Raw genomic sequence first — 111,250 nt, 5'->3', positions numbered from 1 at the left:
ATGGGAATGCCGCGCACCGATAGCGAAGATTTTGGGCAAACGCTGGGACGCTGGGGAGTGCCGGACGGCCCTTATTTGGTATTGCCTATTTTTGGGCCGCGTACTTTACGCGATGCCGCGGCAACCCCCGTAGACTGGGTGACAGACCCGAAAACCTATATTGGCCATGCCCGCACCAGTTACGAGGTCAAGGTACTGGAGCTGGTCGATACTCGCGCCCGGCTGCTCTCTTTGGAGCAGGATATTGGCTCCGACAAGTACACGCTGTTTCGCGACATCTACTTGCAGCGACGCGATTACCTTGTCAAAGACGGTGAGGTAGAAGACTCTTTTGGTAGTGATGTCGACGACCTAGATAGCTTTGACGACTTTTAGTGACCTCGGCTGAGGGCGCTTATTCCAATACCTGAACAATTTGCAGTCCGGTATTATAGCTATCGCCCTCGGCGATGCATCTAACCACCTTCACCATAGCTCGCAGCTGGGCGCGTTGGTCGTGCTCGGCCGCAAGGAGAAGCTCCCACTGCGAGTCCTCCGCTACCGGCTCTGGTAGCTCAAGCTGCAGTCCGCCACCACTTAGCTCATGGCACTGACCCGCGATACGACCGCTATCGCTGCTCAGGGTGCCGGTCAGTGGCAGTTCGATCTTCATGCGGATAAAGTCGCGCTTCTCGGCATAGAAATTCTCTGAATGGCTCATCACTAGATCCTCCAAAGGGTGTCGCAATTGCAGCCTTGTTGCTGTTATGTGCGGCTGAGCGTTAAGGCCTCCGTCAGTTAGAGTAGCAGCGTTTAAGGTTTAACTCCATAAGAGGCCCAGCGTGCGCTAGGTGCTTGCGCCTGTGGCACGATCGGAGTACTGTTAGGCGCCATTACGACAGGTGCCGAGCGTGCCTGCACCCGAAATGGCCGAGCGGTACCAAACCATGAATGAAAGCTGCCGAACACTACTGATTATCGACGACGATAAACCGGTAAGGCATAGTATTGCTGCGTTTTTGGAAGACAGTGGTTACAACGTCCTAGAAGCTGCCGACGGCCCTACGGGGTTGGCGTTGTTTGAGGCGCGCGATATTGAGTTGGTGATTACCGATTTGCGCATGCCCACAATGGACGGCCTGGGGGTACTGAAAAGCCTGCATGAGAAATCAACCGACACCCCAGTTATTGTGATCTCGGGCGCTGGCGTCATGAGTGATGTCGTATCTGCTTTGCGCCTTGGGGCTGCCGATTATCTGATTAAGCCGATTGTCGATATGGCGGTGCTAGAGCACTCGGTCGAGAAGGCATTAGAGCGGCGAGACTTGCTGGCGCAAAACAAAAAATACCGCGAAAAACTCGAAAAAGTGAATAAAGATCTGCGCGATAATTTGCGGGTCCTTGAGCGCGACCAGTTAGCCGGGCGTCAGGTGCAAAGGCGTCTGTTGCCGAAAGCCCTGACTACCTCTGAGGGCTACAACGCCGCGCATCATATCGCGCCTTCATTATATTTAAGCGGCGATTTTGTCGACTATGCTCATATCAAAGGTCGCTACCTGGCTTTTTATTTGGCCGATGTGTCCGGTCACGGGGCCTCCTCCGCGTTTGTCACGATTTGGCTAAAGCATATGGTGAGCCGGATGGTGCGCGAGGAAGGGCTGTTTGGTGACGAGGCATCTTTTGCCGATGGCGCCAACCATATGTTGCGCTCAATTAATCGCGAATTAAATGAAACGAGCCTGAACCACCACCTGACTTTTTTTGTGGGAGTGATTGATACTCACACTCAAGAGATGCGTTACGTGGTGGCCGGGCACTTGCCTATGCCACTGTTGGTAACTGACAAAGGTGCGGAGTTTATCGCCGGCAGTGGTAAGCCGGTGGGAATTTTTCGCGATGTAAACTGGAAGATCCACTCGCAAGTATTGCCAGAGAAATTCTCGTTGGTGTGTTTTTCAGATGGGGTGCTAGAAATCCTACCGCCTAAGACACTGCAAGAAAAAGAAGCGTATTTGCTGGAATTGCTGGCGCAAAAGGCGCAGAATCTAGAGGCAGTGTGTGACGCCGTCGGTGTGGACGAAGTGAGTGCAACGCCAGACGACATCGCTATTTTGACTATTACTCGAGGTTATTGATCATGCAGCCTGGACAGATTCTGGTTGCCGAGCACGACGGTGTTTTCGTCATTAAGATGGTGGGTGATGTACGCCTGACGTTGTGTATATCGTTCGATCAGTTTATCGATGATATGTTTGCTCACCCAGACTTTAAAGCGGTACTGTTTGATCTGTCAGATGCCGAGGCCATCGACAGCACCACGCTTGGGTTAATGGCAAAAATATCACTGCTGGGCGAGGAGCGGCTAGGCAGTTATCCGGTGATCCTCTCGACCAGCGACAGCATCAATAGAATTCTCGACACCATGGGTTTTGCAGATATATTCACTATTGTGAATGATTTGCATACCCCCGTTGAACCAACGGCGGCGTTAGAAGAGGCGGCTGCGGTAGATGATGAAGAGCAGGTGAAGAACAAAGTGATTGAGGCGCACCGCTATTTAATCCAGATGAACGACGCCAACGAGCAAACTTTTACCAACCTCATTAATATGTTAGAAAATGGCCAATAGCCTTTTCTGACTAGCCTAAAGAAATAATCTTACTCTAGCGACAGACATACTGGGTCGAGCATAAGCGCGACCCGCGTTAACCCATGCCCGCTTGTTCTCGGGCCGCGTTACGGGCGACGAGAAAGTCGGTGTGCGATAAATAGATAAGCTCGGCTACGCGCCGGATCAGATGCTCCTCGTATTTATCCAGATCGCCATCGGCCAGTGCAATCTGCCACATGGACTTCACCAGAGTAAACTTTTCCGCGTTACTGCAGTGATCGTTGATCAGCTGAGTAAATTGGAACAATGATGTCGCCTGGTCTTGTTTGTCTTGCGCGAGGTTGCAGAGCTCTTCGATGTCGTCGTTACTGATCTCGTATACCGTGGCGACGATACGTTTAAATTCAGCAAACTCCGCATCTTCGAACACGCGGTCAACCGCGGCAACTTCCATAAGAAGTGCCGCGGCAGCCAGCTGTTTTTGTGAAAACGACAGCTCTTCTTCGGCGTCATCTGCTTGCAGGTGACGCTCGAAGAATTGGGTAATACGATTAAGCATTGGCCAGCTCTTTTAACTGATCTTCCAGCTTAACTTGGTCTTTGGCAAAGTTACGGATGCCTTCGGCCAGTTTCTCGGTGGCCATGGCATCGTCGTTCATGCCAAAGCGGAAGCTGCTTTCGGTATCGTTAAGTTTGGCAATCGCATCGCCAGTGTTGTCGGCCGACAGCTTACGTTCCAGTGTGCCGCTATCTTCATCCAGCTCTTTCAGCAATTGTGGGCTAATGGTCAGGCGATCACAGCCGGCCAATGCTTCGATCTCGCCGGTGTTACGGAAGCTTGCGCCCATAACCACCGTTTTAAAATCGTGTTGCTTGTAGTAGTTGTAGATGTGGCGTACAGACAATACACCTGGGTCGGTCTCGGCGGTGTAGTCCTGGCCGGTGCTGGCTTTATACCAATCCAAAATGCGGCCTACGAAAGGCGAGATCAAAAATACACCGGCATCGGCACAGGCTGCCGCTTGGTTGAAGCCAAACAACAGAGTTAGGTTACAGTTGATGCCTTCTTTCTCCAGCTTTTCGGCCGCGCGAATACCTTCCCAGGTAGAGGCGAGCTTAATCAAAACCCGTGACTTGTCGATACCATTTTGCTGGTACAGGTCAATCAGGTGGTGCGCTTTATCGATGCTGGCGTTGGTGTCAAAGCTCAAGCGTGCGTCAACCTCGGTAGAAATACGGCCGGGCACGACTTTCAAGATCTCGCAACCAATGGCAACCGCCAAATGATCGCTGGCGTACTTAAGCTGCTGATCTGAACTGCCGCCTTCTTTTTTGGCAGCAACAATGCACTGATCCAATAAGTTTTTGTACTGTGGCAGCTGCGCCGCTTTTAGCAACAAAGATGGGTTAGTGGTGGCATCTTGCGGCTTGTACAGTTTGATGGCTTCAATGTCACCGGTATCGGCAACAACGTCGGTCATTTGCTTGAGTTGTTCGAGTTTCGTACTCACATTTGGCTCCTAAATAGATTCGTTATGCGAAATTAGACGCAGTAGGGCGATCTCTTCGATATAGCGCATTGGGTGTGGTGCGCGGCCCCCGGTTTTGTAGTCACTCTCTGCGGAGCTGGACCGGCTTGTGTTTGGCGCCGTCGAGGACGGGCCAGTTAACCTCAGGGCGCCTATTGTAAACGCTATTGGGCGACGGGCAAAGCGCTGTTACCTTGCTCGACTTGCGCCAGGGCCTCTTGGATCACCTCAACGCCAGCGCCAGGCTTGTGTGCTTGCTCGCTGATAACCCGCCTAAAGCGTCGGGCACCGGGTAAGCCTTGATAGAGCCCCAGTACATGCCGCGTCATTTGGTTTAACCGTGTGCCCTTGGACAGCTCTAGCTCGCAGTAATTCATAAACTGCGTCATCACTTCTAGTCGGCTGGGTACCTGAGCTGCACTATCAAATAAGTGCCGGTCTACCTCCGCCAAAAGGTAGGGGTTGGCGTAAATTTCGCGCCCGAGCATCACCCCATCGACGTCTTGTAGCAGGGCTTCACACTGCGGGAGGGTGGTAATGCCGCCGTTGACGATAATTTCTAGCTTGGGAAACTCGGCTTTTAATCGGGCGACGGCGCCGTAATCCAAGGGTGGCACATTGCGGTTTTCTTTTGGGCTTAGCCCCTGAAGCCACGCTTTGCGGGCGTGGACAATAAAGGTTTGGCAGCCGCTTTCGGCTACCGTGGCGACAAAATCCCGCAGACCGTTGTAATCGTCCATATCATCGATGCCGATGCGGTGCTTAACCGTCACCGGGATGTCGCAGGCGTCAATCATGGCGCTAATGCAGTCGCGGACTAAAACGGGCTTCGCCATTAAGCAGGCGCCAATACGCCCGCTTTGCACACGGTCGCTGGGGCAGCCACAGTTTAGGTTTATCTCGCTATAGCCCCATTGATGGGCAAATTGGGCGCATTGGGCGAGTGCGCTAGTGTCCGAGCCGCCCACTTGCAACGCGACCGGTAGCTCGGCAGGGTCAAATGCCAAAAAGCGCTCGCGGTCGCCGTGAATCAGCGCGCCGGTGGTTACCATCTCAGTGTAGAGCAAGGTGTTTTTGCTCAGTAGGCGCCAAAAGTACCGACAGTGTCTATCCGACCAATCCATCATCGGGGCGGCGCAAAAGCGCCTAGACGGCTCTGGCCTTGTGGGTTGTGGGCTGTGGGTGTTTCTGCTGTTTGTATGCACAGTGGTTGTTTTGCCGTATTTAAGGGTTTTTTAGGGTGTTTTGTCCCTCGGGTGCTAATATAGTGCAAATAAATTTTGTATATTTGCACCGGAGGGGGCATGGCGTCTATTCAGCGGCGCGAGCAGTCGGGGACTGTTCGCTGGGTTGTTCAAATTCGTATCAAGCGTAAAGGGCGGGTAGTTTACTCCCAGAACAAGTCTTTTATCAAAGAGCCGGTCGCGCGGGCGTGGGCGGATAAGCGAGAGGCTGAGTTGCGTGTGCCTGGTGCGCTGGAGCGTGCGCAGAGTGCCGACGTTACGATTGGGCAGGTGTTGAGGTGGTATGAGGCGGATTATGATGGGGCGACTAAGTTTGGGCGTAGCAAGTTAAGCCACATTAAATTTTTGATGGGATATGAGCCTTTGGCGAGTCGGTCGGCGGTGGATTTAACCGCGGCTGATTTAGTGGGCCATGTGCGCCAGCGGCGCAGTGAGGGCACGGGGCCGGCTACGGTTAATAATGATTTTATTTGGCTGCGCGGTGCGTTTAGGGCGGCGCGTATTGGCCGTGGGGTGGATTTAAGCGAGACGCCGATAGATGATGCGAGTTACCTGTGCCGCAAAGAGCGGTTGATTGCTAAGAGCAAGCAGCGTATGCGCAGGCCTGAGCGCTGGGAGTTGGACAAGCTGCTGGCGTGGTTTTCGCCCGGGCGGCGCAAGTCTAAGATACCGATGCAGGATATCGTGCTGTTTGCGGTGTTCTCGGGGCGCCGGCAAGAGGAAATTTGCACGATTCACTGGGCCGATTTTGACGAGCGGCGTGGTGGTGTGCTGGTGCGGGATATGAAGCACCCGCGCGATAAGGTGGATACCTGGGTGGATTTGCCTGCGCCTGCTATTGCACTGATTAAGCGACAGCCGCAGGCGGAAGGCGAGCCACGTATTTTCCCGTGTAACTCTAAAACCGTTGGCGATAAGTTTAGTAAGGCCTGTACGATGCTGGGTATTGACGATTTGCACTTTCACGATTTGCGGCACGAGTGCGCCAGCTGGTTGTTTGAGTGTGGCTGGGATATTCCGCGTGTGGCGCGGGTAACGGGGCATAAGAGCTGGGCAACGCTGCAGCGGTATACGCACCTGGGTACGGGTGAGGTGCATGACCGCTGGGCGGATTGGGAGTGGTTGCCGGGCTTAGGTGGCGAATAGTTTTGCAGTGTTGGCGATGGTGTAGCCAGTCGTTAGTATCGCCACGGATGGTATAACGGCCCAGTCCATTGCGCCGGGCTTAAAGGCTTTTGTGATGACTATCCCGGTGATGGCGATTATTCCGGCGGACATTAGTATACAGCCGGTAATCATTGCGGCGTTAGCTATCATTTTCATGCTCCATTGCGGTGTCGATTTCGGCGCGGGCTTGGTCCTGTTCGTGCTCGTCGGCGTCGTGGCCGCATAGCATGCTGTGCTCCATAAAGTAGCCGTTGCCGTTTAGTAGCCAGCGCATGCGCTTGGCGTCGGCCGTGTCGCTGCGGTCGATTTGCGGGCTTTGCTCGGCGTGCTTTTCGTAACGGTCTTCATCTTCTTTTGTGGTGAGTATTGCTTTTGTTGGCGATAGCCTCCAGTACCCGCACTGACAGTCGGTATCCCACCAGCCGCCGCGAGCGAATATCACCTCTTGGTGGCAGTTGGGGCAGATGATTTTCTCGCCGAGGCCGCCTGCGTCGCTGTGCACCACGCAGTATTCTATGTCGTGGTCTTCGACGATTTTTGTTGGTTTAGGCATTGCCCTCACCTCCTGAGCGCTTCATAAATACAAGCCAGTGGGTCATGCCGGCTTTCCCTGAAACTTGGCCGAATAGCGGTTTCTCTGGAGTGAGCGCCAGCACTTCACGTAGCTTTACCTGCGTTTCATTCCACTTAAAAACCAGAACTCCGCCGTCCTCAAGTACGCGAAAACATTCGGCAAAGCCTTTTGAAATATCAGCGCGCCAATCATCCGATAGCTTCCCGTATTTCGCCGCGAGCCAGCTTCTCGGGCCGGCACGCTCTAGGTGAGGAGGATCGAAGGCGACCAACTTAAAGCTGTTATCAGGGTAGGGAATATCCCGAAAGTCCATCAGTACATCAGGCTCAATCAGAAGCGTTCTTGTGCCGTCCACTTTGCCGTGACTACGATCAGTAACAGTAAGTGTCTCGTGCCGCTGGTCGCCAAATACCGTTAGCGGATTTTGCTTGTCGAACCACATCATTCGAGAGCCGCAACATACATCGATAATCGATTTCATCCCTACCGCTCCACCTCTGGTGGTTGGGCTCGCAATGGATCGTGCAGACCATTATCGGCGATGAACTTGCTCCACTTTTTATATTGCTCGCTGTCTCGGCCTTCTAATTTTCCAATTCGACTTACGAGCATTCGTATCGCCATTGCCAGATCTCGACTCTCACCATCCCCCACCGGTTGCGGTGCGGCGGTGAGCGCGTTATAGGCACCTCGAAGGTCACCAGTAGTCAATTTCGGGTAGTCATCAAAAAAGGTTTTGTCGCCCGGCGGATTGGGCCACGTCCACGCCTGCTCGTGGTCTTCAATTCCTGACAATACGCTGACTTGTACAAACGCCTCCAGCCAGCTCATAAACCCATCCGGCACCGCAGCCACTGGGGTAGCTGGGGTGGGGTGGGTGTAGAGCTTGTCGCCGTTTTTTAGCATATGAGCGCCATCTAATGGATAAACATATAGGTCCTCGTTATCACAAAAATCTGACTCATATCTGTCTACGATTGCTACTGGATCCCCGCCAGTGCGGGCGGCTTGCCAAAATAGCTCAAGTTTTTTGGTTGGCTCCAGCCCTAGCCGACGAGCCTGCATTTCAAAATCTTCTCTCATATCAGTCATTGGGTTGCTCCTGATTCTTATCTCAGTTCGATTCCCGCTTCGGCTAAATGTGTTATCTCGCCGTCGGGATTGTGGTTTCCATTTGCATCGCCGTTTTTTGCAATGCTCCAAATTTTATTGCGAGTTTTATTTTTCGCGAGCTTGTAGGTTTTTGAGTCTAGCCAGTGCTGCTTTGCTTTTTGCTCGCTGACGTGTCGCCCATCAACGTAAAACTTGTGCTCACTCACTGGCCTCACCCCCTTCGCCAGCGGATAGGGCGGCGTCGATGTGGCGGGTGGCGCCTTCGCCGTAGATGGCTAGCAAGAGGCGTCGGGTTTTGTGTAGGGCGCTGGTCATTTGGTTGTTGTCGTCGCGCGCTTGCTTTAGCTGGGTTTTTAGTTCGAGTATTTTTTGTGCTTGCTCGCGATGGTTGCGGGGTTGTTCATCCTGTTTTTTTTGGGGTGAAGGTTTTTTGCGTGAGGTTTGTTCGCGCTTTTTTAGACCTTCTTTTTTGGCTTTTTTTCGGATGCCGAATACGGTGCGGCCAAGGTGTTGGGCTATGTGTTTTGCGCCTAGCTGGTGGTAGTGCTGGTGCAGGTAGTCGGTGTCGGTTTTGTTCCAGGGTGCGCGGTGCATTAGCGGCCTCCGGTTTGTTGTGCGTAATGGTTGGTGTAGCCGCCAGCGGTTGGTTGTGGTACGCCGTTTTTTCTGACGCCGTCGAGCATTTGCATTTCGCTGGCGACGATTTCTGTGGTGTAGCGATCGCTGCCGTCTTGGCCCTGCCATTTACGGGTGCGTAGCGAGCCTTCGATGTAGACTTTGCTGCCTTTTTGCAGGTATTCGCCGGCGATTTCAGCTAGACGATTAAAAAATACGATGCGGTGCCATTCGGTACGCTCTTGTGGTTGGCCGGTTTGTTTGTCTTTCCATTGCTCTGAGGTAGCTACGCTGATGTTGGTAACGGCGCCGCCGCTGGGCATGTATTTTGTTTCGGGTGGTTGGCCTAAGTTGCCGACGATGATGACTTTGTTGACGCCTCTGGTGCTCATGGTTTTTCCTTATTGTTTAACGGGCATTACGGTGCCGTTGTGTATTTTTATTGAGTTGTGGGGGCCTTCCCATTCGATGGTGATGGTTTCGCTGTTTGCGGCTTCTATGGCGTCGATTAGGTATTTTGCGGCGACCAGTATGTCGCCAGGTGTGCCGGTGGTTTCGGCGTCTAGTGTGGCGGTGCAGTCGCGCCCTTCGATGTCAAAGTGGCTGCCTTTGTGGTGAAATTTTACGGCGACAAATTTGTCGCCCTCGGTGTTTGCTATGACGCTGGCGGCGCGTATTGCGGCGATTATGTCGTGCGCGCTGGCGGTAAGCGTTGCTGGGTTGTTGTGGCGTGGCAGTACGCGTTGCCAGTCGGGGTATTTGCCGTCAACTAATTGTGTGCTGTACCAGCCGGTGCGGGTGTGTATGACTAGTTGGTTGTCGGTTAGGCAGGCGCGGTTGCCGTTGGCGCGCTCGATGATGTCGGTTACTGAGTCTTGCGGGATGATGAGCGGGCGGTGTTCGCCATTGTCTAGCTCGGCGTGGGCCATGCGGTGGCCGTCGGTGGCGACTACGTGGCCGTCGCCGATGTATACGCCGTTTAAGTAGTAGCGCACGTCTTTGGTGGCGGCGGCGTATTTGACGGCGCTGACGGCTTTGGCGAGCTCGGCGGGTGTGGCGGCTAGCTCGGTTTGCTCGCTAAGCTCTGGCTGCGGAAAGCTGCTGTAATCGAGCGTTTTAAAGGTTTGGCGGTTGCGGCCTGAGCGCAGGATTAGCTCGCCATCGTCGCTGGTTAAGGTGATGCTTTCGCCGCGCGCGGTTTGCAGTGCGGCGGCGAGTGTTTTGGCGCGTACGCAGCATGGGTTTATGTCGCCATCGCACTCCAAGGCTTCGGTGGTGCAGCGCTGCATGTCGTTGGCGGTGATGTGCAGTTGGCCGCGATCGCTGCGCAGGGCGATGTATTCCAGCACGGGCAAGGTGCTGGTGCGGGCGGCGATTTTGGCGGCCTGTTTTACGGCGGCGCTAATCGCTTGTGTGTTGACGGTTAGCGTTGACATGCTTGGTAAAATTCCTGTGCGAGTTGGTTGAAGTGCGCTTGGTGGTAAAAGCGTGCGGCGCGCATCATGTCTTCGATGATTGATTCATGCGGCGTGTGCATTTTTTCGGCCGGCCGGTCGACTAGCATTTTCCCTTGGTCGGCAAGGCCAGATACGATGTCGCGAAAAGGAATGTCTACTTCTACTTCTACGGTTGTTTGATAGGTGCTCACTTGTTTTCTCCTTATATGATTCGACCGCGAGTTCCGCGGGCTTCGTTGATGGCCATTTTTTGATTTATTTTCTCTGCGATATTTATGTTGAGCCACTCCGAGAGGTCGATGGTGCGCAGGATTATGTCTGCAAGCTCTTCTCCTAGCTTTTCGGTTGGCGCTTCGCCCCTGCACTCGTTCACGGCCTCTCCGACCTCTGAGGCGATAAGTGCTAGCGCCTCTAGCGTTGTTTTGTTGTGCCAGCCCATGCGCTCAACCCATGAAAATTGCCGTACAGCGAGAACGGATATTGAGTCGTCAGGCTCCCCTTTCTGTGCGCTATTCGCTCGATCGATTGCCAAGCAAAATTCGTCCATGACTTGGGGGAAGCCATCATCTACTGGGGCCGTTGACCTTAGGCGATTTGCTTGAGTTAGCAGGCTTTTTAGTGCTTTTAATTCGTTCATTGTTGGCGTCTCCGTTGTTAAGCCGCGTGCAGTGCGGTGTGGTCTTTGGTGGCTTTGGCTATTTCTTGGTCGATGTATTTGGCTAGGTCGGCGACGTTGACTAGCCATGGGCTTTTTTGGCCGGGTGCGCGCCATACGGGGAATGGCAGTTTTTGCCGTAGGGCTTTGCGCTTGGCTGCGGCGTCGTTTATGCCGAGGTATTGCTCGCAGATGTCCTTTAGGGGGATGTCTGTTTTTTCGTGTATGGCGAGCAGGGCAAATTGGGTGTTCATGGGTTGCCTCGGTTAGTGTTTTAGGGCGCTTTGGTGGGCGCTTTTTGCTTGCTGGACGTGGTGGTTTGCTTCGTCGGCGGTTTTGTATATGCCTAGATTTTTGCCGAGGTAGACGGCGCGAAATTGTTTGCCGCCGTTGATGATGTGTACGCCGCGGTAACCGCTTTTGCCGATGCGTTGGCCGTTTTTGCTGGCACTGGTGATGCGGTCGGCTTGTGGCTCGTGGCCGTTTATGCTGATGCCGACGCGCTTGCCGTAGAACGTAGTTTGGTCGGCGTTGGCGCTGTGGTCTAGCGTTTGTATGGTGCCGCCGGCGGCTAGGTAGCGCTTGATTTGCTGGGTGATTTCTTGGCGCTGGGCGGCCTTCTCGGGGCTTTGCGTTGCGGGAAGGTCGGTTGGGTTTAGGCGACGGTGGATTTCTTGTGTGAGCATTGGTGTGTGCCTCTTATTGGTTGCTTTGGTTGATGGTGAAGCCCATTTCTTGCAGGTTTTGCAGGGCGCGGCGGCGTTCGGCATCGGCGCGGTGGCGGTTAAAGTGGGTGATGGTGTTGTTGTGTGTTACGCCTGCTGGGTTTGTGGTTGCGGGCGCGATTTTGGGCGCGGGCGCCGCTGTTGCTGCAGGCGCTGGGGCGCTGGCTTTTTGGTTGGGCATGGTTTGTTTTAGTGCCTGAAAACCTTTTTGCGTGAGCAGCATGACGCGGTAGCTTTTGCCGATTTCTTTTTTGCCGCGCAGGCAGTAGCCGCGCTCTTGTGAGCACAGGTAGCCGTTGCGGGTGTAGTCTGGGTGGGGCAGGTTGTGGCTGTCGCCACCGACCATAAGCCAACCCAGCTCGCGCATGTGTTTGAGCAGGGCTTTTTTGCTCACGCCTAGCAGCTGGCGCGCGCTGTTGGCGTCGTGCATTCCTGCGGGTGTGATGGCGTGGCTCATGGTGGCTCCTTACGCGGCGCTTTGGTTTTGGTGTGCGCGTAGCGCGTCGGTGATGTATTGGTATTGGGTTTTTTCGTTGCGCCAGTGGGCGATGACGATGTCGTCTTTGTGGGGTTTGGGTGGCGCTGGCTGGTGGCGTACGTGGACCATGATGCCGCCTTGGTCGCGCACCCATTGGGCCTCTGTGCTGGTGGTGATGCCGCGCACGAGTACGCCGTTAAATAAGAAGGCGGCGTGTGCTTGGCTTTTTAATTGTTGCTGTAAAAAGTTTTGCAGTGCGTCGTGCTTTATGTGGGTGAGTGTTTCGGTAAGCATTTCGCTTAGGGTGGCGAAGTCGCAGTCGAGCGCGGTTACCCGTGTGTTGTGTTGGGCGGCTTCGACTTGTTGTTGCTCGCACCCGACGAGGGTGGCCACCATGTTGATGATGGGTTGCTTAAAGTTGGCGCAGCGAAGGTTTAGCTCGTGCGATAGGTGGGCTGCTATTTTTTGCTCGTCTTGTGTGGCGCTTAGGCCTATTAGGATGCTCATTGGGTGATGCCCTCTGGTTGAAATACGCAGTTGTCCCACGTGGTGAGTTCGGGTTTTGGGTTTATTTTTCGTAGCTCGGTGTGCGGGCTGGCTGTGACCCAGTGATGTCCTGGTGTTTCCTTTCGGTCTGTGAAGGCAACAGAGCCCGACGGCTTCAGCGCCATGATTGTTAGCTTTTGGCCGGTCAGCCAGCAGTTGGGCCCCACGACCACCACGGTGTCGCCAACAAGCAGGGCGCTGCCATCAATGTCTAGGTGTTGCGGTCTCATTGCTGGCCTCACAGTAGGTAGGTTGGGTGGTTTTCTTCGCGGCGGCGTATGCGCACGGTGGGGCGCGAGCGTGGGCGAAGGGGTTGTTGGTCGGCGTCGTGTAGGTAGGGCGCAAAGCTGGTGTGCAGGGCGACCATGATGACGGCGATGCTTTTTACGATGTTGAGGTTGCCGCGCTCAAAGGCGATGGTGATTAGGCCGACCATGTTGCTGGCGTTTAGCTTGCACAGCAGGGCGGTGGCGTTGTTGCGCACGGCGGTTGCTTTGCAGCCAAGGGCATCGGCGGCGGCTTGGCGCGATAGGCCTTTTGCGAGCAGTAGCAGGGTTTGGCTTTGGCGCGGGGGCAGGCCTACGGCCTCTAGGTTGCCAAGGCGGTAGCCGGTTTCTGTGCGTTGTATGTGGATCATTGCTGCTCGCCTTTTACGTCGGTTAGCTCTATGTGCTCGACGGGTGCTGATTGCGCTTGTTTTAGCTTGCGGTATGAGATTAGGTCGCGCTCGGCTTTGCTGGGGGAGTGCAAGTGCCAGTCGGTTGCGCTGGTGCGTTGCTCTATTAGGCTGCCGGTTTCTTCGTCGATGAAGTACCAGTTTTCAGCCCGCTCGGGCTGTACGCGCATTAGTGTCCAGGTGCCTGGTTGCACATGGGTAATTTGGTGCAGCTTGCCGCTGGGTATTTTGTTTTGGTCGCCAGCTTTGTGGGTGGCGGTTTTGTCGCCATAAAGCCGCTCGGTGTATTGGCCGCAAAGTACTAGGCTTGTGGCTGCCCATGGGTGGCTATGCAGCTGGCGGTCGCCATCGGCGGTTAAGAAGTGGTGCAGCCAGTATTGCGTACCGTGGCCTTGTTGGCCGACAAAGTACCGCTCGAGGTAGGGGTTGCCGTTGATGCTGATGGTTTTTAGCGGCATGTGGTGTGCGGCTAGTTTTAGCAGGTCGCTGACGGCGGGCGTTTCGTTGGCGGCTTTGATTTTTTCGCTAACCGCAGTTAGGTCGAAACTGATGCCGTCAAGCATGTTTATGGCGTGCGTCACTTTGTCGGCGGCAAGATCGTTTGTGAAGTGCTTGCGCTGCATTCCGTTCAGGTGTGCCGCTATTGAGTGCGCGCTGTTTAGGGCTTTTTGTAGGTTGTTTGCCGTGCTCATTTGGCTCTCCTTAGTGTGTTTTTTTGGGTAAATACTCGGCTTGCGTGGTAGCCGCGGTATGGCCCTGGTGTAAGCTGGTTGACGATGCCGACGGCACGGCAGGCGGCTTTGTAGCGGCGGCGGGCCTGTGCTTTTTGTGCGGCGCTAATAAGCGCGGCGGTGTAGGTGACGTGCTTTGGCTCTGGCGCGTCGTCAAAGGCCTCTGCTATGGCGTCAACAAAGTGCTGGATGGCTGTGATGGCCGGTTTCACGGCTTCACATAGCGCTTCGTGTGCCGCTTGCCACTGGGCAACGCTTATGCCGGTGTGTTGGTCTAGCCCTGTTAGCGGGCATGCAACAAACTCAGAGCCGTCGCGGGCGTATGGGTCGATGTGGTCATCGTGATAGTGATCGGCGGCTGAGGTGTTCATGCGGCTTGTGGCCCGTCGTTGTTTGGGTTGTTGGGGGTTTGTGCCCAGGCGCGGGCTCGCACCAGATCGCGCTCGGCGTTGCTGCCGACCAATAGGGTGCGACCAGTACGGCTGGTGACGGGCTTAAGACCTGCGTCGCGCGCGATACGGTTGATGGCGAAGCCGTTTATGAGTGCTGGGTGGATGATGACCATCGTTTTTTGCCCTTTGGTTGGCGGTTGATGGTGTTAAAATTAAGACAACTGAATTTAAGAGTCAAGCAAATAATTAAAATAACTGAATTATTTTGTGTTTTTTTGTTTGTTGGCGGTTTTGATTGGTGGGTTATACTGAGGAAAATAACGTCAAGGGAGTTGAGTGATGGCTTTGGTTGAATGTCGAGAGTGTAAGGCTGATGTGAGTGAGGATGCTTGGCGGTGTCCATCCTGCGGGGCCAAGCTGCGGCTTGGGGCGCGGAGTGCGATGTATAACGCCTTGTGGGTTGTTGGTATTTTGGTTGTTTTGGTGGCTGGCGTTGTTTTTAAGTCGCACCCGATTGTGCTTGATAGGCTTAATGGCGGGTACCCTTGGGCATTTGATGATCGAGGGGTGCATAAGGCTCTGAGTCGTCGCGCCAGCTCTATGGTGGATGACTTCTCTTACTCTGGGCTGCCCGCTAGGGTGGAGCGAGAGCCGGGTGGGTATTATGCTGTCCACAGATATCGCGTGGTTGCCGGCGATGGCGAAGTGCGCGATTATTATGTGTCCGCGCACCTTGATATAAATTATAAAGTTAAATCGGTGGGTGAGCCTGTTGAGGGCAAGATTTACTAGTTTTTAACCGCCAAAAGTTTGGCTTATGGCCGCGCCGAGCACTGCGATGATCATTATCAGTCCGCAGCCAAGGCGGCCGTAGTGGGGTGGCCGCTGGTTTTTAAATACCTTGCCGCAGTGGGGGCATATTTCGGCGCCTGTTGAGATTTTGTTGTTGCATTCAGGGCAGTTGACTAGGGGCACAATAAGATATCCTTCTGTAGTGATCACTCGCTATAGGTCAAACTCTACTTTTAGCGCCACACCTACGATGGTGCAGTTGCCGTTAACGGGTATGGCCTTGTATTCGGGGTTTAGCGGTTTTAGGTAGGTGTTGGGGCCATCCATTATTAACCGCTTTATTGTGGCCTCCTGGCTGTCCGTAAGCTTGGCTACGACGATTTTGCCGCTGGTGGCTTCAATGTTAGGGTCAACAATAACAATGGCGCCCTCGGGTATGCTGGGGCTGCCATAGGGGTTCGTCATGCTGTCGCCCTTAACGCGCAACGCAAAGGCTTGCTTGCTGACCCTTGCGCTGGTGTTGATCCACTCATCAGCGTCGCCCGGCTGAAAGTTATCGATAACCTCGCCCCAGCTGCCAGCGTCTATGCTTGATATTAGGGGCACTTTTCTTACTTCCATTTGGTATAGGGCTCCGCCCTCTCTGATGCCAGCATCTTCGCCGTACAGTATGTATTCCGTTGTCGTGCTCAAAACTCTCGCCAGCTTCTGCAGGTTTTCGCTGTCGGGCGTGTGTTCTCCGTTTTTCCATTGCGTGATCGATGACTCGCGCGCACCTATAGCTGCCGCGACCGCTTTTTGGGTCATGGGGCTGTTTTTTAGCAGATATTTGATTCGTTCGGCGATTGTTTTCATTAAGTTATCTTAATTTACTTGATCTTAAGTGTGTTGAAGTGGCACTCTTAAGTATTCTGAATTAAATAGGCTTATGGAGAGGGTGCGATGTGACTAAAACTGAGGTGCTAGCTCATTACAAAACCGGCAAGGCGGTTGCTGAGGCGCTTGGCTTGTCTGAGTCGGCGGTTTCTCAGTGGCCGGAGGTTATACCTCGGCTGCGAGCCTTTGAGCTTGAGCGCATAACGCAGGGGGCGCTTAAAGTTGGCGGCGTGTCAGCTGATCGCGCTGCGGCGTAGGTGTTTGTGTTGATTTTCATTTTGGCTGCCTTGGCTGGCTGATTTTGTAGGGTTTATTGTGCCCCGTTTGTGCCGGCCGGTTAAGGTTTCTTAATAACTGTATGTTTGCCCAGTGGTTGCCCGACTTTGTGGGGTAGGGGCTTGTTACGCTTTTTTTGGGGGTTTTTGCGGTTATGAGTATGAAGTTAACGGCGCTGGCTATGGATGTGAAGGTGGGTAACCCGCTGCGCAAGCTTGTGCTTTTGAAGCTGTGCGATAACGCGAATGATCAGGGGCAGTGTTGGCCGTCTATGCAGCACATTGCGGATCAGTGCGAGATATCGCGGCGAAGTGTGGCAACGCATGTTAATGCGCTTGTGGATGCCGGCTTTTTGGTGGTGGTTAACCGAGGCAAGGAGGGTAAAAAAAGCTCTAATTTATACGTTGTTAATTTGTCGCCTAACCCGCCTGAAAAACCGATTAGTAGTGCAGGAGTTGCACATCTTAGTAGTGCAGGAGATGCACATGCATGTGCAGGAGCTGCACATCTTAGTAGTGCAGGAGCTGCACATAGAACCAGTCACTCTCTTGAACCAGTCATAGAACCTAAAAAAAATACTATAAAAAAAAGTGAGCCGGTGTTTGTTGGCTGGCCGTCAATCCCGTCGCCCGATGTGTGGGCTGATTACAAAAAACTCAGGCAGGCGAAAAAGGCGCCGGTGACCGATACGGTGCTGGCGGCAATGGCTGGCGAGCTGAAAAAGTTGGCCGCCCATCGGGTTGGTGTTGATCAGGCGTTGCGGGTTTGTTGTGAGCGTGGCTGGCAGGGCTTGAAGTGCGAGTGGGTGTTAAATCATTTGGGTTTGGCTGGTGCAGGTGGTGGCCAGCGACCGGGGCAGTTTGTGAGTGCCCGTGAGCGCGATGCACAGCATTTTGCGGATGCGCTGGATTACGACAAGGCGACGAAATTTTAAACCGGAGGGGTGAGCTATGCGGCATGTGAGCGAGGTTGTTGGTGGTGAGGTTGGCGCGGTTGGGCCGGCGCCGCTGACTGAGCAGGAGCGGGATTCGGTAGCGTATTTTTTTGCGAAGTTTGCGGTGGTGGATTTTGCGAGTTTTAAGCAGTTGATGCCTGATGCGGCGGCGAAAGAGGCGGTGCAGCGTGAATTTGCGAATATGCTGAGGGGCTTTAGTCGTAAGCAAATTGATTTGGGTTTTGCGGGGCTTAAGCGGGCGCAGGCGATAGGCCACAAGGATTATAAATTTTTGAAGGTGGCGCAGGTGATTGGGCTGGTTGAGTCGGGCGGCAAGTTGCCTGATGGGGCGGGTGATTATGCTCGTGCGGGTATTTATGCGATCTCTGAGCCGAGCCGCTTGCTTGAGGACAGTGCGGCCAAGGAGCGCCGCCGTGAGGTGGGTTTGCGTGAGTGTGGCAAGCTGCTGAAGCTGTTTGATGGTGGCGGGGAGGCGGCGTGATGGAGCATACAAAATTGTTGTTGGCAGAGTGGGGCAAGTGGGCGCGCCAGTGGGGTTTTAATTTGGGTTACCCGTCGGCCTCGGCTGGGTTTGGTGGTGTAGGTGGCCATGCTGAGACGGTGTTGTATTCAGATGATGTGATGGAGTGCGTTGGGCGTGCAGTGCACGCGTTGCGCAAGGTGGATGCGGAGCTTTACGAATTAATTAACGATTATTTTAAGAGTAAATTAAGTGAGAGAATGTTGGCGACTAAGTACCGTGTTTCTCGCCGGCAGGTGCGGTCGTTGTTGGCTTCGGCGGTGGTTAAGGTTGACCGTGAGTTGGGCGCCTTGGCGCAGGCGGCGTAATTAATTTGAAAAAAGTGTTGCAAAAGCGGACCAGAGAGGGCATCTTTTCAGGCATAGTGAGGCAGCGCTGCGCAAGAAGGGTCGGTTATTAATTTAACCGGCCCTTTTTTGTGGTCGTTTGTTTTGCTCCTTGGCACATGACCGATTGCCCGCTTCCCCCAGCGGGCTTTTTTATTTTTGGATTTCGAGGCTTCGATGGGTTTGAGTAATCAAATTTCGCAACATGCCGAGCAGTTGCTGATTAGTGTTGGCAATAAGTCGGTGATCGCTGGCGCCAGTACTACGGGTGCAAGTGCGGTTGCGGCAAAGACTCAGGTTATGGGTTTTTTGTCTATGGAGGGGCCGGAGATTCTAAATGCGTGCGCGATACTGGGTGCTGTTGTTGCGGTGGCCGGTTTTGGTGTGAGTACGTATTTTCAGTGGCGCCGCGATAAGTATTTGCGTACTGGTCAGTATCCGGTTGTCAAGGCGGTGCGTGATGAATAACGCGGCTAAAGGTTTTGCTGGTTTATCGGCGGCGGCGGTTTTGGCTATCACGCTTATCATCAAGCCGTTTGAGGGTCGCGAGGATAGTTATGTTGACCCTGTTGGTGTTTGGACGAGTTGTTACGGCCATACCGGCGAGGGTGTTGTGCCCGGTCGCGAGTACTCGGATGCTGAGTGTGAGGCGTTGCTGCGCTTGGATACGCTAGAGCGCGAGGCGCAGTTGTTGCGTTATGTGCGTGTGCCTATCTCTGATGAGATTCGGGCTTCGCTGATTTCATTTGTGTACAACGTGGGCGTTGGTAATTTCCGGTCGTCTACGTTGCTTAAGAAGTTAAACGCTGGCGATTACGTGGGTGCGTGCAATGAGTTGACGCGCTGGACGTATGCCGGTGGTGAGCGTTTGGCTGGCTTGGTTAGGCGGCGTGAGGCTGAGCGCCAGTTGTGTTTGCGTGGTGCGCGGCCATGATTCGTTTGTGCATTGTGGTTGCGGTTGTTTCGTTGCTGGCTGGCTATGGTGCCGGTTGGTATGTGAATGGCTTGCGCTGGGAAAAAGATTGGCTGAGCGCCGATAAGGTGGCGCGTGAGTTGGCCGCTGATAAGGCTGGCCTTGAGGCAAAGATTAGGAGCGAGCGCGAGGGCCGATTGGCTGCAGTCGATAAGGCGGCGGTGCTTGAGCGTGCCTTGGCTGATGCCGAGGGTGAGGTAATTATTAAAGAGGTTTTGCGTTATGTGCAAAGCGATACTGCTGGCGATTGTAGCCTGCCTGATGATTGGGTGCGCATTCACAACGCCGCCGCCGGAGTGCCCCGAGTACCCGACGCCCCCGCCGTGGATGCTCGAGAAGCCGAAACCGCTAGAACCGATAGCGATGCTTTACCTGTCATCGCCTCTAATTACCGACGGTGCCGTGAGGCTATGACGCGCCTAGAGGGTTTGCAGGCGTGGACGGCTCAAGCGGCGAAGTTTAAGTAATGGCGTGCGCTGGTTGTGAGGCGCGCCGCAAGTGGCTAAAGCACTGGATGGGTATTGCGAATGAGCGAGCAAGAGCAGTTATTGCAAAAGCTGGACAGCCTAACCGAGACGCTGCAAAGCCAAGCGCTAATGATCGGGAAGCTGATCGAAAGTAACGCGGCTTTGATGTCAGTCTTGGTTGAATATATGGCTGACGACGTTGATTCGGATGAAGGCCAGCCCGGTGTTACTTATCTGAGTGATTTGCCTAGTGGCGGTTAAGCCTAGCCGCTGGTGCCCCAAGTGCCGATCTGTGCACATCGATAAATGCCCCAATGCGGTGGCTTGGGAAAGGCCAGTTTTTAAAAAGTCTGGTCGAGGTGGTAGGCCTTGGCGAGCCAAGCGCCATAGTGTGTTTGAGCGCGACGGCTATCAATGCTGTGAATGTCGCAGGGTTGTTACGCTGCACGGCGCCCTTGCTGGAATATGTGATCACATTATTCCAAAGGCTGAGGGCGGTACGGATGATCAAGACAACCTTCAAACGCTGTGCAGTATGTGCAGCGACCTAAAAACGCAGCAAGAATCACTGCGGGGGAGGGGTGGGTTCAAACCTTAGAGCGATCTAAGCGGACACCGCCCCTTCAGTCACTTTTTTACGTGCTTTGAATTGAAAAGAGATTCACCACTCGAGGGTGGTGGGGATGGTGAGTTATGGCTGGTCGTTATAAAGGTGAGAGCAACATTGCTACGCATCCTGCATTCGATCAGGGCGCAGCTGCGTCTGCTGAAAATGACGAGTACCACGCTGGTCGCGCTAAAGATTTAATGCCCAAAAAAATGGCAACTGCCGAGCGCGCTGTTTGGCGCCGCATCGCGCCAGAGCTTAGTAAGCTGGGGAGGCTTAAGCCACACTTCGTTGACTTTGTTCAAGAGTACTGCATTGTTAAAGTTCGCATGGATGAGACGCGGTGCAGCTTAGATAAGAATGATTGGACGTATGTCACGGTTGGCCGCCATGGGGCGCAGCACAAGTCTCGCCCAGAGGTTGCCCAGCTTAACGACGATTGGCGAAAGTGGAATTCGCTTGTGGCTCAACTGGGTTTATCGCCAGCTACCGAGCTGCGCTTTAACGACAAACAGGGCAGCCTGTTTGATGATGGTTTTGGCGATGTATGACCGACCACATAAAAGATGTCGACGCGTATTGCTACGCGGTGATGTCGGGAGAGCGGCCAGCCTGCAAATGGGAGCGGCTTTGTGTTGAGCGCCATCTAAATGACCTGCAGCGCCAAAACACAAAAGGCTTTCCGTACATTTTTGATGCTGAGCTTGGCACGCGCATTATCCGTTTTGCTGAGCACTTCCCGCACGTTAAAGGCAAGTGGGCTGCGCGCATCGGCAAAGAAAACCGCATTAAGCTAGAGCCTTGGCAAAAGTTTATATTGATCTGCCTGTTTGGGTGGATTAACCAAAACACACGGCTGCGCAAATACCGCATTGCTTATGTGTGCGTGCCGCGCAAAAACGGCAAGTCGGTTATCGCTGCGGTGATCGGCTTGTTTATGCTCGTTGAGGATGGCGAGTATGGCGCCGAGGTTTACTGTGGTGCCACCAGCGAGAAACAAGCGTGGGAGGTGTTCAGGCCGGCAAAAAAAATGGCCGAAAAGCACCCGGCCTTTCGCCCGTCTTATGGTGTAACCAGCCACGCTAAAAAACTAGAGGCCGACATGCCAGGCCGCAAGCCGCTGCCCGATGGCCGGCGCCGCATGCCTGATGGTGGCCGCTTTGAGCCGGTGATTGGTAAGCCCGGTGATGGTGCCAGCCCTAGTTGCGCAATACTCGATGAGGTTCACGAGCACCCAGACGACACGCTTTACGACACCATGCTAACCGGCATGGGTGCGCGTGAGCAGCCTATGCTGTTGGGCATTACCACCGCTGGCTCTAATATCGCTGGCCCATGCTACGCGCTGCAAAAAGAAGTTGAGCAAGTGCTTGATTGCGTTGGCAACAAAAAGCGCGGCGGCAATGAAGAATTATTTGGCATCATCTATACCGTTGATGACAAAGAGCAAGAGTGGCGCACAGAGCAAGGCTTGATTAAAGCCAACCCCAATATTGGGGTATCGGTTGGCCTAGACTTTTTGCGGGCTCGCGTTCGCGATGCCGAGCAAAGCCCGCGTAAGCGCAGCACCGTTTTAACAAAGCATTTTAACATTTGGGTAACCGCCAAAAACGCCTGGCTAAACATGCTGGAGTGGGAGCGAGCGGCTGACCCAACATTAAGCCCTGACGATTTTATTGGCGAGACGGCAAAGCTTGGGCTTGATCTGTCAGAGTCCGACGACCTAACCGCCGCGGTTAAATGCTTTAGGCGCAACATCGGCGGCGTAGATCACTACTACTTTTTTGGTGATTACTACACCACCGAGGCAAAAGCCCAAGAGCATGACCACTACGACGGCTGGATAAACGAGGGCTGCCTTTACGCCTGCGATGGCAACGTTATCGACACACAAGACGTTGAAGACAAGATTATTGCCGATGCCGAGCTGTTTAAAATACCCGACGTATTTTACGACCAGCACGGCGCCGCCGACATGGCCCTACGCCTGCAAAAATACCACGACATGGAGGCCGTAAAGGTTGGGCAAACATTTACCAACTTCTCGGCGCCCATGCGCGACTTTGAGCGGTTGCTAAAGGCGGGCCGCATTCACCACGACGGCAACCCCTGCTTAACGTGGATGTTTGGCAACGTCGTCGCCAAAGAGACGCAAGATGGCAAAATGATGCGCCCCATTAAAGAGGGCAAAGACAACAAAATTGACGGTGCCGTTGCGGCGCTTATGGCCTTCATCGCGGCATACCAGCCGGAAGACGATGATGGCGACCTGGATGACTTTCTACTGGACCCGATAATCGTATGATTAAAAATGTCAAAAAGCCGGGTCGCGTTAAATCTGCGTTAATCAACTGGCTCGGGCTGCCGATTGAGCTAACCGATGATGCGTTTTGGCGCGCCTTTACGGCTAATCAAAATGCGGCGGGCCAGACTGTTAACGACAAAACCGTATTATCTTTGTCGGCCGCGTGGGCCTGCACTCGCTTAATTGCAGAAACCGCATCCACGTTGCCGTTAAAGCTGTACGAGCGTACCAGCACTGGCCGTGTTGAGGCAACCGGCCACTCATTGCACGGCATATTGCATGCTCGGCCCAACTCGCAGTCAACACCATCCACCTACTGGGAGGCGAGCGTGGCTGCCATGCTGCTGCGCGGCAATAGCTTTTCAGAAAAGCGATACGTAGGTGACCGGCTTGTATCGCTGCAGTATCTGCAATACGGGCGGTTGGCTCCAAAAAATCGCGACGCAACCGTATGGGTTTATACCGAGTGTGATGGCAAAACTCGCGACATACCGGCAAGCCGGCTCTTTCATGTGCCTGGCTTCTCGGTCGATGGCCGCTGGGGTTTGTCGGCCATTAGTTATGGCGCCTCCGTGTTTGGCTCTGCGCTCGCATCATCCAACGCGGCCAACAGCACGTTTGAAAAGGGCCTGATGCCGACGGTCGCGTTTACGCTTGATCGAATTCTTAAAAAAGAACAGCGAGCCGACTTTAGAGAAAGTTTAGAGTCCATGCGTGGCGCCCTAAACGCTGGCGACTCGCCCTTGCTTGAAGGCGGTATGGACGCCAAGCAAATAGGCATTAGCCCGGCCGATGCCCAGCTGCTGGAGTCTCGCGCATTTAGTGTTGAGGAGGTGTGCCGCTGGTTTCGGGTCGACCCTTCGATGGTTGGCCACGGCGGTAAAGATTCCAACTGGGGTACTGGGCTCGAGCAAAAAGTACTCGCATTTTTAACGTTTACCTTGCGCCCTTGGCTTACGCGTATAGAGCAATCGATTAACAAAAATCTACTAACCCCTGCAGAGCAAACCCGCTACTACGCCGAGTTTAGTATCGAAGGGTTGTTGCGTGCCGACAGCGCCGCCCGTGCCGCCTTTTACAGTGTGCTGGTTAACAACGGCATCATCACGCGCGATGAAGTGCGCATTAAAGAGAACATGGCCCCGCGTGGTGGCAATGCCGACGTGCTCACCGTGCAGTCGGCCATGACGCCGCTCGACTCGCTGGGCCAGCAAACCGATGGCAACGCCGCCCGCAATGCGCTGGCTAACTGGCTAAACAAAGAGGACGCCCAATGAACATTGCCGCGCTTATGAAGCAAAAAGCCAGCTTACCCTCTGGCTTAAAAATGGATATCGCACCGCGTGCCCTCGAGTTGTGGGATACCGGCGTAAAAGCCGCCGCCGATGATGCCGAAGGCACCATAAGCATCTTGGATGTGATTGGTGCCGACATGTGGGGCGAGGGCGTAACAGCCCGCCGTATTGCCGGCGCCCTGCGCAACATTGGCGCAGCCAACCCCGTTACCGTTTATATCAACTCCCCGGGTGGTGATGTGTTTGAAGGTCTGGCTATTCATAGCCTGCTAAAAGAGCACAGCGGCAAAGTCACCGTAAAAGTGCTTGGCCTTGCCGCCAGTGCGGCCAGTGTTATCGCCATGGCCGCCGATGAAATACAAATCGCTCGCGCCGGCTTTTTTATGATCCACAACGCTTGGACGTGCGCGTGCGGCAACCGCCACGACATGCGCGAAGTGGCCGACTTTTTAGAGCCATTTGACCGCGCCATGGCCGACCTATACCAAGACCGTACCGGCATCGATAACGCTATCGAGCTAATGGATGCCGAGACGTGGCTGGGCGGTGCTGACGCCCTAGAGCAAGGTTTTGCCGACGCCATTATGCACAGTGATGAGCTAAGCGCTGATGCCAGCGCAGGCGGCCACGCCAACGCCGTGCGCAAGCTCGATATCGCTTTGGCCAAATCTGGCCTAACCCGTGCCGAGCGGCGCAAACTTATTAACGATTTCAAGTCCGGCACGCAAGACGCTGCCGGCAACGGTACGCCTGGTGCTACCGAATCCGACACGCAAACCGCTGTCGGTCTGAGTTTAGAGCTTGGCGCTCTTGGCTCGCTCTCTAGCAACTTACTCGCAACTTTAAACTGAGGTAGTACCGATGAAAAAATTAAAACTTAGCCCCATTGTAATGATGGTTGTATTGGCGCTGGCGGCATTTATGCCCATGACGTTTGGCTTTACCGCCGAGGCTTTGGGTGCGGCTGTCGCCATTCCTATTATTGCATCCCTGTTAATTGAGCCGGGCTGCAACACCAAGGCGCAGGCTTTTGGCCAGTGCGGTGAAGTGGGTGAAGACCTGCGCAACGTCGAGAAAGAATACAAGGCCACGCAAGCCAGCCTTAAAGATGTTGGTGACCAGCTGAAGGCTCACGCCGAATCGACACAGGCGGCCATTAAAAAAGGCGCCGATATGAGTGCCGAAACAAAAGCCACGGTCGATAAACTGCTGACCACCCAAGGTGAGCTTAATGCCCGCCTGCAGGCGGCCGAGCAAGCGCTTGTTGATGGCGCTGGCAACAACGGCGGCAACGATGCGCCCCGCTCAATGGGCCGCACCGTGGTAATGAGCGATGAGTTTAAGGCCAGTGCGCAAAAGCTAATCAGCGCCAAAGGCTCGTTCTCGGTGCCTGTGCAAAACGCCATCACCACCACTCAAGCCGACGATGCGGACGGTTACCCCGTTGAGCCGCACCGCGTGCCCGGCGTGGTTGCTGAGCCAGAGCAGCGTCTAACCATTCGCGACCTTTTAAGCTGGGGGCGCACCACCTCTAACTCTATCGAGTACGTGCGCGAAACCGGCTTTACCAACAATGCTGATGTTGTCTCAGAGAATCCGACGGCCAACAAACCAGAGTCGGATATCGCTTTTGAGTTAGATTCTGCAAACGTGGCCACCATTGCCCACTGGATTCACGCCTCTAAGCAAGTTTTGTCTGATGCGGGCATGTTGCAAGCCTACATCGATGGGCGCTTGCGCTACGGCTTAAAGCTAAAAGAAGAGGCGCAGCTGCTTAAGGGCTCCGGCGTGGGTTTAAATATCGAGGGCATTTACACGCAGGCAGAGGCTTACAGCAACCCTGGCGCCGTTGCCACTAACGCCACCGTGATCGATCGCCTGCGCATTGCCATGCTGCAAGTGCAATTGGCCGAATACGCCGCCGATGGCTTTGTGCTTAACCCAATCGATTGGGCCACTATCGAGCTAACCAAAGACGACAACGGCAAGTACATTTTTGCCAACCCAACCGGCATTGCCGGCCCCGCTTTGTGGGGCTTGCCTGTGGTTACTTCGCAGTCTATGGATCAAGACGACTTCTTAACCGGTGCCTTTAAAATGGGTGCGCAAGGCTGGGATCGCGAAGACGCGAGCGTGGTTATCTCTACTGAAGATCGCGACAACTTTGTTAAAAACATGGTTACCATTTTGGCGGAGGAGCGCGTTGCGCTTACCGTGTATCGGCCAGAGGCCTTTGTTAAGGGCAGCTTAACCATTGGTTCTGGCGGCGTTTAATCGGCCGCTAAGCTAAGCAAAAAGCACGTAATAAAAGCGGCCTGCGGGCCGCTTTTTTATTGTCAAATCATTGGGTGTAACCATGCCTCCATTAGTAACTGCAATTTCAAGTTTTGATCACAACGGCAATCGCAAAGTTGGCGACTCTTTTGAGGTCTCCGACCGCGTTGCGAGCCAGCTCATTAATAAGCGTTTGGCAGTGCCGGGCGCATCGGTTGAGGTTAATGCCGACCCCTTGCCGCCTGCTGGCACACAGTCGTCTGCATCGCCAGCGGGCCAAGCCTTACCGACGCAGACTGCGAACGAGTCCGGCAGTGGCGATACCGGTCAGGTGGCTCAAGCTGCGCTTCTGACTCCGACAGAGCCAGCAGAGCCGACAGAGCCAACAGAGCCGACAGAGCCAACGGAGCCAACGGAGCCAACGGAGCTGCCGGCCAAGTCGGGCCGCAAGGCGAACAAAGCCGCGCCGTAATTGTTGTAAATACCACCTACCAGCGCTGCCCTTGGGCTGATGTGTTGTACGCGATGGATCGCGCCTGGTGGGATAAATACATACGCAGCGCTGCCGCCGAGTTTAGCGGCCACCTGTATACCTGCTCTGATGGCGTGTACGGCTTGCCCTCTACGGGCGCCCACCACTACCAAAACAGCGGCGCCGGTGCCATTGCCTTTGCTGCAAGGCGGGGTGCTAAGCGTATTATTTTGCTGGGGTACGACTGTCGCCACACCGGCGGCAAAACCCATTGGCACGGCGATCATCCGCCCGAGCTGGCCAACGCCGGCTTGGTGGGTGAGTGGCCCGAGCATTTTGCAAAACTTGACCGGTTTTTAAAAATGAACAAAGGCCCCGAAATTATCAACGCAACGCCCAATAGCCGTTTGTCGTTGTGGCAAAAACGTTCGTTAAGTGAGGCTTTATGCGCGCCGTAATTGTCGCCAGCGGGCCAAGCGCTAGCGGCTTTGTGCCGCCAAAGGGCGTTGCGGTGTTTGCGGTTAATGGCGCTATTGACTGGCTAAGCAAGGCTGACCACTGGTTTACGTTAGACCCTTCTGACGCAAACATGCGCCGCCTGTGCAGCCCCCGCCGTGGGGTTGTTTACCATGCGGCGCTGCCGCGCAACTTTGTGTTGGGCGCTGCCCACGTTAGGCGCTATGAGCGTGTGTCCGCCCGTGGGCCAGAGCCTAGCCCAAAGCATACGCCGCAATGGTGGTTGTGGCGCTGGAGCGCCGTGTGCGGGCTAAGCCATAAAGTTGGCCGCATTAACACCGGCAATAGTGCCTGGGGCGCTTTGCAGCTTGCCTACCAAATGGGCTTTAAAAAAATACTGCTGGTGGGTGTTGATGCCTCTACCGCGCTCCGTGTTGATGGCGGTGCGCCAAGCAACTTAAGCCATCTGCCGCTGCTGTTTGAAAGCGCCATGGGGCAAATAGATATCGTAAACGCCGGCGGCATGCAAAGTCGCCTGCCTAACATGACAATCGATAAGGGTGTGCAGTGGCTAAAAAGTTAGTTAACCATTTTGAATTGTTTGCCTTGCTGCCTGAGCACCAACTGGTTATTTGTATAACCCCAAAGGCGGCCAGCATGTCTATTATTCAGGCGCTGGCAAGCCATTACGGCACCGCCGTAAAACGGCCTAGCCATAAATACTCTGTGTTTCGTTGGTACACGTTAGAGCAAGTGCAGGCTGTGGTGCCCAATTGGCGGCGCGCCATGTTCGTGCGCCACCCGCTAGAGCGACTTTGCTCTGTGTACGACTACCACATAACCAAGCACAACTTAGAGCGCTCTAAAAACCTGCGTGACCGCTTTAATGCTGGCATGAGTTTTACCCAGTTTGCGGGCAAGGTAATCGAGCGCCCCGATTGGGACTCTCACTTTGTGCCGCAAAGCTGGATGAGTGACCGCGCCGATTTTGTGGGCAAGTTTGAAAACATGGCCACCGATTGGCAGCGATTTAAAGAGTGGGCGGGTGTAGATTTGCCCGCGCTGCCCCATGTAAACAGCAATCCAAAATCGGGCGGCTGCTCTTTTAATCAGTTGAGCGGGGTGCAGCAAAAAAGCCTGCGGTCTATTTACGCTGGCGATATTAAAAACTGGTACTCGTGATGCAAATTGCATGCGTGCTAAAGCAGGGCCCCGAGTATAAGCCGTGCCACGTATACGCCTTGGCCGACTCAATTTTGCGCCATAACCCCGGTGCGCAAATCGGCTGCCTAACCGATGTGGCGTTGTCGCACCCGGCAATAACCGCGCTGCCATTGCGCCACGGCTGGCAAGGCTGGTGGAGTAAGCTAGAGCTGTTTAGGCCCGGCCTGTTTGATGGCCCGACGCTGTACCTAGATTTAGACACCGTGGTAACCGGCAAGCTGCCGCCCATTGGGCCGCGCTTTACCATGCTGCCCAATGTATATCGGCAAGGCGACTACGGCAGCGGCGTAATGAGTTGGCAGCGTGCCCCTGTGCACTTGTACCAGCGCTTTGCCGAGGCGCCTGCGCAGTTTATGCGGCAATACAAAACCGCCGCCCAGTGGGGCGATCAGGCGTTTGTACGCGACCACCTTGGCAACACGCCAGACACTTTTGGCCCCGAGTACCGATCTTACAAAGTGCACTGCAAGCCTCGCGTACCGTCGGGCACTCGCGTGGTGTACTTTCACGGCAACCCGCGCCCATGGCAGGTAAGTTTATGTCTGTAATTTTGTTGGCCGATGCCAAAAAATACCTCGACGTTATACACAGCTATGACGACGACAAAATACAAATGCTGCTCGACAGCGCAGAAGATGAAGCCCTGCAGTTTATGGATCGCGCCAACCTTACCGATTGGGGCGATTGTTGCGAGCCTGTGAGTGAGCCCGTGAGCGAGCAGCCATTACCTGGCAGTGTACGCCTTGGCATTTATATTATGCTGCAAGCCGCTTACCAAGCATCGCCAGCCGATGCTGAGCAGCTGCGCGACGTTGCCGAGGTAAAGCTAATGCCTTACCGCTGCAACCTGGGTATTTAAACATGCTTGCGTGCCAATACCGCCACCGCGTAACCCTGCAGCAAAAGGTCAAATCGCAAAACGCAAACACCGGCGCCGTAACCTACGTATGGCAAACCGCTGTGCTGGGCGATGGCACCGTGCTTGATGCCGTACCTGCGCGAGTGCTAACCGGCGCCGGGCGCGAGCTAATAGCCGCCGATGCTGTGCAGGCCCAAGTAGACGCCCGCATTAATGTGCGCTGGTTTCCGGTGGCTGATACCGAACTCGCCAACTGGCGTTGCCTATGGGATGGCCGCATTTTTGATATCAACGGCGTCACCACCGACGAAACCGCCCGCCGCGAATGGCGGCTAACCGCAAAGCATGGGGTTAATGATGGGTAGTTCTATTTCCGCTGCGCCAGCTCGCGTCGTCTGTAAGGTTCATTGCGAGCGCATGATCTCGCTATCGTCAAATGATGACGACATGCCGCGCATTGGTGTGTGCCATCGCTTGGGTAATAGCGTGGCGTTTGTGGTCTCGCCCGAGCCTGAGCCAAGCGATGCGGTGGCGCGAGTAAGGTTTGGGTGTGGATGCATAGCCCCCGTTAATGACCGGCAGGCCGCGTTGATATTTGAGCAAATCGAATGGCACCACGAGTTGATTCGTAAAAGAGTCAGCTCGTCGCGCCCTGTGCGGGTTTCTGAGTATGTCTAGCAAACAGACCTACCGCCCACGCGATAACAGCCATATTCACGAGGTGGGCGATAACCGTGGGTTGCGTAAAATTTATTTAAACGGCGGTCTTATTGATTGGGCGTTTTATGCGGACACGCGCAAAGGCTTTGTTGGCTATTATCCAGCCCCAGTCAGGCTTAACAAGCGCCGAGGTGATCGCGCACTGTCCCGCCGCAAGCGCGGCAAGGTGGTGATTAAGTGGCACAGGACGACATAAGCTTTAGCATCCTTGGCCTTAAAGAGCTCAACAACACGCTCGGCCAGTTGGGGCCTGCGTACAAATACAAGGGGGCGCGCTTTGCATTGCGCAAGGCGGCTAACTTGGTGCGCGATGCAGCCAAGCAAAATGCCCTGCGGTTAGATGACCCTGAAACCGCAAGCGCCATTGCCGAGAATATCGCGGTGCGATTTTCTAGCCGGCGCTTTAAAAATACGGGCGATGTCATGTTTCGCGTGGGTGTGCGCGGTGGCGCCAAGCAAGAGAAAAACCAGAGTGTCGACCCCGGCTTGCCCGGTGGGGGTACTCAGCATTGGCGATTTCCCGAGTTTGGCTACATTCATAAAAAATCGGGTGAGCATGTTCCGCCCACGCCTTTTATGCGGCCAGCGCTAGAGGAGAATATCGACAAAGCGGTTGGCGAGTTTGTAGATCAGCTGGATAAATGGACGGCTCGCAACCTTAAAAAACTGCAAAAACAAGGCGCTATTAAATAACTGTATTGCGATGGGGTTGGGAGTGCCTGGCCGCGCAATGGCGACACCTGCATTGAAACCGTGTTGATCAGCGGAAGTAAAAAGTGGTGCGACGGCGCTTAGGCGCTTCCGGGCGAGAGGGCCCGGCAACAAATTCATAAAGCCCTTACCGGCATCGGTAGGGGCTTTTTTTATGGGGCAAGAAAAGTGATTCCACCCGTATTTCCTATTTGCGCAGCGTCTGTTTCGGTCACCGATTTAATCGGCACCGATATGGGCGCGCCGCAACAGGTGGTGCGTTTGTACCCCTGTGGTGAGGCGCCGCAAGGTGTGGTTAGCCCTTACGCCACCTGGGTGGTTATTAGTGGCTCGCCTGGAAATTATTTAGGCGACCGCCCCGATGTTGACGGCTACACCGTGCAAATAGACGTGTGGGGCGATACCGACGCCAGCGTTACCGATGTTGCTCGCGCCCTGCGCGATGCGCTAGAGCCTGCCGCCTACGTGGTTAGCTGGCGTGGCACCGGCCGCGATAAAGAAACCAAGCGTTACCGATTTAGTTTTGACGTGGCTTTTACTGAGCTGCGTTAACCGAAAGTCGCGCCTAGCCCCGCCGTGAGGCGCCGCGAAAGCGCGCATTTTAACCGCCTGTTTTTACGCAGGCTTTTCTCTCGCTGTGAAGCGACACGGGCCCAAAGAGATATTGGGAGCATAGCTATGGCTGTAAAAACACAGGGTACAAATTTGTACTTTATCGACCCCGCAGGCAACACCGTAAAAACTGTTGGCTGCACAACCTCAATCAGCGGCATTAGCGCCAGCCGCGCGCAAATTGATGTTACCTGTTTGGAGTCTCTCGGCATGGAATACGATGCCGGCATGCCTGACCCCGGCACCGCCACTTTTGGCGTTAACTTTGACCCACAAGACCCTTCGCACTTGCGCCTACACCAGCTGTTTACCGCTGGTACTAAGGTCCAGTGGGCGTTGGGTTGGGGTGATGGTGTTGCCGAGCCTGTGGGCGTTAACTCCGATGGTAACTTTAACTTGCCTACAACTCGCACTTGGATTACTGCGTACGGTTACCCGTCCGACGTACCTTTTGATTTCTCGCTTAACAGCGTGGTTAAAAGCTCTGTGTCGGTGCAGTTGTCTGGTTTGCCTGTGCTGGTGCCACGCGCCGCATCATCGTAAGGATGTAAACCATGTTAAATATCGCGCAACTTCAGTCTCACGCTCACGATGTTGAAAAAGTAAAGCTTAGCTTTGAGTGGCAAGAGGGTGTTGGCAAAAGTAAAAAAACCGTGTCAGGCGAGTGTTGGTTGCTAACCGATAAAAGCCTGAGTTTTGCGGCAAAGCAACGCGCCACCACCGCCACCGCAAGGCAAGATTTGCTTGAGCTTAACCTGTGCCTTTTGGTTGATCGTATCCGTTTTGGTGATGACGGTAGCGAGAAGTTAAACAGCGCTACCGCGCGCCAAATGGTAGAGCAGCCTAACGAATTGTTTAGCGCCTTAATTGATGCGGCTTACGTAAAAATTAAAGCGCTACGCGATGAGCAAGGCGAGGCCGAAGAAGCAAAAAACTAACCCCCACCGATGCCTTTTTTTGCGAGCTAGCATTAGCGGGCATCGGTGGCAACACCGTTGCACAAGTTAAAGAGGCCTTGCCGCAGGATGAAATCGACCTGTGGCTGGCTTACCGCCGAAAACACGGCCCGTTAACCGACGGCGCCCGTATCGATCGCGGCTTTGCCCTGCTCGCGCATTTAGTGTCTAGCGCGTGCGGCGACAAACAATCCAGCATTGAAAAGTTTATGCCCAAATACGCGCCCGAGCCAGAATCTGACCCGGACAAAGTGGGCAGCCTTGACGACGTGCTGCAAATACTGGGAGTAAAAGCTTAATGGCAAAGCGCAGCCTCGGCACCCTAACCCTTGACCTAATCGCCCAAATTGGCGGCTTTGAAAAGGGCATGGACAAGGCCAACCGCAAGTCAAAATCCACCATGGGTAGCATGCAAAAGCACGCCAAGGCGGCGGCTAAAGCGGTAGCCGGTATTGGTATTGCGGCGGTGGGTGCTACGGCGGCGCTGGTTAAAAGCCAAGCCAATGCGGCTGACGAGCTAATGAAAACCAGCCGTGCCGTTGGCGTAGAGGTAGAAACGCTATCGGCCCTTAAATACCAAGCTGAGTTAAGCGGTGTGCAGTTTAATAACCTGGCCACCGGCCTGCGCACGTTTAGCAAAAACGCCCGCGATGCCAGCGAGGGTACAGGTGAGGCTGTTGATACATTTGATGCGCTGGGTATATCGCTGTACGACTCTGAGGGGCGCTTAAAAAGCACCGAGGTATTGTTGGGCGATGTAGCCAACTCTTTTTCCGACATGGAAGACGGCATGCTAAAAACCGCCGCCGCGCAAGATTTAATGGGCCGTAGCGGCGGGCAGATGATCAACCTGTTAAACGGTGGCGCCGATGGTATTGCGGACATGCGCAGGGAGGCTGAGGCCCTTGGCGTGGTGCTGGATGCCGAGACCGGTAAAGCGGCAGAGGACTTTAACGACGCCTTAACCAAACTGAATAAATCACTCACGGGTAACTATGATTTGCTGGGTGCTGCCACCCCGGCTATGAAAGATTTTACCGAGCTGATGAATGACCCGGACACGCTAAAAGGCATTCAAAGCATTGTGGGTGGTGTGGGTGATTTGATTGTTGGTTTTGTGGATTTATCTGCAGAGGTGGCAAATTTTGTAGAGAACATGGCGGAGGGCGTTGCCCGTATTGTTCACGGTACGGCTTTTGATGATCTTGACGGGCAGATTAAAGATGCCGAGGAGCTAGAGCGCAAGCTGGCTAAATTGAGGCAGCCTACGTCGGCGCCAAACACGGGTATGGGTGGCGGCGGGTTTGCGATTGTTGATAAGGGCAGCGCCGAAGAAATTGCCGAAGTCGAGCGAAAGCTTGTGGCTATTAGGGCTCACATTGCGGAGCTGACTCTTGGGGAGCTCACCGCCGGTGCTGTTGATCTTTCGTACGTTCTCGGGGATGTCGCTGACTCGGCTGGAGATGTTGCGGGTACCGCAGGTGGTGTAAAAAAACTAGCCGAAGAAATTACCCGCGTATCTGATTTGCTATCGGTTGATGAGTTTGGTTTTCAGGGTAACGAAAACCCGCTTGACCCTAGCACATGGAATGAGGCTGGTGATGCTGTAAAGGAATACGGCGATGAGATTGTTCGCGTATCCGACTTAATGAAGGTTGATGAGTTTGGCTTTTCGGGTAATGAAGATCCGTTTAACAGTGCCACTTGGATACAGCAAGCCGACGACGTTGCCTTTAGTTGGACGCGGGCTTTTGATGCTATGGAGCGCGGCATTGGCTCTGTGCGTAACACCATGGATGATAGCTCGAGCGCGGCAAAAAGCCTAGGGCAAGCCATGCAAGTGCTGCAAGTGGCGCAAGGCGTTAGTGCCATTTTAAACCAAGGCATGGGCGACCCTTACACGGCGGCCTTTCGCATGATGCAAATGGCCGCCTCGGTTAGCTCTTTGATCGGCTCTGTGGGCTTTGCTGGCGAGGGCAGTACCGCTGCCGCTGATTCCCAGGCGGTGCAGGGTACGGGCAGTGTGTTTGGCGATGCCAGTGCCGACTCGGAATCTATTTTAAATTCATCGGAGTTGACCGCCAAAGCTACCTCAAATTTGGTGGATATTAACCGCGATATGCTAACGGCGCTGCAGGCTATGCAGGCCGGTATTAGTAGTGCCACCGGCAATATTTTGCGTGGCGGTGTGGGCCAGCCTACGCAAGGCTTTAGCCAGTGGAGCCTAACCGACCAGTTGGGAGATACTGCTAGCCGTGCACTGCTTGGCCCCGGCTTTGAAACGCTGGGCATGGATTTTATTACCGACTGGCTAAACGACGCGTTGGGTGGCTCTAGCGATGTAATCAACAGCGGTATCGAAATTGCGGGTGGCCGCATTACGGATTTGATTGACAATACCGTTGTTAGCGCCTTTCAGGATGTAGAAGAAAAGAAACATATTTTTGATGACAAAGACGTACGCCGCTTTAGTGAGCAGCTTGGCGCCGATGTATCCGACCAATTTAGTTTGGTGTTTGGCAGCATGGTGGGTGCCGTGGGCGCGGCTGCCGAGGTGCTGGGTGTAACGCAAGGCGAGATCGATAACCGTATTGCGCAGTTCCGCGTAGCGGCTACTGAGATAAGCCTAAAAGATTTAGACGGTGCCGACCAGCAGGCCGAGCTTGAAGCGGTATTTAGCAAAATATTTGATGGCCTTGCCGGTTCTGTTATCCCTTACGCTCGCGATTTTCAGCAGATGGGCGAAGGCATGGCCGAAACCCTTGTGCGTGTGGCAACGCAGGTGCAGGTGGCTGACTCTTACATGGGTCAGCTTGGCAGTACGTTGCTTGATGGCTTAAGTGGGCAAGCGCTGGCGCAAATGTCTGACGCCTTGGTGAGTGCGGCTGGCGGCGTTGAAAACTTTATGTCGGTAATGGGTAATTTTGTTGATGCGTTTGCCACCGATGAGCAAAAGTTAAGCATCGCCACCAGCTCTATTAATAGTGCTTTTGAGCAAATGGGTTTGTCGGTGCCGGCTACGCAAGAGGGCGTGTGGGCGTTAATGCAGACGCTAACCGACCCAGACCAAATTTACCGCCTGGCGGAGCTAACTGGCGCGCTTGAAACCTATTACGGTGCGCTAGAAAAAATTGATGACCAGCGCCAGGGGTTAACCATTGAGCTGCTAAAGGCGCAAGGTGATGCCGAGGCGGCGTTAAACCTTGAGCGTGAGGCGGCGCTGCTGGCGCTGGATGAAAGTAACCGCGCCTTGCAGCAACAAATTTGGGCGCTTAACGATCAGGCGGCAGCGGCTGAGTCGGCGGCAGCTGCCGCGCAAGCGCTAAGCGACTTTCAGGAGTCGGTTGCCAGCCAGCTGCTTAGCATTATAAGCCCCGCTCATGCCGAGCTTAACGAGTTAAACAAAGCCATGGCCGCGCAAATAGCCGCGGCTAGTGAATTGGGCGTAAGCGAGCAGCGGCTGCACAACATGCGCCAGCTGCACCAGTTGCAATTGTTAGAGTTTGCGGCCGGGCTTGAGGACTCTATCGCCAGCCTAAACGACCAGCTGTTTGGCAGTGTTGATAGTGGGATGCAAAGCACGGTTGATGCCGTTGATTACGGCATGGCTCAAATACGCGAATCAATGATTGGCGCTATTGAGGGTGTTAACGACTGGCTGAATGGCTCGCTGTTATCCGATGTGTCGCCGTTGACGCCTCAAGAGCGGCTAGAAGAATCGCGTGCGCAGTTTAGTGCTCAGGCGGCATTGGCTTTGGGTGGCGACGTAGATGCGTTGTCCGGCATGCGTGAACTTGCCGATCAATTCCTTAGCGAGTCGAACAGTTTTAATGGCGGAAGCACGCAAGAGTTTAATGACGATTGGATGTTTGCTCGCGATTTAATGCAGCAAATCGCGGGCATCGCCGTGCCCGACGCGCAGCCAACATACGATCAGCAAGCCTCTATTGTATCGGCCACCGAGTCTACCGCGCTAAGCGCTTATGAGCAGTTAGGTTTGGCTAGCGACATGGTCGGCCACGTTGCCGCGTATAGCCGGCTAACCGGAGAGCTGCCCGCTGACATTGCTGACCGTTTGGGTGTGCCCATGGGCAAGCTAATCGACATTATGGGTTTTGTGCCAGAGGATTTATCGCTAGCGCTTGATGACCAGTTTGACGGAATGGTCACGGGGTTTGATATGACTATCGACCCGTTACTGTCTGTGCAGCAACAGCAGCTTGATACTAACAATCGTATGGCCGACACGCTGGACAAGCTCGACCTACGCCTCGAGCGGCTAGAAGAAATAACCGAGCAAGGCGTGGGCTATCAAGCCGTAACCGCCGGCAACACTGGCAAACAAGCCGCCAGCAGTCAAGAACTGGTGGCCAGTCAACGTTTGGACTCTAGCTCACCCCGCCCCGCCGCGAGAATTAGCTAATGCATCAAAAACGAATCATCACCGCGATACTTGCCAAAGTCTCTAGCGCCACTCAAGTTTTTACGTACTTGCTAACCGACCAGCCGTACACCGAGCACGGTTTAGACAGTCAAATTGTGCGCGGCTGCGCGCAAGTAGTTTTACCCGAGGGCATCGGTGGCGGCATACGCGAGCGAATTTATTTTCAACCGCAAGGCGGTACCAGCGGCGTGAGTATTGGCAGCATAAATATTATTAACGATGGCCGTTTTGATGCGTGGCTTGGCTACAACTTTGCGGGCATGGAGTGGACAGTAAAGCGGCTTTATGAAGATGAAGCATGGGGCGCGCGCGAGCCGATTTTTGCGGGTGTGGGTGCCGGCAAGCCCAGCATAGAGCCGGGCCAAATTATCGTTACTATTCAGCATAAATTTGGCAAATTGAGTGAGCCGATCGCGCAAGCTGTTTTTGATGCAAGCACGGCTAACGAATCGCTTATAAACACAACGGCGCCGATGGTTTTTGGCGAAGCGTATCAAGTTCAGCCCGCGCTAGTTGAGCCAAATATTTTGGCCCATTTTAGCGCGAGTAATTTAGCGCAAACGTACAGTGTGGCGGAGGGGGGTAACACTGAAACTCCGCAATATGTAACGCTGCCCGAAGGCTTCCAATTACTCGCTCAAAACACGCGTGTAATAACGACTGACATAGCTGGGCCGCCTGCGGAGTTGCCCGACGAAAACGCGGACGTGCTAGATGGTGCTGGGCAGTTTTCAGATTGGGATAGCTCGGGAGATTTGCAGTACCCCGGATTAGTTGTGTCGACGACCGATGACGCGACACTGACGGAGGGGGCGAACAGTGACACAGGTGTGCTCAGTATTGATGCGCCTCTTAGTCTTGATACGGGTTGGGTTTCGGGTGCCGTGGTTAGTCAAGTTGATCCTCGCGGAGAGCGTTACCCGTCAGACTGGAGCGGCGCGACGGCTACCGCTCTGGCGAATGAGGGTGGCGATTTTGCCGAGGTTAGCACTCAGAGTTACACGGCTCTAATAGTTGCAAAGGGATTTGGGTTAAGCGTGCCGGCGGGCGCCTCAATAACGGGGATTGAAATATTAGCGCGACTTAAAACGACGGAGTCTGCAAACGAGGGCGTCGCGATAAGCACGCTTGGCGTGCGCCTCGCGGGTGGCGTTTTTTTTGGGCTTAGCGCGCAAGAATATTTTGGCAGCACCCCGGCGTTTACCGACTTTACCTTTGGTGGGGAGTCTGACGATTTTGGGGCTAATGGGTACCTGACGGCTGAGATGGTGAACGACCCGCAATTTTCTGTGATGTTTGGCGTTCGGCAAATAGATGTGGGCAGCTCTACAAATTACCTTGACCAATTAAACGTTAAAATACACTACACAACTGCGGAGCGTTACGTGCGTTTTTTGTGGGCGGGCGTGATGGATGTTGGCGAGCGATACACAGTTACAATTAGCGCAGTAGGCGAAAGCGGCAGCTTAAGCGCTGACTGGTCAAGCTCAGTAGATGATGAAGATCCGCAAAGCGGTCGAGTTGCGCGGGTCGACGGCGCCGCGCAGGTTAGTTATGTTTTTACTGCTGGCCAGCCCTATTTTGATTTATATTTTCGGCGCGGCGATAACGGCGATCAGGAAATTTCTTCGATCACGTTGAGCAAAGGCAGCACATCGATAAACCGCTACCACAACTTAATGCGCTACATAATCTCAACAGCTGGTTACGACCCTGACGCTGTGTGCGATAACGAAAGTTTAGCGCTTGTGCAAGCGCAAGCCGACAACCCGCGGCTCGGACATTACATAACAGATCAAACCACACGCGAGCAACTCGCAATTTATTTAAGTCACAGCTTGGCCGCGACATGCTGGGGTGGGCTTGACGGAAAATACCGCGCCGCACAATTGCGAATACCGCAACAGCCGGCGGGGCCTTACCTAAAATTTAATCGCTTGATCGGCGGTGCCCGCGCCGTGCCCGACGGCGGCGAAGACTTGCGCGACCGCGCGCACGCCGCTCGCAATTTTTACCCGATTCCTGAGTCCGAGGCGGCGGGTGTAACGAGCAACTGGACGCGCAATCAGCGCGAACAAATATTGGCGGACTGGCGCATTACCGAGCGCGCCGATTTTGAAAATTTAATTGATTACGATTATGACGGCGCGGCGTTTTCTGTCGACTCTATAGACCCCGCAACCGGGTCGGGTGCGGGCGGCACAGCGGTAGCGATTTACGGCAGAGGTTTTGCGTCCGGCGCGGCGGTAACTATCGGCGGCACTGCTGCAACATCGGTTGTTGTTGTCGATAGCGCAACAATTACAGCGGTAACGCCGGCGGGTACGGCGGGCGCCGTCGATGTAGTTGTGACGGTTGACGGGGATAGCGCGACGCTCGTGAACGGGTTTGAGTACTCGGTTGAGTACCGGGCGCTGATTCTGTCGGACAGCCCCGTAAACTACTGGACCCTGGATGACTCGGTTGGCTCGCCCACGGTCTCCGACTCCGTCCCGTCAGGGGCCGATGGGACCGTAGAAGCTGGCGTAACTCTGGGCGAGCCGCCCGCAATTTCGACGGGCTTCTCTGCGAGTTTTACGGCGGCAGGGTACATAGATTGCGGCGACATAACGGGCGGTGCAGGATTTACGGAGCTTAGCGTTGAGGCATGGATTAAAACGACTCAGTCAGGGTCATATTTCATAAGTAAAGATGGCTCCGGACAAAACACAGGCGACGCTTCTTTTCGAGTTATTTCAGGAAAGCTGGCGTGGTCGGGGGTTGTCGGAACTGCGATTGTTACAGGGTCGTCCGATGTAGATGACGGCGAATGGCATCACGTCGTGATGAGTTACGACGGCTCAAACTATCGCCTATATGTAGATGGCGCGCTGGACGGTTCTGCGGCTGTGTCATCTGACACTATATGGGATGGAACGCAACCGTTCTTTATAGGCGGCGTGCTGGGTACGTCGAGTTTTTCGTTTTCCGGGGGTATCGATGAGGTGGCGGTTTACGATTATGGGCTGAGTCCCACCCAGGTTTTAGAGCACTATAACGTGGGTACGTCCTGATGCCCGCTTTTGCGATTTACGATTTAACCGGTGCCGAGGCGGGCAGCCGCTTTGAGGGTATAACGGGCGACACCGTGGCAACCACCCGCGTGGGCCGCGTCGCGGATTTGTCGGGCAATGGGCTAGACGTTGCCGGGTCGATGCTGAGCGATTTACTGCCGATAGCGGATATTCTAGCGCGGGGTCGTCGCCAGACCAGAGGGTCTACGCACCGCCCTCTGATTTTTCTGGCGATGTATACGTGTGCTTGCGGGTGCAGCAGGTTGGCACAGGCGGCTTTGTCTCCGTCGGATATTGATGATGCTGAGACGTATCTCTCAGAAAAGTGGGGGTAACGATTTAATGCCAGATTTGATTGCAGAGGGCCTTATGTATGAGGGGCTTGATTACGACGTAAGCGGCGTTCTGTCTAGCCCGCGTGATGTCGAATGGGATGGTTCGAGTTTTTGGGCCATTAATGATTCTGCGGGGGATAATGCCGTCTACAAGTTTGACTCCGGGTGGGGTTACGCTTTTGAGAGTCATGATCTTTCATCTCAAAACTTGAACCCCAGAACGATCAATTATGACGGCCAGTTTTTTTTAGTCACTGGAGACGATACGCCGTCTTCAACTGTTTTTAGATTCGATAGTGGCTGGTCTAGTGTGGCGAGTATTGACGCGTCGGGTCAGGATTCTGATGTTGCTGGGTGCGTAAAAATCTCGGGTAGCTACTGGGTGATCGGCGCGACAACTTCGACGCTGTATGAGTTCAGCCCGAGCACGTTGAGCTACACGGGCCGCAGTAAGTCGCTAGCGGCGCGCCCTGACACAGGGGGGACCCCGGCGTTTACGGGGTGCACTGTCGTAAACGGGATGATTTGGGCGACGATTTCGAGTGATGATATTGTTTTCGAGATTGACGTGGATGCGGGCTACACGGGAAGGTGGTTTGTCACGGGGCAAAATTTCAGCGGCAGATCGGGGACTGGCTGGGATGGAGGTGCGTTTTTTATAGCGAATCGGGGCGCCGACCGGGTTTACTCATACGTGCCCGACCCTCCGTTTGCTGAGCCGCCTACCCCCGAAGACGTATTTCGCGCCAGTTTTGCCGACGCGAGCGGCCGCGACCCGTTGCCCACCGCACTGCTTGAGCGCTTAGATGCCCGCAAGCTGGTAGGGCATAACGTGCTGGCATACCTGTACCCGCCCTATATTGCCGAGGTTACCGTACCCGTGGAGCTGGACGACTACCCGCTGCTGGTATCTGGCAGCGTGCACTGGCTCAAAGACGAATACGATCCGCTTTTTAAAATGGGCCGCTGGGCGCTGATACAGGGTCGCGAGTTAATGCCGAACCCGCTGGAGATGCGATTGACCGTTTTTATCAGCGACAACCCTTTAACGTTCGTGGAGCCGACCGAATGAGCCGCCTTGCCTACAACAATATTTTTTTAGACCCGACGTATAGCACAGTGGTTTTTACCGATGAGGGCGCCACATTTACCGCGGCGCAACCGCTAAGCAACCTGGCGAAAATGCAGCTGCCGGACTATGCCCAGTTCACGGGCGAGACGGCAGAGCTAGACGCCGATGCCGGGGCAGAGTACGCAGTAGACGTACTGGCGCTGCTGGGCCACACGCTGACCGACGGAATGCAGGTGGAGTTTTTAGATGGCGCTACCAGCTTGGGCACTGTCACCGTCGCAAATTATCGGGGGCTAGCTCAGAATGTCATATTACTGCTCGATACGCCCGTCACCCTGCAAACGCTCACGGTAAGTATCACCGGCGGCACTTCTGAAGCGGCTTACAAAATAGGCGCGGTTTGGGCGTCAGAGTCGTATAAAAAATGTTTTGCTAAAGCCGACTACGGCCGCAACACCGCGTCACTGTCTAACGTCGCGTGGGCGAGTGCTACCGCGTACGTGGATGCGCGCGAAAGTCAGGGTGCGCAAAACTTTCGCTTTACGCCGCTGGCCCGCGCTGATGCCATCGGCCCCGCGTACCCCAATGCCGAAGCTGTGCTTCGCGAGATCAACGAAAGCCGCGTCGTGCTGGCTATACCTTACAACGCCGACCCCGCGCAAAGCATCTACGGCATAGTAGAAAGTACCGCTGGCCCCAAAGTAGATGCCGTAAGCGATCGCTGGCGCGCTTCAGTGAGTGTTACTGAGCAGCGCTAAACCTAGAGGCCGCCCCGGCCAAAACCCCCGAGGAAACCCCATGAAAATACTAATCACACTGCTATGCGTAGCGGTGCTGGCAGGCTGTGCCAGCTCGCCAGACCAAAACCAATACGACAGCTGGGCCCGCGCCGTGGAGGCGCAGCACAACTATGCGGTGCAGGCCGCCGCCGGCTGCCAAACTGATTTGTGCCGCTACGTGGTAACGCAAGAAGTGGCCGGCAACACAATACGCGCCCCGCAAAAACAGGTTAGCCCCGGCTGGCAAGTCTTAGACCGCGTGCTGTCCATTGGCCTGCCCGCTTATTTTGGCGTGCGACAATCCGAGGTTTGGGCGGGTGCGCTAACGGGCGTGACGCAATCATTCGCTGGCATGGATGGTAGCTATACTAATAACAGTGTAAGCGTGGGTGGCGACCAAATTGGCGGCAGTCGCGTAGACGATAAAAGCGTTGTGGTGGGTCGTGATCAGGTGGGTGGTGATCAGTGGCATGGCGACCGATACAATGACAGCTGCGTCGGTGATGCCTGCCGAAACCGATCGCCCGTTGATAATAGTAGCTGGGCCGACAACTCAGACGGCTCGACAACAGACAATAGTAATAACAGCGACAACAGCGATAACAGCTCAAGCCCTGCCGTACCTTAAGCCTGCCTAAAAATTGGCCGCCGCCCTGGCAAATCCATGCGTATCCCTGACAATCCAAATGTCGGTAGGGCGGCGGTCAACCAAGTGTAGTAAAGTTTTCCCCGCCTGCAAGTCTCACCTGGTGTTTTCGCCAAAGCCCTTCTAGTGCACATTTAGTGCAAACGTAATTTTTCGTTGGTTATAACCTGATGTTTTTATTTAGTTATTTTGGTTTGCCGCTCCAATCCATCATAGGTGCGGCGCTAAAGCGTCTATTTACCGTTTCGCCTGATTTTGCTGGGCTGTAGCTGTTTTTTCTGTTTGTATGCACAGTGGTTATTTTGCCGTATTTAAGGGTTTTTTAGGGTGTTTTGCGCGCTCGGTGCTAACTATAGTGCACACAAAAATGGTTTGTGTGCACCGAGGAGCTTATGGCATCTATTCAGTACAGGGAGCGCAATGGCGCTGGCCGTTGGGTTGTGCAAATCCGTATTAAGCGCAAGGGTAGGGTAGTTTACTCTCAGAGCAGGTCTTTTATCAAAGAGCCGGTTGCCCGGGCGTGGGCGGATAAGCGCGAGGCGGAGTTGCGGGTGCCCGGTGCGCTGGAGCGGGCGCAGAGTGCCGACGTTACTGTTTGCCAGGTGTTGAAGTGGTACGAGGCGGATTATGATGGGGCGACTAAGTTTGGGCGTAGTAACTTAAGCCACTTAAAATTTATGATGGGGTATGAGCCTTTGGCGAGTCGGTCGGCGGTGGATTTAATCGCGGTTGATTTGGTGGGCCATGTGCGCCAGCGGCGCAGTGAGGGCACGGGGCCGGCCACGGTTAATAATGACTTGATTTGGCTGCGCGGCGCGTATTGGCCGTGGGGTGGATTTAAGCGAGACGCCCATTGAAGATGCCAGCCAGTTACCTGTGCCGCAAAGAGCGGCTGATTGGTAAGAGTAAGCAGCGTATGCGCCGGCCTGAGCGCTGGGAGCTGGACAAGCTGCTGGCGTGGTTTTCGCCCGGGCGGCGCAAGTCTAAGATACCCATGCAGGATGTCCTGCTGTTTGCGGTGTTCTCGGGGCGCCGGCAAGAGGAAATTTGCACAATACGCTGGGATGATTTTGACGAGCGGCGCGGTGGTGTGCTGGTGCGTGATATGAAGCACCCGCGCGAGAAGGTGGATACATGGGTGGATTTGCCTGCGCCTGCTATTGCACTGATTAAGCGACAGCCGCAGGCGGAAGGTGAGCCTCGTATTTTTCCGTGTGACCCAAAAACGGTGGGCCGTAAGTTTAGTAAGGCCTGTACGATGCTGGGGGTTGATGATTTACGCTTTCACGATTTGCGGCACGAGTGTGCGAGCTGGTTGTTTGAATGCGGCTGGGATATTCCGCGAGTGGCGCGGGTAACGGGGCATAAGAGTTGGGCAACGCTGCAGCGGTATACGCACTTAAGCACGGGTGAGGTGTACGATCGCTGGGCGGATTGGGAGTGGTTGCCGGTGAAAGGATAGAGAGGGTGGCCGAAGCCACCCTCATTTGCGGCCTAGAACAAGCAGAGTTGGCCAGGAGCGCTACGGTAGTGTTGGCATACGTCTTCCCACTTGCCTAAGCGAAAGCGGATATATTGACGTACAAACACTATTTTTGGTTTGCAAGTGCGCATGGTAAAACCTCCCATACAAAAATGGGAGAGGCCGGTTCGGGAGTAAAAACCCCCGAATTGAAATGTCGCACTACAAGTGTCATACTGCCACTCGCATGGTTATGCGCGACCCACTAAAGCACAGCCTCCACGACTCCAGTGTGGGTATCGCTAGGTCGTTTTCCGAGGCCCCCTGCAAGGGGCTTTCGGAGCCCGCTTAACGGCGTTAGCGCCCGCCTTAAGATCTTCTTTCTGTCACGCTAATCCTCCAGACCGTAGAACTCGTTCAAAATAAATACAGCCATACGTACCGCTTTTTTAGCCTCATCTGGCTCAAGCTCTGCCGGAAAGTAGATAACACCGTCTTCCATGCCGCGAAGGGGTACGGTTATCCTTTCCATATTCTCTGGGACCAAGTCCGCACCTAATGCCTCATCTGCTGGCGAATCTGCCTGTGGTGCGGGGTCTTTTGCCTTCGCTCGTCGCTTCCCGCCACCATTACTTCTGGAGGGGGCTGGCGCCTTTACGTAGCTAGACACCTCAATGCCGGCATTCTCACACGCTGCAAGTAAGAAAGTTATGCACTTGGTGACGGTGCTGCCGCCCGCGCCTGCCTCTCTGATTTTCTCGGCAACCTTTTCAGTTGTTGTGTTTTTAATGTCAAACTCGGGGTCGGTTAAAAAATCATATTGCGAAATAATAATTTCGCGGAGCGTTGAGCTATAATCATTGTTGGGGTCAGTTAGTTTAAGCATGACCTCGGTAGGCTGCTCAGCGGCGTTCACTAAGCCTAGAGAGCGTAGTGTCGCGGCCATTGTCGCCTTGCCCGAATTGGATCCCGGTAGAATTGTCCTTGTGATGTGAGTGGGGACTCCATTCTCTCGCAACCCATTGATAAAGTTACTAAAACTTTTATAGGTTACATAGGGGGGAGGGGTTTTCTTCTCTGGCTTGTCCATTTAGATCACCGGCATTCAGGAGGATATAGCTATCACTATGAGGGGATATTATCATGATTGATGCGTCACGCACAACAGTTTCTGTGCGCAACACAGAAACGTCAAAAGTGGTTTCTGTGCGAACATTGGATCGCGGTATTGTCGATCGGGTCATATGGCAAGAAACTGACAGCCACGTCTATGTATGTACCGAAACAAGTTACCGAATGCTATGTCGGGGCTTGGACGCTCCGGCGCCAATTGGATTTCCTTGGTCGGATGTCGTTAGGTGCGGGTAACGGGGCATAAAAGCTGGACGTCGTTGCAGCGGTATACGCACCTAAGTACTGGCGAGGTGTGCGATCGTTGGGCGGATTGGGAATAGTTGCCGAAAATGGAGAGTAAATAGAAATGGGGATGTTTGATTGTGTAATCGCAGCTGCTTTTGCCGTCGGCTCGGTTGCAGTGGTTAATGACGCGGGTTGGCCTTGGGAGAAAGTGGGTGGTTTTGTTGTTGGTGCTGCACAAGTCATTATCGCAGTAACAGCGCTCGTGGCAATTATACACTCAAGAGCACAAAACCAAAGCATTGAGCGTCAGGACCGGCAGCTGGAGGATCAGGTAGCCTGGAATAAGAAGCATCAAATGGCTACCGTCAGGCCAGTTCTTTCATTTGATACGGCTACAAAGGTGACTGTCGATGGCGAGGTCGCGTACATTGATGTGACAAATGAGGGTTTGGGCCCGTTACGAATCCTAAGCCAAAATGCTCGTGTCCGAGGGTGTCCTGCAACTGAACACGGAGTAATCAATTTGAGTAAAATTGAAAAGCTCTTGCAGGAAAAGTTTCCTTCTGTTTCGTTCTCATCTAAATGTTTAGTATTTTCCGATGGTGAGTGGCTTGGGGTTGGGCGAACCATAAGGTTGCTTAGGCTAGAGTACCGCGGGGGCGGTGATCATGCGGCCTTATCCAGATTTTCTGATGCTCTATTGGACAATATGCGCGAGACGTATATTCGCTTTGAGTATTCTTGTGTTCACGGGAATCGTTTTTACTCGCAGTTAAATGTAATCAGAGAGGGAGGCCCGCCACGGACAGAGTACGGAGAAATGGGGCCTCTATAGGCTACATTCCTATGCCGCATTCATCGCGGCCCAATCCCGCAATGCCTTTTCGCGTTCGTCATCAATAAGCTTAGCTAGGTCCCGAACGTTCACCAGCTAGGTGATCTTTGGCCCGGGTGTGCGGAATACCGGAAACGGTAGCTGTTGCCGTAGGGCTTTACGCTTTGCCTGGTTGATGTTGAGCCCCAAGTACTTCTCGCAGATGTCCTCCAGCGGTATATCGTTGGCTTCGTACACGGCCATTAACGCTAGTTGTGTGTTCACGGGTTAACTCCTATGCACTCTGTTTCAAATTCGGTGTGGCGGTAGTGTCCGGGTGTGCCGTGGCGCATTAGGGCTTTTATTTGCTTGATGGCGGTGTCGTTTATCTCGCTGATGATGGCGAGGGCTTCAAGCTCTCGGGTACGTGTTGGCTTACGCCATTGGGGTAGTCGAACACGTCCATCATAGGCGCCGCCGAGAACCGTCGTGACCAAGCAGATTGCGCAGGGGCTGATGTTGGATTGTTTGTTCGAATGTTGCTCACCGTACTTTGCTCATATAACGCTGTCGCTGGGGGCGCTAGTTTACTCGCAATGGGTGTGGTTGCCAAAGTTGTGTTAGTCAGAGTCCCCAGTGTAAGACGGCTTAGAGGGTGCGCTAGAGGCGGCTTTGCCGGTGAGAGCAGGCTGTGTGAGTGGTTTTAGGTGTTGCTTAAGCCGGGTAAGCGCGGCCTGAAACACCGGGCCGGCCTGCAGGCTGCGGGAGGTGATGCAGTCAATCGAGCTGATCCAGCCATTGGGCTCAAAATCGACATTGAGAGCGGTAAGTTGCCCGGAGGTGAGCGCGCTTTGGGCGAGGCTTTCGGGGACGATGGCCCAGCCGACATTTTGCTGGGCGAGTTGACAGAGCATTTGGTGGGTGCTGGCGTACCACGCTTGGGTGCTGATGCCGTAACTGAACCACAGCTCCTTGCCGGTAGTAGAGCGTTGCACGATTTGTCGGTGTTGGCGCAAATCGCTGTGACTTACGCGCTCGAGCTTGGCCAGTGGGTGTTTGGGTGAGGCCACGGTGATAAAGCGCTTGTAACCCAGGGCAAAAAAATCGACATCGGTGAGTATTTGGCCGTCGGTATAGACCACGCCAATATGGGCTTGCCCCTCTCGCACCATATCTTCGGCGTCAAAAGTGGAAGCCGACAATATGTTGATGTTGGTGTTGGGGTATATCTCGGCCAGCCCGCTTAACGTGGCGAGTAAGGGTGAGTCTAATAAGCTCTCTTCGATCACTAAAATCAGCTCGTGCTCATGCAGCTGGTCGAGCGACGCTACTTTTTGTTCCAGACGTAATCGTTGGTCGAGAATGGACTGCACAATGGGTAACAGCGCTTCGCCGTCGGGGGTAAGCCGCGGGGTGTTGCGGCTGCGGTCAAATAGAGTGCGATTAAAAGCAATCTCTAGGTTCGATATGGCTTGGCTGATGCCGGATTGGGCCCTGTTTAGTTGCCGGGCGGCGCCAGAGAAAGAGCCGGCCTCGCATACGGTGACAAAGATAGTGAGCTGCTCAAGGCTGTACATAATCTGCCTCAGGTAAGGAGGGCGGAATGGCATCTGGTGAGGCTAGACTATCACATAATGTGATGGCTGCTAACTTTCGCTTGGGGTGAGCGCTTGCGATACTGATCTAGGCTTTTCAGTAAGAGGCGATAGCGTAATGTCTACCTTAGAGCGTATGAGTCATGCCGTTTTGTATGAAGTGTTGGCATTGCTGTTAACCATAGCGGGTCTGCTGATATTTACCGGTTATGAGTTAGGCGGCATTTTGGGTGCAATGGTCGCCATGTCGGTCTTGGCGGTGGTGTATAACTACTATTTTAACCTGGTGTTTGATCGGTGCTATCCAGCTCCCAGAGCGCAGCGCGGTCTTATGTTGCGCTTGTATTATGTTCTGTTGTTTGAAGGCGGCTTGTTGAGTTTGACGACGCCGCTGGTTGCCTTGATGATGGAGGTGACACTGCTTGAGGCTTTGTGGCTGGATATTGGGGTAACACTATTCGTTATGGTTTACACTCTGGTGTTTAATCTTGTCTATGATTACTTGCGGGCAGTTTTGATGCCAGCGGCTGCCGGTGCCAACGTGGCGTATGGTTAGTCGGTGGCGTGGCTGGTTGCCCGAGGTGAGGTGAAATCGCTTTGTGAACTGTGCCCGCCCGCTGTGAGTGATGCTTTTAACACTATTGCTTGTGGCAGGTTAAAGAGTTTGCAGTGCTTCTCACGGGCATGCTTTTTTACGTTTTGTGACCGCACAGCGGCTGACAGAGTGTGTAGTAGGGTGTGTATAATAATCGCCTTGTTGTATGACTGATCCACAAAAGGGGATGCTATGAAGATGTACACAACCGCCGCCGCAGGTGTTTTATTGGCCGTAGCCGCGAGCAGTAGCTTGGCGCAGGGCGAGTTAAAGCCAGAAAAAACGTGGGAAGTGTCGGCAGAGTTAGGTGCAATCAGAACCACCGGTAATACAGAAACCGAGTCGTTTAATGGCAAAATCGATGTTGTTCATCGGATGGAAAACTGGAAAAACCAGTACATTGCCAGCGCTTTGTACAAGAATGATCAGGTCGAGCAAGACGACGGTACTGAGCAGACGGAAACTACCGCTGAGAAGTATTTTGCCTCGGCTAAAAGTGCTTATTTGCTGTCCGATGAATTTAGCAACCTTTTTGTTTATGGCTCGCACACGCACGATGAGTTTGGTGCGTATCGTAAATACACCACGGTATCGGCCGGTTATGGAGCCCGATTCATCAAGCGCGAGAGCTTAACGCTGGACGCGGAGATTGGCCCAGGTTATTTTTGGGGTGATAAAGTCGAAGATGAAGATAACGATATAATCGTTAAAGAAGAAGGCTTTATGGTGCGCACGGCTGCTGAGCTAAAGTGGGCCTTTACCGACAATGCGACCTTTAACCAAAAACTTGGCGCTGAAGTGGCGGAAGATAATACCCGTTACGTGAGTGATACCTCGCTTAGCACCAAAATCAGCGATCGGATGCAAATGAAGGTGGGTTATACCGTTAATCACGATACCGATGTCGCCGATGATAAAGAAGGCACAGATACCACCACCTACATCAACCTCGTGTATAACTTTTAGTAACGCAATTCTTTATAGCGGCAGCTCAGTCAGATGATGGCTGCCTCAAAAGGGGCTGCGCACAGGGCTAAGCCGGTGCGCAGACCTCTTTGGCTCGCTGATAGGCCGGGCGTTTAGTGCATTGCGTCAGCCAGCGGTTGGTTGTCTCAAACCGTTGGAGTTCAAGAATTTGGCCCGCATCGTAAAACTGTTCCAGGCAGTCTACCCACGGGGCAATCGCCATATCCACAATGCTGTAGCTCTCGCCTAACATATAGTCGTGTCGCTGTAGGTGGTTGTCGATTACGTGCAGCAAGCGCTGTGTCTCTTTGCGGTAGCGCTCTAGTGGGTAAGGGTCTTGGCAGTCGTTTTGGGCGAACTTAAAAAAGTGCCCAAACTGCCCAAACATGGGGCCAATGTGACCGGTTTGAAAAAACAGCCATTGCTCGCAGGCACTTTTTCCGGCTTTGTCCAGCGGTGTAAACTCTCCGGTTTTTTCGGCTAAATAGCGCAAAATGGCACATGACTCCATTAAGCTAAGAGGGTGATCGTCGGGCCCCTCTGGATCGATGAGTGCGGGGATTTTGCTGTTGGGGTTGATAATGCGAAAGGCCTCGCAAAACTGCTCTCCCTCGGTAATATCAACGGTGTGGGCATCGTAGGGCAAATGCATTTCCTCCAGCGCCAGTGCGACCTTTATACCGTTTGGCGTATTCATGGAGTAAAGCTGAATTCGACCGGGATGTTGTGCCGGCCAGCGATCTTTAACCAATTGCAGGTGCATGGTGCCTCCGGGTAAGTGTTACCGAATGGGGTATGCCCCGTTAAGTGTAGAGGCTAATAATGAATTTGACACATTGCGATGAACAGGGCGCGGCGTCTATGGTGGACGTCTCGGCTAAACCCGAGACTGTGCGCGAGGCTCGCGCCGAGGCGAGAGTCTCGATGCAGGCCGCAACACTTGCGGCAATTGCGGCCAACGATCTAAAAAAAGGCGACGTGTTAAGTACCGCCCGGATAGCCGGTATTCAGGCAGCCAAAAAGTGCTCCGACTTAATTCCTTTGTGCCACCCGCTGGCGCTCAGTAAAGTAGCGGTCGATTTTCAGTTTGATCACGCCCGCGACCAACTGCGTATCGAAACCTATTGTAAACTCAGCGGTAAAACCGGCGTTGAGATGGAGGCGCTAACAGCCGCCAGTGTGGCCGCTTTAACGGTGATTGATATGGCCAAAGCGATTGACATGGCAATGGTGATTGAAGGCGTTTGTCTACTGGAGAAAAGCGGCGGCCGGCGCGGGCATTACCAGCGGGAGTCATTGTGATTCAGGTGTTATTTTTTGCTCAGTTGCGCGAATTGCTGGATTGCGACTCGATCGAGCTTCCGGCTCAGGCGGTACATGTCGCGGGCGATTTAGTGCCGGTACTGGTTACAGCACGGCCCCACTGGGCCGAGGTGCTGCAAAGTAAGCCTTGGTTGGTGAGTGTTAACCAGACCATGGCGAAGTCTACGACGGGCGTTAACGATGGTGATGAGGTGGCGCTCTTTCCTCCGGTTACGGGGGGCTGATGATGGAGCGTGACGCGTTGCAAGATCTGGTACAGGTGCAGCGGGATGACTTTTCTGTGGCAGAGCACTACCAGCGTTTGCAGCAGGCGGCGGGTAATACCGGTGCGGTGGTGTTTTTTGTCGGCACAGTGCGTGCTGAGTCGGAGACGGACCCGGTGTTGGCGTTGGAGCTGGAGCATTACCCGGCCATGACGGAAAAGTCCTTGCGCTCGCTGGTGGTTGAAGCCCGGTCTCGCTGGTCGCTGGATGCGATTACCATCGTGCACCGGGTCGGTAAGCTTGCCGTTGGTCAGCAAATTGTGCTGGTGGCGGTGAGTAGTCGTCATCGGGACGAGGCGTTTTTAAGTGCCCGTTTTTTAATGGACACCTTAAAAACTCAAGCACCTTTTTGGAAAAAAGAGCACCGACGCAGCGGCGCCTATTGGGTCGCGGCACGCGAGCAAGATGACGCGGCTGTGGCCGAGTGGCGCCAAGGTAACCGCTAAGCTTGGGGGTAGACTGCTAAAGCGTGAGGGCATAGGCGAGTAAAGGGCAAAAAAATACCGGGCTGGGCCCGGTATTGGGAACGGCGGTTTGGGCGCTAGTCCTTCATATCATCTGCGGCGTCGTCCATCGCGTCAGCGGCGTCTTCACCAGCTTCTTTAGTGGCTTCCCAGCCATCTTTGCTTACCTCTTTGGTTTTTTCCCAACCCTCTTCAGAGGCTTCTTTGGTCTCATCCCAAGCATCCGACGTGGCATCTTTGGTTTTATCCCACGCCTCTTCAGTGGCGTCGCCCGCGTCATCCGCCATTTCGGCGGCTTTGTCTTTTAGTTCTCTCGCTTTTTTGGCTGCGGCGTCAGTCGCGGATTTGGCGGTTTCTTTGGCGCTCGACATAGTGCTTTTCGCCGATTCTTCTAGGTTGCTGTCTTCGTCGTTCGGGCTGCAAGCGGCTAGTGTGGCAATCAGTGGAATGGTGCAAAGTACGGTTTTGATGTTCATTGTTAATCCCTCAAGATGGTTGGTTTCTTTCCGGTAAAAACGGCGTACTACAGGCTAGGGGTTTGATTCTTCATTGGTTTTCCCTAGTGGCGCTGCCTTTTTTAGGTTTGTTGAGGCAGCGTCATTAGTGTAAAAGACTTTTGCGTGACGCGAAAGCCTAAGCCACAGGCGCTGAGTACTGGCCGGCTCGCTTGATCTGGGCGTCGGTAGTGCGCGGCTGAGGTAACTTGGTTACAATGGCTGTCTTGCCGCGGCATCGACCGCGGTACTAGTAAATCGAGTTAAGTACGGGTGTTCTCCATGTCGTTTGAGCAGTTTGAAAACTGGTCCCTTGTGTTGGGTGTCGGTGGCTTAATTGCCTTTATGGTGTTTATCGTCTGGGACTTGGCCAAAAAATCCAAAGCGGGTCGTTTTGGTACCTTTATTTTATTCTTGGCGCTCGGTTTGGGTTTGCTAGGCTTTGTGATTAAAACCGTGCTGGTTGAGTACTATATTAACAAGTAGTCACGCGTATCAGGGACAGACCGACAACGGACTGATCCACTAAAAGACCCACGCTCTGAGCGTGAACCTCTATAAAGGCGCTTTATGTTCGAGCTTTTTACGCCGATGTCCAAGGTCCAGAAGGACCGCCAAGTAATCCACGATACCGATGCGCGAGTGGCAAAATACAGCCGCCGGGGTTTGCTGCTCAACTTTTTAGTGTTTGCGTTGAGCTTAGTGTTTGGCGACTTTTTTTATCGTGAAAACAATCTCGCTATTGTGCTTATTACCGGCTTACTGTTGGTAACCTTGCTGCGTAGCTACTACTTGTTTCGCTTTGAAGTCCTTTACTCCCGGGCGCCAAAGCGTTGGCGCACCCAGTATTTTATCGCCTCTTTCCTGGGGGCGATTTGGTGGAGCGTTATTCTCGTCAGCTTGACCTGGGTGTTGGGGATGCGAGAAGAGACGCTCATCATGTGGCTTTATACCGTGGTGTTTTACTCCTCCGTTGCCAATGTGTTTGCGCCTTATATTCGTTTTCTAAAAATCTATTTATTTATTGGGATGATTCCGGCCGCAGTAACGGCGATGGCATTGGCGACGGTCGATGGCTATTTGTATGCCGCCATTATGGTGCTGTTTTATATGATGTTGATACATCAGGCGCGGGTAACTGGCAGTGGTTATTGGCAGCGCTTAGAAGCTAACTTTGTGTTACACGAGCGCGCCCGCGGCCTGGAGAACGAACAAAAAAGCTCTCGTGCGGCGATTGAGCTTAAAAATGAATTTTTGGTCAATCTTGGGCACGAGTTCCGCACGTCACTTAACGATATTCTTGGCACCTTGGCTCTGGTGGATGACGCGGAGCTGTCAGATCGGCAGCGAGACTTGCTGGGTATGGCATCTAAGGCGGGTGAGCGGCAGTTAGATTTGGTGAATAACGTGGTGGACTTCTCTAAGATCACCACTAAAAGCCTTGAGCTTGATGAGTCGGTGTTCGACTTGCGCCGCTTGGTGGCCAAATTGGTGCGGGATTTCTCGTTAGAGGCACACCAACAAGGGGTGGAGCTAAATTATCTGCTTGATCCGGAGTTACCCAGCCGGGTGCGTGGCGATGCGGCGCGCCTGCGGCAAGTAACGGCAACTTTGTTGGGACACGCTATTAAGTTTTCTGTTACCGGCAACGTCTTTATCGAAGTGAGTTATGCGGGCTCTGAGGATGACATGGGTGAGCTGCAAGCGGTTATTAGCGACAGTCATTACCATCGTACCGACGAGGCTAAGGCGGAGGTTGATGAGTCTCGCCTGCAAGAAGCCGAGCAAACCGGCCGGGTGGGCATTGGCCTGGCGATCAGTAAAGGCCTGGCCGAGTGCATGGGTGGTAGTGTGCACTTGCTTAAAACCCCGGCGGGCGGCAACCGGCTGGTGATTAATGTGCGTTTGCAAACGATCAGTCATCAGGGCAAAACCCTGGGCGCCGACCAAAAGCTGAGAGGCAAGCGCCTCCTGCTGGTGGATTTACCAGATCGGGTGGCGCTGGACCTTGAGAGTGAGCTCAATAACTGGGGGGTGCACGCCAATACGGTCTACGGTTATGAGCAGGCGGTTACGCTCATCGACGAAGAGAGCAAAAGCGGCGAGCCCATTGATTTAGTGTTGATTTACAACCGTTTAAACAGCTTTAACGCACTGGCGTTGTCCCGCGAATTGGCCGCCACTGAGACGACCGCTGCGCTTAAGCAAGTGCTGGCGATGAGTGTTTTGCAGCGCGATACCGACGAGGTACAACAACACCTAGAGCATTACCCGCAGGTTAGTTGTTTGGAAAAGCCGGTGATGTACAAGCAACTATATGACGCGGTTTGCCAGCGGTTGTTAAGCTCGCCCAGTGCCGAGGTACCTAGCGACACGGTACTTGAGCCGGTAGCGCCAGTGTTGGATGTACCCGGAACCCGACGTATTTTGGTGGTGGAGGATCACCGGGTCAATCAAATGGTTGCCTCGGGAATGCTAAAAAAGCTTGGCTGTTATGTTCAGCTAGTGGGCAATGGCCCTGAGGCCGTGGCGATCTTAGAGAAAGAGCGTTTTGATTTGGTGTTGCTTGATAGTGAGCTGCCAGACAATGCGGCCGTCAGCGCCGTGCATAAAATCCGTGAGCATGAAAAAGCCGCTAACAGCCGCCGCGTGCCTATTGTTGGGATGATTCCGGAGTTGACCGACGAGCAGGTCAATCAGCTGTTGGCCGCGGGGTTTGATGATCAGGTGGGTAAACCGCTGCGCTATGAGGCACTGGAAGGGCGCCTGCAGCGCTGGCTGGATATTACTCCGCCACCCTTGCCGGCAGCGGAGTAAATGGGCTTATGTAAACTCGGCCCAAATAGGGCAGTGATCCGAGGGTTTTTCCATCGCCCTTAGCTGGTAATCAATACCGGCGCTAGTGCAGCGCTCGACAAGCGGTTTGGTGGCAAGAATCTGATCGATCCTAAGGCCTCGCTTGGGCTCGCGCTCAAAGCCCCGCGAGCGGTAATCAAACCAGCTATACAAGTCGTCGGCCTCGGGGTGAAGCTGGCGATAGGTATCTAGCAAGCCCCAGTCCATTAAAGTGCTAAGCCACTCGCGCTCTTCGGGTAAAAAGCTGCATTTGCCGGTGCGCAACCAGCGCTTGCGGTTATCCTCACCGATCCCAATGTCTATATCCTGATACGACACATTCACGTCCCCCATCACAATAATGGCATCGCTGGGGCTGTGGTGATCTTGCATGAGTTTGGTTAAATCAGCGTAATATTTTTCTTTGGCCGGAAATTTTAGCGGGTGGTCGCGGCTTTCTCCTTGGGGGAAATACCCGTTATATACCTGCATCTGGCCAATGTCTGGCACCTTGAAGCGCCCGCCGATAAAGCGTCGCTGTGACTCGTCGGTGTCGCCGGGAAACCCCTTAACGGTGTCGATAAACGGATGGCGAGACATTAGGGCGACACCGTAATGTGACTTTTGGCCGTGAAAAGCGACGTGATAGCCCATGTCCTCGATCATTTCTTGGGGGAACTGTTCGTCGTGGACTTTGGTTTCTTGCAGCCCGATAAAGTCAGGGTTGTAAACGTCGATGATCGCCTGAAGTTGATGCGGGCGCGAGCGAATACTGTTGATATTAAACGAGATAGCTTTCATAACGATTAACTGTATTGGTAGGGGTTAAAAAGCACTGCGGCGGCATAGAGCCGCCACAGGTTGCTGGTTGGTAAGGTGCTTAAAAATTAGCGACTTTGGTGTCGTCTTTAACGTCGTCGGCATTGTTGGTGCCGCGAATAAAATCCAACAAAATATAGCCCGCTTCAGTAAGCAGTGGGTCTTTTGCCGGGTCAATTTTTTTCGGCTCTGCCGCAGCGGCTTCTGCCTCGGCTTCTTTGTCCGGGTCGTCACCTTCTTTTATGTCGTCTTCGCTGATGTCGGCGTAGGTTTTGTACGGCTCTAGGCCGCGGGTCTTGCGCCGCTCATTCTCGATGCTTAACAGTTGTTGCTCGTAGTCTGTTTTTTCTGTCCGCCGAGTTTTCTCGTTTAGCGAGATCTCAGTGCGGTCACTGTTCTTATCAATCAGCGCTTGCTGTTTGCTCAAAAAGATAAAGTCAGGGTCGGTTTTTATGCGCTCGTCGTGACTTTTTTGTATCGCTGGCAGCAGGGCCGCAAGGTCAAAGTAATGGTCGTGTTTCACCTCGTGAATTTGATCCCACGGCAGGGCGTAGTCGTAGCTGCTTTCGCCTACATCTTCAGGGTCAATCATATCTGGCAGGGTGATGTCAGGGACGACCCCTTTGTGTTGCGTGCTGCCACCGGAGACCCGATAAAATTTTGATTCGGTGATCTTTAACTGGCCCGATTGCAGCGGTTGTAGCGATTGCACAGAGCCTTTGCCAAAGCTTTGGCTGCCGACAATAATGCCGCGGCCGTAGTCCTGAATAGCTCCGGCAAAAATCTCTGAGGCCGATGCACTCAAGCGGTTAATTAAAATCACGATGGGGCCACGAAACACCGCCTTCGAGTGCGAGCGATAGTTGCGTGAAATCAGCTGATTGGTCTGGCGGATTTGCACCACAGGCCCTTGGTCGATAAAAAGATCCGTTAAGGATGTGGCCTCGTGCAGTGAGCCGCCGCCGTTGTTGCGTAAATCGATAATAATACCGTCTACGTTCTCGGCCGCTAATTCACTGAGTAGGTTAAATACATCACGGGTGGTACTTTTGTAATTGGGGTCGCGTTTGCGGTACGCCTCAAAATCCATGTAAAAAGTCGGGACGTCGATAACGCCTAGCTTGTAGCTGTTTTCCTCTGCGTCAGAGAGTTCGAATACAGCTTTTTGCGCTGCTTGCTCTTCGAGTTTAACTTTGTCGCGCTTAATGTTGATCACGTGGGTGGCGGCCCCGGCAGCGGCTTTGCTGGGTAGAACTTCAAGCCGTACCACGCTGTCTTTTTTGCCGCGAATGAGATCGACCACTTCATCTAGGCGCCAGCCGACTACGTCAACCAGCTCGCCCTCTTTGTCTTGTCCTACGGCAACGATGCGGTCGGCGGGTTTTAGCTGCCCTTGTTTGTCGGCGGGGCCAGCGGGAATCAGTCGTACCACTTTGGTGTACTCATCTTCGCTTTGCAGCATGGCACCAATGCCTTCTAGAGAAAGGGACATATTGATGTTGAAATTCTCCAGCGTGCGCGGCGATAAGTAGTTGGTGTGCGGATCGTAGAGCATGGTGAATGCATTGATGACCGCGCTAAACGCGTCCTCACCAGTTTGCTGGCTCATCCGGCGCAGTTGATTTTTGTAGCGCTTGGTCAGCACCTCGCGGGCTTCATCAATGGTTTTGTCGGCTAACACTAAGTTAAGTAAGTCAGCTTTGGTGCGTTTACGCCACAACTCATCGGCCTCGGCGGCGGTGGCGGGCCAGGGTGCCTTTTCGCGGTCGACATTCAGGGTGTCGTTTTCGGTAAAGTCGTACTTGAGTTCATCGTCTTCAAGCTGCTTGAGTGTTTTTTCCAGGCGGGCGCTAATGCGCTCGCGGTAGCGGTCAAAAATCACAAAGCTGGTTTTAAGCTCGCCTTTTTGAAAGTCGTCGTCGAACTTGTTTTGATGCTTGTAAAACTCTTCGATGTCCGCTTTTAAGAAGTAGCTGCGACTCGGGTCGAGCGTGTCGAGGTAGTTCTTTAAGAACTTCTCAGACAGTGCATCATCGATATTTTGATCTCGATAGTGATGTTTATGCAGGGAGCTGACGATCTCGGCCGTGGTTTTACGTTGCTGATCGGTAATTTTGAGCGGTTCGAGGTCGGCCGCCGCAAGGGGCAGGGCCGTTAACAAGCTGATGCCAAGGCCTAGACACAGTGCACCAGCTTTCAAGCGGTGAGACTTACACAACATTTCCAGCATATAACGCTCTCGGTATTCTCTATAACGGATAAAAACTGACCGATAACTCACCGCTCAGATGCAGTGAGAGGGGCAGAAACATAAATATAGACAGCAACATAGCATCATTTGTTCTCTCAGCCCAGTCACTGGGCTGAGGCGGCGGCTAAGGTGGCGGCGGAGCGGCATCTTGACGTTTTATATGCGATAAAACCTCATCGCCTTGCTCGGAGCGCTCTCGGCCCCTCTGCACAAGGGCCGCCAGTTGACGGGCGCTGTGCATGTGGCGCACGAATCGGCGGCAATTGCTACAGAGCATCAAGTGCAGCCGAATTTGTAAGCTTGGCTGGCCCTTAGGGGAATCTCGTTCATCGAGGTAATCACTGGCTCGTTTGGCGACGTCACGGCAGCTTAACATTGGCCAGTCTCCTGATAGTGATCAACCACCTGCAGCAGTGTTAGGCGTGCGCGGTGCAGCAATACCCGGACATTGGCATTGCTGATGGCGAGCAAGTCGGCGATCTCGTCCAATGGGCGCTGCTCTAAATCGCGCAATAAAAAAGCCGCTTTTTGTCGATCGGGCAGTAGCGTTAAGGTTTTATCAATACAGCGCTTTAGCTGCTGCTCCTCCAGCAGCGAATCGGGCGTTTCGCTGTGCCAGCGCGAGGGTTTACTGGCCCAGTGGCCATTGGCTTTGAAGCAGTTGTCGTCAAGGGTGGGGCGCTCAAGCTCCGAGTCATCCAGCGCTACCAGCCGCGATTCACGCCGCAGCCGCGTTTTGGCCTCGTTGCTAACGATACGCGCGGCCCAGGTTTTAAAGCTTGAGCGACCTTCAAAGGTAGTCAGTGAACGGTGTATGGAGATCCAGGCCTCCTGGACGGTGTCCTCGGCGTGGGCATGACCCACAAGGGCTCGTGCCACCGCTAGCAGCAGTGTCTGGTAGCGGTTGATTAGCTCGACTAGCGCCGCCTCACTGCCTTGCTGCGCGGCCGTGACCAGTTGCTCATCCGGGGTGGAGGGATTGATGGTAGCTGTATTTATGGCACTCAAAAGACGCAATCTTTCCTTTTTATCGAGGGTCACTGCGCTGCGAGCTGGGGTGTCGCGCGCGGTGATGGCCCAGCCCCAGTGCTGCTGTAGGGCGCCATTTAGGTCGGTGATTGCGTAATATAACACGGCAATGTGCCTCGGAATCTAGCGCTGTGGTGTGGTGTGCTCTGGAGTGCTCGCAGGCGATAGCCAGCGCTTAATCCAGTAGTCGATGCTTAGGTAGCGGCCGGGGCCGTAAGCGACGAGCGCCAAAAGCATGACCAAGTAGGTGGCGGCAAACTCGATACCATTGTTGAGCACCACAAATTTACCGCTGGAGGTGAGCCAGTCGTATTTGCCGTGCTCTTGTAAAATGCTGGTGGCGCGCGCCAGTTTGGCGGCGGCCTCATCGACCCGGGCGTTGGCAAAAGGAGCGCTCTGATCGGCAATGGCCTGCCAGCCGTGATCGATATGCACTGCAAAAATGGCCACTAGCATAGTCACAATTAAAGGAATAGCGATAGCGCGAGTGGCGAGACCTAACGTAAGTAACAGGGCGCCGATCAGCTCGGCGGCCGTGGCCAGCGCCGCCAAAACGGCCGGCGCAGGCAAGCCCAGTCCCCAATCGTCATTGCCAAACCAAACGACTGTATCGCCAAAATGGTTTAATTTGCTGGTGCCTGCCATCCAAAATACAGGTGCTAAATACAGCCGCAGGGCAAGCCCTGCGATTACGTCCGTGCGCGCAAGGGCACCGTTAAACGAGTTTGTGGTGTGCAAAAATAGTTCACGTGTGGCCATGTGTCCGTCCTGTCTCTGATTAACAATGCATGCGTTACGGTTAATGACGCGTGAGCCGAGTGAATGTTACAGCGGCGGTGGCGTATTGGCGGCGGGTTTTATATACTGCCGGCCCGAATTTAGGTGGGCTTTGCCGAGCCCCGCAATAGCAACAAGTGGCCTTTGGTAGGGGTCACCACTGAGAAAGGATATAACATGCCAGTTATCACGCTTCCCGATGGTTCTACTCGCGAATTCGACCAGCCCGTTACCCTGTTGCAGGTTGCTGAAGATATTGGCCCCGGTTTGGCCAAAGCCACCGTGTGCGGCCGTATTGATGGCGAGCTGGTCGATGCCTGTGAAGTCATTGATCACGACGCCGCTATTAGCTTAATCACCGGACGCGATGACGAGGGCCTTGAGGTCATTCGTCACTCATTTGCTCACTTGGTGGGGCATGCGATTAAGCAGCTGTACCCCGAGGCCAAAATGGCCATTGGGCCGGTGATCGACAACGGCTTTTATTACGATATCGAGTACGAGCGCACCTTGACGCCAGAGGATCTGACGGCGATTGAGAAACGTATTAAAGATCTGATTAAAACCGATTACGACGTCATTAAGAAGATGACGCCGATTGCCGATGCCCGAAAAGTGTTTGACGAGCGCAACGAGAGCTACAAAGTCGAGTTGATTGACGGCCTGATTGCAGCCGGCGAGCAGGCAGTGGGCTTGTACCACCACGAAGAATATGTGGATATGTGCCGCGGCCCTCACGTGCCCAACACCCGTGTGATGCGTCATTTTAAATTGATGCGCGTGTCGGGCGCTTACTGGCGCGGTGATGCCAGCAACACTCAGCTACAGCGTGTGTACGGCACCGCCTGGAACGACAAAAAAGAGCTAAAAGCTTATTTGCACCGCCTAGAAGAGGCGGAAAAGCGCGACCACCGCAAGCTGGCGAAAAAGTTTGATTTGTTCCATATGCAAGAAGAAGCACCGGGTATGGTGTTTTGGCACCCTAAAGGCTGGTCGGTGTACACCGCGATCGAAGAGTACATGCGCAAGGTGCAGCGCGATAATGGTTACCAGGAAATCAAAACCCCCCAGGTGGTGGATCTGAGCCTGTGGAAAAAATCCGGTCACGCCGATAAATTTGGCGACGACATGTTTATGCTCAAGTCGGAAGATCGCGAATTTGCGGTTAAGCCCATGAACTGCCCCTGTCATGTGCAGGTGTTTAATCAGGGGTTGCGCAGTTACCGCGATTTGCCGCTGCGCCTTGCCGAGTTTGGTTCGTGCCACCGCAATGAGGCCTCGGGCTCGCTGCACGGTATTATGCGGGTGCGTGGTTTTACTCAGGACGACGCGCATATTTTTTGTACCGAAGCGGCGATTCAGGACGAAGTGGCAGCCTTTACTGACTTGTTGTATCAGGTTTACGCCGACTTTGGTTTTAATGAGGTGATTATTCGCCTCTCGACTCGCCCAGAGCAGCGTGTGGGCAGTGATGAAGATTGGGATCGTGCCGAGCAAGCGCTGGCCGATGCACTGGACGCCAAAGGGCTGGAGTACAAGCTGCTGCCGGGTGAGGGCGCCTTTTATGGTCCCAAGATCGAATTTTCATTAAAAGACTGCCTCGACCGGGTGTGGCAGTGCGGCACGATTCAGGTGGATTTCTCGATGCCGGGCCGGCTTGATGCCCAATATGTGGCCGAAGATGGCTCGCGTCAGGTGCCGGTTATGTTGCACCGTGCTATTCTCGGTTCCTTCGAGCGTTTTATCGGTATTTTGATCGAAAACTACGAGGGCGCGTTTCCCACTTGGTTGGCGCCGGTTCAGGTGATGATTGCCAATATTACGGACAATCAGGCCGATTATGTGCAAAAAGTCGAAAAAACCCTCGCAAATAATGGCTTTAGGGCACTTTCGGACTTGAGAAACGAGAAAATCGGCTTTAAAATCCGCGAGCACACAATACAGCGGGTTCCGTATCTCTTGGTCATCGGTGACAAAGAGGTCGAATCCAACCAAGTCGCCGTCCGTACCCGTGACGGTCAAGATTTGGGCGCAATGAGTCTGGAAGCCTTCAGTGAACACCTGAGCGCCGATATCGCGAATCGTAGTCGCGTGGCAGCATCCGACTCGCAAGATTAATCAAATAGGAGAAAGACACTATCAAACGAGATAACGCTAAAGGCAAATCCAAGAAAGCCCGTATTAACGACCAAATTGAGGCGAGCGAGGTTCGCTTAATTGGTGCCGACGGAGAGCAAGTGGGGATTGTCCCACTGGATGAGGCCTTAAAAATCGCCCAGGATGCGTCATTGGATCTGGTCGAGATAGCGGCTGATAGTACGCCAATAGTTTGTAAAATCATGGACTATGGCAAGCACCTGTTTGAGATTAAAAAGACCAAAGCGGCTGCCAAGAAGAAGCAAAAGCAGCAGCAGATTAAAGAAATGAAGTTTCGTCCAGGGACGGAAGATGGAGATTATCAGGTCAAACTACGCAACCTGATACGTTTCCTTGAAAACGGGGACAAGGCCAAGGTATCGCTTCGGTACCGCGGTCGTGAAATGGCTCACCAGGAACTCGGGATGGACGTGATGCTACGCATCGAGAAAGACCTTGAGGAACTGGCAACAGTGGAACAACGGCCTAAAATGGAAGGTCGCCAACTGATTATGGTCATGGCCCCGAGAAAGAGATAGTGGCTGGGCTTTTAGCTGCCTTAGTGACTAAATATTAATGTTATTGCAAATGCGGAGTTTATCTCATGGCAACAAAAGCTAAAGTACACAGTGGCGCCGCCAAGCGCTTTAAAAAGACTGCGGCCGGTTACAAGCACAAACACGCAAACAAGAGCCACATCCTTACCAAAATGACCACTAAGCGCAAGCGTCAACTGCGTGGCACCAGCATTATCAATGCGGTAGATGCCCCAGCAATTGATCGTATGCTTCGCGCCAAGTAATTGGTTTAATTTCGGATAATTAGGAGTTTATTATGGCCCGTGTTAAACGTGGTGTAGAGGCGCGTCGTCGTCACAAGAAAGTTTTAAAAGCAGCAAAAGGCTACTACGGTGCTCGTTCACGAGTTTTCCGTGTTGCCAAGCAAGCCGTTATCAAAGCAGGTCAGTACGCTTATCGCGACCGTCGCGTTAATAAGCGTAATTTCCGCGCTTTGTGGATCACTCGTATCAACGCTCAGTCTCGCGCTGAAGGCATGACTTACAGCCAGCTAATTGCCGGTTTGAAGAAAGCCAGCATCGCTCTGGACCGTCGTGTACTGGCTGATCTGGCGGTTTACGACAAAGCAGCTTTTGCTGCGGTAGTGGCTCAGGCTAAATCAGCTCTGGCTGCTTAAGTACCGCTTGCAGGCTCGGGCCGTTATAGCCTGAGCTGCCAAGTGCTAAAGGGGAGGGCTGTTATGGGCCTCCCCTTTTTTATCTGCGCTATTTGATGTTCGCTGTGCCTGCACACGGCGGTTCACACGCTAAATACTGGAATTTGCGATGGAAAATCTCGCTGCGCTGACTGAACAAGCGCTCAAATTAGTCGATAACGCTGAGGATCTGGCGGCGCTGGACAAAGTCCGCGTCGAGTATCTTGGCAAAAAAGGCAGCATTAGTGCTCAGGCTAAAATGTTGGGCAAGCTCTCTGCTGATGAGCGCCCCAAAGCCGGCGCCTTGATCAACGAGGCCAAGCAGCAGGTACAAGATCGTATTAATGCGGTTAAAGCTCAGTTTGAGCGGGCGGCGATTGAAGCCAAGCTCGCTGATGAGACCATTGATGTCACGCTGCCCGGCCGGGCTAACGGCCTTGGTGGTTTGCACCCAGTGACCCGCACCCTGGATCGTATCGCCGAGATCTTTGCCCAGGTGGGCTACGAAGTGGCCGAAGGCCCCGAGATCGAGGACGATCACCACAATTTTGAGGCGCTGAATATCCCCGCACATCACCCCGCGCGCGCCATGCACGACACTTTTTACGTCGATGAAAAGCCTTTTGCCACCAGCGGTGGTAGCTATGTGCTGCGCACTCATACTTCTCCAGTGCAAGTGCGGGTGATGGAAACCGACGAGCCGCCGATTCGGATTATTTGCCCAGGTCGGGTATATCGCTGCGACTCGGATTTAACCCACACACCCATGTTCCACCAGGTGGAAGGTTTGGTGGTGGACAAAAATATCAGCTTTGCCGACCTAAAAGGTACGGTGGATCAGTTTTTAAAAGCCTTTTTTGAGGTGGATGCCCCCGTGCGTTTTCGCCCGTCCTACTTCCCGTTTACCGAACCTTCGGCCGAGGTGGACATAGGTTGTACTCAGTGTAACGGCGATGGCTGCCGGGTGTGCAAGCACACCGGTTGGATTGAGATTATGGGCTGCGGCATGGTGCACCCCAATGTCTTTAAAGCCTCGGGAATTGATCCGGAGGTGTACTCGGGCTTTGCGTTTGGTATCGGCGTCGAGCGAATGGCGATGTTGCGCTACGGCGTAAACGATTTGCGTCTGTTTTTTGAAAACGACGTAAAGTTTTTACAGCAGTTTTAATCCGTCGATACGCCGCTTAAGTCATGCCCGAAATAAAATAGACAGGCCCCACAGGCCGAAAGAGATTGAACTATGAAAGTAAGTGAATCCTGGTTGCGCGAGTGGATTAACCCCGAGGTGAGTGTCGAAACACTCGTCGAGCAACTCACCATGGCCGGCATCGAGGTAGATGCTACCGAACCGGTAGCCGGTGCGTTTAGCGGTGTCGTTGTGGGTGAGATCGTCGCCATAGAGCAACACCCCGATGCCGATAAGCTGAGAGTTTGTCAGGTTGCCGGCCACCCAGACGGCGGCGACGTTCAGGTGGTGTGCGGTGCGCCCAATGCGCGCGTCGGTTTAAAAGCGCCTTTTGCCACTGTGGGTGCGCAATTACCGGGTGATTTTAAAATCAAAAAAGCCAAGCTGCGCGGTGTCGAATCCTTTGGCATGTTGTGCGGCCAGACTGAACTTGAAGCGGGCGATGACGACTCCGGCCTGTGGGAATTGGCCTCCGACGCGCCGGTCGGGCAAGATCTGCGCGATTACTTAAACCTTAACGACACGTTGATTGAGGTGGATATTACCCCTAACCGTGGCGACTGCTTGAGTGTTCGCGGACTGGCGCGCGAACTAGGTGTGATTAACCGGCAAGCGGTTAGCGCTGTGGCGGTAAAACCGGTGGCAGAGGCTATTGCCGATGCTCGTCCGGTTACCTTGCAGGCGCCTGAGTCCTGTAGCCGTTATCTGGGCCGAGTGATTCGTCGTGTAAATGTTGGTGCGCCCAGCCCTGCATGGCTGCAAGAAAAGCTGCGCCGCTCGGGTGTGCGCTCGATTGATGCTGTGGTGGATGTTACCAATTATGTATTGCTTGAGTTGGGGCAGCCCATGCACGCGTTCGACTTGGCAAAAATCAACGGTGGTATTACCGTGCGTCACGCTCACGACGGTGAAACGCTCACACTGCTCGATGAACAAGCAATAACCCTTCAGGCCGACACGTTGGTGATCGCTGACGACCAGGTGCCGCTGGCAATGGCAGGCATTATGGGTGGGCTTGACAGCTCAGTTACCGCCGCCACCCAAGATATTCTGCTTGAGAGCGCATTCTTTAATCCGCTGGCCATTGCCGGTCGGGCGCGTAATTATGGCTTGCATACAGACTCTTCTCACCGTTTTGAACGCGGCGTAGATTACCAGTTACAGCGCGACGCAATTGAGCGGGCCACTGAACTGTTGTTGGCTATTGTCGGTGGCGATGCCGGCCCAGTAGTCGAAGAGGTGGCTGCAGAGCTGCCTAGCGAGCAAGTGGTCACTTTGCGCCAAGAGCGTATTGCCAGTGGCTTGCATATTGATATGGATGCGGAGACCGTCGAAGATATTCTGTCTCGCTTAGGGTTAGAGATTGCCGAGCGCACCGATGCTGGTTGGCAGGTGCGAGTGCCCAGCTGGCGCTTTGATATCGACATCGAGGCCGACTTGCTCGAAGAGCTGGCGCGGATTTACGGTTATAACCGCTTGCCCACCCGCGTTCCCGATTCGCCAATGGCGATTAAGGCGCACACCGAGTCGCGCTTACCGCTGGCGCAATTACGCCGCCACTTGATTAGTCGTGACTACCAAGAGGTAGTTACCTACAGTTTTGTCGACCCAAGCGATAACGCCCGCTTTGATCCCGACGTTACCCCCATTGCCTTGAAAAACCCCATCAGTGCCGACATGGCGGTGATGCGAACCACCTTGCTGCCGGGCTTGGTGGCGACTTTGCGCCATAACCTGAATCGCCAGCAGAGCCGCTTGCGTTTATTCGAAAGCGGTCAGCGCTTTATTCCGGGTACTAATGGCGTCGATCAGCAGCCGACCCTTGCCGGTTTGGTGTATGGGCCACTGGCGGCCGAAAACTGGAACAATGAAACACGCAACGTTGATTTCTTTGATGCTAAGGGTGACGTTGAATCTTTGCTGGCGCAAACGGGCGATGCCGCATGTTTTAGCTTTCGCGCTGGCCGTCATCCGGCTTTACACCCTGGGCAGTGCGCCGAAGTCGTTTGTGTTGGAGAGGTTGTTGGCTATGTGGGCGCTATCCACCCAGCGCTACAGCAAGAGCTAGACATCCCCGCGGGCGTGTTTGTGTTTGAATTGGTGCTAAAACCTCTGCTTAATGCTCAGGTGCCAAGCTTTACGCCGCTGTCGCGCTTCCCGGCCAACCGGCGTGATTTAGCGTTGTTGGTAGACCGGGAGTTGCCGGTTGATCACTTGCTAAACGGCGTCCGCGAAACGGCGGGCGAGTACCTCTCAGACTTAAAGGTATTTGACTTGTATGTGGGCAAAGGCATTGATCCGCATAGAAAAAGTGTCGCTTTGGGCTTGACCTTTCAGCATCCTTCACGCACTCTTACCGATGATGAAATCAATGGATTTATCGGGCAGGTGGTTGATCATCTGCAAAACCAACATGGTGCAACCCTGAGATAGGCAACAACCTATGCCCAACGGCGCGCTGACAAAAGCGGATTTGGCAGAAAAACTCTACGAAGAACTTGGTCTCAATAAGCGTGAGGCCAAGGAGCTGGTTGAGCTGTTTTTTGAAGAAATACGCGGCTCACTTGAGGCCAATGAGCAGGTTAAATTGTCGGGGTTTGGCAACTTCGATTTGCGCGATAAAAGTCAGCGTCCAGGGCGCAACCCCAAAACCGGCGAGGAGATTCCCATCAGTGCTCGCCGGGTGGTTACCTTCAGGCCGGGACAGAAACTGAAGGCACGAGTAGAGACCTATGCTGGAACCAAGCCATAACGACGAGTTGCCGGTTATACCCGGTAAGCGTTACTTCACTATTGGTGAAGTCAGCGAGCTGTGTGCCGTAAAGCCACATGTGCTGCGCTACTGGGAGCAGGAATTCCCACAGCTTAAGCCGGTTAAACGCCGTGGGAATCGCCGCTATTATCAGCGGACCGATGTGCTCACCATTCGCCAGATTCGCGCTTTACTGTACGATCAGGGTTTTACCATTGGCGGTGCCCGCCAGCAAATGAGTGGCGAGACCGCGCAGCAAGATGCCAGCCACTTTAGCCAGTTGGTCAATCAGATGATCTCCGAGCTTGAGCAACTGCTAGACGTCTTAAACACCAAGTAAATCAAACAATTACTTACAGCCGCCGAAACATACGCGCGGTTGTGGGTCACCGGTACGGCAATGGTATTGTCTGTTGCATTCTTAAAAAAATCCGGTATTATGCCCAGCTCTCGAAGTAAGCCTATCGGCTTGTTTTGACCGTCGGAACGTAGCGCAGCCTGGTAGCGCACTACACTGGGGGTGTAGTGGTCGTGGGTTCGAATCCCGCCGTTCCGACCATTTTTCTTTTCCCGTCAGCTCTCTTGCCGTGTCGCGTTTTACTTGCAACGCCCTGCCTAGTAACTATCAGTCCCTTTCACGGGGGATCTATTTCTCGTCCTGTTAAAAATTACCCTTGTATTCTCGGCAAACGCCCCCAAAAATTAGCAATGGTCGTTATAGGGTGGCAGTGAGTGACCAAAATGCTACTATGTGCGCCTATTTTTTTGATTTTGCGAACCTGATAGGGCGCGACAATAACAACGGAGTATTCACGTGACTAAGCAGTTAATGATTTACAACAATATCCAGCCTTTAACCAGCGATAAGCACCGCACTCTGTCGGTAAGTATCGACTCTTACGACTTTATCTCGGAGATGACCTCGGCGCCTTTGCTGGCCACCGAGATACCTTTTGCTGCCGCTGAATACGCTGTTATTTTTTCGGCGCCTAACGAGCAGGGCGAGCACACCCCTTTGGCAGTGATGGGCGTCAAGCAGGGTGAAAACCTAATGCTGACCGACGATGGCCGTATTAATGCGCGCTACATCCCAGCATTTATCCGCCGTTATCCCTTTGTGTTTGCCGGTGGCAAAGATTCAGAAAACCTGACTCTGTGCATTGACGAAGACAGTAAAGCGCTGGTTGCCGATGGCAGTAAAGGGCAGCGTTTGTTTGATGACAATGGCGAGCAAACTGATCACTTGAAAGAAGTGTTGAAGTTCTTGCAGGATTACCAATACCGCGCTGAGATGACAAGAACGTTCTGTAAAACGCTAAAAGAGTTGGATTTGTTAGAGCCAATGCAGGCTAATATCGAATTTAACGGCAATGCTGATAACAATATGAGCATTAAAGGCTTTTACACCGTTAAGCGTGAAAAGCTTAAGGCGTTGAGCGATGAGCAACTGCTGGATTTGTTTAAGAAAGATGGCATGGAGCTGATCTATGCTCACTTGCAGTCGTTGAGCAACCTTAACCGTTTGGTTGAATTTAAAAACGCTAAGTTGGCCAGTTAATCGGCCAGTGTTTTAGGGTTGTAAAAAGCCGACGCAAGCGTCGGCTTTTTTGTGGGTGCGTGGTTGTGATTAGCCTGTGTAGATGGACAGCACATCTCGCTTGGCACCGTCGTGGATGCTGCTGGAGGTGGAACCTAAAAAACGCTTTAGGCCGTGCTTGCCGTGGCTTCCAGTTACGATGAGATCCGCATTTAAAGTGTTGGCGAGTTGGTGCACTTCATAGGCTGGGTCACCAAATGTAATATGGAGGTTGGCGTGCGGTATGCCGTAGCTATCAGCCAGTGCTGAAAGCTGTGGGTACACGGTTTGGCGTATCTGCATTTCATTGACGCTGTGGTTGTGGCCGGTGACGTCGCCGTATCCGGTTACCGGGTGCTCCTCTACGTGTACTAAGTGAAGCTGTGCGGCGTTTGCTATGGTTTGTGCCTTACTAAGCAGCTGTGTGGCGCCTTCCTCAAGGTCGACTGCAATCAATATGTGCTGATAGCCTGCCATGTGGGCTCCTCTCTATGACGTTAATAATCTCTATCTTACAGCTTAGTTCGCGCTTTGTGACATGGCTATTTAGCGCGCGCATTTTAGCGCTGAGTGAACCATAGTCGATGGTCTGCGTATTTAACAGCGGTGGTTACGGTTTAGTGTCTTAAAGGGAGGCGTCTATGGGGTCCATCAATGTATCGCAAAGTAGTATCTTGCTAACCGGCGGCACAGGATTTATCGGTCAGCTGTTGTGCCAGCAGCTGTGCCAAACGGGAGCAAAGGTTACGGTGCTGACACGCTCTCCAGAAAAGGCTAGGCGCAGCCTTGAACGGCTTGGAGCGTCGGCTACGGATTTTGCGGGGTTATCCCGCTATGAAGGCTTTGACGCGGTGATTAATTTGGCTGGCGCGACTGTGCTAAGTCGCTGGAGTAAGCGCCGACGCCAAACTCTGCGGGACAGTCGTGTCGCATTTACGCAAAGGCTCATGGCCCAGCTTGCGGTGCAACGTCCGCCCCAAGTGCTTGTTAGTGGTAGCGCGATAGGCTATTACGGTGATACGGGTGATGTGGTGGCCGATGAGAGCTGTTGCGCTGGCGAAGGCTTTGCGGCCGACCTGTGCCGGGATTGGGAGAAGCAGGCGCGGCTTTTTTCGGAGCGGGGCACCAGAGTTTGTTTGTTGCGAACCGGTGTCGTACTGGATCAGGGCGGCGGTGCCCTGAGTTCAATGCTGCCGGCCTTTAAAGTGGGGCTGGGCGGACCAGTTGCCAGTGGGGCGCAGTGGATGAGCTGGATTCATCGACAAGATTTGGTGTCGATGATTATCTGGTTGTTGACCCGCGATGATCTTGCCGGTCCGGTTAATGCTGTGGCGCCTAAACCTGTGCGTAATCGGGAGTTTAGTCAGCAGTTGGCCGAGGTGTTACACCGTCCGGCATTTTTCAAAGTGCCCAAATGGGTGCTAAAAGTTCTGCTGGGTCAGGCCGCTCAAGAGTTGTTGTTAAGTAATAATAAAGTGGCGCCGAAAGTGGCCGTTGAGGGTGGGTTTATTTATCGTTACCCGGAGTTAAAAGAGGCGCTAAAGGCGAGTGTGTAGCGTTAAAAAATAAAATTAGATTTATGCCTTGTAATGTAAAAAGCAGGCCTTATATATCAGTTGTACCTGCTCAAAAGAGAGGTGCAAAATCGCCTGATCCGATGGATAGGCACTTTTAAAATATTGCTCAAATTTGAGGATATCATTATGCGTAACTTTGACTTAACTCCTTTATATCGTTCTTCTATTGGTTTTGATCGCGTCGCCGGGTTGCTCGACAGCTTGTCCCGCAACGAGCAAAGTCAGCCGGGGTACCCGCCTTACAATATTGAATTGACAGGTGAGGATCATTACCGAATCTCTATGGCTGTGGCCGGCTTTGACCGCGCCGAGCTAAACATTGAAGTAAACCAAAACAACCTGACTGTATCGGGCAATAAAGGCGCCGAGGATAAATCTCGCACTTACTTGCACCAAGGAATTGCCGCGCGCAATTTCGAGCGCCGCTTTCAGCTGGCCGATCACGTTCGGGTTGAGTCGGCCGCTGTAGAAAACGGCTTGCTGCATGTTGATCTTGTGCGTGAGTTGCCAGAGGCTGTAAAACCCCGGACCATTGACATTGCCGATGGTGTCGCACGCGCCCCAGCAGAGCAAGGCGTCGATCACAAAGCGGGTGATGCATCCGAAGCTGCGTAATGTAGCCGTTAAATACGTTAGATTTCCCAGTCAGGTTTTCTAGCTAAAAGCGCCGGCTGTGTCGGCGCTTTTGTTTTGTCGCTACTTTACTTAACTAAAATTTTACCAACGGCTTGTTATGTCTCAGCTACTGCGGTGTCCGCTTTGCCATACCGATTGTCCGAGCGATGAGGCGTCGTGGTTTTATTGTGACCGGAGGCGATTTTACCTTCGCTGTCACCGCTGTTATCTTATTTTTGTCCCGTCACGGTTTTATCTTTCCCCTGCTCGAGAAAAGTCTGAGTATGACCTGCATGACAACCAAGTGGATGATCCGGGGTATCGACGTTTTTTAAATCGATTGTACGCTCCGTTAGTCGCCAGGTTGAGCCCTGTTGCTCGCGGTCTTGATTTTGGTTGTGGCCCGGGCCCGGCATTGGCCGCTATGTTGCGAGAGGGTGGCTTTACCGTTGCGCTGTACGATATTTTTTATGCGTCGGATCGATCCGTGCTTGCGACAAAGTACGATTTTATCACCGCCACTGAGGTGGTGGAGCATTTGCATAATCCATATGGAGAGCTGCAAGCCTTGTGGGGCTGTTTGGGAAAAAATGGGGTGCTCGCGATTATGACAAAGTTGGCTTTAGACGTGACGGCCTTTGCCGGTTGGCACTACAAAAATGACCCCACCCATATCTGCTTTTTTTCCCGTCAAACCTTTGAGTTTTTAGCTGACACTTTGAATGCCAGGCTTGAATTTATGGCTGACGATGTTGTGTTTTTAACCAAGCGATCGTAATACTTAATCGGTGCGAAATAGTTTGGCGCGGACCATCTCTCGGTAGGCGCTGGGGGTAGTGCCCAATTGTTGTTTGAACAACTCGGCAAAATAAGCGCTGTCCTGATAACCGGATTTTTCCGCCACCTCAACAATGCTCAGGTTGCTGGTTTTAAGCAGCTCTCGCGCAATTTTTATTCTGATCTCTCGCAGGTAGGCCAGCGGCGTTGTATCGGTTGCATTTTTAAAACGTCGGTTTAGTGTGCGGGTGCTCATGCCAAAGCGTCGCGCTAGATCGGCCACCGTAATGGGCCGCGAGTAATTATCCCGAATCCACAGCTGAATTTGAATGATGGTTTCATCTGGGTGTGGGTGGCTTGTGTCCTCGTAAAATGCTGAGCTTTCATAAGAGCGGCGAATCTCGTGAGAAAAGTGACGCTCTACATGGCTGGCAACGGTTTTTCCCATTAGCCGCTGAATAAAATAAACCGTTAAGTCGGCGAGAGAGTTGACGCTGGCGGCGCAGTATAAGTTGCCAGCTTGGGTAATAAAGTGTTGCCGCTTGAGCTGCACATTAGGGTAATTTTTTTGAAACTGATCAAAGTAGTGCCAGTGGGTGGTTGCCACCTTGTCGTCCAGCAAACCTGCCTCGGCGAGAAAACAACAACCGGTACCGACACCGCAAATAGTGGCGCCGTTGTGGTGTTGCTCTTTTAGCCATTCGATAAGTGCGCCGGCGCGGCGCAGCACAGGGCGAGGGTTGCGCCAGAGAGCGGGCAGATAAATGATGTCGTTATTGCCGGCTTCGGCTAGGGTCGCATCGGGCGCCCAGCGCATACCGGTTGGCGAGGGCAGTTGGGTGCCGGGGGCTACCGCCGTGCGCATGGCGAGGTTTACCGGCGAGGCCTGCGCCGATTGGTGCCTTGCCAGCTGGGCGGTTTGCAGCATCTCCAGCGGTAGCGTGGTGCCAGTGGTTAGCATGTGCTCGGATAACACAAAAGTAATTTGTATCGTCTGTGTTGTGTTGTCTGTCATGGTATCGGCCAAGGTTTCTCTATTTGGCCAGAATACCATAGTATTTGGCTGGTATGGCCGTGACCGTTGCTAGGCTTTGCTTCTACACTCTGCGCTTCTCAGTATCTTCCTTGTCATATTTTGGAGAACGCTATGTCGCGCTTGCCGGTTATTGTGGGGTTTGGTGGGTTTAATGCCGCCGGCCGCAGCTCGGGTCATCACGCTTTTCGGCGGATGATTATTGAGAGTTTAGACGATAACGCGCGGCGCGAGACTTTGGCGGGCTTGGCGGTGATGATGGGGTTTGTCCGTTTTGTGGCCGGGCAGTGGCAAGATCTTGACGGCGGTGTGCTGACGCTGGCAGATATCGAGTCGCGGTTTGGCGCCGATATCGTAGCGGGCAGCCTGATTCGCCGTATCAATCCGGCATTTTTTGATGTCGATAGCGTTCACTGGCAAAAATCTGCCACCCTTAATCCAGAAAACGACAACCAGCGCTTTGTTATGAAGGCGCGCGAGCTTCCCGAGCCGCTGCCCGCTAACTGGCAGGTCACTGAATTGGACGCCCGGCGAGTAACGGTTGAGGTGACCGGTGCGCTTGACGTTAAAATTGACAGTTATCGCGACTGCCCGGTGAAGTCGGCCGGACAGCTACCGCAGGGCTTTAACCCTACTGATTTATACAATGCCCGATTCCACCCCCGCGCGTTGCAGTTGGCCGTTATTTCGGCCTCCGATGCCGTGCGTTCTATCGGTATTGATTGGGCGGATATTGTCGCGCAGATTAACCCTGATCAAGTGGGGGTTTACGCCAGCAATGTGATGAGTCAGTTGGATGACGACGGCTTTGGTGGTTTGCTGCAGTCGCGTTTGCGTGGCGGCCGCGTCAGTACCAAACAGTGCCCACTGGGCCTTAACAGCATGGTCGCTGACTTTGTGAACGCCTATATTCTTGGGAGTGTTGGTCATACCAGTGCCAATGCGGGTGCCTGCGCCTCTTTTTTATACAACCTGCGCTCAGCGGTGGAAGATATCGCCAGCGGCCGCTGTCGGGTGGCTGTGGTGGGTAACGCCGAGGCGCCGATATTGCCCGAGGTGATTGACGGCTACGCGACTATGGGTGCGCTTGCCAGTGAAGATAAATTGCAAAAACTGGATGGTGATAGCGCCACCGATCCGCGCCGTTCAAGTCGTCCATTTGGTGAGAACTGCGGCTTTACCATCGCTGAGTCTGGGCAGTATATCGTTTTGATGGATGATGAGTTGGCCTTAACGCTGGGCGCTGATATCCACGGTGCGGTGAGTGATGTTTTTATTAATGCCGATGGCTATAAAAAATCTATCACGGCGCCGGGGCCGGGCAACCATATCACGTTTGCCAAAGCCGTTGCCGCGGCCCGTGCGATTGTCGGTGACGAGGCGGTACGCGAGCGCTCTATGGTGCATGCGCACGGCTCAAGCACGCCGCAAAACCGCGTTACCGAATCACAGATCTTCGATCAAGTGGCGGAGTATTTTGGCATTCAAAACTGGCCGGTGGCGGCGGTTAAAGCCTATGTGGGGCACTCATTGTCGCCCGCCAGCGCGGATCAGATGATCGCAGCTCTCGGTACGTTTAAGTATGGGGTGATTCCGGGTGTCAAAACCATTGATGCCGTGGCGGACGATGTTTATGGCGATCGTTTGCATATTCCTTTGCGCGATTTCACCCCCGAGCAGGGTATCGATGTTGCCTTTTTAAACTCCAAAGGGTTTGGTGGCAATAATGCTACCGCCAGCGTTTTGGCGCCCCGCGTGGTGGAGAAAATGTTGGCCAAACGCTATGGCGCTGAAGCTTTTGAGGCCTACTGCGAGCGCCGCCAGTCAGTGCGCGCTAATGCTGAGGCCTATGATAACGGCGCGTTACACGGTGACTTTGCGACAATCTATCGCTTTGGCGAAGGAATGATTGACGAGTCGAAAGTGGTCTTTGATGCCGAAGGCGTCCATTTACCGGGCTTTGAAAAGCCGATAATACTGGATATTGCCAATCGCTTTACGGATATGGTCTAGTGGCCAGCCAAAGACGATTCGAGCAGCCTGCGTAAAACTTGCACAATAGCGCTATACAACGGCGGTTGTTTCCCTTAGAATACGGCGCCTTTCGCGGTGGACTTGATCCGCTGATGAACCTAATTTTAAACCGAGCGTGGGCAAGCCTGCGCCAATGAAACTACAGGAAAGCTAGAATGGTAACTATTCGTCTGTCACGTGGTGGCTCTAAGAAGCGTCCTTTTTACCACCTGACTGTAACCAACAGCCGCAGTGCCCGTAATGGTCGTTTTATCGAGCGTGTAGGTTTCTTTAACCCTATCGCCCGCGGCCAAGAAGAGCGTCTGCGCGTTGATCAGGAGCGTGTTAACTACTGGGTTGGCCAAGGCGCTCAGTTGAGCGACCGCGTTGCCAAGCTGGTTAAAGACGCAGCCTGATTACTCGCCCGGTGTCAGCAGGTACTTCTAATCTGGTTAACGTCGGGCAAGTAACCGGCGTGTTTGGTGTTAAGGGGTGGATTAAGATCCGCTCTCACACTGAGCCCGCCGCCAATCTCTTTGATTACTCGCCCTGGTGGCTGAAAACAGCCCACGGCGTTAAAGCCTTTGAGATTGATGAGCATCGCGCCCACGGCAAGGGGTTTGTGGCCCACATCAAAGATGTGGATGATCGCGACCTCGCCGCCCAGTACACCAACTGTGTGATTGCGGTTGAGCGCGAACAGCTACCGCCTTTGGAAGAGGGCGAGTTTTACTGGCATCAGTTGCAGGATATGACAGTTGTTAGCCGTTTTGAGGGGGGCGAAAGCCGCTTGGGAACGGTTAAAAAACTGATTGAAACTGGCGCTAATGATGTTCTGGTTGTGGCCCCTGATGCCGACAGTATTGATGAGCGCGAGCGCTTGATCCCCTATGTGCCGGATCAGTTTGTGACTCATATCGATCGGGCGACAAGCACCATTGAGGTGGACTGGGATCCGGCTTTTTAAGTCGCTGATCGCAGCAGCCCAAGTGTTTGAGTGGCGCCAGAACCAGACAAAAAGTTGGTAAAGTCGTGAAGATAGCGGTAGTGACGTTATTTCCCGAGATGCTGGCCGCCGTGCGCGACAATGGCATTACCGGCCGCGCAGTAACGCGGGGCCAGGTGGAAATACAGTGCTGGAATCCGCGGGACTTTACCGCCGATCGACATAAAACGGTGGACGATCGTCCCTACGGTGGCGGCCCCGGGATGTTGATGAAAGTACAGCCACTGCGCGACGCGGTTGCGGCCGCAAAGCAGTGGACGGGCGATGCCCGCGTGATCTACCTCTCGCCCCAGGGGCAAGTGTTTGATCAGGCCGCGGCAGGCTCTATGGCGCAAAGCGGTAACTTGATATTGCTTGCCGGGCGCTACGAAGGCATTGACGAGCGTTTGATTCAGACGGTGGTTGATGAAGAGTGGTCGATCGGCGATTACGTCTTGTCTGGCGGTGAGCTGCCAGCGATGGTGTTGATCGATGCGGTTACCCGGTTGCTGCCGGGCGCACTGGGTGATGCTCAGTCGGCAGTGGAAGATTCATTCAGCGAAGGGCTGTTGGATCATCCCCACTACACGCGCCCCGAAGTGCTCGATGGTGTAACGGTACCGGCTATTTTATTGTCCGGTGACCATGAAAAAATTCGGCGTTGGCGCTTACAGCAAGCGCTGGGGCGAACCTGGCTCAGACGGCCAGATTTGTTGCAAAGCAAAAACTTAACTGAGGAGCAGCGGGCGCTGCTGACGGACTTTCGTCGAGACCTTGATAACGATTGATTCTAGCTGTGAAGCTACAAACTCTTTAGGAGAATTGAAATGACCAACAAAATCATTCAAGAGCTCGAAAACGAACAGCTCAAACAAGAAGTCCCTAGCTTTTCACCGGGCGACACCGTTGTCGTTCAGGTAAAAGTAACTGAAGGCAGCCGCGAGCGTCTGCAGGCTTATGAAGGTGTTGTGATTGCTAAGCGTAACCGTGGTTTGCACTCTGCCTTTACGGTGCGCAAAATCTCCCACGGCGTTGGTGTTGAGCGTACCTTCCAAACTCACAGCCGTCAGGTTGACAGCATTGCTGTTAAGCGTCGCGGTGATGTGCGTCAGGCTAAGCTTTATTACTTGCGTGACCTTACCGGTCGTGCCGCACGTATTAAAGAAAAGTTGGGCTCGTAAGCGTCTAACATCACGGAGCGCACTTTTTGTTAAGTGCGTTTTGTATAAAAAAAGCCGATGTGGGAAACTACATCGGCTTTTTTTATATCGGCCCTTTGCTAGCGGAAGTTGAGTAGTTATGGCATCTAAGCCCTTGTCGGCTGCCGATACGGCAGTGATTGATGCTTATCTCGATCGCGTATGGCTAGAGAAAGGCTTGTCAGAGAATTCGCTGGCCAGTTACCGACGTGACTTGCAGGGGTTTGCGCGATACCTGGCGAGTCAGGATAGTTCTCTCGCTGCATCGCTCGGTAGTCAGAGGGTGCTGGCGTATTTGGCCTGGCGGCACGCTAAGGGTTATACCAGCCGCTCTACCGCGCGGTTATTGTCTTGTTTGCGAGGGTTTTATCGCGATCAGGTGCGCGAGGGGCTGCAGGAGTGCGACCCGCTGGTGGGGATCGAGAGTCCTAAGCTGCCCAAGTCGCTGCCCAAACTTTTAACCGAGCGCGATGTCGAAGCCTTGCTCAAGGCCCCCGATGTGAGTGAGCCGGTGGGGTTGCGTGATCGCGCTATGTTAGAGGTTCTCTATGCCTGCGGTTTGCGGGTGTCTGAGTTAACGGGGTTAACTGTGACGCTATTGAATTTACGCCAAGGCGTGGTCAAAGTCATGGGTAAAGGCAGTAAAGAGCGGTTGGTGCCGCTGGGCGAAGAGGCAAATTACTGGCTTGAGCGTTATATCCGCGAGGCTCGACCGGTATTGGTCGGGGAGAAGCCGATCGAGGTGTTGTTTCCGAGTACTCGGAGGCAAATGATGACCCGGCAGACATTTTGGCACCGAGTTAAGCATTGGGCGTTGGTCGCTGGTATTGATAAGCCCTTGTCGCCCCATACGTTGCGCCACGCGTTTGCTACGCACTTGTTAAACCACGGCGCCGATTTACGTGTTGTGCAGTTGTTACTGGGGCATAGCGACCTGTCTACAACGCAAATTTATACCCATGTGGCCCAGGCGCGTATGCAGGGGCTACATCAGGAGCACCACCCGCGTGGCTGAGGCCTACGGCGGTGTTTGTATGGTAAACTAGCCCGCAAGAAGTAACTGGGCAAACATCCTAGCGAGTAGAGTTTATGGTTTTACGAACAGTTAAATACGGTTTGGCGCTGGGCTTATCAGCGATGTTGGCGCTGGGCGCTTATGCTGAAGAGGCCGATTCGCCTGAGGCGCTTATTAAAGAAAGCCTCGAAACGCTCACCGGTGGTGCCCAGCTGGGTGCGATTCGCCCGTCCGTGATTGACGGTTTGTACAATGTCCAAATTGTTGGCGGGCCGGCGGTTATTATCTCGGCCGATGGTAAGCACGTCATTATGGGGGACATGTTTGATGTCACGCCTGAGGGGCTATCGCCCATTCAAGACCCATACCTGGTGGATAGCCGTAAAGAGTTCGTCAGCAGTTTAGGCGAAAAAGAGAGCATTAAGTTTGCGCCGGATGGCGAGACGAAGCACGTTGCTTACGTATTTACCGATGTCGATTGTGGTTACTGTCGTCGCTTGCACAGTCAGTTGCACAGCTACAATGAAATGGGCGCCAAAAAGCCCGGTTATAACGACTTGGGCATTGAAATTCGCTATTTGGCGTACCCCCGCGCCGGCCTCAATAGCCCCTCTGCGGCTAAACTCGAAAGCGCTTGGTGCGCGGACGATCAGCAAGCGGCCCTGGATAAGTTGAAAAACCTTGAGTCAGTCAAGCCGGCTACATGCGATGCGAGCCCGGTTGAAAAGCAGTTTTTAAAAGGTGGCGAGATGGGCGTGACAGGCACTCCGGCTATTTTGCTGCCTGATGGTCGCTTGTTGGTGGGCTACCAGCCCCCAGAGCAATTATTAAAGACGATTGAGCAAAAATAATACCCTTCTTGCTGGCCGGGCACGTGCCCGGCTAGTCCCCTTTGCCAGGCAATTGACAGCAACCTTCGCTCTGAGTAAGGTTGCCGTCTTTTATTTGTGCAGAACTCCATCATAAAGAGGAATCGATGTTGAAACCGGTCAGATTAGGTATCTGCGGTCTGGGAACCGTAGGCAGTGGCACCGTTAACGTACTGGCGCGTAATCAGCGTGTCATTAATGCCCGCGCCGGTAGTGACATTATTGTCGAGCAGGTGGGCGCGCGACGCGATAACCCTCACTGTGATATGACTGCTCTGAATGTTACGCGCGATGTGTTTGATGTGGCGACCAACCCCAACGTCGATGTAGTGGTTGAGCTAATGGGGGGGGTAACCGTTGCGCGGGATTTGATCCTGACGGCGATTGATAATGGCAAGCACGTGGTTACCGCCAACAAAGCGTTAATCGCCGAGCATGGCAACGAAATTTTTGCCGCAGCCGACAAAAAAGGCGTAACCGTTGCGTTTGAAGCTGCGGTGGCCGGTGGTATCCCCATCATTAAATCTATTCGTGAGGGGCTGGCCGCCAACCGTATTGAATGGTTAGCCGGGATTATTAACGGTACGGGCAATTTTATTCTGACCGAGATGCGCGATAAGGGTCGTGATTTTGCTGAAGTACTGACCGAAGCACAAGAGCTGGGCTACGCCGAGGCCGACCCAACCTTTGATGTGGAAGGTATCGATGCCGCTCACAAGTTGGTGATCCTGGCTTCTATGTCGTTTGGCATTCCGCTGCAGTTTGAAAAAGTATTTACCGAAGGTATCAGCAAAATCGAGCCGGTGGATGTAGCCTACGCCGACGAGTTGGGCTATCGCATTAAGCACCTGGGTATTGCCCGTCGCACGCCAGATGGTATCGAGCTGCGGGTGCACCCGACCCTCATCCCAGAGAAGCGTCAATTGGCCAATGTGGATGGTGTGATGAACGCCATTATGGTGAAGGGCGACGCCGTTGGCCCGACGATGTATTACGGGGCGGGCGCTGGCGCCGAGCCTACGGCCTCATCGGTTATTGCCGATATCGTCGACGTGGCGCGCACCTTAACAGCTGATCCTGAACACCGGGTCCCGCACTTAGGCTTTCATCAAAGTAGCTTGGGTGAAGACGATATTCTGCCCATCGAAGACGTAGAGACCGCGTACTACTTGCGGATGTCCGCGCTGGATAAGCCCGGTGTTCTGTCTCAGGTGGCGACTATTCTGAGCGATTCAGGTATCAGTATTGAAGCACTGATTCAAAAAGAAGCGCCGGATGATGAAGAGATTGTGCCGCTGATTCTGTTGACCAACCGCGCGGTTGAGAAAGACTTGGCCACCGCGATCAGCAAAATTGAAGCGCTCAGCTCAATCACTGGTGCGATCACCCGTATCCGTCTTGAGCCGTTAAAATAAACGGGCGGGTAGTCCGCCTTTACTGGAAATTACGATCAGGTTACTAGCGTGAAATACATTAGCACTCGCGGCCAAGCGCCCGCATTGTCTTTTGAAGAAGTGGTTCTCACGGGCTTAGCGCCCGATGGTGGCCTGTATGTGCCCGAAAGCTTGCCCGAATTCAGCCGCGACGAAATCGCCAGTTGGGCGGGTTTATCTTATGAAGAGCTGGCGTTTAAAGTGGTGTCGCCCTTTGTTGATGGCGCGGTGCCCGATGCCGACCTGAAAAAAATTATCGCCGACTCTTACTCGACATTTCGCCACAAGGCCATCGCCCCCTTAGTGCAAACTGGTCACAACGAATTTATTTTGGAGTTGTTTCAGGGGCCAACTTTAGCGTTTAAAGATTTTGCCCTGCAGTTTTTGGGCAACTTGCTCGACTACATTTTAAAAAAGCGCGACCAAAAAGTGGTGGTGATGGGCGCGACCTCGGGTGATACCGGATCGGCTGCCATTGAAGGATGCCGTCACTGCGATAACATCGATATTTTTATTTTGCACCCGCACAACCGCGTCTCTAACGTACAGCGCCGTCAGATGACGACCGTACTGGAAGACAATGTGCACAATATCGCGCTGGATGGTAACTTTGACGATTGCCAGAATATGGTAAAAGCCAGTTTTGCCGATCAGTCCTTTTTGCCAGAAGGGCGTCAGTTGGTGGCGGTAAACTCCATTAACTGGGCGCGCATTATGGCGCAGATCGTCTATTACTTTTACGCGTCTCTGGCTCTCGGTGGTCCGGCACGCCCGGTGTCATTCTCGGTGCCTACGGGTAACTTTGGCGATATCTTTGCCGGTTATTTGGCTAAGCGCATGGGCTTGCCTATCGACCAGTTGGTGATTGCCACTAACAGCAACGATATTTTGCACCGCGCTATTAGCGCCAACGATTTAAGTAAGCAGCAGTTAGAGCACACTTTGTCGCCGAGCATGGACATTATGGTGTCGAGCAACTTTGAGCGCATGCTGTTTGATTTGTACGACCGTGATGGCGCTAAGATTGCACAAATGATGGAAGACTTTAAAACCGGCGCCATGCATTTAGACCCTAAAGCCCTGGAGCGCGCGCGAGAACTTTTTGCCAGCCACCGGGTGGACGACGAACGCATGCTCGAAGTGATTCGCGATGTGTTCGAAAACACCGAGTATCTGCTTGATCCGCACACTGCCATTGGTGTCGAGGCTGCCCGTGTAACTCGTCGCAGGCAAGACGTACCAATGGTCTGTCTCGCCACTGCCCATCCGGCTAAATTCCCCGAGGCGGTGCAAAAAGCCGGGCAAACAGAAGATCCTGCATTGCCCCATCATATGGCCGATTTGTTTGAGCGCGAAGAGCGCTACGAGGTGTTGCCCCACGATGCCGAGACCGTGCATAAATTTATGGCGGGCCATTTAGCCTGTTAATAAAACTATGTAATTGACTCCCCTCGGGTGACGGAATGCTCGCCCGAGGCTTTTCTCCTTTGTTTTAAATCCCAACCGATGAGTTTACTCAAACTTTGTAGCTCTGTTTTTTTAGTTTCTCTTTTGCGCGGCCTTTATGCGGTGGCCGAGTACCGGGTTGATCAGTGTCGCTGTGGCGATGTGATCAATGTTGTCGCAGAGGGCGCTTGAGTCCGCAGTCACCTGGCAGTCGCGTTTAGCGGTAAAAATCGGTGCAATTTAGTAGGCCCAGGTTGATAATAGGGGTTTAAGATTGTCGGGCCCTGGCCCGGCGCCGTCAAACCGTCACATGAGAGCCTCTTTTGCTAAGTTATCGTCACTCGTATCATGCCGGCAACTACGCCGATGTTATTAAGCACATCGTCTTAGTTGAAATTTTAGCGTACCTCACCAAAAAGCCTGCGCCTTTTGAGTATATCGATACCCACTCGGGGGCTGGCCTGTATAACTTGCGTTCGGAGCACGCCGTTAAACTGGGTGAGTATCGCGGTGGCATTGGCAAGTTGATGGCCAAGCCTTGGCCTTTGTTGGCACCGTACCTAGAGCAGGTGCGGCTGGCCAATCGTACCGACAAACTTTATTACTATCCGGGCTCACCGCTTATTGCTCAGCGCTTTTTACGGCCGCAGGATCGCGCCTGGCTGTATGAGCTGCACTCCAGTGATTGTAAAAAACTGGAGGACAACACCAAAACGTTTAACAATGTGCAAGTGGAATGCGCCGATGGTTTGCGCGGTTTGCTGGCGCGTGTCCCGCCCAAGTCGCGCCGGGCACTGGTGTTAATTGATCCGTCCTACGAGGTTAAGGCTGAATATGCTCAAGTCATCGATGCCGTCGTTAAAGCCCATAAAAAATTCGCTTCAGGCGTGTACGCCATTTGGTACCCGGTGGTTGATCGGGAGCAGATCGATTTTATGGAAAAGAGGCTCGTGCGCAGTGGCATAAAGAATATTCAACGCTATGAGTTAGCGCTTGAGCCTGACGCCGAAACGAAAGGCCACGGTATGACGTCTTCGGGGTTGTTTGTCATTAACCCGCCCTGGACGCTGTTTGACACTATGCAGCAATTGTTACCGCAGCTGAGTAGTGCGCTAGCAGAAAATGAAGGTTTTTATAAGTGCGATGTGTTGGTCGACGAGTAATATCGGAGCGCGACACAAATACGGCGTAAGAGGAATCAATGGGTTTGGTGTGGTGCTCGTGGGCTCTTGCAGGGCGTGGCACCCTGCAAGAGGGTAAGGCTTTAGTACTGTAGCGCTTGCGTGTTATCCACCAGCCACGCGGCGGCGCCCACCAAAGCGGCTTTGTCGTTGGTGACCATGTGGACCGGAATATCCTCAACGTAACCGCGCATAATGCCTTTGTGGACATAGCGTTTCACAAAGTCGGTTTGCGGTAAGTAATTAGCGATTTTAGGCACAATACCGCCGCCCAGGTAAATGCCGCCTAGTGCGCCCCAGCTAAGGGCTTTATCGCCTGCCACGCTGCCCAGAATATTGCAAAAAGTTTCCAGCGCCTCCTCGCAAAGAGGGTCTTGGTGGGCGAGGGCTCGTTGGCTGACATCCGACGGTTGTAAATCTTCACACTCTTTACCGTCGATGGCCGCCAGCGCTTTATAAATACGCACCAGTCCAATACCCGAAAGCAAATGTTCAATAGAGACATGGTCAAATTCGCGCCGCATATGCTGCAAAATCGCGATCTCTTTGCCGGTGGTGGGAGCAAAGCTGCAGTGGCCACCCTCGGTGGGGATAATCTTCCAGCCGCTGCGCACCGGCGCCAGCATTGCGGCGCCAAAGCCGGTGCCGGGGCCCATTACACCGATCGGTGCGTGAGAGTTGCCCTTCACGTTGTAGAGGGTTTTTTTATCGCTGGCTTGTAAGTGTGGTGCCGCGTACGCTAGCGCCGAAAAGTCGTTGAGCACATCTAGCGCTTGCATATTCAGCTCGTCGCGCAGTCGGCCAATCGAGAACTCCCAGTTAAGGTTGGTGACTTTTACATGGCCGTCCTGAATAGGCCCGGCAATCGCCAGACAGGCAAACTTGGGCATGTTGATGCCGGTTTGGTCGCAATAGGCGCGAATCATATCGGCCAGCGAATCGTGATCGGCGCTGGGTAGGCTGAGCTGCTGTACGGCGTTGTAGCCGGTATCGTGCTCGCAGGCATCGACCAAGCCAAAGCGGCCGTTGGTCCCACCAATATCGGCGACTAGAATTTTGCTCATATGGTTGTGCTCCTCGCTGTTCTGCCTTGCTGCCGCTCTTTGATATTACCAAGCTTAATGGCTTACGCCGAAGGTGCCTAGCGTAAAAAGCGCCCATGTTATCGATAAAGAAGGTTGAGAAGTGTAGGTTTCATTGACAGCGCTGTCAATAGTGGTGTAGTTTTGCCCTCGTTCCGTTAAGCTAGAGAGCTTTTACGGCTCTGTGTTGCCCGCACCGAGCCGCAAGAAGACTAAAAGAGCGCACAGCGCCACACTAAAAATGAAGCGACATACCTGACACCCTTGGAGGTTACCCCGTGCCTTGGCCCCGATTGACCCCGGCGCTTGCCGTTGACGCTACCCTTGAAGCAAAAATAGATAAAATCTTGGCGCAGATGAGCGTCGAGGAAAAAGTTGGGCAAATGATTCAGCCCGAAATCAAGCAGGTAACCGCGCAAGATATTAAAGACTACCATTTGGGCTCAGTGCTTAACGGTGGTGGCTCTGTGCCCAATAACGATCGCTACGCCAAAGCCTCTGATTGGGTGGCACTGGCCGACAGCTTTTTTGACGCCGCCGCCGACTGCAGCGATGGCAAAGTTTATGTGCCTATCATGTGGGGCACCGATGCCGTTCACGGTGTCGGCAATGTGGTGGGGGCGACGTTGTTTCCGCATAACATCGCGCTTGGTGCGACCCACAACCCCGAGCTGATTCGCGACATTGGCGAGGTTACCGCCCGCGAGATTGCCGCCATTGGCATCGATTGGGACTTCTCACCCACAGTGGCCGTGGCTCGCGATGATCGCTGGGGCCGCACCTACGAATCCTACTCCGAAGACCCAGAGATAGTGCGCGCCTATGCCGGCCAAATGGTTGAAGGTTTACAGGGCGCCGTTGACTCGGGTGAGTTCTTAAGCGAGCAGCACGTGATTGCCACCGCAAAACATTTTATTGGCGATGGCGGCACGCTAAATGGCATTGACCGTGGCGATTGCGTAGACGATGAGCAAGCCCTGTGTGATATTCACGGCGCTGGATACTTTAGCGCCATAGAGTCAGGCGTACAGAGCGTTATGGCCTCGTTTAATAGCTGGCACGATGAAAAACTCCACGGTCATCAATATCTGTTAACCACCGTATTAAAAGACAAGCTTGGTTTTGATGGCTTAGTGGTGGGCGATTGGAACGGCCACGGTTTTATTGAAGGCGCCGAAGTTTTAAATTGCCCCCAGGCGATCAATGCCGGGTTGGATATTTTTATGGTGCCCGACCCAGATTGGAAAGTGTTGTTTAACAACACCGTCGAGCAAATTAAATCGGGCGTGATTGACGCCGCGCGCGCCGACGATGCCGTACGCCGTATTTTGCGGGTTAAGCTGCGCGCCGGTTTGTTTGAACGCGGCAAGCCATCCAGCCGCCCATTAGCTGGGCGCGACGAGCTAATTGGCGCCGCCGCGCACCGTGACGTGGCCCGCCGCGCGGTGCGTGAATCGCTAGTGATGCTAAAAAACAAAAACAACTTATTACCGTTGTCGCCTAAGCAACGGGTATTGGTAACCGGTGATGGCGCCGATAATTTATCCAAACAAGCTGGCGGTTGGTCGGTCACTTGGCAAGGGACCGGCACCGATAAGCGCGACTTTCCCGGCGCTACCTCAGTGTATGACGGCTTAGCGGCCAGTGTGCAAGCCGCCGGTGGCGAGATTGAGCTGAGCGAAACCGGTGACTACAGCGTTAAACCTGATGTGGCGATTATGGTGTGGGGCGAGTCGGCCTATGCCGAGATGCAAGGCGATGTGCAAAACCTTCTGTTTAAAGAGGGCGGCGGTCGCGATTGGGCACTGTTAAAAAAATTCAAAGCCGAGGGTATTCCGGTGGTGTCGCTGTTTATCACCGGTCGCCCCATGTGGGTCAACCGCGAGATTAACGCCTCTGATGCGTTTGTGGCCATTTGGCAGCCGGGTACCGAAGGGGCCGGCGTGGCGGATGTGATTTTTACCCGCGCCGATGGCGAGCTGAACCACCCCATGAAAGGCAAGCTGACTTTCTCCTGGCCCCGCACCCCCGACCAAGTGCCGCTTAATCGGGGCGATGACGACTACAACCCGTTGTTTGCCTATGGTTATGGTCTGGCCTATGGCGAGGCCGATACCCTGGGCGATGATTTACCCGAAGAGTACGATGCCGGCGCCGACACCTTGGATGAGCTGCTGGTGTTTAACCGCCGTCCTATCGAGCCCTACCAGATTATGGTGCGCGGCCGGCAAAACGATAAACAGTTAATGCAGGGCAACCGCGTTGAGGTGTCGAGCATTTGTGTAACGGCAATTGATCGCGAGGTGCAAGAAGATGCCCGCCGCGCCCAATGGAACGGCTCCGGCGTGGGGTTGGTGGCGCTTACCACACGCGATAGACAGGTATTGGTCGATTACCTCGACAGTGACGGCGCATTAATCTTTGACGTTAAAGTCGACGCTGCGCCCAGCCAGAGCGTTACTTTGCGTTTAGGCTGCGGCCCGGACAGTAACTCTGACTTGGATATAACCGACACGGTGCAGGCGCTGGCCGGTAACGGCTGGGCGCAGGTGCGTGTGCCACTTAGGCTGTTTCCAGATGTTGGCTCCGATTTTGGCCTAGAGCTGCCGCCCGAAGAGTTTTTCCACCGCATTTTGGAGCCTTTTACATTGGTTACGGAGGGCGAGCTGGATTTGAGCTTTTCCCGCGTTGCATTGGAAAAGGGCGCCGCTACTGGGCTGGCGGGCATTGAGGTAATTTAACTTAGCGCGCAGTCGGCGTGCAGTAAGGCCCGCAAGGTGGCTAATGACCGCTTGCGGGCTTTTTGCATTTTGCTCGCGCAGGCTTTTCGACTACCATAGGCCCCGCCCGAGCGCTGGCACACAACGTGTGCAACTTTATAGCGCCTTACGAGTCCAATGGCTGTTTCAGGTACTCTCCGCACGGAACCACACGGAGCGTGGCTTACCCATTAATAACAGCCAGCAGTGTACAGTGAAGTTACTATGGTAAAAGTCCGCCAAGACCACCCCATTGCCCCTGACGGCAGTGTTGATATCGATGCCTGGTTGCAACGCTTTGCCGGTATTGAGCAGCAAACCTCTCCCACCCTGAATGAAATCAAGCGCGCTTGCGAGCTGTGCCAGCAAGCCGATGCCGCGGTTACCTGTGAGGCCCCCCACAGCTGGGGCGAGGGCACCAGCTGCTTGCGTATTGGCATGGAGATGGCCGAAATTCTCGCTGACTTGCAGCTCGATCACGACACCTTGGTGGCGGCCGTGCTCTACCGTGCAGTGCGCGAAGAAAAGCTCGCGCTCGCCGATGTCGAGGCGCAGTTTGGTGAGACGGTTGCCAAGCTGATTAAAGGCGTGTTGCGCATGGCGGCCATAAGCTATCAGCGCAACGAGCGCGAAGAGCGCGTGTTTGGCAAACAGTCTGACGAGCAAGCCGATAATATTCGCAAAATGCTGGTAGCCATGGTGGACGACGTACGGGTCGCGCTGGTTAAGCTGGCCGAGCGCACCTGTGCCATTCGGGCAGTTAAAACAGCTTCTCCAGCCCGGCGCCGGCAGGTGGCCCGCGAGGTATCCGATGTGTACGCGCCTTTGGCGCACCGCTTGGGGATCGGTCACATTAAGTGGGAGCTAGAAGATTTATCTTTCCGTTACCTAGAGCCCAGCGATTACAAACGTATTGCGTCTTTACTGGATGAGCGGCGTATTGCTCGCCAAGAGTTTATCGACGACTTGCTCTCGCGCCTGCGCGGCGAGCTGCAAAGTGCCGCTATAGATGGCGAGGTAACCGGCAGGGCGAAGCATATTTACAGTATCTGGCGAAAAATGCAGCGCAAGGGTATTGGTTTTTCTCAGGTATACGATATTCGCGCCGTGCGTATCTTGGTGCCTAGCGTGCGTGATTGCTACACCGTACTGGGTATTGTGCACAGCTTGTGGCGCAACATCCCTCACGAGTTTGATGATTATATCGCCTCGCCCAAAGAGAACGGCTATCGCTCGTTACATACCGCGGTGATCGGCCCCGAAAATAAAGTACTCGAGATCCAGATCCGCACCTTCGCTATGCACGAAGAGGCGGAGCTGGGCGTATGTGCCCACTGGCGCTACAAAGGCACCGATACCGAAGCCGGCCAAGACGGCTACGAGCAAAAAATTGCCTGGTTGCGCCAAGTGCTTGAATGGCACGATGAACTGGGCAGTAGCAGCCAGCAGTTGCAGGATGATTTAAAAGCTTTCGATCAAGATCGCATTTACGTCTTTACCCCCGAGGGCCACGTGGTGGATTTGCCTAAAACTGCCACGCCGCTAGATTTTGCCTACCGTATCCATACGGATGTAGGCCATCGTTGTCGCGGCGCCAAGGTTAACGACCGTATCGTGCCGTTAAACTACCATTTAAACACCGCCGATCAAGTCGAGATCTTAACCGGCAAGCGCGAGGCGCCGAGTCGCGATTGGCTTTCGCCCGCGCTTGGTTACGTCAATACCGCTCGCGCCCGCGCCAAAGTACAACACTGGTTTAAAGTGCAGGCGCGCGACGACAATATAGCCGAGGGTCAAGCGCTGCTCGATCGCGAGTTTAAGCGTTTAGCGCTGCTCGATTTAGAGTTTGAGACTTTGGCGCAAAAGCTCAATATGCAATCGCTGGACGATTTGTACGCGGCGGTTGGTGCCAGTGACGTCGGGGTGGGTCAAGTTATTAGCGCTGCGCAGCGGCTGATTGATAGCAAACACCCTAAAGAGCCGGTGATTCCGTTTAAGGCAAAATCGTCCAAACGCAAAAAAGACTCCGATGTATTTATTGAGGGGGTGGGTAATTTACTCACCCAAATTGCCAGTTGTTGTACGCCAGTGCCGGGCGATGCCATCACCGGTTACATCACGTTGGGGCGCGGCGTTTCGATTCACCGCGCCGACTGTAGCAATGTGCTGCAGCTGCAATCGGATGAGCCCGAGCGCATTATTAAAGTTGATTGGGGCGCGACGCCGCAAAGCAGCTACTCGGTGGATTTAATTGTCGAGGCTTACGATCGTCACGGTTTGTTAATGGATATTACCTCCTTGCTCGATCACGAGCGGATCAATATTAGTGCTATGCAAACCTTATCGGACAAACGTAAAAATACGGTTGATATGCAAATCACCGTTGAAATTCGCGGCTTTGATGAACTTAGCCGAGTGCTTACGCGCCTAAACCAGTTGCCTAATATCGCCTCGGCGCGACGCAAACACTCAAGCTAATTACAAGCACTGCTACTTATGTGGCAGTGCGCATGAATTGCCCAACGCTGTACGGCACACAAGGACACACCATGGCAGATACGCATTATACGCTTGACGATCTTGTTTACTTAATGCAGCGTCTACGCGATCCGGTGGACGGTTGCCCCTGGGATCAAAAACAAACTTACGCCACGATTGTGCCTTCCACTATTGAAGAGGCGTACGAAGTGGCCGATGCCATCGAGCGCGGCGATCTCGATCACCTGCAAGAAGAGCTGGGTGATTTATTATTCCAAGTTATTTTTTACAGTCAGTTTGGCGCCGAAGAACAACGCTTTGATTTTTATTCCGTCGTTGATACCTTGGTGGCTAAGCTGGTGCGTCGGCACCCGCATGTATTTCCCAAAAACGATTTATTACAACGCTTTGGTGATCAGCCTACCGATGAGGCCGCCATTAAACAGCGCTGGGAAGACATCAAACAAGAAGAGCGCGAGGCCAAAGGCGCACGCGGTACCCTGGATGATGTGCCGCTTAATTTACCAGCGCTGACCCGCGCGGCCAAGCTGCAAAAGCGCGCCGCGCGTACCGGCTTTGATTGGAAAGACGTCCGTGGCCCTATCGCTAAAGTACGTGAAGAGTTAGCCGAGGTAGAAGAGGCGTTAGAAAGCGGCGATATGGACGCCGTTGAAGGTGAAGTAGGCGATTTGCTGTTCGCCGTTACCAATATTAGCCGCACTTTAAAGCAAGACCCGGAGGGCTCACTGCGCCGCGCCAATCATAAATTTGAACGGCGTTTTCGCTTTATCGAGGACAATGCCCCTAAACCCATGGACGATATGACTCTGGACGAGATGGACGCCTTGTGGGATAAGGCAAAAGAGCAGGGGTTGTAAATGAATAAAGTAAAGCTCGAAGATTTTTGGCATTTTCTAGAAAGTACCTCATCTAGTGAGCGGCACTTTTTATCTGAACGAAACTTAAAGTTCTTAGATGCGCTTTACGAGTCCAGTAAAAGTAGAGTGAAAATCATACCAAAGGGAAGTGTATATTATCGTGCTCGAGTAAATCCGGCTGGAGTTAACACTCCTTACGATAAAGCCGAAATGAAGCCAATTCCCAACTTGCAAGCAGAAGGGAGAGTTAACCCTTTCAATCTCAATGTTTTATATTTAGCGAATCGGCCAGAAGTTTGTGTCGCCGAATCTAGGCCGGCAGATGACGAAAGCGTCACAGTTGCAACGTTCGAAATACTAGCGGATTTGAGGTTGGTCAACTTATTACAGGATAGGCCTGACGGATATTGGTGGTGTAATCAATATAGTCCGGACACGGATGAAGATGATGAATCATTTGCATGGACTGAGTTAAATGGATGTTTTTCTAAGCCAGTAACGTCACAAGATAGTCGCTTGAATTATATCCCGACTCAAATAGTGTCTGAGTATTTTAAAATGCAGGCTTATGACGGAGTTGTTTATCAATCACAGTTCGATATTAAGGGGGTAGAGCAAACTGTTGAAAATGGCCTGCATGAAAATATCGCGATTTTTGATCTCAATGTGGCCGACGCAAAAAGCGCACAAACGTACATAGCTAAACGTCGAGAGGTTGATGTGTCGTCGTTGCCCGGCACCGACGTTGATTATGCTGCCCCCCCCCTTAAGTGACGCTCCTCTACGTAGATGTGCCCTGTGATTAAGTAGTTAATGAAGATGTCGCTAGTTGCCGAGCCTGCCAAAACGGCTGTGTCATAAAGCGTCGCTCTTGCCCGTAAAAAAACGCTTTGTGCTTAAGGTAGTGTTGCCAAATAGCGTGAACTTGTTGTGGGTATTTTTTCTGCACCGATCCTTCCAGAATTAAATCAGCCAGCTGCATGGCGCTGGCCATGCCATTGTACATTCCTTGTGACGAGAGCGGATCAAAGCTGAGAGCGGCATCGCCAATAGCGGCCCAGCGCTCGCCGCATACTTGGTTGAGTTTGGTGGAGTTGGCAGCGGTAATACCTTGGTAGTTGAGCGTTGCAAGTGACGCCTCAAGGCACAACCCGGCAAGCGCCCTTTGCTGCAACGCGGCGCTTTTAAACGGCACTGAGTGGCGCCACTGGGCGGTGTTAAGTAACGCTTGATCACTGTGGTAGGCCAGTAGTCTCTGCTTATTGGGTAGCGGGGCAGAATACCACCAACCGTTTTCGGCGGCGGCAATACTGGCCATATTGCGCTGCATGCCTTGGGCCGCGTCTTGCTCAATTACTCCCCAGGCGGCTATTAGTGAATCATCGTTAACGCGTTCGGCTCCGAGCTTACGCGCGAACGAGGCTTTGCGCCCCGATGCATCAATCACCCAGCCGGTGTTGATAACATCGCCGCTGTCTAACGTTAATTGCCAGCCCGCCGTACAAGGCTCTACCGCTGTTACGGTCGCGGGCCGAATAAAATCTACCCCACGCGTCTGTGCGGTGCGCTGCAGCAACGATTCAAATTGTGGGCGGTGTAAATGCCAGCCATGACCATCCGGGTTGCGTAAGCTATCTTGGATCACGGCCTGATCCGCGCCCCAATAGGATTGCATGCCCAAGCAGGGTAAGTGGTCTTGTTGGGTAAACTCTTGCCATAAACCAAGTCTGCGTAGAATGCGCCCCGCCGGTGCGGGTAAACAATCGCCAGCGCGCGCGGGGATTACGGCGAGCTTATCAATAATGGTGACGCGGGCACCTGGTGCGAGCGCCAGTGCTGCGGTGGCGCCGGCAATGCCGGCGCCTAGCACCACAATATCGCTGGTGTGTTGGTTCATGGGTCTACCGCTTTAGCCTATGGGCTTTTTCGATGCTGGTTAAATCCACTTGGCGGTGCGCTCGTTGGCCGTGTAGAGACACTTTAGCGCTCGCATTGCCAGCGGCGGCGGTGCCACTGAGCAGCCTCGGTTGGTGTTGCCCTTTCTGTTCTTTAGGCGAGACGATCCCCACTTGCATATGTTCGGGTAGGGGGGGGGTGTCGGTTGCACCAGAGCGTGCTTGCACGATGGCCAGTGAATCAAAATGATCAATCATGGCGTTAATTTGCTTGGTGTAAGTCACAGGCTCGGCAATGGGTAAGTCGTCCAGCCAGGCTTGGCGAAACGCAAACGATTGCTGCCGCTCTTGCTCCGGTAGGTTTGGGTCTACCGCCTTCGCGTGCATTGATTCATTGAGAATATTGTTGGGCACGCGGGCGGGCCAAAACGTCGGCACATAAGGGTCGTATTGCGGCTCGTAACCATCGCGGCAGCTGGCGGTATCGCAGTGCCAGGGGATTGCCATCCAACGGGTGATGCCACCGGCGACTTGTCCACCCTGTAAAGGGCCTTTGGGTAGGTTGATGACGTCTGAGTTCATCAGCGGCCCGTAATAGTGACCGTTGGTGGGCATCGTATTGTCGGCGTGCTTTAACCTAAAAGCTTCTTCGTACATTTGCGGTGTGCGCATCGGCCAGGTCATCTCGCAGCCCGGGTGGAAGGCATCCGCGAGACAAAATTCCATAGCCGCTTGGGTGAGCATGTCCGGTTGCTGCGCTACGGGTAATTGATTAAGGCAGCGCACGGGGTCGGTGTCTGGTCGGTAGTCAGCGTCAAAGTCGCCCTCTACCCACTGCTCTAAAAACGCCAGCTGCAAATCGGATAAAGTCGCGTGTTGGCGCGGCGAGCCAGAGGCAGGAACACTCATGGCGTCGCCATACACCCAGGGCCACAGTTGCGGCGCCTGGCTGCCAGATACATCGTAGCGTCTAAAGTTGTTGGACAGCGTGCGACGCAGCTCGTGGTTGGCCGATGAAGGATCGCTTAAACGCGCCAGCCATTCGGGGGCGGTGTAATTAAACGGCCCTTCCCAGCCAAAGCCCGCGGCAAAGCCTGCGTTGACCCACTGTAAATCGGTCATACGCTGAAAGATTGGTAAAATATCGTGCGTAAAAGATGGCCGCGCCGGGCGATTCAGTTGACCGCATTTAATGGCAACATCACGCATTAAGTCCCACATGGTACGCACGGATTTTTGCAGTGGCGCAAAGTCGGGTGGGGCGCTAATGGCCCAGGCGGGTAGCACTCGTAACGCATTATTCTGATAGGTTACTGTGGCGGTAATTGGGCCATCGGCGATGTCGTCGTGCCAGCCTTCGTTGTTGGCAAAGGTAACCGCGATATCACCGTTAATGTTCTCCGCTTTGCCGTGACCGCCGAGCATGACCAAACGGCCTTTAGCGTCGGTACGCATCTCACCGAGGTACACTTCTTTGCCTAAAAACTCTCCGCGAAATCCGTAGCGTTTTGAGTCGCTTAAATCGCAGCCGCTGATACGTCGCTCGCCACCGTCAATAAGCAGTTGCTTACGATCGGCCACATTGTTGTTGCGCAACAGCGATGGCGGGGCGTCGACCGCCTCTGGGATATCCAATGCTAACTGAAACTCATACCACGACGACTTTTGGTTGGCTAAATGGGCGCACCATTCAATGTCGGCGTTTTCCGCGGTTAGTTCTTTAACGGCTTTGCCTGCGGCGTTGAATCCGTAGATTCTAAAGCGCGCCGCCTGGCGTTTGATGGCGCCGGTGCTATCGCGGTAGGCGTGTGGGTCGGTTTGGGGGGCAGGGTCTTTTACCTCGGGGCCGATAAAGAACTCGCTTTCGGCATTGCCGACGCGCATCACCCCAATGGGCGGGTAAATGGCGGCGTAAACAATGCAGTCGCTGTCATCGCCCTCGGTATCGCTAAAGGTGGGGTTTATAGCGTTAGGTTCACCTAGTTGCTGTCCATTAGCTTGATGACGCGCCTCAGCGCTGGCTTGATATACCACTTTACGGGCGGCGGCAATACTGCCAAGAGGCTCGTGCTCGGGCAGGGTGCGCCAGATGTTAAACGCGAGGTTCTCGCCAAACGCTTCTTGACCAATGGCGCATATGTCTTGTTGCGGGAACTGCAGCGTGGCAATACAGATATAAGGGCTTTCATCGGTGCTCCACACCGCGCGGGCGTCATCCAGGGGCATGGTATCACTGGTGCGCAGCTGGATTTCAAAGCGAAATCGGGCCGCGCCGTTGCGCAAACGCGATTGTAAATCGAGCCCTAAATAGTTGGTATCGTCAAACGGTGCACCTGGCTCCGTGCCGTCGGGTACCAAACGGTATTTAACAATCTGAGTGTCCCCCAGCTTAAAGGGCAAAATCGCCCAGTAGCTGGCCGTCAGGCAACTGGCTTCAATTTTCTCCATTGCCTGTAGTACGTCGGCAAGCTCTGGGTGTTTTTCTATATATTCCGGGTAATTGTGATCTACTACCCCGGCGGTGGTGAAAGCGCACATCTGTTTTTCATCGGTGGCAAAGAAACGGTCGATATTCTGAAAAATGAAATCGGCCGTTGGTCCTTCACCCATCAGTTTTTCGCCCTCCACACCAAATAATTTTAAGCCCACGCCCATGGTGGTGTGCAGGTCCGGGTCGGTTGGGCCAGTATCGCTTGAGAAGCGCGCGGCGCACTCGTAGCGCTCGCCGGCGAATATGCCTTGTTTAAACGCCGGGTCTATATCTGGGTTGATCACCAACTCGCCATAGGCAATACCGTGCTGTTTGCGAAACACGGCCCGGCGAGCAGGCTTGGCACCGCTGGCGATTCGGTGTTTTTGCCCCATGTCGACAAACATCTGTTTTAAACGTGCGGTGGGGTCGGTTTGGCAGTCCCAGCAGGGTACTGAGTTGGCGCTGGGTTGGTCTGAATCAAATGTACTCATAGTGTCATCCTTGTGCTCTTTCGTAGCGCAGAGTCAATCTTTGGGTTTTGTCGCCCGTTTATGATGGGTATAGCCTAGTGTCCAATGGCGCACAATCACACGCAATTACAAGCAATTACGAGTCTTCAACCGGAACAGCTTGTAATCGGCACTATGAGTCTAGTCGCGTGATTCTGGCGTTCGCGCTATTACGGTAGCCCCTGTAGTTGGTGTTCTCGTTGTTCATCACTATGCCTCTTGCTGATGACCAAAAAATGAAGGGTGGTATTGCTATTTTGCAATAAGAGGGAAGCGGCTAATGAGCAATCGAAATTTTGTTTTCTGAGGTAGGAAAGAGGCGTTGGTTTTTCTTGGTGAGCAAGTAGCGATAATTTCTGCATCGTTTGATATATAAAAATATAGAGGGCTAAGGCATTAGTATGTGTTTTCGTTTTTCTCTGTTTTTTTGCTTCGTTGTTTTTCACGAGATAATAATTTTTTTAATGGTCGGGAATAAGATCTAATTAAATAAAATTAAAAATAAATTTTAATTTTTTAGTTATCGTTAACGTTTTTTATTTATTTTTTTAAATGATTTATGTGCCGTGAGCGCCTATTTTTTGTGAGGTTCGTCTCGAAGGTGGGCGCATTAATTCGTTTTATCATTTCTTTACGTCGATATACTCGTTGCTCTGTCTGAAATCTTTCTTGTTGGCGGATTTCAGGCATTACGTTTTTTGTTGCGCACTCGCGATAGATAAATATTTTTTGGCAAATGCCCTGTCAATTTAATATTGCTGTTGTTCATCGTTTTTGAGAGCCGCTAAAAAACGTCGAAAATAACAGATAATAGATGAGGATACGCCATGTCGTTTTTAAGAGTAAAAAAGCTCGGGTGGGCCTGTGCGCTCTCTGTGGGCTTACTGTCTTCTGCTACCGCGCTCGCCCAATCCGCTAATTGTGAATACGTTATTACCAACGATTGGGGCGGCGGTGCCACAGCATTAATTGAAATCACAAATACCGGCTCTAGCGCTATTAATGGTTGGAATGTTACCTGGAGCTACAACAGTGATCAGTTAGGTAATAGCTGGAATGCGAACATCACAGGCTCGAACCCATACTCTGCCAGTAACCTAAGTTGGAATGGCGCTATTGCCCCGGGGCAAACCGTGGCCTTTGGGCTGCAGGTTAACAGCAATGGTGGCGCCGAGACGCCGCTAGTAAGTGGTGATGTGTGCGGTGGGGTCAGTAGCTCTAGCTCCTCTTCCGTTGCAAACTCTAGCAGCTCGTCAAGCTCCAGCGTTGCGTCAAGCTCTAGTGTTTCTTCTACCAGTTCTAGCTCTTCAAGCTCTGTACCAAGTGGTTTGACAGCCGTCGAGCTGACCGACGAGATGGGCGTGGGTTGGAACCTGGGTAATACCCTGGATGCCATCGGCGGTGAGACGGCGTGGGGTAATCCGTTAACCACTCAAACGCTTATTGATGCGGTTAAAGCCGCGGGTTTCGATACGATTCGGGTGCCTGTTGCGTGGAGTAAATTTTCTGATGCGCAAAACTTTGTCATAGAAAGCAGTTGGATGAACCGCGTAGAAGAGGTAGTTAATTACGCGTTAGATGCCGATATGTATGTGATTATGAATATACATTGGGACGAAGGCTGGATGCAGCCAACCTACGCCGAGCAAGAATATGTTAATGATCGTTTAGCCACGATGTGGACGCAAATCGCCAATCACTTCGAAAGCTACGATGATCGTCTATTGTTTGCCGGAACTAACGAGGTAATGGTTGATGGTGATTACGGCACTCCCACTGAAGAGTACTACACCGTTCAAAATAGCTTTAACCAAACCTTTGTCGACACAGTGCGTGCGACGGGTGGCGGTAATGCTGATCGTTACCTAGTGGTGCAAGCGTTTAATACCAATATTGATCACGGTGTTAATTTCGCCGATATCCCCACTGATACTGTCTCTGATCGGTTATTGATGGAGGTGCACTACTACGACCCTTACAACTTTACCTTAAATCAAAACAGCAATATCACCCAGTGGGGCGCTATCGCCACCGACCCGAATGTGACGGAAACATGGGCGAACGAGTCTTATGTGGATGCACAGTTTCAGCGTATGAAAAGCAACTTTGTTGATCAGGGTGTGGGTGTAATTCTGGGTGAGTACGGTGTTATTTCGCGGCCTAACGTTCAGGGCCACGAGGTGTATCGCAATTACTGGAACGAGTACATCACCGAGTCTGCGGTAGAGCACGACATGGTTCCGGTTTACTGGGATAACGGCTACGCCGGTGACGGTGGCTTTGCACTGTTTGATCGCTATAACGGCAGTGAGCTTGAGCCGGCATTGATTGATGCCATTACCGCGGCGGACGATTGATCAAGATATAGGTTGTGGCCCGATAACACGGGTCACAACATCGAATAGAAAATGTTATTCGTCATAACAGCGGTTTCAGTGTTTATTTTTATCGTTGTTTGACAGCGCTGCCAGTTGTTTTTGCGACCTGTGATGTCGCGTGGCAGCGCCCAAATTATTGCCGGCAATAAGGGTTTATCTGACGCTTAGTACTGGATAGGCGACTTCATCGGAGTGGAGTGCGGCAGTAGAAGCCCCGGCTTGTAAATGGCTAGGGCAACATTGAAAGTGCCATTAATACTAAAGCAAACGTTTAATTGGCAAATTTCTAATACTAAGGAGAGCAATGTAATGATCACTACAAAAAAACGCTGTGGCTCGGCAGTTATGCTGGGTTTAGCGATTGCAGCGATTTCTCAAGGTGCTACTGCCCAAAGCGCCAGCTGCAGCTATACCGTTAGCAACGATTGGGGGTCGGGATTTACCGGCGCCATTAACATTACTAACAACGGTAATGCCCCGATCAATGGCTGGGAAGTGAATTGGCAGTACGACAACAACGCACTGACCAATACCTGGAATGCCAACATGAGTGGCAGCAACCCCTACAGCGCCTCTAACTTAAGCTGGAACAGTACGATTCAGCCCGGCCAGACGGTCACTTTTGGTTTTCAAGGCAACACCAATGGCGGCTCGGCGGAAACTCCGGTGGTAACGGGTGATGTGTGCGGTGAGGTGAGCTCGTCCTCTAGCTCATCCAGCAGCTCGTCTAGCTCCAGTGAGTCAAGCAGCTCGTCTAGCAGTTCTTCGTCAAGCTCATCGTCTAGCTCCTCGTCCAGCACGCCCTCGGGCGACGGTACTTTCCGTGTCGATGAGACAGGTAACATTACTAAAAACGGCGATGTGTTCCCGGTGAAATGTTCCGCTTGGTTCGGGCTTGAAGGTCAGCACGAGCCACCAGATGCTGAGAACAACCCAGATGGTGCGCCTATGGAGTTGTACGTTGGCAATATGTGGTGGGTAGATTCTGGTCGCGATATTCAGCAAACCATGGATGAAATTACCGCCCAGGGTATTAACACGATTCGCCTACCAATTGCGCCGCAAACACTTGATCCAACCGACCCACAAGGTATCGGCGATATCCGTCAGGGCGGGGTGCTAAAAAATGCTGCATCGGTACGTCAAGATAACGCTCGTCAAGCGTTAGAAGATTTTATTGTGCAAGCTGACCAAAACGACATCGAAGTTATTATCGATATTCACTCGTGCTCCAACTATGTGGGTTGGCGTGCAGGTCGTTTAGATTCCACTCCTCCTTACGCCGATCGCGATCGTGAAAACTATGAGTTCACCCGCGAAGGCTACTCTTGTGGTGTAGTGGACGACAACGGCGTTGTCGTGCACGAATACAACGAGCAGCTATGGCTGGACGATTTGCGCGATATTGCCGGTCTGTCGGCTCAGTTAGGTGTCGATAACATTATGGCGATCGACATCTTTAACGAACCGTGGGATTACACCTGGGATGAGTGGAGCACCTTGGCCGAGAACGCCTACTCTGCCATTAATGAAGTCAACCAAGATGTGTTGGTGATGGTTGAAGGTATCTCATCGTCCACTAAAGACGGTACCGAAGTACCCCATGGCTCGGAAGAGACCAACCCCAACTGGGGCGAAAACCTCTATCCGTTCCAGAATGATCCGCTTAATATTCCTAAAGAGCGCTTGATTCTGTCGCCACATACTTATGGCCCGTCAGTCTTTGTCCAGAAACAATTTATGGACCCGGCGCAGCCCGAGTGTGAAGGTATGGAAGGCGATGAGGCAGGTGATGCCGATTGTAATATCGTGATCGATCCCGCGCGTCTGGAGCCAGGTTGGGACGAGCACTTTGGTTATTTGCGTGAGCAAGGTTACGCGATGATCGTGGGTGAGTTCGGTGGCCATCTGGATTGGCCCGAAGGTGCGCCAATTCGCGATCAAAACCGCTGGGGTCATATCCAACCGGGTGTGGATGAGCAGTGGCAAGGCGCTGTGGTAGATTACATGGCTGAGAACAACATTCAGGCGTGTTATTGGTCCACCAACCCAGAGTCGGGCGACACCGGCGGCTTGTATAACCACGTCTACGATCCCGTATCCAATACTGCCGCATGGGGCACATGGGACGGCTTTAATCAGCGCAAATGGAACTTGCTGGATGAGCTGTGGGGTGATAACTAAGCTGGCGAACAGTTAAACCAGTGTCGTTACACTAATATGCCGGGCCTTAGGGCCCGGCATTTTTTTGCCTTTAGATTGTGTCTTGGGCGACTGCCTGTTGGCTGGTTTATGTTGGTGCGCACGCACATCCCATTGCACCACCAGCAGGGCACCGAAGTCGTAGATGTTGCGTGATTGTCGTGCAAACGCACGCTGGCCCGCAACTTGCTCATCTCTTCGTTATCCATAACCCAATAGGAGCCTGAGATGAACAAACAAAGCATGACCGACACTATTGTAAGCGCCAAAGCTGCACGCGGCCTCACCTGGGAGGCAATAGCAAAAGATATAGACGTTTCACCCGTGTGGTTGGCATCCGCCTGCTTGGGTATGAATAGCGCGCCGGCCGCTATCGCCAAAAAGGTTACCGATCACCTATCGCTGGATGACGACGTGACCGCTGCGCTTGTGGCGTTTCCGACAAAAGTCTGGGACCAAGCCGTACCCACCGACCCACTGATTTACCGTTTGTATGAAGTGGTGGGAGTTTACGGCGATACGCTCAAAGAGGTTATTCAAGAGAAGTTCGGCGATGGAATTATGAGTGCGATCGATTTCTCAATGGAGGTTGATAAAATCGAAGACCCTAAAGGCGACCGGGTTTTACTCACATTAAATGGTAAGTTCTTGCCTTATAAAACTTGGTAATACTTTATTGTTTGATCTTGTTTTAAGCGCACCATAAATGGTGCGCCTGCTCCACCACCAAAGCGTGCCGCTTGGCCAGCGCTTTGCGGTCGTCATCGTAGCCGCCACCGATTACTGTGGCCACCGGAATATTATTTGCTCTGCACATGGTTAACACCAATCGCTCGCGCTCGCGAATACCTGACTCGCTCACCTGTAATAATCCCAAAGGGTCTTGGCTAAAAATATCCACGCCGGCATCGTATATAACTAAATCTGGCTGTTCGCTTTTTACTAGCTGAGCCAGGGTGTTGGAGACTACCTCAAGGTACTCGTCGTCCGCGGTGTTAGGCGCAAGGCCAATATCGTAATCGCTGCGTGCTTTGCGCGCCGGAAAGTTTTTCTCGCAGTGAATCGAGCAGGTCACAGCCCGCGGCTCGTGGGCAAGTATTGCGGCCGTACCATCGCCTTGATGCACATCACAATCAAAAATTAACAGTTTGTTAACTTTTCTCTGCGCTAACAGCGTGTTTGCAGTAACCGCCAAATCGTTAATAATGCAAAAGCCCGAGGCAAAGTCGTAGTGGGCGTGATGAGTACCACCGGCTAAGTGGCAGGCAATGCCGTTGCTTAATGCCAAGTGTGCGGTTAGCAGTGTGCCGTTGGGCGAAATAAGAGTGCGTTTTTTTAACCCCTCGCTCCAGGGCAAACCCATGCGGCGAACTTCTTGCTTCGACTGACTATTTTGGCTAAAACGCTCGATATAATCGGGGCAATGGGCGTTGTGCAGTACCGCCGCACTTGCGCTGCCCGGCCTAAAGGTATTGTTGGCCGTGAGTATACCTTGCTCGGTTAAGCACTCATTAAGTAAACCAAACTTTTCCATCGGAAACCGGTGCCGCCCCGGAAACGGAAATGAGTAGGCGGGGTGGGTGACAAGGGGTATGGACATTCGCTTACAATGGCTCTCAGGTTTTTTCGATTATAGCAGAGGTTACAATGAACAACGCTAAACGAGCCGTCGCACTGATTAACGCGGGTGATTGGGATGGCGCCCACAATCTTGTGCAAGATGGCAACGATAAAATATCGTGCCTGTTGCACGCTTATCTGCATCGCGATGAGGGCGATTTGGGCAATGCCGGTTATTGGTATCGGCGCGCCGGCGAGTCGTTCCCCGATAACACGCTTACGGAAGAGCTAGTCCGCCTCTCGCTTTTGGCCGATCAAGCGTAAGGTTTATACTCAATGGCGCTGATGTAATACACCTGCTCGGTTTCGGCGCCGTGTACCATAATTTCATCGTCCACTTGTTTTTTTAACATGGCCTGCGCCAGTGGTGAGTCCATACTAATTTTACCGGCGCTTACATCAAATTCATCGGGTCCGACTATCTGGTAGCAGCGTTCTTTGCCGTTGTCGTCTTCGAGTGTCACCCAGGCGCCAAACAGCACACGGCTCTGGTCGTCGGGCAAGCGGTCGACAATGGTGAGTGACTCTAACCGCTTGGTTAAAAAGCGCACCCGCGAGTCGATCTCCCGCAGGCGTTTTTTGCCGTAAATGTAATCGCCATTCTCCGAGCGGTCGCCGTTTTTAGCCGCCTCATGGACAACTTCGGTCACCTTAGGGCGCTCAACTTTCCACAGCTCGCGAAGCTCGTCTTTTAAGGCACGGGCGCCTGCTGCGGTAATATACGCCGAGCTTTTGGGGCGCGGTGGTCGCCAGCGTCCCACCTTTAAGCCTCTAGGCCGAGCACACGGCGGTAAAACGCCAGCTCTTTGTTAATGGCTGTTTGAATGCTGTCGGCGGCGCGAAACCCATGACCTTCGTTGGTAAAGGTGACGTACTCGTTGGCGATGCCTTTGCTGTTAAGTGCGGCGACCATAGCCTCGGCTTGCGCTGGCGGCACGACTTTGTCTTGTAAACCCTGTAAAAAAATCACCGGACAATTTAACTGCGCAATATGCTCAAGGGGCGATCGGTCCAGGTAGGTTTGTTTGGCCTCGGGGTAGGGGCCCACCAGAGTATCAAGGTAGCGCGATTCAAACTTGTGCGTGTCTTCGGCCAGAGCGGTTAAATCGCCAATGCCGTATAGGCTTGCGCCTGCACTAAAAATATCGCTAAAGGTAAGCGCGGCGAGCACCGTGTAACCCCCAGCGCTGGAGCCACGAATAATCAACTGCTCGGGGTGTGCCAGTTGTTGTTTGACTAAATATTCGGCGCCGGCGACCACATCTTGCACGTCGCTTACGCCCCAGTTGTTTTTTAGGCTATCGCGATACTCGCGGCCGTAGCCGGTGCTGCCGCGATAATTAACATCCAGCACGGCAAACCCACGAGATGTCCAAAACTGCAGTTTGTAATTTAACGCGCTGCTGGTGGCGCCCGTTGGCCCGCCATGGCACATTACAATTAACGGCGGCAAATCCCCAGCGGGGGCTTGATGGGTGGTATTGCACGGCGGGTAGTAAAAGCCGTGGCAGGTGTCGCCGTTGCCGGTGGGGTAGCTAACCGGCTGCGGGGTGGCTAAATCTTTTGGCTCGACGATATCCGCTTGCGAGCGGCGTACAATGGCTAATGGCGGCGCGGCACAGTGGCCGATCGACTGGGCTAATAAGTGATGCAATGCCGGCGCACGGGTCGAGTTAGCGCCGATAAACATTAGGTGGTCGGCGCTGGTGGCGATGTCGCTGATGTGCGTCATGGGGCTTTTAAGGGCACTAAAACGATAACCCTTTTGGGTTTTCTTGGGAGTAATCAGCCCCAGTTGCCACTGGCCGTTTTGGCTGAAGGTACATAGGATTTTATCGTCGCCGCAAAAACCGTACGTGGACATGCCAAACACCCATTGCGGCGTGGCAAATTCGGCATCCATCTCCAGTACACAAACTGCGCCGCGATCACTATGGCGGTACAAGTTCCACCAGTTGCTGCGGTCGCTGACAAAAAACAACTCGTCTGACGGACTCCAGCTGGGCTGAAATACCGACTCGTTATCGCCACCTGCAACCTTGCGCTGGTTTTTAAACTCCCCGCTATCGCTTATCTCGGCGAGCGTTAGCACAGTGCCATCCCAAGGCATATTGGGGTGGTCCCAGCTTAACCAGCAGAGTTTGTCGGCGCGGTTATTAAGGCGCGGGTTGCTGTAAAAATCGGCGCCTGTGACCAACACCTCAACGGCTAAGTTACCGCTTAAGTCGATGGCGACTATCTCGTTGGCCGGCTCGCCCGCGCCTGTGTGATCTTCGCGCACGGCGATAAGGCGCTTGCGGCTGACATCTAAACAAAAGTCGGCATAGCAAAAATCGCCCTTGGGCGTTAGGGGGGCGGGGGTAAGAGAGTGCCCCTGCTTGAGTGGTATCTGGTAAACCCGTTGGTCGTGATCAAATACGGCGTATATTGCCTCTGCGGTTGCCAAATACGCACCGCCGCCGTATTCATTGGTGCGGGTGCGCACGCTGATGCTGGCATCTAATAGTTCGCGCGGCTCGCGCCCCAGTTGTTGGCGCATCAACACATTGCGGCCGCCCTCGTCGGGGCGCGACTCTAGCCAGTAGGCAATGTCCTCGTGCAGTTGCGGCTCCGCTAAACGCACGGCGTTGGCGGTGAGGGCGCTGGCATCAATGGGTGAATCCCAGCTGCCGTACTGGGCGGTGGTGCTGACCTTGGTTTTACTCATAATGCTCATTTGTGTGATTGTCTTTTGGGGCTCAAACACTAGCGATTGTGGCGCCTAGGTGCAAGAGACGTTTTGTTACGGTCGCTTTTGCGTTTTAATGGGCAGCCAACGAGGACCCGCTATGACCCTAACTATTAACCCAGCCAGACTCGATAACCTGCAGCCAGATGCAGGCGCGTGCGGCTGGGTGGGATTTAGTGGTGGGCTCGACTCGACTGTTTTGCTGCACTGGCTACGACAAGCGCGCCCCGCTTGGCCCTTAAAAGCGGTGCACGTTAATCACGGTTTGTCGCCCAATGCAGACCAGTGGCAGCAACAATGCGAGCAATTTTGTCGTGAGCTAGGTGTCGAGCTGCACGTGGTTAAGGTGGCGCTGGATACGGCGGCAGGCAATCTCGAGGCACTGGCTCGCGACGCCCGTTACGAAGCGTTTACCCAAGTGCTTAACGAGGGAGATGTGTTGTTGCTGGCTCAGCACCAGGATGACCAAGCGGAGACCGTGCTTTACCGTTTGTTGCGCGGCGCGGGCGCGCGGGGCTTGGCGGCAATGGCAACCGAGCGACCGCTAGGCGCGGCACGCTTGTATCGCCCCTTGTTAGAGGTGAGCCGGGCCGAGCTTGAGGCCTACGCTAAGGAGCACGCGTTAAGTTGGGTAGACGATGAATCGAATACCGACGTACGGTTTGATCGCAACTATTTACGCCACCGCGTCATGCCTGCTTTGCGTGAGCGCTGGCCCGCCGCGGCACGCTCACTGGCTGACTCTGCCGAGCTAAACCGCAGCAACGATACCTTGTTAAGCGAGTACGCCGCTGCCGATTTACAAGCTCTGGCCGAGCAAACTGTCGCTATGGGATTTTGCCTTCCTGTGGCCGCGCTTGGGGCTATGTCTGCGCCGCGCCGCCATAACTTACTGCGCTATTGGCTGGAGCTACGGTTTAACCAGCTGCCGACTCGTAAAGCACTGGCCGAGATCGACAGCCAGCTAGTGCAAAGCGAAGGTCATGGCGCCGAGGTGATTGCGGGGCCGGTAAGCCTGCAGCGCTTTAATCAAAAGTTGTACGCCTTGCACCTGCCATTGCAGTGGCAGCCGGAGCAAAGCCAACCGGCCATTGAGTGGGGCGATACGGCTCAGCCACTCATGCTGCCCGGCGGCGATGCCCTGACTTTAACGCCAGTAACGGGTGCGGGTATCGCCCTTAAATGGCTAAGCGCCGGCTTGCAAGTACAGTGGCGCGTAGGAGGCGAGCGCTGCCAGCCAGCGGGCAGGGTACACTCGCAATCGCTTAAAAAACTACTGCAAGAGTACCAAATACCCACGTGGCTGCGCCCCCGTGTGCCGCTGCTGTACATCAATGGTGAATTGGCAGCCGTCGCCGATTACTGGGTTTGCCAGCGCTTTGCTGCCACAGATGGAGAGCCGGGACGGGAATGTTGTTGGCAGTGGTCAGCCGAAAAGCTATAAAGTCTTCTGCTTTTACAGTCCATCTAGCTTATGCCGAGTTTAGCGACGAAGTGCCGCTTTGAAATCCCCTGCAGCCAGCCGAGTGTAGGTCTATTTTAGGGGGGCCGTATCGACAGACAGTCCTTTGCCTGACGATACTTGCGTGAGCGTCCTGCTCACTTACCCCCTAAGTAGGCCTGAGCGAGGGGTGAGATCTAGCGCTTACAAAGTGCTGCTTTGTGCGTAATCGAACGCCAGTAAGCGGTGCTTACTGGCCGGACGCTTAGCGACGTAGGGCTGAGATGCCGGGATGGCCTTTGACGTGAATAAATTCACTAATGCAGCGAGCGCAGGATGCGCGCGAGCTGCCTTTGGGGTACTTTGATTTGGCCAAACACAGAAAAGTGCCTCGCCACGCCCGGCGACACGAGCATATAAAATAAGCCCGCCTTTGGCGGCACAAAATGTCATGTGTCACACATATTGGCGACGCTTGTGTACACGCAGCTCGGGTTGCCCTCTCTGCCGCTTCGCGGCATTCACCTTGTCCTATTTGCTTAGCTCCTAAAACAAGCCTCCGTTCGGCTGGTTGCAGGGGATTTCCAAGCGGCACTTCGTAGCCGGTTGGTGCCGCTCTTTACGGTGCAATTTTGTAAAGCGCTTTAAGCGTCTATTTTAACGCTTAGTAATTGAGCTTAAGCGCGCTTTCTGGTACTCTGGCGCCCCATCTCTAGGGCGGTTCTATACGGTTTTACTTGGCTCCTCGCAGCCGGTTTCGTACAGTTTTGGTCCCGCTTGCCGGCTTTGTGCTGGTTAACCGCATACTGATCAACCTCTACAAGGCTTTACATGACGCGATATATATTCGTTACCGGTGGTGTTGTTTCCTCGCTGGGCAAAGGCATTGCCTCGGCCTCTTTGGCGGCTATTTTGGAATCGCGCGGGCTGGCGGTCACCATCATGAAGCTCGACCCCTACATCAACGTGGACCCGGGCACCATGAGCCCATTCCAGCACGGCGAGGTGTTTGTCACCGAAGATGGTGCCGAGACGGATCTGGATTTAGGCCACTACGAGCGGTTTATTCGCAACCGCATGACCCGCCGCAATAACTTTACCACCGGCCGCGTGTACGAGACGGTGCTGCGCAAAGAGCGCCGTGGCGATTACTTGGGTGGCACCGTGCAGGTGATTCCGCACATTACCGACGAAATCAAGCGCCGTATCTTAGAGGGCGGCCGCGATGTGGACGTTGCGCTGGTCGAGATCGGCGGCACCGTGGGTGACATCGAGTCACAACCGTTTTTGGAGGCCGTGCGTCAGCTTAAAGTCGAGCTGGGCCCGCAGCACTCCATGCTGGTACACCTAACGCTGGTGCCTTACATTGCCACCGCTGGCGAAACCAAAACCAAGCCTACCCAACACTCGGTAAAAGAGTTGCGCTCCATTGGCTTGCAGCCCGAGGTATTGTTGTGCCGCTCTGAGGTGTCCATTGACGACGACTCGCGCCGCAAAATTGCCCTGTTTACCAACGTCGCCGAAAAGGCCGTGGTACCGGTGCCCGATGCCAACACCATCTACTCTATTCCGCGCCTGCTGAACGAGTTTGGCCTGGATCAAATCGTCGTCGATCAATTTGGCTTAAGCTGCGGCCCGGCCGATTTGTCCGAGTGGGATGCGGTCGTCGATGGCAAGCTTAACCCCGAGCACGAAATTACCGTGGCTATGGTGGGTAAGTACATGGAGCTGCTGGACGCCTATAAGTCGCTTAACGAAGCCTTGAGTCACGCCGGCATTCACACCCGCACCCGCGTAAAAATTGATTACATCGATGCCGAGCGCATTGAGCAGGAAGGCGTCGAGATCTTAAAAAGTGCCGATGCTATTTTGGTGCCCGGCGGCTTTGGCAACCGTGGCGTCGAAGGCAAGTTGGCCGCTGTGCGTTACGCCCGTGAAAACAAAGTGCCGTATCTGGGCATTTGCCTGGGTATGCAGTCGGTAGTCATCGAGTTTGCCCGCAACGTGGTGGGCCTTAAAGACGCCAACAGCACGGAGTTTGACCGCAACTGTAAAGACCCGGTGATCGGCTTGATTACCGAGTGGACCGACGAGAGCGGCCGCGTAGAAAAACGCGACGAGCAATCGGACTTAGGCGGCACCATGCGCCTGGGCGCACAAGAGTGTCGTTTGGTGAAAGACTCTAAAGCCCGCGAGATTTACGGCCACGATGTGATTGTCGAGCGTCACCGTCACCGCTATGAAGTCAACAACAACTACGTTGATATGCTGCAGCAAGCGGGCTTGCGCATTGGTGGCTGGTCGTCGGATGACACCTTGGTCGAGGTGGTCGAAATTGCCGATCACCCGTGGTTTGTCGCCTGTCAATTCCACCCCGAGTTTACCTCGACCCCACGGGACGGCCACCCGCTGTTTACCAGCTTTGTTGCGGCTACGCTTAAAGCCAAAGGCTAAAACACGATCATCCCGCACGCTTAGCGCGTTGCGGGATTTTACTTTAAGGAATCTCTGTGACTGATAAAACTGTTCGTATTGGCGGTACTGATGCCGGAAGTGTCAGTGTCGGCAACAACTTACCGTTTGTGTTGTTTGGCGGCATGAATGTGCTCGAATCGCGCGATTTAGCGCTGCGCACCGCCGAGGCCTATGTTGAAGCGACACAAAAGCTTGGTATTCCCTACGTCTTTAAAGCCTCGTTCGATAAGGCCAACCGCTCATCCATCCACTCGTTTCGTGGGCCGGGCATGGACGAGGGCTTAAAAATCTTTCAAGAGATCAAAAGCACCTTTAGCGTGCCGGTCATTACCGACGTGCACGAGATTTATCAGTGCCAGCCCGTGAGTGAAGTGGCCGATGTTATTCAGTTGCCGGCGTTTTTAGCGCGCCAAACGGATTTAGTGCAGGCCATGGCTGAAACCGGCAGCGTCATCAATATTAAAAAGCCGCAGTTTTTAAGCCCAGGCCAGATGAAAAACATCTGCGAGAAGTTTCGCGAGTGTGGCAACGACAACCTGATTCTGTGTGATCGCGGCAGCAACTTCGGCTACGATAACCTCGTGGTCGATATGCTTGGCTTTAGCACCATGAAAGAGGCCTCGGGCGGTGCGCCGGTGATTTTTGATGTGACCCACTCACTGCAGTGCCGCGACCCGTTTGGCGCCGCCTCCGGTGGTCGCCGTCAGCAAGTGGCCGAGTTGGGCCGCGCTGGCATGGCGCTGGGTTTAGCCGGTTTGTTTTTAGAGGCTCACCCCGACCCGGACAACGCCAAGTGCGATGGCCCCAGTGCCTTACCACTGGATAAACTAGAGCCATTTTTAGCGCAGATGCAAAGCATCGATGCGCTGGTAAAAGCCATGGCGCCGCTGGAAATTAAATAGCGGCAGCAAAACCCGATTTTGTAACATCAGCACCACGTTAACCCGTTAACCTAATTTGTATAGTTAACCGACATTACTGAAACGACAATTGGAGCCAATCCCCAATGAGCAAGATAGTAGACATTAAAGCCTTTGAAGTGCTGGACAGCCGCGGTAACCCAACCGTTAGCGCTGAAGTGATTCTTGAGTCTGGCGCCGTAGGCGCGGCCTGTGCACCATCGGGTGCCTCAACTGGCTCGCGTGAAGCACTGGAACTGCGCGATGGCGACAAGTCTCGCTACTTGGGTAAAGGCGTATTAAAAGCCGTTGCCAACATCAACGACACCATCAAGCCTTTGCTGGTGGGAATGGATGCGACCGATCAGCGCGCGCTGGATAACGCCATGCTCGAAGCCGACGGCACCGAAAACAAATCTAAGCTGGGCGCCAACGCCATTTTGGCCGTATCTTTGGCCGCTGCTAAAGCTGCTGCCATTGCTAAAGGTGTGCCTTTGTACGCGCACATTGCCGACATTAACGGTACCTCTGGCAAATACACCATGCCAGTACCGATGATGAACATTGTTAACGGTGGTGAGCACGCCGATAACAACGTCGATATTCAGGAGTTTATGGTTCAGCCTGTAGGCGCAAAAACCTTCGCCGAAGCGCTGCAAGTAGGTGCTGAAATTTTCCACGCACTGAAGAAAGTACTGAACGAAAAAGGCCTGAACACCGCCGTTGGTGACGAGGGTGGCTTTGCTCCTAACCTGCCATCTAACGAAGAAGCCTTGGCTGTTATCGGCACCGCCGTCGCCAATGCCGGTTACAAGCTGGGTGAAGATGTGACTCTGGCACTGGATTGCGCCGCCTCTGAGTTTTACAAAGATGGCGAGTACAACCTGTCTGGCGAAGGCAAAACCTTTAACGCCGAAGGTTTCAGTGACTACCTGGCTGAGCTGACCAACAAGTATCCCATCATCTCTATCGAAGATGGCCTGGACGAGAGCGATTGGGAAGGTTGGGCGTACCAAACCAAAATCCTGGGCGATAAAATCCAGCTGGTGGGCGATGACTTGTTCGTAACCAACACCAAGATCCTAAAAGAAGGCATCGATAAGAAAATCGCCAACTCAATCCTGATCAAGTTCAACCAAATCGGCTCACTGTCTGAAACCTTGGACGCGATCAAAATGGCGCAAGACGCCGGCTACACCGCCGTTATCTCGCACCGTTCAGGTGAAACCGAAGACACCACCATTGCCGATTTGGCGGTTGCCACCTCAGCCGGCCAAATTAAAACCGGTTCACTGTGCCGCTCAGACCGCGTATCTAAGTACAACCGTCTGCTGCGCATCGAAGCCGAGTTGAATGGCAGCGCGCCTTATAAAGGTCGTGCGGAATTTAAAGCCTAAGCTAGTTATAGCGAACGTTGCTTTAAATTTTTGCTAAGGCACACGTTTTAATCGTGTGCTTTTAGAAAGCCCTGCACTGAGAAATCAGTGCGGGGCTTTTTGGTTTTTGGGGTTGTCTTTATGGTTGGGGTACACGGGCAGGCCACGGGCTGGGGCCGCACCTTTTCATCGTTATTCCGGGCTTGACCCGGAATCTAGAGGCTTTTGTGCCTACGGAGCAGTGTGGGTGCCAAACGATAGCATTGGTTGCTTATCCACCTTGTGTGCCCTCAGTCGCCGGGCGGGCGAATTACTTCTTGTTATGCGACAAGAAGTAATCAAGAAACGCACCCCGGCACCTCAGCCCTTCGGGTCCCCTCGCTCCGGCCGATTTTAGCGGGCCGCATCGACACGCCTTCCGTGGCGTGGCGATACTTGCGCAAACGTCCTGCTTGCTTACCCACTAAAATAGGCCTCCGCTCGGCTGGCTGCAGGGGCCCCAAAAGCGGTGCTTCGTAGTTGGCGAACGCGCTAGTTGCATGTTTACTTACAGCGTCATACCGGCCTTGAGCCGGTATCCAGCGAGCGAAGTGCTATGGTGGCTTGCTTGATCTGGTTGTATCGTGTTATTTGGCTGGGCTGCCGCTAAAGCGGGCTTTTTTATATGCCCGTGTCACCGGGCGCGGCAAGGGGCGCGCGGTAGCTGGCTGTGAGCCTGAGTATTGGTATCGGATAATTAACGCGGCACCCAGTATTCAAGGGAAACCCTTGAGCGCTAGGTATGGAATTGCGGTGTAAGAATAATATTTTCTAAATAATTCAATAGGTTAGTAGAGCTTGCGCGGTAAGATAAAAAAGATTAAATTAAACCTTCAATAAACATTAGTCGCACTTTCCCCAGACAAGGAGCTGTCAAAACATGCCTATTTCCCCTGTACTTCCAACAGACTCCATCTCCAACTTCATCCAGTTTCTACTGGGGATAGGGTGACAGGTGAAAGTGCGACTGAGTCGCATGAATTAGCTGTTAAGTGCAACCAATTATGAGCATTAGTTTTAAATCATATATTTCTTGGGCACTATTTAGCCCTTTTATATTGGCGGCTACATTTTGGATATGGCCAACTGATAGCATATTTATGGTTTTACCTTTTGCAATTGCAATAGCGGGGATTCCCTATTGCATTTTTTGCGCAGCATTTATTTTATGGTCTAGGAAGCGTCATGAAGGAACTGTTAAGAAAGCCACATGGTTATTGCCGGTAATATTTGCTCCTATAGCAGGTATTGGGGCACTTATCGTGTCTGGTGATTCCATTTTTTCAAAAGGCAGTTTAGCCACAATGGCTGCGCTGGGTGTTTACACAATCACAATAGGCTATTTTTATGTTATCTCCTGCTGGTTAGTGTATTTCCTGCTGAATAAGGTTTTAACGGTTTTCAAGTATGGCGCTTAATCGGGTAGCCGGAGGTGTCTAGCCTCCAGCCCCCACAACACCCTGCATGCGG

Annotated in this window: 126 protein-coding genes, 1 tRNA gene and 1 pseudogene (1 of these 128 cut by a window edge); 85 read left to right on the top strand and 43 right to left on the bottom strand. The window is 53.5% G+C overall.

Features of this window, described 5'->3' with window-relative positions; all coding sequences use genetic code 11:
• On the top strand, positions 1–375 hold the 3' portion of the coding sequence (locus AACY82_RS12990; protein WP_339617253.1) for a VacJ family lipoprotein. 351 nt of this gene lie to the left of the window's left edge; only the last 375 of its 726 coding nucleotides appear in the window; its start codon lies off the left edge, out of view; it ends in the stop codon at positions 373–375.
• Between the two features lie 19 nt (positions 376–394).
• Here the strand turns inward: AACY82_RS12990 and AACY82_RS12985 are convergent, their stop codons facing one another.
• Positions 395–700 (bottom strand): PilZ domain-containing protein, encoded by a 306-nt coding sequence (locus AACY82_RS12985; RefSeq protein WP_339617252.1) that lies wholly within the window; start codon positions 698–700, stop codon positions 395–397.
• 190 nt (positions 701–890) lie between these two features.
• On the opposite strand from AACY82_RS12985, the gene AACY82_RS12980 reads away from it, so the two are divergent.
• Positions 891–2,114 carry a SpoIIE family protein phosphatase gene (locus tag AACY82_RS12980; protein ID WP_339617251.1) on the top strand — a complete coding sequence of 408 codons (1,224 nt, stop codon included), beginning with the start codon at positions 891–893 and terminating at the stop codon, positions 2,112–2,114.
• 2 nt (positions 2,115–2,116) lie between these two features.
• Positions 2,117–2,608, top strand: coding sequence for an STAS domain-containing protein (locus tag AACY82_RS12975; RefSeq protein WP_339617250.1), 492 nt, complete (start codon positions 2,117–2,119; stop codon positions 2,606–2,608).
• Between the two features lie 76 nt (positions 2,609–2,684).
• On the opposite strand, the gene AACY82_RS12970 is transcribed toward AACY82_RS12975, so the two are convergent.
• The 3 genes from AACY82_RS12970 to dusA form a co-directional block, all read right to left on the bottom strand.
• Positions 2,685–3,149, bottom strand: coding sequence for a TerB family tellurite resistance protein (locus AACY82_RS12970; RefSeq protein WP_339617249.1), 465 nt, complete (start codon positions 3,147–3,149; stop codon positions 2,685–2,687).
• Complete coding sequence (gene tal, locus AACY82_RS12965) at positions 3,142–4,101, bottom strand: transaldolase (RefSeq protein ID WP_339617248.1); 960 nt, start codon at positions 4,099–4,101, stop codon at positions 3,142–3,144. The genes AACY82_RS12970 and tal overlap by 8 nt, the downstream gene beginning before the upstream one ends.
• 182 nt (positions 4,102–4,283) lie before the next feature.
• Complete coding sequence (gene dusA, locus AACY82_RS12960) at positions 4,284–5,324, bottom strand: tRNA dihydrouridine(20/20a) synthase DusA (RefSeq protein ID WP_339617247.1); 1,041 nt, start codon at positions 5,322–5,324, stop codon at positions 4,284–4,286.
• A gap of 99 nt (positions 5,325–5,423) precedes the next feature.
• Between dusA and AACY82_RS12955 the strand changes: the two genes are divergently transcribed.
• Positions 5,424–6,509 carry a site-specific integrase gene (locus AACY82_RS12955; RefSeq protein ID WP_339617246.1) on the top strand — a complete coding sequence of 362 codons (1,086 nt, stop codon included), beginning with the start codon at positions 5,424–5,426 and terminating at the stop codon, positions 6,507–6,509.
• Here AACY82_RS12955 and AACY82_RS12950 read toward each other — a convergent pair.
• The 19 genes from AACY82_RS12950 to AACY82_RS12860 are packed head-to-tail and all read right to left on the bottom strand — an operon-like array spanning position 6,495 to position 14,665.
• Positions 6,495–6,680, bottom strand: a complete 186-nt coding sequence (locus tag AACY82_RS12950; RefSeq protein WP_339617245.1) for a hypothetical protein — start codon at positions 6,678–6,680, stop codon at positions 6,495–6,497. The genes AACY82_RS12955 and AACY82_RS12950 overlap by 15 nt on opposite strands.
• Positions 6,670–7,083 (bottom strand): hypothetical protein, encoded by a 414-nt coding sequence (locus AACY82_RS12945; protein WP_339617244.1) that lies wholly within the window; start codon positions 7,081–7,083, stop codon positions 6,670–6,672. Before AACY82_RS12945 ends, AACY82_RS12950 begins: the two co-directional genes overlap by 11 nt.
• Entirely contained in the window at positions 7,076–7,585 is a 510-nt protein-coding gene (locus tag AACY82_RS12940) for a class I SAM-dependent methyltransferase (RefSeq protein ID WP_339617243.1), read from the bottom strand. Before AACY82_RS12940 ends, AACY82_RS12945 begins: the two co-directional genes overlap by 8 nt.
• Before the next feature lie 2 nt (positions 7,586–7,587).
• On the bottom strand, positions 7,588–8,196 hold the full coding sequence (locus AACY82_RS12935) for a hypothetical protein (RefSeq protein WP_339617242.1): 609 nt from the start codon (positions 8,194–8,196) through the stop codon (positions 7,588–7,590).
• A gap of 17 nt (positions 8,197–8,213) precedes the next feature.
• The gene (locus tag AACY82_RS12930) at positions 8,214–8,423 is read right to left on the bottom strand and encodes a hypothetical protein (protein WP_339617241.1); all 210 of its coding nucleotides are present in this window, start codon (positions 8,421–8,423) and stop codon (positions 8,214–8,216) included.
• Entirely contained in the window at positions 8,416–8,811 is a 396-nt protein-coding gene (locus AACY82_RS12925) for a hypothetical protein (protein ID WP_339617240.1), read from the bottom strand. Before AACY82_RS12925 ends, AACY82_RS12930 begins: the two co-directional genes overlap by 8 nt.
• On the bottom strand, positions 8,811–9,224 hold the full coding sequence (gene ssb / locus AACY82_RS12920; RefSeq protein ID WP_339617239.1) for a single-stranded DNA-binding protein: 414 nt from the start codon (positions 9,222–9,224) through the stop codon (positions 8,811–8,813). The genes AACY82_RS12925 and ssb overlap by 1 nt, the downstream gene beginning before the upstream one ends.
• Before the next feature lie 9 nt (positions 9,225–9,233).
• Positions 9,234–10,268, bottom strand: a complete 1,035-nt coding sequence (gene dnaN / locus AACY82_RS12915) for a DNA polymerase III subunit beta (RefSeq protein WP_339617238.1) — start codon at positions 10,266–10,268, stop codon at positions 9,234–9,236.
• Complete coding sequence (locus tag AACY82_RS12910) at positions 10,256–10,480, bottom strand: hypothetical protein (protein ID WP_339617237.1); 225 nt, start codon at positions 10,478–10,480, stop codon at positions 10,256–10,258. Before AACY82_RS12910 ends, dnaN begins: the two co-directional genes overlap by 13 nt.
• A gap of 11 nt (positions 10,481–10,491) precedes the next feature.
• Entirely contained in the window at positions 10,492–10,926 is a 435-nt protein-coding gene (locus AACY82_RS12905; RefSeq protein ID WP_339617236.1) for a hypothetical protein, read from the bottom strand.
• Positions 10,927–10,943: 17 nt separating this feature from the next.
• Entirely contained in the window at positions 10,944–11,198 is a 255-nt protein-coding gene (locus AACY82_RS12900; protein WP_339617235.1) for a pyocin activator PrtN family protein, read from the bottom strand.
• Between the two features lie 12 nt (positions 11,199–11,210).
• The gene (locus AACY82_RS12895) at positions 11,211–11,630 is read right to left on the bottom strand and encodes a hypothetical protein (RefSeq protein WP_339617234.1); all 420 of its coding nucleotides are present in this window, start codon (positions 11,628–11,630) and stop codon (positions 11,211–11,213) included.
• A 13-nt stretch (positions 11,631–11,643) separates the two neighbouring features.
• Positions 11,644–12,126: a phage antirepressor KilAC domain-containing protein gene (locus AACY82_RS12890; RefSeq protein ID WP_339617233.1), complete on the bottom strand. Its 483-nt coding sequence runs from the start codon at positions 12,124–12,126 to the stop codon at positions 11,644–11,646.
• Positions 12,127–12,135: 9 nt separating this feature from the next.
• A complete protein-coding gene (locus AACY82_RS12885; RefSeq protein WP_339617232.1) occupies positions 12,136–12,654 on the bottom strand; it encodes a hypothetical protein in 519 nt (172 codons plus the stop codon).
• Positions 12,651–12,923, bottom strand: a complete 273-nt coding sequence (locus tag AACY82_RS12880) for a hypothetical protein (protein ID WP_339617231.1) — start codon at positions 12,921–12,923, stop codon at positions 12,651–12,653. The genes AACY82_RS12885 and AACY82_RS12880 overlap by 4 nt, the downstream gene beginning before the upstream one ends.
• Positions 12,924–12,931: 8 nt before the next feature.
• Positions 12,932–13,330, bottom strand: a complete 399-nt coding sequence (locus tag AACY82_RS12875) for a LuxR C-terminal-related transcriptional regulator (protein WP_339617230.1) — start codon at positions 13,328–13,330, stop codon at positions 12,932–12,934.
• Complete coding sequence (locus tag AACY82_RS12870) at positions 13,327–14,061, bottom strand: hypothetical protein (RefSeq protein WP_339617229.1); 735 nt, start codon at positions 14,059–14,061, stop codon at positions 13,327–13,329. The genes AACY82_RS12875 and AACY82_RS12870 overlap by 4 nt, the downstream gene beginning before the upstream one ends.
• A complete protein-coding gene (locus AACY82_RS12865) occupies positions 14,058–14,471 on the bottom strand; it encodes a hypothetical protein (RefSeq protein ID WP_339617228.1) in 414 nt (137 codons plus the stop codon). Before AACY82_RS12865 ends, AACY82_RS12870 begins: the two co-directional genes overlap by 4 nt.
• Positions 14,468–14,665 carry a hypothetical protein gene (locus AACY82_RS12860; protein WP_339617227.1) on the bottom strand — a complete coding sequence of 66 codons (198 nt, stop codon included), beginning with the start codon at positions 14,663–14,665 and terminating at the stop codon, positions 14,468–14,470. The genes AACY82_RS12865 and AACY82_RS12860 overlap by 4 nt, the downstream gene beginning before the upstream one ends.
• A 268-nt stretch (positions 14,666–14,933) precedes the next feature.
• On the opposite strand from AACY82_RS12860, the gene AACY82_RS12855 reads away from it, so the two are divergent.
• Complete coding sequence (locus tag AACY82_RS12855; protein WP_339617226.1) at positions 14,934–15,284, top strand: hypothetical protein; 351 nt, start codon at positions 14,934–14,936, stop codon at positions 15,282–15,284.
• Between the two features lie 213 nt (positions 15,285–15,497).
• Here AACY82_RS12855 and AACY82_RS12850 read toward each other — a convergent pair whose 3' ends face one another.
• Positions 15,498–16,139, bottom strand: coding sequence for a LexA family transcriptional regulator (locus AACY82_RS12850; protein WP_339617225.1), 642 nt, complete (start codon positions 16,137–16,139; stop codon positions 15,498–15,500).
• 89 nt (positions 16,140–16,228) lie between these two features.
• Here AACY82_RS12850 and AACY82_RS12845 point away from each other — a divergent pair, with 89 nt between their 5' ends.
• The 36 genes from AACY82_RS12845 (at position 16,229) to AACY82_RS12670 (ending at position 43,959) form a co-directional block, all read left to right on the top strand.
• Positions 16,229–16,417, top strand: coding sequence for a Cro/CI family transcriptional regulator (locus tag AACY82_RS12845; protein ID WP_339617224.1), 189 nt, complete (start codon positions 16,229–16,231; stop codon positions 16,415–16,417).
• 371 nt (positions 16,418–16,788) lie between these two features.
• Positions 16,789–17,370: a hypothetical protein gene (locus tag AACY82_RS12840; RefSeq protein WP_339617223.1), complete on the top strand. Its 582-nt coding sequence runs from the start codon at positions 16,789–16,791 to the stop codon at positions 17,368–17,370.
• A 16-nt stretch (positions 17,371–17,386) separates the two neighbouring features.
• On the top strand, positions 17,387–17,872 hold the full coding sequence (locus tag AACY82_RS12835) for a hypothetical protein (RefSeq protein WP_339617222.1): 486 nt from the start codon (positions 17,387–17,389) through the stop codon (positions 17,870–17,872).
• Positions 17,872–18,219 (top strand): antiterminator Q family protein, encoded by a 348-nt coding sequence (locus tag AACY82_RS12830; protein ID WP_339617221.1) that lies wholly within the window; start codon positions 17,872–17,874, stop codon positions 18,217–18,219. The genes AACY82_RS12835 and AACY82_RS12830 overlap by 1 nt, the downstream gene beginning before the upstream one ends.
• Positions 18,220–18,420: 201 nt before the next feature.
• Positions 18,421–18,705 (top strand): hypothetical protein, encoded by a 285-nt coding sequence (locus AACY82_RS12825; protein WP_339617220.1) that lies wholly within the window; start codon positions 18,421–18,423, stop codon positions 18,703–18,705.
• Positions 18,698–19,171, top strand: coding sequence for a lysozyme (locus AACY82_RS12820; RefSeq protein ID WP_339617219.1), 474 nt, complete (start codon positions 18,698–18,700; stop codon positions 19,169–19,171). The genes AACY82_RS12825 and AACY82_RS12820 overlap by 8 nt, the downstream gene beginning before the upstream one ends.
• Positions 19,168–19,677, top strand: coding sequence for a hypothetical protein (locus tag AACY82_RS12815; RefSeq protein WP_339617218.1), 510 nt, complete (start codon positions 19,168–19,170; stop codon positions 19,675–19,677). The genes AACY82_RS12820 and AACY82_RS12815 overlap by 4 nt, the downstream gene beginning before the upstream one ends.
• Before the next feature lie 60 nt (positions 19,678–19,737).
• Positions 19,738–19,938, top strand: a complete 201-nt coding sequence (locus tag AACY82_RS12810) for a hypothetical protein (RefSeq protein WP_339617217.1) — start codon at positions 19,738–19,740, stop codon at positions 19,936–19,938.
• Positions 19,916–20,275 (top strand): HNH endonuclease, encoded by a 360-nt coding sequence (locus AACY82_RS12805; RefSeq protein ID WP_339617216.1) that lies wholly within the window; start codon positions 19,916–19,918, stop codon positions 20,273–20,275. The genes AACY82_RS12810 and AACY82_RS12805 overlap by 23 nt, the downstream gene beginning before the upstream one ends.
• Positions 20,276–20,370: 95 nt before the next feature.
• Positions 20,371–20,835, top strand: coding sequence for a P27 family phage terminase small subunit (locus AACY82_RS12800; RefSeq protein ID WP_339617215.1), 465 nt, complete (start codon positions 20,371–20,373; stop codon positions 20,833–20,835).
• Positions 20,832–22,589, top strand: a complete 1,758-nt coding sequence (locus AACY82_RS12795; protein WP_339617214.1) for a terminase TerL endonuclease subunit — start codon at positions 20,832–20,834, stop codon at positions 22,587–22,589. The genes AACY82_RS12800 and AACY82_RS12795 overlap by 4 nt, the downstream gene beginning before the upstream one ends.
• Positions 22,586–23,866, top strand: coding sequence for a phage portal protein (locus tag AACY82_RS12790; protein ID WP_339617213.1), 1,281 nt, complete (start codon positions 22,586–22,588; stop codon positions 23,864–23,866). Before AACY82_RS12795 ends, AACY82_RS12790 begins: the two co-directional genes overlap by 4 nt.
• Positions 23,863–24,735 (top strand): head maturation protease, ClpP-related, encoded by an 873-nt coding sequence (locus AACY82_RS12785; RefSeq protein ID WP_339617212.1) that lies wholly within the window; start codon positions 23,863–23,865, stop codon positions 24,733–24,735. The genes AACY82_RS12790 and AACY82_RS12785 overlap by 4 nt, the downstream gene beginning before the upstream one ends.
• A 10-nt stretch (positions 24,736–24,745) precedes the next feature.
• Positions 24,746–26,158, top strand: coding sequence for a phage major capsid protein (locus tag AACY82_RS12780; protein WP_339617211.1), 1,413 nt, complete (start codon positions 24,746–24,748; stop codon positions 26,156–26,158).
• Positions 26,159–26,240: 82 nt separating this feature from the next.
• Positions 26,241–26,630, top strand: coding sequence for a hypothetical protein (locus AACY82_RS12775; RefSeq protein WP_339617210.1), 390 nt, complete (start codon positions 26,241–26,243; stop codon positions 26,628–26,630).
• 41 nt (positions 26,631–26,671) lie between these two features.
• The gene (locus AACY82_RS12770) at positions 26,672–27,088 is read left to right on the top strand and encodes a hypothetical protein (protein WP_339617209.1); all 417 of its coding nucleotides are present in this window, start codon (positions 26,672–26,674) and stop codon (positions 27,086–27,088) included.
• The gene (locus tag AACY82_RS12765) at positions 27,076–27,669 is read left to right on the top strand and encodes a hypothetical protein (RefSeq protein ID WP_339617208.1); all 594 of its coding nucleotides are present in this window, start codon (positions 27,076–27,078) and stop codon (positions 27,667–27,669) included. Before AACY82_RS12770 ends, AACY82_RS12765 begins: the two co-directional genes overlap by 13 nt.
• A complete protein-coding gene (locus AACY82_RS12760; RefSeq protein ID WP_339617207.1) occupies positions 27,654–28,268 on the top strand; it encodes a sulfotransferase family 2 domain-containing protein in 615 nt (204 codons plus the stop codon). Before AACY82_RS12765 ends, AACY82_RS12760 begins: the two co-directional genes overlap by 16 nt.
• Positions 28,268–28,858: a hypothetical protein gene (locus AACY82_RS12755; protein WP_339617206.1), complete on the top strand. Its 591-nt coding sequence runs from the start codon at positions 28,268–28,270 to the stop codon at positions 28,856–28,858. Before AACY82_RS12760 ends, AACY82_RS12755 begins: the two co-directional genes overlap by 1 nt.
• The gene (locus tag AACY82_RS12750; RefSeq protein ID WP_339617205.1) at positions 28,849–29,169 is read left to right on the top strand and encodes a head-tail connector protein; all 321 of its coding nucleotides are present in this window, start codon (positions 28,849–28,851) and stop codon (positions 29,167–29,169) included. The genes AACY82_RS12755 and AACY82_RS12750 overlap by 10 nt, the downstream gene beginning before the upstream one ends.
• Before the next feature lie 2 nt (positions 29,170–29,171).
• Positions 29,172–29,534, top strand: a complete 363-nt coding sequence (locus AACY82_RS12745) for a phage head closure protein (protein WP_339617204.1) — start codon at positions 29,172–29,174, stop codon at positions 29,532–29,534.
• A complete protein-coding gene (locus tag AACY82_RS12740) occupies positions 29,527–29,847 on the top strand; it encodes a hypothetical protein (protein ID WP_339617203.1) in 321 nt (106 codons plus the stop codon). Before AACY82_RS12745 ends, AACY82_RS12740 begins: the two co-directional genes overlap by 8 nt.
• On the top strand, positions 29,840–30,085 hold the full coding sequence (locus AACY82_RS12735) for a hypothetical protein (RefSeq protein ID WP_339617202.1): 246 nt from the start codon (positions 29,840–29,842) through the stop codon (positions 30,083–30,085). The genes AACY82_RS12740 and AACY82_RS12735 overlap by 8 nt, the downstream gene beginning before the upstream one ends.
• Positions 30,067–30,582, top strand: coding sequence for an HK97-gp10 family putative phage morphogenesis protein (locus tag AACY82_RS12730; protein ID WP_339617201.1), 516 nt, complete (start codon positions 30,067–30,069; stop codon positions 30,580–30,582). Before AACY82_RS12735 ends, AACY82_RS12730 begins: the two co-directional genes overlap by 19 nt.
• Positions 30,583–30,768: 186 nt before the next feature.
• Complete coding sequence (locus tag AACY82_RS12725; RefSeq protein WP_339617200.1) at positions 30,769–31,152, top strand: DUF3168 domain-containing protein; 384 nt, start codon at positions 30,769–30,771, stop codon at positions 31,150–31,152.
• A gap of 126 nt (positions 31,153–31,278) precedes the next feature.
• Positions 31,279–31,755 carry a phage tail tube protein gene (locus tag AACY82_RS12720; protein ID WP_339617199.1) on the top strand — a complete coding sequence of 159 codons (477 nt, stop codon included), beginning with the start codon at positions 31,279–31,281 and terminating at the stop codon, positions 31,753–31,755.
• Positions 31,756–31,766: 11 nt separating this feature from the next.
• Positions 31,767–32,150, top strand: coding sequence for a hypothetical protein (locus tag AACY82_RS12715; RefSeq protein ID WP_339617198.1), 384 nt, complete (start codon positions 31,767–31,769; stop codon positions 32,148–32,150).
• 77 nt (positions 32,151–32,227) lie between these two features.
• On the top strand, positions 32,228–32,467 hold the full coding sequence (locus AACY82_RS12710) for a hypothetical protein (RefSeq protein ID WP_339617197.1): 240 nt from the start codon (positions 32,228–32,230) through the stop codon (positions 32,465–32,467).
• Complete coding sequence (locus AACY82_RS12705; RefSeq protein WP_339617196.1) at positions 32,467–36,591, top strand: phage tail tape measure protein; 4,125 nt, start codon at positions 32,467–32,469, stop codon at positions 36,589–36,591. Before AACY82_RS12710 ends, AACY82_RS12705 begins: the two co-directional genes overlap by 1 nt.
• Positions 36,591–39,665 (top strand): LamG-like jellyroll fold domain-containing protein, encoded by a 3,075-nt coding sequence (locus AACY82_RS12700; protein ID WP_339617195.1) that lies wholly within the window; start codon positions 36,591–36,593, stop codon positions 39,663–39,665. Before AACY82_RS12705 ends, AACY82_RS12700 begins: the two co-directional genes overlap by 1 nt.
• On the top strand, positions 39,665–40,000 hold the full coding sequence (locus AACY82_RS12695; protein WP_339617194.1) for a hypothetical protein: 336 nt from the start codon (positions 39,665–39,667) through the stop codon (positions 39,998–40,000). Before AACY82_RS12700 ends, AACY82_RS12695 begins: the two co-directional genes overlap by 1 nt.
• A 7-nt stretch (positions 40,001–40,007) precedes the next feature.
• Positions 40,008–41,072, top strand: a complete 1,065-nt coding sequence (locus AACY82_RS12690; protein WP_339617193.1) for a hypothetical protein — start codon at positions 40,008–40,010, stop codon at positions 41,070–41,072.
• The gene (locus AACY82_RS12685) at positions 41,069–41,830 is read left to right on the top strand and encodes a hypothetical protein (protein ID WP_339617192.1); all 762 of its coding nucleotides are present in this window, start codon (positions 41,069–41,071) and stop codon (positions 41,828–41,830) included. Before AACY82_RS12690 ends, AACY82_RS12685 begins: the two co-directional genes overlap by 4 nt.
• A gap of 40 nt (positions 41,831–41,870) precedes the next feature.
• Positions 41,871–42,479, top strand: a complete 609-nt coding sequence (locus AACY82_RS12680) for a hypothetical protein (RefSeq protein WP_339617191.1) — start codon at positions 41,871–41,873, stop codon at positions 42,477–42,479.
• A 410-nt stretch (positions 42,480–42,889) separates the two neighbouring features.
• Positions 42,890–43,354, top strand: a complete 465-nt coding sequence (locus AACY82_RS12675) for a hypothetical protein (RefSeq protein WP_339617190.1) — start codon at positions 42,890–42,892, stop codon at positions 43,352–43,354.
• 2 nt (positions 43,355–43,356) lie between these two features.
• Positions 43,357–43,959, top strand: a complete 603-nt coding sequence (locus AACY82_RS12670; protein WP_339617323.1) for a site-specific integrase — start codon at positions 43,357–43,359, stop codon at positions 43,957–43,959.
• 391 nt (positions 43,960–44,350) lie between these two features.
• On the opposite strand, the gene AACY82_RS12665 is transcribed toward AACY82_RS12670, so the two are convergent.
• Positions 44,351–45,049 carry a DUF5343 domain-containing protein gene (locus AACY82_RS12665; RefSeq protein WP_339617189.1) on the bottom strand — a complete coding sequence of 233 codons (699 nt, stop codon included), beginning with the start codon at positions 45,047–45,049 and terminating at the stop codon, positions 44,351–44,353.
• Positions 45,050–45,439: 390 nt separating this feature from the next.
• Here AACY82_RS12665 and AACY82_RS12660 point away from each other — a divergent pair, with 390 nt between their 5' ends.
• On the top strand, positions 45,440–46,153 hold the full coding sequence (locus tag AACY82_RS12660) for a hypothetical protein (RefSeq protein WP_339617188.1): 714 nt from the start codon (positions 45,440–45,442) through the stop codon (positions 46,151–46,153).
• Between the two features lie 96 nt (positions 46,154–46,249).
• Here AACY82_RS12660 and AACY82_RS12655 read toward each other — a convergent pair whose 3' ends face one another.
• Both AACY82_RS12655 and AACY82_RS12650 read right to left on the bottom strand, forming a co-directional pair.
• Entirely contained in the window at positions 46,250–46,417 is a 168-nt protein-coding gene (locus tag AACY82_RS12655) for a pyocin activator PrtN family protein (protein WP_339617187.1), read from the bottom strand.
• A 335-nt stretch (positions 46,418–46,752) separates the two neighbouring features.
• Positions 46,753–47,709, bottom strand: coding sequence for a LysR family transcriptional regulator (locus AACY82_RS12650; RefSeq protein ID WP_339617186.1), 957 nt, complete (start codon positions 47,707–47,709; stop codon positions 46,753–46,755).
• A gap of 136 nt (positions 47,710–47,845) precedes the next feature.
• Between AACY82_RS12650 and AACY82_RS12645 the strand changes: the two genes are divergently transcribed.
• Entirely contained in the window at positions 47,846–48,283 is a 438-nt protein-coding gene (locus tag AACY82_RS12645; RefSeq protein ID WP_339617185.1) for a PACE efflux transporter, read from the top strand.
• A gap of 231 nt (positions 48,284–48,514) precedes the next feature.
• The gene (locus AACY82_RS12640; RefSeq protein ID WP_339617184.1) at positions 48,515–49,288 is read left to right on the top strand and encodes a DUF481 domain-containing protein; all 774 of its coding nucleotides are present in this window, start codon (positions 48,515–48,517) and stop codon (positions 49,286–49,288) included.
• Positions 49,289–49,355: 67 nt separating this feature from the next.
• Here AACY82_RS12640 and AACY82_RS12635 read toward each other — a convergent pair whose 3' ends face one another.
• Entirely contained in the window at positions 49,356–50,051 is a 696-nt protein-coding gene (locus tag AACY82_RS12635) for a glutathione S-transferase N-terminal domain-containing protein (RefSeq protein WP_339617183.1), read from the bottom strand.
• 56 nt (positions 50,052–50,107) lie between these two features.
• Between AACY82_RS12635 and moaC the strand changes: the two genes are divergently transcribed.
• From moaC to AACY82_RS12620, 3 genes are read left to right on the top strand one after another with little or no spacing between them, the layout of a single operon-like run.
• Positions 50,108–50,590 carry a cyclic pyranopterin monophosphate synthase MoaC gene (gene moaC, locus AACY82_RS12630; RefSeq protein ID WP_339617322.1) on the top strand — a complete coding sequence of 161 codons (483 nt, stop codon included), beginning with the start codon at positions 50,108–50,110 and terminating at the stop codon, positions 50,588–50,590.
• Complete coding sequence (locus tag AACY82_RS12625; RefSeq protein ID WP_339617182.1) at positions 50,587–50,835, top strand: MoaD/ThiS family protein; 249 nt, start codon at positions 50,587–50,589, stop codon at positions 50,833–50,835. Before moaC ends, AACY82_RS12625 begins: the two co-directional genes overlap by 4 nt.
• Positions 50,835–51,320 carry a molybdenum cofactor biosynthesis protein MoaE gene (locus tag AACY82_RS12620; protein WP_339617181.1) on the top strand — a complete coding sequence of 162 codons (486 nt, stop codon included), beginning with the start codon at positions 50,835–50,837 and terminating at the stop codon, positions 51,318–51,320. Before AACY82_RS12625 ends, AACY82_RS12620 begins: the two co-directional genes overlap by 1 nt.
• 95 nt (positions 51,321–51,415) lie before the next feature.
• Here the strand turns inward: AACY82_RS12620 and AACY82_RS12615 are convergent, their stop codons facing one another.
• The gene (locus tag AACY82_RS12615; RefSeq protein ID WP_339617180.1) at positions 51,416–51,814 is read right to left on the bottom strand and encodes a hypothetical protein; all 399 of its coding nucleotides are present in this window, start codon (positions 51,812–51,814) and stop codon (positions 51,416–51,418) included.
• 300 nt (positions 51,815–52,114) lie between these two features.
• On the opposite strand from AACY82_RS12615, the gene AACY82_RS12610 reads away from it, so the two are divergent.
• Both AACY82_RS12610 and AACY82_RS12605 read left to right on the top strand, forming a co-directional pair.
• Positions 52,115–52,318: a DUF2788 domain-containing protein gene (locus AACY82_RS12610; RefSeq protein ID WP_339617179.1), complete on the top strand. Its 204-nt coding sequence runs from the start codon at positions 52,115–52,117 to the stop codon at positions 52,316–52,318.
• An 84-nt stretch (positions 52,319–52,402) separates the two neighbouring features.
• Complete coding sequence (locus AACY82_RS12605) at positions 52,403–54,649, top strand: response regulator (protein ID WP_339617178.1); 2,247 nt, start codon at positions 52,403–52,405, stop codon at positions 54,647–54,649.
• 6 nt (positions 54,650–54,655) lie between these two features.
• Here the strand turns inward: AACY82_RS12605 and xthA are convergent, their stop codons facing one another.
• The 5 genes from xthA to AACY82_RS12580 form a co-directional block, all read right to left on the bottom strand.
• Positions 54,656–55,468 carry an exodeoxyribonuclease III gene (gene xthA, locus AACY82_RS12600; RefSeq protein ID WP_339617177.1) on the bottom strand — a complete coding sequence of 271 codons (813 nt, stop codon included), beginning with the start codon at positions 55,466–55,468 and terminating at the stop codon, positions 54,656–54,658.
• A gap of 79 nt (positions 55,469–55,547) precedes the next feature.
• Positions 55,548–57,707 (bottom strand): carboxy terminal-processing peptidase, encoded by a 2,160-nt coding sequence (locus AACY82_RS12595; RefSeq protein WP_339617321.1) that lies wholly within the window; start codon positions 57,705–57,707, stop codon positions 55,548–55,550.
• 154 nt (positions 57,708–57,861) lie between these two features.
• Positions 57,862–58,113, bottom strand: coding sequence for a hypothetical protein (locus tag AACY82_RS12590; RefSeq protein WP_339617176.1), 252 nt, complete (start codon positions 58,111–58,113; stop codon positions 57,862–57,864).
• Entirely contained in the window at positions 58,107–58,871 is a 765-nt protein-coding gene (locus tag AACY82_RS12585; RefSeq protein WP_339617175.1) for an RNA polymerase sigma factor, read from the bottom strand. Before AACY82_RS12585 ends, AACY82_RS12590 begins: the two co-directional genes overlap by 7 nt.
• Before the next feature lie 18 nt (positions 58,872–58,889).
• Positions 58,890–59,525, bottom strand: a complete 636-nt coding sequence (locus AACY82_RS12580; RefSeq protein ID WP_339617174.1) for a DoxX family protein — start codon at positions 59,523–59,525, stop codon at positions 58,890–58,892.
• Positions 59,526–59,720: 195 nt separating this feature from the next.
• On the opposite strand from AACY82_RS12580, the gene thrS reads away from it, so the two are divergent.
• The 10 genes from thrS to AACY82_RS12530 all read left to right on the top strand — a co-directional run bounded on the left by thrS (position 59,721) and on the right by AACY82_RS12530 (position 68,387).
• Complete coding sequence (gene thrS, locus AACY82_RS12575) at positions 59,721–61,661, top strand: threonine--tRNA ligase (protein WP_339617173.1); 1,941 nt, start codon at positions 59,721–59,723, stop codon at positions 61,659–61,661.
• A gap of 20 nt (positions 61,662–61,681) precedes the next feature.
• Positions 61,682–62,218, top strand: a complete 537-nt coding sequence (infC, locus tag AACY82_RS12570) for a translation initiation factor IF-3 (protein ID WP_339617320.1) — start codon at positions 61,682–61,684, stop codon at positions 62,216–62,218.
• A gap of 65 nt (positions 62,219–62,283) precedes the next feature.
• Positions 62,284–62,481 carry a 50S ribosomal protein L35 gene (rpmI, locus tag AACY82_RS12565; protein WP_339617172.1) on the top strand — a complete coding sequence of 66 codons (198 nt, stop codon included), beginning with the start codon at positions 62,284–62,286 and terminating at the stop codon, positions 62,479–62,481.
• A 32-nt stretch (positions 62,482–62,513) separates the two neighbouring features.
• Positions 62,514–62,873, top strand: a complete 360-nt coding sequence (gene rplT, locus AACY82_RS12560; RefSeq protein WP_339617171.1) for a 50S ribosomal protein L20 — start codon at positions 62,514–62,516, stop codon at positions 62,871–62,873.
• A 148-nt stretch (positions 62,874–63,021) separates the two neighbouring features.
• The gene (gene pheS, locus AACY82_RS12555) at positions 63,022–64,059 is read left to right on the top strand and encodes a phenylalanine--tRNA ligase subunit alpha (RefSeq protein ID WP_339617170.1); all 1,038 of its coding nucleotides are present in this window, start codon (positions 63,022–63,024) and stop codon (positions 64,057–64,059) included.
• Positions 64,060–64,131: 72 nt separating this feature from the next.
• Positions 64,132–66,510, top strand: coding sequence for a phenylalanine--tRNA ligase subunit beta (pheT, locus tag AACY82_RS12550; protein WP_339617169.1), 2,379 nt, complete (start codon positions 64,132–64,134; stop codon positions 66,508–66,510).
• Between the two features lie 10 nt (positions 66,511–66,520).
• Entirely contained in the window at positions 66,521–66,829 is a 309-nt protein-coding gene (ihfA, locus tag AACY82_RS12545) for an integration host factor subunit alpha (protein ID WP_339617168.1), read from the top strand.
• Positions 66,810–67,169: a MerR family transcriptional regulator gene (locus tag AACY82_RS12540; protein ID WP_339617167.1), complete on the top strand. Its 360-nt coding sequence runs from the start codon at positions 66,810–66,812 to the stop codon at positions 67,167–67,169. Before ihfA ends, AACY82_RS12540 begins: the two co-directional genes overlap by 20 nt.
• Before the next feature lie 142 nt (positions 67,170–67,311).
• A tRNA-Pro gene (locus tag AACY82_RS12535) sits at positions 67,312–67,388 on the top strand.
• 255 nt (positions 67,389–67,643) lie between these two features.
• Complete coding sequence (locus AACY82_RS12530) at positions 67,644–68,387, top strand: SapC family protein (RefSeq protein ID WP_339617166.1); 744 nt, start codon at positions 67,644–67,646, stop codon at positions 68,385–68,387.
• Positions 68,388–68,456: 69 nt separating this feature from the next.
• Here the strand turns inward: AACY82_RS12530 and AACY82_RS12525 are convergent, their stop codons facing one another.
• Positions 68,457–68,882, bottom strand: coding sequence for a universal stress protein (locus AACY82_RS12525; RefSeq protein ID WP_339617165.1), 426 nt, complete (start codon positions 68,880–68,882; stop codon positions 68,457–68,459).
• Between the two features lie 164 nt (positions 68,883–69,046).
• On the opposite strand from AACY82_RS12525, the gene AACY82_RS12520 reads away from it, so the two are divergent.
• The 3 genes from AACY82_RS12520 (at position 69,047) to AACY82_RS12510 (ending at position 71,375) form a co-directional block, all read left to right on the top strand.
• Positions 69,047–69,961: a TIGR01777 family oxidoreductase gene (locus AACY82_RS12520; protein ID WP_339617164.1), complete on the top strand. Its 915-nt coding sequence runs from the start codon at positions 69,047–69,049 to the stop codon at positions 69,959–69,961.
• A 147-nt stretch (positions 69,962–70,108) separates the two neighbouring features.
• Positions 70,109–70,597, top strand: coding sequence for an Hsp20 family protein (locus AACY82_RS12515; RefSeq protein ID WP_339617163.1), 489 nt, complete (start codon positions 70,109–70,111; stop codon positions 70,595–70,597).
• Between the two features lie 118 nt (positions 70,598–70,715).
• Entirely contained in the window at positions 70,716–71,375 is a 660-nt protein-coding gene (locus AACY82_RS12510; RefSeq protein WP_339617162.1) for a class I SAM-dependent methyltransferase, read from the top strand.
• Positions 71,376–71,378: 3 nt separating this feature from the next.
• Here the strand turns inward: AACY82_RS12510 and AACY82_RS12505 are convergent, their stop codons facing one another.
• Complete coding sequence (locus AACY82_RS12505) at positions 71,379–72,389, bottom strand: helix-turn-helix domain-containing protein (protein WP_339617161.1); 1,011 nt, start codon at positions 72,387–72,389, stop codon at positions 71,379–71,381.
• A gap of 132 nt (positions 72,390–72,521) precedes the next feature.
• On the opposite strand from AACY82_RS12505, the gene AACY82_RS12500 reads away from it, so the two are divergent.
• The 10 genes from AACY82_RS12500 to rlmJ all read left to right on the top strand — a co-directional run bounded on the left by AACY82_RS12500 (position 72,522) and on the right by rlmJ (position 82,530).
• Positions 72,522–74,420, top strand: coding sequence for a beta-ketoacyl synthase (locus AACY82_RS12500; RefSeq protein ID WP_339617160.1), 1,899 nt, complete (start codon positions 72,522–72,524; stop codon positions 74,418–74,420).
• 176 nt (positions 74,421–74,596) lie between these two features.
• On the top strand, positions 74,597–74,836 hold the full coding sequence (gene rpsP / locus AACY82_RS12495) for a 30S ribosomal protein S16 (RefSeq protein WP_041523742.1): 240 nt from the start codon (positions 74,597–74,599) through the stop codon (positions 74,834–74,836).
• A gap of 11 nt (positions 74,837–74,847) precedes the next feature.
• Positions 74,848–75,387 (top strand): ribosome maturation factor RimM, encoded by a 540-nt coding sequence (gene rimM, locus AACY82_RS12490; protein WP_339617159.1) that lies wholly within the window; start codon positions 74,848–74,850, stop codon positions 75,385–75,387.
• A gap of 65 nt (positions 75,388–75,452) precedes the next feature.
• Positions 75,453–76,193: a tRNA (guanosine(37)-N1)-methyltransferase TrmD gene (gene trmD, locus AACY82_RS12485; protein ID WP_339617158.1), complete on the top strand. Its 741-nt coding sequence runs from the start codon at positions 75,453–75,455 to the stop codon at positions 76,191–76,193.
• A gap of 39 nt (positions 76,194–76,232) precedes the next feature.
• On the top strand, positions 76,233–76,586 hold the full coding sequence (rplS, locus tag AACY82_RS12480; protein WP_339617157.1) for a 50S ribosomal protein L19: 354 nt from the start codon (positions 76,233–76,235) through the stop codon (positions 76,584–76,586).
• Positions 76,587–76,704: 118 nt separating this feature from the next.
• A complete protein-coding gene (xerD, locus tag AACY82_RS12475; RefSeq protein ID WP_339617156.1) occupies positions 76,705–77,619 on the top strand; it encodes a site-specific tyrosine recombinase XerD in 915 nt (304 codons plus the stop codon).
• A 74-nt stretch (positions 77,620–77,693) separates the two neighbouring features.
• Positions 77,694–78,470 (top strand): thioredoxin fold domain-containing protein, encoded by a 777-nt coding sequence (locus tag AACY82_RS12470; RefSeq protein WP_339617155.1) that lies wholly within the window; start codon positions 77,694–77,696, stop codon positions 78,468–78,470.
• Between the two features lie 125 nt (positions 78,471–78,595).
• Positions 78,596–79,903 (top strand): homoserine dehydrogenase, encoded by a 1,308-nt coding sequence (locus AACY82_RS12465; protein ID WP_339617154.1) that lies wholly within the window; start codon positions 78,596–78,598, stop codon positions 79,901–79,903.
• 48 nt (positions 79,904–79,951) lie between these two features.
• Complete coding sequence (thrC, locus tag AACY82_RS12460) at positions 79,952–81,349, top strand: threonine synthase (protein WP_339617153.1); 1,398 nt, start codon at positions 79,952–79,954, stop codon at positions 81,347–81,349.
• A gap of 341 nt (positions 81,350–81,690) precedes the next feature.
• Positions 81,691–82,530: a 23S rRNA (adenine(2030)-N(6))-methyltransferase RlmJ gene (rlmJ, locus tag AACY82_RS12455; protein ID WP_339617152.1), complete on the top strand. Its 840-nt coding sequence runs from the start codon at positions 81,691–81,693 to the stop codon at positions 82,528–82,530.
• A 101-nt stretch (positions 82,531–82,631) separates the two neighbouring features.
• Here rlmJ and glk read toward each other — a convergent pair.
• Positions 82,632–83,630, bottom strand: a pseudogene (gene glk / locus AACY82_RS12450) (glucokinase); the annotation flags it as partial.
• 278 nt (positions 83,631–83,908) lie between these two features.
• On the opposite strand from glk, the gene AACY82_RS12445 reads away from it, so the two are divergent.
• The 4 genes from AACY82_RS12445 to AACY82_RS12430 all read left to right on the top strand — a co-directional run bounded on the left by AACY82_RS12445 (position 83,909) and on the right by AACY82_RS12430 (position 90,519).
• Complete coding sequence (locus AACY82_RS12445) at positions 83,909–86,371, top strand: glycoside hydrolase family 3 N-terminal domain-containing protein (protein WP_339617151.1); 2,463 nt, start codon at positions 83,909–83,911, stop codon at positions 86,369–86,371.
• A 243-nt stretch (positions 86,372–86,614) separates the two neighbouring features.
• On the top strand, positions 86,615–88,867 hold the full coding sequence (gene relA, locus AACY82_RS12440; RefSeq protein WP_339617150.1) for a GTP diphosphokinase: 2,253 nt from the start codon (positions 86,615–86,617) through the stop codon (positions 88,865–88,867).
• A 71-nt stretch (positions 88,868–88,938) separates the two neighbouring features.
• Positions 88,939–89,745 carry a nucleoside triphosphate pyrophosphohydrolase gene (gene mazG / locus AACY82_RS12435; RefSeq protein WP_339617149.1) on the top strand — a complete coding sequence of 269 codons (807 nt, stop codon included), beginning with the start codon at positions 88,939–88,941 and terminating at the stop codon, positions 89,743–89,745.
• Positions 89,746–90,519 (top strand): RES domain-containing protein, encoded by a 774-nt coding sequence (locus AACY82_RS12430; RefSeq protein WP_339617148.1) that lies wholly within the window; start codon positions 89,746–89,748, stop codon positions 90,517–90,519. It begins immediately after the preceding gene.
• Positions 90,520–90,547: 28 nt separating this feature from the next.
• Here the strand turns inward: AACY82_RS12430 and AACY82_RS12425 are convergent, their stop codons facing one another.
• From AACY82_RS12425 to AACY82_RS12415, 3 genes are all read right to left on the bottom strand, one after another.
• Positions 90,548–91,642, bottom strand: coding sequence for a tryptophan 7-halogenase (locus AACY82_RS12425; protein ID WP_339617147.1), 1,095 nt, complete (start codon positions 91,640–91,642; stop codon positions 90,548–90,550).
• 4 nt (positions 91,643–91,646) lie between these two features.
• A complete protein-coding gene (locus AACY82_RS12420; RefSeq protein WP_339617146.1) occupies positions 91,647–94,604 on the bottom strand; it encodes a LodA/GoxA family CTQ-dependent oxidase in 2,958 nt (985 codons plus the stop codon).
• A gap of 188 nt (positions 94,605–94,792) precedes the next feature.
• Positions 94,793–95,068, bottom strand: coding sequence for a hypothetical protein (locus AACY82_RS12415; protein WP_339617145.1), 276 nt, complete (start codon positions 95,066–95,068; stop codon positions 94,793–94,795).
• Positions 95,069–95,449: 381 nt separating this feature from the next.
• Between AACY82_RS12415 and AACY82_RS12410 the strand changes: the two genes are divergently transcribed.
• From AACY82_RS12410 to cynS, 3 genes are all read left to right on the top strand, one after another.
• Positions 95,450–96,979 (top strand): cellulase family glycosylhydrolase, encoded by a 1,530-nt coding sequence (locus AACY82_RS12410; RefSeq protein WP_339617144.1) that lies wholly within the window; start codon positions 95,450–95,452, stop codon positions 96,977–96,979.
• Between the two features lie 330 nt (positions 96,980–97,309).
• Positions 97,310–99,184, top strand: coding sequence for a cellulase family glycosylhydrolase (locus AACY82_RS12405; protein WP_339617143.1), 1,875 nt, complete (start codon positions 97,310–97,312; stop codon positions 99,182–99,184).
• Between the two features lie 246 nt (positions 99,185–99,430).
• Entirely contained in the window at positions 99,431–99,871 is a 441-nt protein-coding gene (cynS, locus tag AACY82_RS12400; protein WP_339617142.1) for a cyanase, read from the top strand.
• 22 nt (positions 99,872–99,893) lie between these two features.
• Here the strand turns inward: cynS and AACY82_RS12395 are convergent, their stop codons facing one another.
• On the bottom strand, positions 99,894–100,802 hold the full coding sequence (locus tag AACY82_RS12395) for a histone deacetylase (RefSeq protein ID WP_339617141.1): 909 nt from the start codon (positions 100,800–100,802) through the stop codon (positions 99,894–99,896).
• A gap of 47 nt (positions 100,803–100,849) precedes the next feature.
• Between AACY82_RS12395 and AACY82_RS12390 the strand changes: the two genes are divergently transcribed.
• Positions 100,850–101,086 (top strand): hypothetical protein, encoded by a 237-nt coding sequence (locus AACY82_RS12390; protein WP_339617140.1) that lies wholly within the window; start codon positions 100,850–100,852, stop codon positions 101,084–101,086.
• Here AACY82_RS12390 and greB read toward each other — a convergent pair.
• Together greB and AACY82_RS12380 are read right to left on the bottom strand one after the other, a co-directional pair.
• The gene (greB, locus tag AACY82_RS12385) at positions 101,077–101,583 is read right to left on the bottom strand and encodes a transcription elongation factor GreB (protein ID WP_339617139.1); all 507 of its coding nucleotides are present in this window, start codon (positions 101,581–101,583) and stop codon (positions 101,077–101,079) included. The genes AACY82_RS12390 and greB overlap by 10 nt on opposite strands.
• Before the next feature lie 2 nt (positions 101,584–101,585).
• Positions 101,586–103,529, bottom strand: a complete 1,944-nt coding sequence (locus AACY82_RS12380) for a S9 family peptidase (protein WP_339617138.1) — start codon at positions 103,527–103,529, stop codon at positions 101,586–101,588.
• 121 nt (positions 103,530–103,650) lie between these two features.
• On the opposite strand from AACY82_RS12380, the gene tilS reads away from it, so the two are divergent.
• From tilS to AACY82_RS12355, 5 genes are all read left to right on the top strand, one after another.
• Entirely contained in the window at positions 103,651–104,994 is a 1,344-nt protein-coding gene (tilS, locus tag AACY82_RS12375) for a tRNA lysidine(34) synthetase TilS (protein ID WP_339617137.1), read from the top strand.
• An 828-nt stretch (positions 104,995–105,822) separates the two neighbouring features.
• Positions 105,823–107,445 carry a CTP synthase gene (locus tag AACY82_RS12370; RefSeq protein ID WP_041522728.1) on the top strand — a complete coding sequence of 541 codons (1,623 nt, stop codon included), beginning with the start codon at positions 105,823–105,825 and terminating at the stop codon, positions 107,443–107,445.
• Positions 107,446–107,501: 56 nt separating this feature from the next.
• Entirely contained in the window at positions 107,502–108,368 is an 867-nt protein-coding gene (gene kdsA, locus AACY82_RS12365; RefSeq protein ID WP_339617136.1) for a 3-deoxy-8-phosphooctulonate synthase, read from the top strand.
• A gap of 104 nt (positions 108,369–108,472) precedes the next feature.
• Positions 108,473–109,762, top strand: a complete 1,290-nt coding sequence (eno, locus tag AACY82_RS12360) for a phosphopyruvate hydratase (protein ID WP_041522730.1) — start codon at positions 108,473–108,475, stop codon at positions 109,760–109,762.
• Positions 109,763–110,784: 1,022 nt separating this feature from the next.
• Positions 110,785–111,198: a hypothetical protein gene (locus AACY82_RS12355; protein WP_339617135.1), complete on the top strand. Its 414-nt coding sequence runs from the start codon at positions 110,785–110,787 to the stop codon at positions 111,196–111,198.
• The last annotated feature ends 52 nt before the right edge of the window (positions 111,199–111,250 follow it).

Origin of the sequence: uncultured Gilvimarinus sp., assembly GCF_963972205.1 — a bacterium.
Classification (GTDB): Bacteria; Pseudomonadota; Gammaproteobacteria; order Pseudomonadales; family Cellvibrionaceae; genus Gilvimarinus; species Gilvimarinus japonicus.
Note: the sequence above shows the minus strand (reverse complement) of the source record. Positions and strands in the feature narration are given on the sequence as shown.

Bases quoted from the DNA above. Each gene is read 5' to 3' on its own strand.
- xthA (WP_339617177.1), bottom strand. From the start codon at position 55,468: ATGAAAGCTATCTCGTTTAATATCAACAGTATTCGCTCGCGCCCGCAT.
- AACY82_RS12860 (WP_339617227.1), bottom strand. From the start codon at position 14,665: ATGGTCATCATCCACCCAGCACTCATAAACGGCTTCGCCATCAACCGT.
- AACY82_RS12650 (WP_339617186.1), bottom strand. From the start codon at position 47,709: ATGTACAGCCTTGAGCAGCTCACTATCTTTGTCACCGTATGCGAGGCC.
- AACY82_RS12875 (WP_339617230.1), bottom strand. From the start codon at position 13,330: ATGATCCACATACAACGCACAGAAACCGGCTACCGCCTTGGCAACCTA.
- AACY82_RS12885 (WP_339617232.1), bottom strand. From the start codon at position 12,654: ATGAGCATCCTAATAGGCCTAAGCGCCACACAAGACGAGCAAAAAATA.
- AACY82_RS12790 (WP_339617213.1), top strand. From the start codon at position 22,586: ATGATTAAAAATGTCAAAAAGCCGGGTCGCGTTAAATCTGCGTTAATC.
- AACY82_RS12855 (WP_339617226.1), top strand. From the start codon at position 14,934: ATGTATAACGCCTTGTGGGTTGTTGGTATTTTGGTTGTTTTGGTGGCT.
- AACY82_RS12705 (WP_339617196.1), top strand. From the start codon at position 32,467: ATGGCAAAGCGCAGCCTCGGCACCCTAACCCTTGACCTAATCGCCCAA.
- AACY82_RS12815 (WP_339617218.1), top strand. From the start codon at position 19,168: ATGATTCGTTTGTGCATTGTGGTTGCGGTTGTTTCGTTGCTGGCTGGC.
- AACY82_RS12405 (WP_339617143.1), top strand. From the start codon at position 97,310: ATGATCACTACAAAAAAACGCTGTGGCTCGGCAGTTATGCTGGGTTTA.
- AACY82_RS12775 (WP_339617210.1), top strand. From the start codon at position 26,241: ATGCCTCCATTAGTAACTGCAATTTCAAGTTTTGATCACAACGGCAAT.
- AACY82_RS12830 (WP_339617221.1), top strand. From the start codon at position 17,872: ATGGAGCATACAAAATTGTTGTTGGCAGAGTGGGGCAAGTGGGCGCGC.
- ihfA (WP_339617168.1), top strand. From the start codon at position 66,521: ATGCCCAACGGCGCGCTGACAAAAGCGGATTTGGCAGAAAAACTCTAC.
- AACY82_RS12620 (WP_339617181.1), top strand. From the start codon at position 50,835: ATGATGGAGCGTGACGCGTTGCAAGATCTGGTACAGGTGCAGCGGGAT.
- rplS (WP_339617157.1), top strand. From the start codon at position 76,233: ATGACCAACAAAATCATTCAAGAGCTCGAAAACGAACAGCTCAAACAA.
- AACY82_RS12505 (WP_339617161.1), bottom strand. From the start codon at position 72,389: ATGACAGACAACACAACACAGACGATACAAATTACTTTTGTGTTATCC.
- AACY82_RS12430 (WP_339617148.1), top strand. From the start codon at position 89,746: ATGAATAAAGTAAAGCTCGAAGATTTTTGGCATTTTCTAGAAAGTACC.
- AACY82_RS12905 (WP_339617236.1), bottom strand. From the start codon at position 10,926: ATGAACGAATTAAAAGCACTAAAAAGCCTGCTAACTCAAGCAAATCGC.
- AACY82_RS12740 (WP_339617203.1), top strand. From the start codon at position 29,527: ATGGGTAGTTCTATTTCCGCTGCGCCAGCTCGCGTCGTCTGTAAGGTT.
- mazG (WP_339617149.1), top strand. From the start codon at position 88,939: ATGGCAGATACGCATTATACGCTTGACGATCTTGTTTACTTAATGCAG.
- AACY82_RS12780 (WP_339617211.1), top strand. From the start codon at position 24,746: ATGAAAAAATTAAAACTTAGCCCCATTGTAATGATGGTTGTATTGGCG.
- AACY82_RS12945 (WP_339617244.1), bottom strand. From the start codon at position 7,083: ATGCCTAAACCAACAAAAATCGTCGAAGACCACGACATAGAATACTGC.
- AACY82_RS12680 (WP_339617191.1), top strand. From the start codon at position 41,871: ATGAAAATACTAATCACACTGCTATGCGTAGCGGTGCTGGCAGGCTGT.
- AACY82_RS12520 (WP_339617164.1), top strand. From the start codon at position 69,047: ATGGGGTCCATCAATGTATCGCAAAGTAGTATCTTGCTAACCGGCGGC.
- AACY82_RS12700 (WP_339617195.1), top strand. From the start codon at position 36,591: ATGCATCAAAAACGAATCATCACCGCGATACTTGCCAAAGTCTCTAGC.
- AACY82_RS12685 (WP_339617192.1), top strand. From the start codon at position 41,069: ATGAGCCGCCTTGCCTACAACAATATTTTTTTAGACCCGACGTATAGC.
- AACY82_RS12635 (WP_339617183.1), bottom strand. From the start codon at position 50,051: ATGCACCTGCAATTGGTTAAAGATCGCTGGCCGGCACAACATCCCGGT.
- AACY82_RS12955 (WP_339617246.1), top strand. From the start codon at position 5,424: ATGGCGTCTATTCAGCGGCGCGAGCAGTCGGGGACTGTTCGCTGGGTT.
- AACY82_RS12640 (WP_339617184.1), top strand. From the start codon at position 48,515: ATGAAGATGTACACAACCGCCGCCGCAGGTGTTTTATTGGCCGTAGCC.
- AACY82_RS12370 (WP_041522728.1), top strand. From the start codon at position 105,823: ATGACGCGATATATATTCGTTACCGGTGGTGTTGTTTCCTCGCTGGGC.
- AACY82_RS12970 (WP_339617249.1), bottom strand. From the start codon at position 3,149: ATGCTTAATCGTATTACCCAATTCTTCGAGCGTCACCTGCAAGCAGAT.
- AACY82_RS12470 (WP_339617155.1), top strand. From the start codon at position 77,694: ATGGTTTTACGAACAGTTAAATACGGTTTGGCGCTGGGCTTATCAGCG.
- AACY82_RS12355 (WP_339617135.1), top strand. From the start codon at position 110,785: ATGAGCATTAGTTTTAAATCATATATTTCTTGGGCACTATTTAGCCCT.
- eno (WP_041522730.1), top strand. From the start codon at position 108,473: ATGAGCAAGATAGTAGACATTAAAGCCTTTGAAGTGCTGGACAGCCGC.
- AACY82_RS12695 (WP_339617194.1), top strand. From the start codon at position 39,665: ATGCCCGCTTTTGCGATTTACGATTTAACCGGTGCCGAGGCGGGCAGC.
- AACY82_RS12410 (WP_339617144.1), top strand. From the start codon at position 95,450: ATGTCGTTTTTAAGAGTAAAAAAGCTCGGGTGGGCCTGTGCGCTCTCT.
- AACY82_RS12785 (WP_339617212.1), top strand. From the start codon at position 23,863: ATGAACATTGCCGCGCTTATGAAGCAAAAAGCCAGCTTACCCTCTGGC.
- AACY82_RS12895 (WP_339617234.1), bottom strand. From the start codon at position 11,630: ATGCTCACACAAGAAATCCACCGTCGCCTAAACCCAACCGACCTTCCC.
- AACY82_RS12835 (WP_339617222.1), top strand. From the start codon at position 17,387: ATGCGGCATGTGAGCGAGGTTGTTGGTGGTGAGGTTGGCGCGGTTGGG.
- AACY82_RS12950 (WP_339617245.1), bottom strand. From the start codon at position 6,680: ATGATAGCTAACGCCGCAATGATTACCGGCTGTATACTAATGTCCGCC.
- AACY82_RS12795 (WP_339617214.1), top strand. From the start codon at position 20,832: ATGACCGACCACATAAAAGATGTCGACGCGTATTGCTACGCGGTGATG.
- AACY82_RS12380 (WP_339617138.1), bottom strand. From the start codon at position 103,529: ATGAGTAAAACCAAGGTCAGCACCACCGCCCAGTACGGCAGCTGGGAT.
- relA (WP_339617150.1), top strand. From the start codon at position 86,615: ATGGTAAAAGTCCGCCAAGACCACCCCATTGCCCCTGACGGCAGTGTT.
- AACY82_RS12660 (WP_339617188.1), top strand. From the start codon at position 45,440: ATGGGGATGTTTGATTGTGTAATCGCAGCTGCTTTTGCCGTCGGCTCG.
- AACY82_RS12870 (WP_339617229.1), bottom strand. From the start codon at position 14,061: ATGAGCACGGCAAACAACCTACAAAAAGCCCTAAACAGCGCGCACTCA.
- AACY82_RS12675 (WP_339617190.1), top strand. From the start codon at position 42,890: ATGGCATCTATTCAGTACAGGGAGCGCAATGGCGCTGGCCGTTGGGTT.
- AACY82_RS12665 (WP_339617189.1), bottom strand. From the start codon at position 45,049: ATGGACAAGCCAGAGAAGAAAACCCCTCCCCCCTATGTAACCTATAAA.
- AACY82_RS12420 (WP_339617146.1), bottom strand. From the start codon at position 94,604: ATGAGTACATTTGATTCAGACCAACCCAGCGCCAACTCAGTACCCTGC.
- AACY82_RS12720 (WP_339617199.1), top strand. From the start codon at position 31,279: ATGGCTGTAAAAACACAGGGTACAAATTTGTACTTTATCGACCCCGCA.
- ssb (WP_339617239.1), bottom strand. From the start codon at position 9,224: ATGAGCACCAGAGGCGTCAACAAAGTCATCATCGTCGGCAACTTAGGC.
- AACY82_RS12580 (WP_339617174.1), bottom strand. From the start codon at position 59,525: ATGGCCACACGTGAACTATTTTTGCACACCACAAACTCGTTTAACGGT.
- AACY82_RS12765 (WP_339617208.1), top strand. From the start codon at position 27,076: ATGCGCGCCGTAATTGTCGCCAGCGGGCCAAGCGCTAGCGGCTTTGTG.
- AACY82_RS12645 (WP_339617185.1), top strand. From the start codon at position 47,846: ATGTCTACCTTAGAGCGTATGAGTCATGCCGTTTTGTATGAAGTGTTG.
- AACY82_RS12755 (WP_339617206.1), top strand. From the start codon at position 28,268: ATGCAAATTGCATGCGTGCTAAAGCAGGGCCCCGAGTATAAGCCGTGC.
- AACY82_RS12735 (WP_339617202.1), top strand. From the start codon at position 29,840: ATGTCTAGCAAACAGACCTACCGCCCACGCGATAACAGCCATATTCAC.
- AACY82_RS12745 (WP_339617204.1), top strand. From the start codon at position 29,172: ATGCTTGCGTGCCAATACCGCCACCGCGTAACCCTGCAGCAAAAGGTC.
- AACY82_RS12750 (WP_339617205.1), top strand. From the start codon at position 28,849: ATGTCTGTAATTTTGTTGGCCGATGCCAAAAAATACCTCGACGTTATA.
- AACY82_RS12425 (WP_339617147.1), bottom strand. From the start codon at position 91,642: ATGAACCAACACACCAGCGATATTGTGGTGCTAGGCGCCGGCATTGCC.
- AACY82_RS12975 (WP_339617250.1), top strand. From the start codon at position 2,117: ATGCAGCCTGGACAGATTCTGGTTGCCGAGCACGACGGTGTTTTCGTC.
- AACY82_RS12820 (WP_339617219.1), top strand. From the start codon at position 18,698: ATGAATAACGCGGCTAAAGGTTTTGCTGGTTTATCGGCGGCGGCGGTT.
- AACY82_RS12810 (WP_339617217.1), top strand. From the start codon at position 19,738: ATGAGCGAGCAAGAGCAGTTATTGCAAAAGCTGGACAGCCTAACCGAG.
- AACY82_RS12985 (WP_339617252.1), bottom strand. From the start codon at position 700: ATGAGCCATTCAGAGAATTTCTATGCCGAGAAGCGCGACTTTATCCGC.
- dnaN (WP_339617238.1), bottom strand. From the start codon at position 10,268: ATGTCAACGCTAACCGTCAACACACAAGCGATTAGCGCCGCCGTAAAA.
- AACY82_RS12940 (WP_339617243.1), bottom strand. From the start codon at position 7,585: ATGAAATCGATTATCGATGTATGTTGCGGCTCTCGAATGATGTGGTTC.
- AACY82_RS12615 (WP_339617180.1), bottom strand. From the start codon at position 51,814: ATGAACATCAAAACCGTACTTTGCACCATTCCACTGATTGCCACACTA.
- AACY82_RS12900 (WP_339617235.1), bottom strand. From the start codon at position 11,198: ATGAACACCCAATTTGCCCTGCTCGCCATACACGAAAAAACAGACATC.
- AACY82_RS12395 (WP_339617141.1), bottom strand. From the start codon at position 100,802: ATGTCCATACCCCTTGTCACCCACCCCGCCTACTCATTTCCGTTTCCG.
- thrS (WP_339617173.1), top strand. From the start codon at position 59,721: ATGCCAGTTATCACGCTTCCCGATGGTTCTACTCGCGAATTCGACCAG.
- AACY82_RS12935 (WP_339617242.1), bottom strand. From the start codon at position 8,196: ATGACTGATATGAGAGAAGATTTTGAAATGCAGGCTCGTCGGCTAGGG.
- AACY82_RS12670 (WP_339617323.1), top strand. From the start codon at position 43,357: ATGCCAGCCAGTTACCTGTGCCGCAAAGAGCGGCTGATTGGTAAGAGT.
- tilS (WP_339617137.1), top strand. From the start codon at position 103,651: ATGACCCTAACTATTAACCCAGCCAGACTCGATAACCTGCAGCCAGAT.
- pheT (WP_339617169.1), top strand. From the start codon at position 64,132: ATGAAAGTAAGTGAATCCTGGTTGCGCGAGTGGATTAACCCCGAGGTG.
- AACY82_RS12540 (WP_339617167.1), top strand. From the start codon at position 66,810: ATGCTGGAACCAAGCCATAACGACGAGTTGCCGGTTATACCCGGTAAG.
- AACY82_RS12595 (WP_339617321.1), bottom strand. From the start codon at position 57,707: ATGTTGTGTAAGTCTCACCGCTTGAAAGCTGGTGCACTGTGTCTAGGC.
- AACY82_RS12925 (WP_339617240.1), bottom strand. From the start codon at position 8,811: ATGCACCGCGCACCCTGGAACAAAACCGACACCGACTACCTGCACCAG.
- cynS (WP_339617142.1), top strand. From the start codon at position 99,431: ATGAACAAACAAAGCATGACCGACACTATTGTAAGCGCCAAAGCTGCA.
- rpmI (WP_339617172.1), top strand. From the start codon at position 62,284: ATGGCAACAAAAGCTAAAGTACACAGTGGCGCCGCCAAGCGCTTTAAA.
- AACY82_RS12590 (WP_339617176.1), bottom strand. From the start codon at position 58,113: ATGTTAAGCTGCCGTGACGTCGCCAAACGAGCCAGTGATTACCTCGAT.
- AACY82_RS12850 (WP_339617225.1), bottom strand. From the start codon at position 16,139: ATGAAAACAATCGCCGAACGAATCAAATATCTGCTAAAAAACAGCCCC.
- AACY82_RS12800 (WP_339617215.1), top strand. From the start codon at position 20,371: ATGGCTGGTCGTTATAAAGGTGAGAGCAACATTGCTACGCATCCTGCA.
- AACY82_RS12610 (WP_339617179.1), top strand. From the start codon at position 52,115: ATGTCGTTTGAGCAGTTTGAAAACTGGTCCCTTGTGTTGGGTGTCGGT.
- AACY82_RS12465 (WP_339617154.1), top strand. From the start codon at position 78,596: ATGTTGAAACCGGTCAGATTAGGTATCTGCGGTCTGGGAACCGTAGGC.
- rpsP (WP_041523742.1), top strand. From the start codon at position 74,597: ATGGTAACTATTCGTCTGTCACGTGGTGGCTCTAAGAAGCGTCCTTTT.
- AACY82_RS12605 (WP_339617178.1), top strand. From the start codon at position 52,403: ATGTTCGAGCTTTTTACGCCGATGTCCAAGGTCCAGAAGGACCGCCAA.
- pheS (WP_339617170.1), top strand. From the start codon at position 63,022: ATGGAAAATCTCGCTGCGCTGACTGAACAAGCGCTCAAATTAGTCGAT.
- AACY82_RS12510 (WP_339617162.1), top strand. From the start codon at position 70,716: ATGTCTCAGCTACTGCGGTGTCCGCTTTGCCATACCGATTGTCCGAGC.
- AACY82_RS12525 (WP_339617165.1), bottom strand. From the start codon at position 68,882: ATGGCAGGCTATCAGCACATATTGATTGCAGTCGACCTTGAGGAAGGC.
- AACY82_RS12715 (WP_339617198.1), top strand. From the start codon at position 31,767: ATGTTAAATATCGCGCAACTTCAGTCTCACGCTCACGATGTTGAAAAA.
- AACY82_RS12390 (WP_339617140.1), top strand. From the start codon at position 100,850: ATGAACAACGCTAAACGAGCCGTCGCACTGATTAACGCGGGTGATTGG.
- AACY82_RS12890 (WP_339617233.1), bottom strand. From the start codon at position 12,126: ATGAGCCACGCCATCACACCCGCAGGAATGCACGACGCCAACAGCGCG.
- AACY82_RS12690 (WP_339617193.1), top strand. From the start codon at position 40,008: ATGCCAGATTTGATTGCAGAGGGCCTTATGTATGAGGGGCTTGATTAC.
- xerD (WP_339617156.1), top strand. From the start codon at position 76,705: ATGGCATCTAAGCCCTTGTCGGCTGCCGATACGGCAGTGATTGATGCT.
- AACY82_RS12515 (WP_339617163.1), top strand. From the start codon at position 70,109: ATGCGTAACTTTGACTTAACTCCTTTATATCGTTCTTCTATTGGTTTT.
- AACY82_RS12865 (WP_339617228.1), bottom strand. From the start codon at position 14,471: ATGAACACCTCAGCCGCCGATCACTATCACGATGACCACATCGACCCA.
- AACY82_RS12880 (WP_339617231.1), bottom strand. From the start codon at position 12,923: ATGAGACCGCAACACCTAGACATTGATGGCAGCGCCCTGCTTGTTGGC.
- rplT (WP_339617171.1), top strand. From the start codon at position 62,514: ATGGCCCGTGTTAAACGTGGTGTAGAGGCGCGTCGTCGTCACAAGAAA.
- AACY82_RS12500 (WP_339617160.1), top strand. From the start codon at position 72,522: ATGTCGCGCTTGCCGGTTATTGTGGGGTTTGGTGGGTTTAATGCCGCC.